Here is a 95,475-nt window from a genome sequence, read left to right on the forward strand (position 1 = left end):
CCGCCGCCAAGCAGATGATTCAAGCATGGTGGTTTTGGCTGCGTGGGACGAAAAAACCGGTTCCATCCACTCCTCCTGTTCCCCAACCTCCTTCTCCTGTCGCTCCATTGCCTGAGCCGTATCGTCCCTCTGTCACCCATCCTTGGAGGCGATCTCCGGCGTGCCGTCCAAAGTATCTCGCAAAAAAATGACGCGCACCCAATACATCTGGCATAAAAACGAAGTCTTTTTGACAAAGAGTAATAGGTACGCATCACATGTGTATATTTTTTTCCATTTTGAGAATGTGGCACGGTATTTAAAGAGTAGTGGGATGAGAGATTTTATTTCCAAGCTGATAAAGGAGTAGCGATGCTCAATCATAACAGCAGTGGTCTCAAGCACAACAATGGGCAATACTTTAACTTCGCCTTACCTGGACCTTATCGCCACAATTCCTTACTTGTTGATACGATTGAACTCTTCGGCCCGCGCTACACGCCACAAGCATCTATTCTGCATCTCCAGGATAACGCCAACATGGTCTCGATCCACGAAGCAGAGCAATTACAGCAATTTGGTATGCATTCATCAATCAAGCATGTGCTCCCCGATATCATTTTGTATCAAGAAAAGAAACAGGCGCTCTTCTTCATCGAAGTGATAACGAAACGGGGAATGGTTACACCAGCGAGAAAGTATGAGCTTGAGGAATGTTTCAGCGCTTGCTCAATACGTAAAATCTATATCACTGCTTGCTATGAACTACAGGATTATAAGCACATTATTGGACAGATTGCCTGGGGAAGTTATCTCTGGTTCGCTCACACGCCTGATCATATTATTTTTCAATGGTAAAAAAACGTTTCGTGCAGCCATAGATCAATCCGGGTGCAAATAGCATACATACTCAAGCAGCAATATGCTCAGAGCCAGTAATACCAGCGGTTACAACAATATCAGGATGTACCAGTATATTAAGCACAATATTGTTATCCAGCACATCAGCATGAATAACATCACCCGATCGAAATGTATGGCGTAAAAAGGCTTCTGCCAGTGCATCATCTAAAAGACGTTGCACGGTACGACGCAGAGGACGTGCTCCGTATTCGGCACTATAGCCACGTTCAACCAATAAGGTTCGCACTGCATCTGCAACATGTAATTCAATAGATTTTTCTTTTACTCTTTGTTGAGTTTTCTTAATCATTAAATCAACAATTTCACATAGATGTGCCATTTCAAGAGGATGAAAAACAATCGTATCATCAATACGATTGAGCAACTCAGGGCGAAAAACAGTCTTCAATCCTTGCAAAATCTGGTCACGCATCTGTTGGTACTGGATCTGAGGACGATCTTTTTCGCCCTGAGGAGTTGTAAAGGACATCATACCCGGCCTGGCATGTATCGTCCCTACGTTGGATGTCAGAATAATAATCGTATGCTTAAAATCAACCGTCTGTCCGTGGGCATCAGTTAAACAACCATCTTCAAGTACCTGGAGCAGCAAATCAAAAATCTTTGGATGTGCCTTCTCGATTTCATCAAACAGAATTACGCAATAAGGGCGTCGTCGCACTGCCTCGGTCAATTGTCCAGCCTGATCATAGCCAACATATCCAGGAGGGGCACTGATAAGGCGTGAGGCATGATGGCTCTCCATAAACTCGGACATGTCAAGCGTTAGCATTGCATCTTCATCTCCAAACAGGGCCACAGCCAGGGCGCGTGCTAATTCAGTCTTGCCCACGCCCGTTGGTCCAACAAATACGAAGGAACCAATAGGACGACGGCGATCTCGCACATCGGCCCGCGAGCGGCGTATAGCCCTGGCAACGGCCTGAATCGCTTCATGCTGCCCTACCACACGCTGATGCAACTCCTCTTCAAGATGAAGCAGACGTAAGCGCTCTTCTCCTGCTATTTGCACGACAGGAATGCCGGTACACATCGCCACAATAGATGCAATATCTTCAACCACGACACATGAACTCTGCTCACGCTGCCGAACAAACCACTGCTGTTCAGCCTGGCATAACGCCTGCCATGCTTGCCGTTCCTGGGATAACAGTTGAGCGGCACGAGGAAAATCTCTTCTCGCAATCGCATAATCCTTCTCATGCTGAATGGTGGCCAGGGTATCACGCATCCGCAGCACATCATCAGGAAAGAAAGAGCGTCGAACACAGACACGGGCGGAGGCTTCATCTAACACATCCAGGGCTTTGTCTGGCTGGAAACGGTTATGGATATAGCGTGAGGACATCGTCACAGCCGCCAGGAGCGCATCATCGCTGATTTTCAGTCCATGGAATGTCTCATAGCGGGGACGCAGACCCTGCAGAATCTTCAGCGTCTCCTCAGTAGAGGTTTCGGAAACCAGGACGGGTTGAAAACGACGCTCCAGGGCTGGATCAGCCTCAATGGTCTTACGATATTCGTCCAGCGTTGTCGCGCCAATGCATTGGAACTCTCCTCGTGCCAGCATCGGCTTAAACAAATTCGCCACATCCAGAGATCCTTCAGCTACGCCCGCCTGAGCCAGTGTATGCAACTCATCAATCACCACGATAATGTCGGGGGCACGAACAACCTCATGCAGAATATGCTTTAAGCGTTCCTCAAGATCCCCACGGAACTTGGTTCCAATCGAGAGCAAGCCAACATCCAGGGCGACAACTCGGTGATAGAGAAGGGTATCAGGCACGTGGCCCTGGATAATGCGCAGAGCCAGCCCTTCAGCGATAGCAGTTTTTCCCACGCCAGCAGGGCCAATCAAAACAGGATTATTCTTCGTGCGTCGTGAGAGAATCTGCATGGTCCGCTCCAATTCAACCTCACGTCCAATTAAAGGGTCCAACAGATCATCCAGAGCAGCCAGGGTTAAATCCCGACTGACCTGATTAAGTATAGGAGTCTCTTCATAGCGGGTATGATAACGCGTTGAGAGAAGAAGACGCTGATAACCACCATTCATCAAGGCGGTAAACTGTTCACGTGCTGCTTCTAGATGAATGCCAAAACTCTCTAATACTCCCAGCGCCACACTATTCTGTTCCTCAAGAATAGCAAGAAAAAGATGCTCAAGCCTTACCAGTTCAACAGTTGCTTCCACAGCAACCTCTTCCGCCCGCGCCAGAGTTGCACGCGCCGCGACATTCAATGACGGCTCACTGAGAATAGCTTTATTGCCACGTCCTACGACAAAATCTAGTGCCTGCGCGATACTCATCGTACTCACATGCATGGACGCAAATAATCCTTCAATTAACGTATCTTGCAATCTCAGGATACCCAGCAGGAGATGTTCAGAACCTATTAAGCGATGCCGCAAACGCTGCGCCTCTTCACGCGCATAGCTGATCACCTGCCGCACGTCCGAGCTATATTTGTCGTACTTCCCCATTATAGAGCTCCTTCATCCATCATTATTCTCCGCAGTACCTTATGAGATAGATATCGGGAGCGAATGTTCTTTATAACAGAGCGGTACCAGATCAGAAAAAAAATAGAGGAAAAAGTCCTCAAGCATACAACCAGATAGGATCATTGTGAGTCAGAAGAGCAGGAAGAGCAAAACAAGTAAAAAAAAGAACTGGTATTTGACCAGTTCTTTTTGGTGTACCCGATAGGATTTGAACCTACGGCCTACAGATCCGCAATCTGTCGCTCTATCCACTGAGCTACGGGTACATAATTGGCAGGGCCGACATATGGCAGTAATTTTAACAAAACACCGACAACATGTCAAGCTTATACGTAACCACAAGGACACATAAAAGCCTTTGCACTATGCATTACCATTTATGATAGACACAGAGCAAAGTACTATGTGTGGTGTACCCGATAGGATTTGAACCTACGGCCTACAGATCCGCAATCTGTCGCTCTATCCACTGAGCTACGGGTACTCATACATTTTTGGGATTGACACGCTTTAGAAACGCTTGCGAGGACCGCTCGCGCTGTTGTTCATGTCTCTCACTGACGGAGATAATAATATCAGAACAAAGAAGCTTTGTCAAGACTTTTCTCAGCAGATATTAGCAGCAAGCCAGGGTGTGGAAAGCGTATCCGTTCCTGCTTGAATTGAGCATTGCTACCTCTCATGGAGAGAAAGTAGAGGAGAGAAACGAAGATCCATAATCAGGGTCCCACTCACGTGGAACCCCGCTAAACATACCAGAGTAAGCAGGGCTGTACGACCACAACATCAATTGGTAAAATATACCAGTCACGGCTCTCGCAGGGCGTTGAGTGCGTATACGAAGTAGAGAATAACTCTCGATAAGAACGAATATATGCCCCCAGGCCCCAGCCCCATTCATCAGGCAAGGCCATCAATTACATCACGGGCACGATTCAAGGCATCACGACGTACATAGTAATAAGCCCAGAGGCCCTTTTTACGACAATCAACCAACCCGGCATCTCGTAAGATACGCAAATGATGTGAGATTGTAGGTTGCTCTAAGGTAAAACTCTCCACAATCTCAAACACGCATACTTCTCCTTCATGGCGGCTCAACAAGCTCAGGATACGTAGTCGTGTCGGATCAGCCAATGCCTTTAAAAGGCGCGCTTGCGCAACAGCATCTTCCTCTGTCAATGTTGGTACGAACTTTGGCGTAATCACACTCGGATTATTGAGTGGGGCTGTCTGCCTGTTGAGCATTCCAACGGTATTAGTGGCTCCCCCCGGAACTGAAGCTGCACGATTTGAATGGCTCTGATTCATCGATGTCATATTCTTCTCCTTCCATCCTCCCAACCGGATGTAAAACCTTATGTAAAGCCTATAATAGATCTGTGGCTTATGGTATGTGCATACCTACAATTATTATAGAACTCTATCCAAATTGCTAGCCGCAAATGTGTGATTTTAATCCTCATAAGAAGGCAGAATGGCTCGTTTCCACTTCTACCACCCTCAGAAAAAAGAATAAATATTCATTATTACTGATACAATAATGAAAAAAAAGCCAGGAATGGGAGTAGCAATGTGTGAACAGTTACCACTCCCATTCCTGGAGTACGCTTGATTAAAGCATGACTGCTGTGCGGGCGTTGAGGCGGGAGAGAAGCGTGGGGCCAAGCCTCACGCCCCGGGTTAAGGACTTGCAGCCCTTAATAATCCCTCTTTACGTTCGCACGCCTGGGGAGGCTCCCCAGGCGTGCGAACGTATTCAATGAGGTTACTTTTTCCTCGATGGTTACTTTTTTCCCTCGGGGCGCAAATCGAGATGCAATTCATGCAATTGTTTATCGTCTACCAGGGCAGGTGCGCCCATCAGGAGATCCAATGCACTCTGGGTTTTGGGGAACGCGATTACTTCGCGAATACTCTCCGTATCCGCTAATAACATGATCAAGCGGTCAATACCAAGAGCGATACCACCGTGGGGTGGAGCTCCATATTCAAATGCCTCAAGCATATGACCAAACTGCTCGGTAATTTGCTCATCAGTCATATTCATCAAAGAAAAGACTTTGTGTTGAAGCTCAGCTACGTTGATACGGACGCTACCACCACCGATCTCAAATCCATTGCAGATAATGTCATACTGCTTGGCTCGAATAGCGAGAGGATCACTATCTAGCTTGCTGACATCATGCTCATCCATATTTGAGAAAGGATTGTGTTCAGCATCATAGCGCTTCAAATCGTCATCGTAATGGAATAGTGGGAAATCGACGACCCAGCACAATGCCATTTCATCAGAATCAATCAATTGCAAGCGCTCAGCGAGCTTCACACGCAGGCGGAAGAGTACATCATTGGAGACTTTAGCGCTATCTGCAACAAACAGCAGCAGGTCGCCCGGTTTGCCCTCCAGACGTGTGACAATTGCCTGCACCTCTTCGGTGGTCATAAACTTTGTCAGAGGAGATTTTATCTCGCCATTGTCGTGTATAGCAAGCGAAACCAATCCTTTAGCGCCAAGCGTGCGAGCATATTCAGTCAGCGCTTCAACCTCTTTGCGACTGTAACCACCAGCACCAGGTACACGAATACCTTTGACTATGCCCTGGGCTGCCAGCGTGCTCTTAAACACGCTAAAGTTACCTGCAGATGCCAGGTCAGTAATCTCCACTAACGGCAAATCAAAGCGCAGATCAGGATGGTCAGTACCATAACGATCCATCGCCTCTGGATAGCTGATGCGTGGGAACGGACGCTGCTTAATGCGTTTTGAAGTCACCTTTTCAATCAAATGAATCAACATGTCTTCAATCAAAGACATTACATCATTTTCAGAAACAAATGACATCTCTAAATCCAATTGGGTAAACTCGGGTTGGCGATCAGCACGCTGGTCTTCATCGCGGAAACACCGGGCAATCTGGAAATAACGATCCAGACCACCGACCATCAGGAGCTGCTTTAATTGTTGCGGCGACTGGGGCAACGCGTAAAACTCACCTGCATACAGACGGCTAGGTACAAGATAGTCACGCGCACCTTCAGGCGTACTCTTCATCAAGATCGGAGTCTCCACCTCAACAAAAGCACGGTCATCCAAATAATCTCGCATCTCTTTCACAACACGGTGGCGTAACACCACGATATCGCGCATACGCGGACGGCGTAGATCCAGATAACGATATTTCAGGCGCAACGCTTCATCCACCTGCACGCTATCATTTATTGGAAAAGGTGTTGTACGCGATGGATTTAAAATCTGAATAGCTTCAGCAGAAATTTCAATCTCACCAGTGCTCAATTGAGGATTTTCGGTTCCAGCCAGGCGGCGTACCACCTTACCGGTCACCTGCACTACATATTCCGAACGTAGCTCAGTTGCTACGCGATGAGCCTCGGGAGAACGTTCAGGATCACAAACAACCTGGGTTACGCCATAGCGGTCACGAACATCCAGGAAAATCAGCCCACCATGGTCACGGCGACGATTTATCCAACCAGCCAGCTTGATTGTTTGATCAACCGCAGACGCGGTTAATTCACCACACGTATGCGTGCGGTACTGCACCTCAAATCCCACGTGCATGTCACTCCTTTTGTTATGTCACTGGAGAAAAGGGTAGTGCCAACCAGAACGGAAAAGGGACTCAAAAAAGCCACCACGGCCACCACATCTCTCTCTAGCGGTATGTTATCGCATCACTAAAAATCACTGCTGTACCCGAAAGTAAACAGCAGTGAAACAAATATCTTTCTCTTATTGTGGCACGAGCCGTCAATCCTCTAGGGAGCCGGAGTACAGGCTGTGGCAGAGGAAACATCAACCGTGATCTGACTCGGAGCGGGGGAACCCTTTGCCGAACCCAACAGATTGATCTGGTTCACTCCGGTATCAAAAGTCAAGCTCTTGACTGCAGAGATATCATCCACAGATGCGTACTGGCGTATCAATTGTACGCTGGGACCAGCCAATCCCCCAGATCCTACGACTTTTCCACCAACATTATTCGTTGTCGGTGTTGGCGTCGCCGTAGAAGCCGGCGTATTACCGGCAGACACAATGGCGAAATCCATTACCCGGTGGTTTGTATTATCCACCAGAAACACATGCGTTTGTTTACCAACCTGGCCCGCCGTCAGCAATGACTGAGGAATCTGAGCAGTTGGGGGGGGGATGGACAAAAATTTTGTAATTGAAGTAGTCGGTGTAGCCACTGGCGTTGCGACGTTAAAATTCGTGGCATTCAACGACCATGGCGTTGCAACCGCTCCCTGCACTAATACATTATCTTCTAATGGATTCACGGTTGTAAAATGCAAGCTTTTCACCTGACCATCACTATGCAACAAGAAAAGTAAATCATCAGGTAACGCCACTGCACTCACCAGACTGGTTGAGATTGAGATAGTTGATGAAATGGGAGTGTTATTCAACTTATCAACACTATACTTCAGTACAGTAGCCTGATTGGGAGTCGTCTGGCTTGACGTGGAAAACACGTAGATTGCCCCATTCCAGGCGGTCATAAGTTGGGGTGTTGATCCTTTGAGGAAATCCGCTTTAATGACCGTACCATTCGCGACACTCTCAGCTAACTTTCCATCTTTCATCTTATACGCATGTAAGCGATAATTGATACTGGTTCCTGCTTTCACTGCGCTAGCAGTCGTCAGGGTATACAAATATTGTGCATCATTGGCGATCAACGCTATCTTATCAGGACCCGGCGTCACCTTGACAAGGGTATTTTGGGCATTCACCTGATAGAGATCACCACCCCCCAATATGTACGTAGACGAATGATTGTTATCAACTTTAATATTTGCAACAGACATCGTTTGCGTATTTTGATTGCCCATATTCAAAGCGATAGGAACATGCGTAGTACACGGCAAGAGAGTTACTGAGGATTGTTGATTGTAATTACTTAAAGCAACTTTGAAGTCTGAGGTAAATGTATCCTGAAGTGTTTTAAGTTGACTACTCTGCTGCGGGTTCAGCGATGCATTCTTTGCACTATGTAAATGAACTTGAGCCTTTGTCAACAATGTCAGGGCATCGCCTGGTCTGGCGGGCAGATCGCCTTTCGCCTGACCAATCAATGTATCAGCCTGTGCTAAATCCGCCTGTGCATCTGATGGTAATAAGAAATAATAGGCACCAGCGGCACCAACAGCAACAATAAGCAGCAAAGTAACAAGGACTGGCACGAGCACGCGCCTGCGCTTTTTGGCCTTCGGTAGAGCTGCAGCCGCCACAGGAGCGGTATTGCCACTGGCGGTCGGCATAAAAAACTGATCACTGGTAGGATTTAAAGGGCGACTATTTACGCGTAAATTATCGATACGGAAAGAACCAGAAGGCATACTCAGCGAGGATGAGGGGACACGTCCTAAAACGACCGTACTCTCATCAGCGGGATGCTCGGAACTTCCAGCATGGACAGGATGCTGTAACAATGTGGCTGGAATATCATCGCCAGCTTCCTGGACACGTACGACAATCGCTGTAATATTATCGGCGCCACCATTTTCATTGGCACGCTCAACCAGATGATAGACGCTCTCTTGTGGTAAATATTTATTGACAATGGCGCGCAGGTCATCCTCACCGACCGGCCCGGAAAGGCCATCGGAACAGAGGACAAAGGTATCACTTTCCTCTAACAGTTCAGTAAAGACATCGACCTCTACCTCAGCTTGCGTTCCCAGGGCACGCGTAATGACATTGCGTTGCGCATGCGAACGGGCCTGATCTTTCGTCAATAAACCCGCTCGTACCTGTTCCTCTACCCAGGAATGGTCCTGTGATATCTGCTTCGACTGACCATGCCGCACCATATAGGCGCGACTATCTCCTACATTCGCGATATAGGCTACGCCACCACGAAAGACCGCAGCGACACAGGTAGTACCCATACCACTACGCATCATGTTTTCTGCCGCTCGCTGATGAATTAAAGCATTCGCTCTTTTAATGGCATTCATCAATGAGAGAGGAATATCATCATTTTCATCTTGATAGTAGACATTGCTCACTGTGTCTACAGCAATCTCGCTTGCCACTTCCCCTGCTGCATGTCCACCCATGCCATCAGCAACAATAAACAGTGCGCCTTTTTTGGCCATAACCTGACTGTCTCTTGGGATGACATAGGCCATATTATCTTCATTATGGGGACGTTTACGGCCAACATCTGTTAGCTGTGCGACATCGAGCCGGAGTTGTTTGGACAACGCGCTTCTCTCCCGTACTTTAGTAGCTCTCGATTTGTGCGCACTGCCCACTAGGCAGTTGCTGGAACTTTAGGCTATAATACACCGATACAGAGAAAAATGCAACGTAATACACATTTCTGTGGTTGCGATCTTCTCACTCGCCTACTACTTATACCGCTCACTGCACCTGAGTATACTCTTTCGATTCTCAGCATGCAAGGTATATAGCCCGCGGTACTAGCAGCACCCATTCTAGAAGGCAGATGTACAATGGAATCATCCTCGATTCAGAAAATGCTTTTACAAGCTATCCATGCCCAACTTCCATCCTATCTGAGCGACTGGCGTTGTATCTCTACCTACTTTTATACTTTACCAGAGCCAGAGATACAAGAGGTTTTGCTCACACTTTTACCCTGCCACGGCTTTACCGCGCAAAAGTTGGATCAAAACCTTCCCATTATATATGCTGAATACGCTACAAACGCGCCACATACGGTCTTATTTGTGCTGACCTATCAGGCAGAATCGTTACTCCCAAGGGCCCAACACCTTATCTCGCCTCTCGTGTCACAAATGGCTGCCATCCAAATCTATCAAACACACATTGGTCATCTGCCGCTTAATCTCAAGTGGCTCTTTATCGACAAAAACATGCCAGATCATGCTGCGTTTATTCGTCTGATGACCGACCATCATTCCTTACTGCAAGCAGATACCTGTATTTTCTATACAACAAAACAAGAAATTAGCCAGCAAGTGGCGTTGCCAGAACTAAGTCTGGGAATGAAAGGCCATTTGCAGGTAGAGTTAACCATCCAGACGGCTCAAAGAGCGATTCCAGCTGGCTATGGGGCTATTGCACCCAATGCCGCATGGCAATTGGTGTGGGGATTGCAAAGCATTAAAGATAGTCATGAAGAGATTCTGATCGAAGGATTTTATGATATGCTTTTGCCACCGGAAGATGAAACGATTGAATCAATCACACAATTTCCGAATACCACATCCCAACATACCGAGCAATGGGGTACCAAGCAACTGCTGCTTGGATTAAATGGGATACAACAACACTATGCCCACTTTCTCACCCCAACCTGCACGATCACAGAATTTCATAGTCCTGTACCAACAAATAACGCAGAGACAGCTACAACCATTCCCTCAACAGCCAATGCACGGCTTGATTTTCAGCTGGTACCTGACCAGAATCCTTCTATTATTTTCTCCAGACTGCAACAGCAACTCGCGCCATATAACGTGCAAGCCCATCTCCTGGCCGCAACGTTACCCCACTATACATCTATAAAAAAACCATTCGCCCAACACCTGCACAACAGCCTGTATACGGCCTATCAACAAACTCCCATCCTGATTCCTCTCAGCACACAAACAGATGTGTATGAACAAATCATCCACAATCAATTGGCGATACCCACCCTGCGCCTTGCCCTCCCCTCCCTGGGAGAGGAGCCAGAGCAACAGACTCAACATCTCGTTCACACTATCTACCAGCAGGCACTTTTCTTCGCCAGCAGTGACAGCACGAAGCGTCCATAGCCAGGCTATCAGACAAGCCAATAGTGCCATTTATTAGGCCAATGCTTAAGAGGGAGAGTATACTGGGAAATAAGCATACGCCCAGGAAGCAACATACACCCAGAAAATGGTGGAAACAAAAAACAAAGACGTTACGTATAGAGATGTTACAGGGTATGTATGAACTTGGACATCAAACCTAAATGAGGCAACAGGTCAGCAGAACAGTCTTGGTTCATCCTCTCAACATCTCCCCTGGAAGTCTGATGAGGAGAACTCAATAAAGATGCACATAGGTATTAATGCGCAGTTGCTATCTTACAGTCAGAACTATCGCAATGGCGGTGTGAGTCGTTACATCCGTTATCTTCTTACCCAGCTTGCCAGACAACCGCAAGAACATGCCTATACAGTATTTGTGAATGGGCAAGAAGTAATTGATCATCTCGAACCACATCCCCAGATTACCTATGTCTCTGCTCCGTGGTCAGAAGACCGGCCTACCAGCAGGATAGCATGGGAACAATTGACGCTTCCCACGCTGATTCGTCAGAAACAGATTGACGTCTTTCATTCGCCGGTCAATGTGCGTCCTGAGTTGCTTCCACGCCACTGTGCCAGCGTCGTGACACTCCATGATCTCGCGTTTTTGCGTTTCTCGCATGTGCTTACACGCGCGAAACGCCTCTACCATAGTACTTTTACCGTGCGCAGTTTAAAGCATGCCACACTGATCATCACGGTCTCAGATAGCACAAAACGCGATCTCCATGAGCTGGTAAATATCCCGTACGAGCGTATCCAGACGATATATCCGTGTATCGACGAGCGGTTTTCAAACGTTCTTAAAGAAGAAAAGATACATTCTTTCCGGGAAAAAAACGGTGTCAAAGACGGTTTTATATTATATCTTGGTACATTAGAGCCACGCAAAAATATCGCAACCTTGCTGGATGCCTACGCGCAATTAAAACAGAAATATCAGATACAAGAAAAACTTGTGCTGGCTGGCGGCAAAGGATGGCTCTATGACGAGATTTTTACCAGAGTCCATCAATTAGGACTAGAGGAAGCAGTTTTATTTCCAGGATTTGTCGCAGATAGTGAACAGGCTCTGTGGTATCAGAGCGCCGCTGTCTTTGCTTATCCTTCACTCTATGAGGGTTTCGGCATCCCTGTCGCGGAGGCATTAGCCAGTGGCACGCCTGTCGTCACCTCAAATGTCTCTAGTTTGCCAGAAGCTGGTGCCGGGCTGGCACTCTGTATTGATCCGCAAGATAGCAATGCATTAAGCGCTGCGCTCTATCAGGCACTGATAGATCAGCAGTTGCGTGATCGCTGCAAACAACTGGCACCAGGTATTGCCCAACAATTTTCAGCCCATGCCATGGTAGAACAAACCATTGCAGCTTACGAACAAGCCGCAAAAATTCATCACCAACAACGTATAACGTATGTTCAATAGTTTTGAGATAGATATAAGCATATGGCTCGAATTGTAAATAGCAACGTGGCTCCTAACGACTCCAGAAATACCACTATAGCCACAAAACAAGAAATGATGGGCGGAGCGACCGGACCGATTACAAAAATCATCTCCGCACGCCGCTCACATCGTCGTCACTGGCGCATAGCAGAAATAGCCTTTATGGTTATTCTCGATGCGATCCTTATTGTTGCAGCTATTTATCTGGCATACAGTCTCAGATACCACATTATAACCCCCAACAATCCATTTATTGAGGGGTTAAAAAATCAGCTCTTTGGCTATACCTATCTGGCCGATGATAGGGCAGCCCCACACTTTAGCGATTATTGGTTCTTAATCACCGGTGTTCCCATTGGACTAATTATTATCTTTGCCTCACGCCGTCTTTATAATATTCGCCTGACTGGTAACTGGTTCCAACAAGTCTGGACGATCATTAGTTCGGTAACAATTGGTATCGCATTTTTGATTACAATCTACTTCTTTTTTGTAAATCCGAATGTGGTAACTAACGAAGGATTTATTCTCCCGAACTCGCGTCTGTTGGTACCATTTATCTGGGCCTCTGCCATTATCGTACTCTGTCTGGGTCGTCTGGTCGTCTCGGGCATCATGGGTGTCCTCTATCGTATGGGATTGGGAGAAACACGTGTGCTCGTGGTGGGTTCTGGCCGCCTCGGGAAAATGGTCATGCAATGCCTGGCTGCCAGTCCTAATCTAGGCTACTCGGTTGTTGGCTTTCTTCATGATCTCAATGGTACACCGGGAGATTTTGGGCGTTTCAAAATGCTGGGTACGATTGATGATATTGGCCTGGTCATTCGCTCGATGCAGGTTGATGAAGTCATCATTGCGCTCCCTTCTGATATGAATAAATACGCGCTGCACAGCGTCAAACTTTGCGAACACCTGGGAGCTTCTTTCAAGCTAATTCCTGATATCTATGAGCTCAATCTTTCACGGATTGATATCGAAAATATTGAGGGTATCCCACTGCTGGGTATCAAGCAGATCTCTCTTAATACGCCACAGCGCATCGTCACGCGCAGCATTGATATTAGTATCTCGTTGATCTTTCTCCTGATTGGTTCTCTGGTTTTCCTCAGTATTGCCCTGGCAGTAAAATTGAGTTCACCGGGACCCATCATTTATAAACAAGAACGCGTCGGACTGGATGGGCGGCATTTCAAGATGTTGAAGTTCCGTTCGATGTATAAGGATGCCGATCAGCGCCTGGCGCAGTTGGAAAAGTTTAATGAGGCGCAGGGACCCATTTTTAAAATGAAAGAAGATCCACGTGTAACACCCGTCGGACGCTTCATTCGTCGCACCAGCCTGGATGAAATTCCTCAGTTCTTTAATGTTCTGAAGGGCGAGATGAGCCTGGTTGGCCCGCGACCGCCCTTACCACGGGAAGTAGCTCAGTACAAAGAGTGGCAAAAAGCCCGTCTGTCGATTAAACCTGGCCTGACCGGACTCTGGCAGGTACGCGGTCGCAGTAATATTAGCTTTGATGAAGGCGTTTTGATGGATATCTATTATATAGAAAATTGGTCGTTACGCCTCTATATTCAGACGCTGCTACGTACGATTCCAGCTGTCTTATTCAGTCGAGGAGCATATTAATCTGATGAAAGTTGCATTAGTGCACGATTATCTAAATCAAATGGGTGGAGCTGAACGGGTAGTGATGGCGTTTCATGAGATCTTTCCTGATGCACCCATCTATACATCCATTTATGATCCAAAACGCGTTGATCCGGCCTTCCAAAAAATGGATATTCGGACGTCATTTATGCAGAAATTACCCCTGGTCACGAAACATCACCAGCCCTATCTGCCCCTCTATCCTTTTGCGATGGAGAAACTGGATCTGCGCGGCTATGATCTGGTTCTCAGTAGCTCAAGTGCCTTTGGCAAAGGCGTGATTACACGGCCTGAGACAATGCATATCTGCTATTGCCATACACCAATGCGTTGGTGCTGGAATTACGAAGAGTATGTGGAACGCGAACATCTAGGGAAAGTCGCACGCAGTATTCTGCCTTTTATGATCACCGGAATGCGCGTCTGGGATCAGACAAGCGCGATGCGGGTTGATCATTTTATTGCCAACTCACCGGTTATCGCCGAGCGCATTCGCAAATATTATCGCCGTGAAGCGGCTTATATTCCCCCTCCTGTCGAAACCGCACGCTTTCAATTCGAACCAGATATTATCCCTGGAGACTATTACTTGAGCGTTGGCCGCCTGGTTCCTTATAAGCGCATCGATCTGGCGATTGAGGCTTGCAATCGCTTACAATTGCCGCTCGTGATTATCGGTGGCGGCCGCGATGAAGAACGGCTCAAACGAATGGCCGGTCCAACGATTCGCTTTCTGGGACGCTTGCCTGATGAAGAAGTCACTTATTACTTTAAGCACTGCCGCGCCTTGCTCTTTCCAGGTGAAGAAGATTTTGGCATCACGCCACTTGAGGCACAAGCCTGTGGTCGTCCCATTATTGCCTATGGAGCTGGCGGAGCACTGGCATCCGTAATTGATGGCATGACAGGGGTATTCTTCAATGAACAAACGGTAGACAGCCTGACAGCCACGCTAGCGACATTTGACGAACGGACATTTGATCCACATGTCATCCATAATCATGCTCTGGAGTTTGATACGTCTCGCTTTAGCCGTCGTATTCAACAATTCATAGAAGCAAAACTCAGCGAAAGAACGCCAACCAAAGCACTACCAACCAATGATATCATGCATTCATAAGGAGTTGATAATTCTGGCTTCTCATGGCAGCTATCATTTGCACGCTTTACGGTGTGCAAATGATAGCTGTTTGGAATCAGATCATACCATTTTGCCAGGCATTTCTTACTCTCTACTCCTAGCAACTAAGTATAACTTATTGACAGTAGAAATAAGAGCCTTTATAGTAAAACAAGCTTGTTGCAAGGTGGAGTAGGCTAAAAAGAGATACCTTCACTCCACCCATTTTCATAGGTGAAGCTTGCAAGGACCATTTAAGATAAAGAGAAGAAAACCAAATACATCTTCCTATCTCATCTGACGATGTTCCAGGCCAGCAAAGAATAAGAACAAACACATAATATATTTAGCCAGAGACGGTCTACGGTCCTGTTTCACATATACATTATCTATCCAGGAAACGAGTGTTCTGACTGGCTTCATTTGAAAAGTTGCCCGCTACGCGGGCGGGTGGTGGGAGAGGCCAGGGGATTACATCCCCATAGGTGCGAACGTAAGGCTTTTCAAGCGGGATTGCAAAGGGCAGCGAGCCCTTTGCCGGGGTGTGGGGTTTCCCCAAATACCCCTTTTTCTTCTTTTCTTCGCCGCCGCGTGCGGCGACGAGAGGGAGGTGAGAGACCGGGGCACTGTCAGGGGACAGGTTCATTATCAGCCTTCAGGGCATGACATATTAGAGAAAACAACGAGGAGGACCAGCATGCAAGGACGAGAAGACCAGGGAAGTGAGTCATTTGAAAAGCCCTCGACTCAAGATATTCCCTCTCTCAATGGGACCAGCAAACATCGTGTACTCATACGCAATCCCAATGAGGGTACCAGTAAACATCAGGCAATTCAGGAAGTTATTTCACAAAAAACCAGTGAACAACGCGCACTTCCAAAACGTCCTCCTGGGATGGCTCGCATAGATACTCCACCCGAAATGCAACGCGTGCCGCGCCCAACACGTGAGGAAACACAACCTCAAAAATTGCATAAACGCCTGCTCATTCTGGGAGGTATCTTTATCGTACTTGCGATTGTTGCAAGCACTATTGGAGTCTTACTGGCAAATGGCCTGAATGCGAGCGCCGGCCCCAGCACGACAGCGGTTGATTTTCTGACAGCTCTGGATACACGAGACTACACACAGGCGTACAAAAATCTCGGACCTGCCATTACAATCCGTCTTTCACAAGATCAATTTACGAAACAGGCCCAGGCAGTTGACGCTTGCTATGGAGCAGTCAATAATTATAGTGAAGTAGCCAACAGTGCCCAGAGCCAGGATAACAGTCAGAGTTATACTTATAACATCACCCGTGAAAAGAGCAACAAAAAGATTCCATACAAGTTACAAATCACCCTCCAAAAGGATCAAGATGATGGAACCTGGAAGGTGTCAGATTATGGTAATAATCTAAATCCTACTCAGGTGGGCCTGGCCTGTACAAAATAAGGCATAGCAGACCCCCTGTCGCATTGGGATCTTGCTACTTACCTGTAAGCAGGCGCTTCAGCGCCTGTGACCTTTTTTAGTATGTGATGTAGAAAAAGCTCTTCGAGCTTTTTCTACATCACATACTAAAAAATTTGTTTGGAGTGTGTCAGACTCCCGTAGTCTCCACCATCTCTGTGCATGCGTTTTCTTGATGCCCTGACCTCGGCTTTTGAGCAGGCTCAAAAGCCGAGGTCAGGGCATCAAGAAAACGCACTTTCTCCTGTAATCGCCTGTCCAACAATCAAGGTATGAATATCGTCGGTACCTTCATAGGTAAAAACTGACTCTAGATTATTCATATGGCGGCTGATTGGATACTCAAGGGTAATACCATTAGCACCTAAGATCGAACGAGCCTCGCGGGCTGTATGCAATGCCTCACGAACATTATTACGCTTGGCAAGTGAGATTTGAACAGGATGAATGTGTCCACTATCTTTCAAGCGTCCCAGTTGTAGAGACAGCAGTTGGGCTTTAACCAGTTCGGTCGCCATTCCTACCAGCTTTTGTTGTACCAGTTGAAAACCAGCAATCGGGCGTTCAAACTGGATGCGCGACTTTGCATATTCGAGAGCAACCTCATAACAGGCTCGCGCAGCGCCGGTAGATCCCCAGGCAATACCATAGCGAGCTTCATCCAGGCAGGATAGCGGTCCACGCATGCCACGCACACCCGGCAACATCTGTGTTGCGGGAATACGACAATCATCAAAATGAAGTTCGGAAGTAATCGATGCTCGTAAAGAAAGCTTGCGATGAATATCTGAAGTTGAAAAACCAGGAGTGCCACGTTCAACAATAAATCCACGGATGCCATCCTCTGCCTGCGCCCATACCACTGCCAGGTCAGCGATACCTCCATTGGTGATCCACATCTTAGAGCCATTTAAAATATAACTAGAGCCATCACGGCGCGCGCTGGTGCGCATATGCGCGGCATCGCTGCCAGTATCCGGTTCCGTCAAACCAAAGCAGCCAATAGCCTCTCCACGGGCCATACGAGGCAACCACAACTGCTTTTGTTCCTCAGAACCAAAGGCGAAAATAGGAAACATTGCCAGAGAACCCTGTACCGAAATGAAGGAACGTATACCACTATCGCCCGCCTCTAGCTCCTGACATGCCAATCCATAACAGACAGCGCTCAAGCCAGCGCAACCATAGCCATCCAGATGCATACCGAGCAAACCTAGCGCGGCAAGCTCTGGGATCAACTGACGGGGAAAGGTGCCGGCTTCAAAATGTTCGCCAATAATCGGTGAGATACGCTCACGAACAAATTTACGCACTGTATCCCGTACCATCCGCTCCTCGTCCGAGAGCATCATATCGATATTATATAAATCAGTAACGACAGGCATCTGCGCCTGGTGAGCTGCATGAGGACTTTCAACCATGGCAATTGATCCTCTCCACAAACGAGTGTTCTGACTGGCTTCATTTGAAAAGTTGCCCGCTACGCGGGCGGGTGGAAGGCTTTTCAAACGGGATTGCATCCCCTGCACCCCTGCTTTTCACATGAAGAGTAACAGAGTACTAGCACACTGTAATAAAAAGAGCGTATACTACTCAGCACTAAGACCTCTTTTATCCCTTTATTATACCGTATACAATGCCTCAAATTTTCGCAAAATGTTTGATTCCCTCACTCATGAGGATTGCGCTGCTCGTTCGTAGACAGGTGAAAAAAATCATGCATGAAGACTGCGGGAGCCATAGAAGATAACACCAATGAGTCCCATATGTTAGACAAATCGTGGAATGATACGTATGCATTAATAGGGATATAACATCATAAATTCAGAATTAGCCTCATAAAATATCTATGCAGGAAAGAGTCGTATGCCAAAAGTCAGAAAAAGAACCTACCGCTCAAAATCTACCCGCAGAAAGAAAAAGATTATTTTACCATCTCTGTTTCATCTCCTCGTCGGCATAGGCACAGGCATTATTATTTGTATCAGTATTGGCAGTGTGCTTCTCTCAACGGCGAAGATCCAGCTCTCATTTGTGTCCCCTGTACCAACCTCCTCCACCTATGTTCTTCAGGGCCCACCAACTATCGACGCAGACTTTATGAATTCTGTCCTCGAACATTATCACTCGCCAGCCCATGGAAAGGGACAGGCTCTCTATAGCCTTGGTGTGAAATATAAGATAGATCCAGCTTATGCACTGGCATTTTTTATGGAAGAGAGTAATCTGGGAACACAGGGAGTTGCGGCAGTGACTCATTCTCTTGGCAATATTCGCGCCACCAGCGGTTATGCGCAATATAATGGATACCGTAAATATGCAAGTTGGGAAGATGGCTTTGAGGATTGGTATAAGCTGATCTCACAACAATATATCAACGCCTGGGGATTATATACCGTGGATCAAATTATCCCGGTCTATGCTCCCAATCAAGATAATAATAATGAAAAGCAATATATTGCTGCGGTAAAAACCTTTGTCGATCATTGGCGAGCCGGGCAGATAGAAATTCCGTATGAAGAAAAGGGATCAAACCGGCTGTAAGTCCGGCTTGATCCCTTTCGGAAACAGAGCTAGCGCAAAGAGGTAATATCCCCACATGCAAACGGATCATTAGCAGCCTGTGACTTTGTATCAGCTGCGCCCAGGTGGATATTCACATACCAACCATTGCGTGGTATTGCATTCACACCAGGAATAATCGTCGTAGAAGTTCCATCACCTGAAGCATTGGCAGTGATGGTCTTCAAATCATACTTGATTGGTCCCTGGCTGGCACAACTTCCACTGTGCACATGAGCCATGTGCTTTGAATTGGGAACTAATCCCTTCAGGGTAAGAGCAACCGTTAATTGATTGTTGCTGGCAGTCAATTGAGCGGTACCCGTGACGGACTGATTGGGCGCAAACGAGTTTATTAGCGTCGCTTGAACGCTCTGAGCAGTTTTGGTAGACGTTGTCGGATTGAAGATATTGGCACAAGTAATTGCCATGGATTGATCAACGGTGTTCATAGCTGGCCCATTACTTACATCAACGTACCAACCAGTCTCTGGAATGCCATCGGTGACACCTTTGACTTTACTAACCACATCAGCAAAACCAATTTCGGTAGCCTTCACTGGTGACAAATTATAAACGACTTTGCCGTTATTCTTACAACTCCCCGAGCTAATATGTGCCGGATGATCACTCTTTGGCGTTAAGCCAGTTAAGGCCATGTGTACCGTCAAGGCATGAGAAGTATGATCCCACATGAGTTCCACAGTACCTGATGGGCTATGTCGAATGATAGCACTAGCCGAGTTCACAGTAGAGCTGGTAGGCGTCGCCGCCAATCCCGAGTTTGCAGAATTTCCCGAATCACATGCAGAGAGAAGCAATAACGCTGCTCCTAACAGCAGGGTAAAATGAATAAATTTGTGCTTGACAAAGTATCTTGTAAGCATATCGACTCCTTTCTCATATTTATATCCCCACACTTCTATTATAATGCTATGCCTTTATACTGGCAAATTTAACAGTGTAAATATGAATACACATTTATCTAAAATAGATATAAAAGGACTAGCTGTATCTGTTAAATAGCTTGCTTCTCACACTGGAATTTTGCTGTGGTTCTACATTCACAATTATGACAATTTATTCATCTACAAAAAACAAATTCATACAGGCAACAGAAGTACTAGCGATCCCATTTCTATTCAAGTTTTTTTGGAGAGGAATGGCTAAAATCGTAAGTGCCAGAGCCAGAGTCAGAGTATGTAAACAGGATTGCTGGGAGGGAAAACTGATTGACCAGACGCGATGAAACATGTATCATAGAAGCACATAACAGATAAAGAATTTTGTAGTGAAGATCCCCGGTATGTCTCAATCTTCTATCCACGCGCCGAAAGAGTAAACAAAGAACATGAAGCAAACTTTCTGGAATACACTCAAACGACCAATTATAGGACTGGCCCCAATGGATGGCGTTACAGATGCCCCATGCCGCACAATGCATGGCATCCATGGGCGGCCAGACATTGTCATGACCGAGTTCACTAATGTTGAGGGATTGTGGCGCGGGAGCAATCGCATTTTTCGTGATTTTCTCTACACACCTGCCGAGCGTCCTGTCGTGGCCCAAATTTTTGGTTGCCAGCCTGAATACTTTTATAAGGCAGCACACATTGTCTGTGAGTTAGGCTTTGATGGGCTTGATATCAATATGGGCTGTCCCGCCAGTAGCGTTGCCAGTAAAGGCGGTGGAGCTGCCCTAATTCGTCTTCCTGAAACGGCAAAGGCAATCATCCGTGCGACCCAGCAGGGAGTACGTGATTGGGCCAATGGACAAACATTGGAAGATTTAGAACTCGATCCTATCCGGATTCAGCAGATTCGCCAGATGAATGAGGATCGCGCACAAATCTGGGGTGATCCCCTTAAGTACGAGCGTCGTTTAATCCCCGTTTCAGTAAAAACCAGACTCGGCTATGACTCGATTGTTGTCACCGATTGGATGAAGGAATTGCTGGAACTTGAACCCGCGGTCATCTCCTTACATGGGAGAACACTGATGCAGCACTATAAAGGTGAGGCCAACTGGGATGCGATAGCGGCCGCGGCAGAGATTGTCCATCAAACCGACACGCTCATTTTGGGGAATGGAGATATCCAATCACTCTACCAGGCAGCCGAACGCATTCGTACAACGGGTGTCGATGGGGTACTGATCGGTCGGGCAACCTTTGGAAATCCCTGGATTTTCAACAATAAAGAACGCCTCCATCAATTATTTGCCGCCGGGACAAACATTACACCCAAAGATTTACCCGATGTCATGCCATCCCGTGAAGAACGTCTGGTAATGGCGCGTGAACATGCCCGTATCCATGCAAAGATGAAGGGGCAGGAGCATTATGTCGAGATGCGTAAGCATATGGGTTGGTATCTAGGACACTTCGCGGGCGCCAAACAAGTACGCAATGAATTGGTCCGCATCAATAGCCTGGCAGAAGTCGAAGAGATTATTCAGAGTGCCCTGGATCATCCAGAGCTAACAGCTGATGATAGGCATGCCAAAGAACTTATGCCACTTGAGATGCCACGCAATCCCGAACTTGATCGCAGTTGTGCTGTCTAGCTCCCAACCAATTGTAATCACATATAGAGTGTCAGCCCCCCAATACCAGCGGGATCTTGCTGCTCCCTGGCTGGCAGGCGTGTGCGCGCCTGCGCCCTTTTTATTGTGTGATGTAAATGGGAACCCAACGCTTAGCTGGATATCATCCCCAAAAAAGAAGAGGGAGAGCATTCATACTAGAGATGAACACTCCCCCTCTTCTGCAGGCTACTACTTTTCACTATCTGGACATAGCACACAAAATTTTTGTGAACAGAGTGGGAAATACGTAGAGCTAGATTCAAGAAAAGTACTGGACATATCCCAAAGGATTCGCCGTCTTTGGAGAAGGGATATGTATTTGCTGCTTGTATGCCAGATAAGTGTATGCCTGAACGTAGTTAGACCAGAACGCCGTCGATCTCGCCAACTAATTTCTGAATGGCGCGTAAACGCTGTTCAGCGATCTCAACATTCTCCAAAGCCTGCGCTAAAATACGTGCTTCGAGCGATGGATACGTTTCAACTATCTCGGGATCAATAGAACTGCCGAGCAGTTCTAGAGCACGACTCAAGTTGTTTTCCAAGGTTCCAATTGCCATTGCTTGTTACCTCTCCAAAGCATAGAATTCAGATGTTACCAATGGGACAATTTATGTAGCCATGTCTCACCAGGAACAAACTCGCTCTCCGTATTACCTTCTACTACGTAAGCACATGCTCATTGGTTACACCCATGAGCACCTGCTTCAATTTGTCCTCTGTATCTACGTTTATATTACACCAGACGCAAACAGAGGTGCAATCGGGGGCTATCCCCTCAGATGAGACAAACTAAGTCTATTACAGAATTACTACACATTCCATCAATCTACATATGCCTGGACATTTTCTTATCTACTTACTGTCACGATTTTCTTTGCTTGTTTGTATTCTGCGAATCTTGTTCTCCGTCAGCATAATACCAGGGTTTTCTCAACAATACAACAAAGAGGTACCTCTGTGCATACGTTTCTGCTCAAATTGTTATCACCGTCCTCCTCATCTTCCATTCCTATGATACTGTTGAGTAGAACCACACTCTCTCTATACCTTCTATCATACCAAAACTATTGCATTTATGGATACCTATGCAAAAAAGAGAGGATACTGGCACTGCCAGGTTTGAAGCGGGCAAGAACAGATACACGTATACAAAGAGACAGCACCTGGATGGTTTAGACTGCCATTTAAGCCCACAAACAGGCACCTTTCAGGCACGATGGGAGTATAAAATATACTCTTGCTTGCTTGTAAAAGTTTTACATGTCCGACAGTTCTACCAATAACCTTGCTGACCACATTCTGATACGCTGCTGAACGGAAAGCTCTTGTTTTTGATAAGAGCGGGTTAAGAGATACGTAAAGGAAGGAAAGATATGCAAGATAAATATACAAACCACCATGCAGAGACCATTGTCAACGCCCCTGTTCATCAGGTCTATACATTGTTTACTCACTTCAACGACTTCCCCAAATTCATGAGTTTTGTCAAAGAAGTGACCTACCACGATGACAAATCCAGCCACTGGGTGGCCGATGTTGTAGGACGTCATGAGTGGGATGCCGTCAACGAAAAATTTATCCCTGATCGGCAGATTGGCTGGCGTTCAACCAGTGGGTTAAAAAACTTTGGGACAGTTACTTTTACATCTACTTCCCCTGAACAAACCAAAGTGGATGTATCTGTCAGCTATGATCCTCCTGCAGGAATCCTGGGTGTTGCTGGCGAAAAATTGGGCGCAGGAAATCGTTTCCTACAGGCCTTACAACACGATCTCTCACATTTTGCCCAGATGGTAGCTCAGGCTCCAGTGGGCTCACTTGATCCCACTTCATCCCACTATCTGTTCCATACTGACAGTGCCGCTGCCAAAGGACAAACCACTACCAGACAAAATGCAAGTATGCAGAGCGATCCACACTTCAACCGTACCACTACCGGAATGCCACTGATGGATAAAGATATTACAGGCACCACAAACGAGCGCCTGGCAGAAGACATTGACTCTGGATCAGTACCAGCAGAGACATCATCCATTACACCAGAAAGAGACACACCTTACGAACGATAAAGCTTCAATTAACCCAGAAAAGAAGAGCAGATGCTTCGTATTCTAGCATCTGCTCTTTCACTATGCATGGTTCCATAAAGGATAAACGTCGCTATGATGAGAAAAAGAAAAAAGCAGAAGGTACAAGAGAAGGATTTAGAAGGTCATGCCTCAGGTCACCAAGCGGCACGATCCCCAGGCGGAAATGATGAAGGAAAATGCCGACCCTCTACAGGTACTCACCTACTTTCAAGAGAACTACGACAAGACCGTTCAAAACGATAGCGACACGACAAATTGAATGCACAAAAAAACGCTGTAAATATATATATACGTGCATTTAACAACATATCTCACAGCATTTTTGCTACAGCCCCCTTGACATATCAAAAATGAGATGGTATCTTCTAATTATTCCAAAGTAGTAACGGAATATTCCAGGGAACAAAAGACCCTGGCACAAGGCAGCGGCCTTGCATAAGTAACCCGAAAGGAGATCTTATGATAAACATAGGTTTGATAAGAACTATGAAGAAACCAATCCGCTTGCTAGGGGTTGTATTCCAGATTGACTAAGAGTGCCCGTAAATGCGGGTTTACCGAGCCTCTGAGCTTCTAACACTACCATAATAAGCCAGACTTTCTTTTTATCGGTCTGTACCAGTCATGACGCACTATAGACGTCAGGATGTGTCAGAGGTACACAGAGGATATACGCAAAACTATTGCGATGTACTGTAAAAGTTAGTGCTCGGTTGACTTAAACACGCGGGAGTTGTGAAGAATAAAAGAGACACAGACGGGCTGGATAGCCGTGATTATCCAGCCCTCTTCTTTTGCCTTTTTTATGAATTTCGCACCCGAGGTGCTCAAAAGGGCACTGACACGCCTGACTACAAGAAGGAATGAATTGCACTATTCTTTGCCCAGGGATAGAACTGCCATGAAGGCTTCCTGAGGGATCTCTACACTACCAACCATCTTCATACGCTTCTTACCTTCTTTTTGTTTTTCCAGCAATTTGCGCTTACGACTGATGTCACCACCATAACACTTAGCGAGTACATCTTTACGCATGGCTTTTACCGACTCACGCGCAATGACGCGGGAACCAATAGCAGCCTGAATAGGCACTTCAAATAATTGACGTGGAATCAGGGTGCGTAGCTTTTCCACAAAAGCGCGGCCCTGATAATAAGCTCGCTCGCGATGTAAAATAAGAGAAAGAGCATCCACTGGTACAGTATTGACCAGAATGTCCATTTTCACCAGATCTGAGGATCGGTAAGAGCCAAAATTATAATCCAGCGAGGCATACCCCTGTGTACGGGACTTCAACTGATCATAAAAATCAATAATCAATTCAGCCAGTGGGATCTCATAGCTCATCAGGACGCGCTCGGCCTCAATGTACTTCAGGTCCTTATATAAGCCACGTTTAGAGGTGACCAGATCCATGATTGTGCCAATATAGCGGGAGGGAGTAAAGATTGAGATGTCCATGTAAGGCTCTTCAATCAATTCGATCTCACCAAAATTCGGCATATCCGAGGGATTATTCACCTCGATCACTTCGCCACCTGTTTTGGTGACATGATATTCTACACTGGGTGCAGTGGCGAGAATATCCAGATTATATTCGCGTTCCAGGCGCTCCTGGATAATCTCCATATGCAGCATGCCTAAGAAACCGCAGCGGAAACCAAATCCCAAAGCGTTTGACGTTTCAGGCTCATAGAAGAGGGCAGCATCGTTCAATTTCAAACGGTCCAGAGCCTCACGCAATTCAGGATAGTCATTGCTGTCCACAGGATAGAGTCCCGCAAAGACCATCGACTTGGCAGGTTGATAACCAGCCAGAGGCTCAATCGTTTCCAATGCGGAGGGCACCGTGACGGTATCACCGACCTGGCAATCTTTGACATTCTTAAAGCCAGTCGCGATATAGCCAACTTCGCCGGTCGTCAATTTCTTGATCGAGACCAGACGAGGATGGAAATAGCCCACCTCAAGAATATCAGCCGAACTACCAGCCGCAATCATAGAGAGACGCTCACCCTCATTGAGTTCCCCATCTACCACACGCACATAGGCAATCACGCCTTTGTAAGCGTCATAGTGGGAGTCAAAAACCAGGGCACGCAGAGGGCTATCGGTCTTACCCGAAGGGGGCGGCACTTGCTTCACAATAGCTTCCAGAATGTCCTGGGTGCCAATGCCTTCTTTAGCCGAGGCCAGAATGCACTCATCCTTCGACAGGCCAATAATATCCTCTACCTCTTGCTTGACCCGTTCAGGCTCAGCACTGGGCAGATCAATTTTATTGATGACCGGAATAATCGAGAGGTCAGCTTCAACTGCCAGATAGAGATTTGCCAGCGTTTGCGCCTCTACCCCCTGGGTAGAGTCGACCACAAGCAAAGCGCCTTCACAGGCGGCCAGACTACGTGAAACCTCATAGGTAAAGTCTACGTGTCCAGGAGTATCAATAAGATTGAGCTCATAGACTTCACCATCCAGCGCGGTATAAACCATACGCACAGCCTGGGACTTAATGGTGATACCTTTTTCACGCTCAAGTTCCATCTGGTCCAATGACTGCGCCTGCATATCGCGCTTTGAAATGGTGCCCGTATATTCTAGCAGGCGATCAGCGAGAGTAGACTTGCCATGGTCAATATGAGCAATGATACAAAAGTTCCTGATATGTGCCAGATCCGTCATTCTGTAATAATCCCTCCACACAATACCTCAGCACCATTCTCTCCGCCATAGAACACGGCAGCCTGTCCAGGTGTGATAGCCCGCTGTGGATGTAACAAGGTAACACGAACACGGTTATCCTCAAGAGGTGTAACCAGTGCAGGCTGCTCGGGAGCCTTATAGCGAACGCGCACCATAGCCTCAAAGGGTTGAGTTGGTGTTTCGCCACTCAGATAATGCATCTCTTTAACCAGAAACTCAGCCTTTTCCAGAGCCTGAGCCGGCCCCACCACCAGAGAATTATGGTCAGAGTCAATCTTCAGGACGTGGAGTGGATCGCGGGAGGTAATCCCTAATCCTTTGCGCTGGCCAATCGTATAGTAAGCCAGACCACGATGGCGTCCCAGGGTATTGCCTTGCTGATCATAAATGGGGCCAGGCTTAGGAATAGAGATCAAAGGGGTGCCTGCAGGGGCTGCGGCACCAACGCCAGCACCGACCAGCGCAGGCTCTTCCTGTCTGGCGGCGGCGTAGCGATCAATAAAGCCGCGATAATCATTCTGTGCCACAAAACAAATTTCCTGGCTCTCAGCCTTGGTTGCCACGGTCATCCCGCGCTCTGCGGCCATCGCCCGAACCTCCGTCTTGGTATAACCACCTAACGGGAAGCAGGCATGGGACAGCTGCTGCTGATTAAGCACATGCAACACATAAGACTGATCTTTATCCGGGTCCACGGCACGACGTAAGCGGCGCATTCCAGTCACCGGATGATCATCGACACGCACATAGTGGCCCGTTGCCAGATAATCCGCATTCAAGGCCAGAGCACGCTTCAGCAAAACAGTAAAGCGAATATGGCGATTGCAATTCAGACATGGATTGGGTGTGCGCCCTCCTACATAATCTTCATAGAAGGTATCAACAATCTTTTCTTTAAATTCTTGTTCGACGTTCACCAGATAAAATGGAATATCGAGCATACGTGCAACTCGTCTGGCATCATCAACGGATTCCAGTGAGCAACATTTGTTTTGCACAACACGCTCTACACCATCATCTTCGGCTTCAATAACGCCAGGTTCTGACCAGAGGCGGAGCATAATACCGATCACCTCGTGACCTTGTTCTTTGAGGAGTGCGGCGGCGACCGAGCTATCTACGCCGCCGCTCATTGCGACGACAATTCGTGCCATGATAAAAGTACCTGCTTATTTGTTACTAGCGTGTCTGGTAGTAATATGTCTATGTAGAAAAAAGGACTAGCCTCACGGGGGCTAGCCTCCTGAATCGTTGCAATACAAATTGGGTAATGAAGAATGTTTTGAGATTTCTTACCAAGAGTAAGAGTAACACAGCCAGGGGGCCTTGTCAAATGAGCAATGTTACCCATTGATATCAACCACTCGACTGTATACAAGCTTTCGTGTATAATTGATAACAATGTGCTAGTAAACGCGAGGTGTTGCAGGTGCTAGAAGGCCGTAAAAAGGCATGAGAGCGCGTCTGAACTATGAGACATAGCGTTACTTATAGCTATCAAGAACCACAACAGCTCGAAAAGCCAATCTTCTTAAAATAGGTGATCGGGCAAGGGAGTAATAAGCCACTATGCCAAAGAAAACAGCAGCTGCGCGCAGCGGAGCGCAGTATCAAAGAGCACGCGGACAAAAAAGCTTTGAACTGGTCCGACCAGAGGGTGCAGAGAACGAGAGCGCCTTAGTAGAAGCGCAAGCTGAACCCGAGCAGGTCAGGCCAGTTCCAGCAGCAGTAGTGCCCACTAAAAAAGGAAAATCCTCTGCCGAAAAGAAGCTTGAGGTGTCCGCTACAACAGCAGCAGTCGTGAAGGAAGAGCCAGTTGTTGCCAGCAGCGCCACGGCAACCGTAGGCCCCCAAAGCGCCTCTGCGCGCATTGCCGCCCGTCGGCAGGCCTCCCAAAAAACGTCCCAGCGTCAGGGAGCAGCACTGATTACGGCTGAGCATTTTTCCTATGTGCGTCGCGACTTAATTACCATTGCAATCCTGGCAACTATCATGGTTGCCGCCATTGTTATCCTCTATTTTGTGCTGATCTAAGCAAGCTTATTCTCGACAAAAAGATGAGGCACCGTTGTTCAAAGTGAACAGTGCCTCTCATCTTTTTTTGAAAACACCCAGGCGTGATACAGGAGCAACAATTCCTGATACAGCCATTCTACTAGTGTGCGAGGGGGCCAGTCCCTAAGCCTGATGGTACTCCATGGCGGTAGACTTCAGGGATGGTAACGCCAAGTATGCGTTGCATGGCCATCGTGTGGCAACAATCGCCCCAATCGTGGAAGAAACGGCAGGTGCACTGCCATTCGCCATTATCATAACGGGTGGAATGAACATCATTTTCGCCCTGGAATTTCGCTTCGAAACTGGTGAATTGAATGCGCTCGGGTTCCTCAGCATAACGTTTCGCTTTGGCAATTTTGTTGATCATACTTGAGTTCATAATCGCACTCTCCTTCAAGGCTAGCAACCACTCCGTAGCCACATATATTTTATATTTTAGCTCCGGGGGGAGCGTAACTTACTTTTGACTTCACCGACTGATCAAAGAAGCGTAAATGTCCTCCTTCCCTCGTTGAAAAATAAGGACATACTCCGTAGTGTATGCGATTGCAAAACAAAACCGTTAACTCATGGAATGCTCACTCAGAATAAAATCCGGCATGTCCGAAGTAGGGCTCTAAAAACGAAAAAGCACCAGGGATACCGGTGTCCCTAGTGCGCATCTATGGGTTTATGTCAGCCATATGCTCAGCGCGAGCCTCAACCATAGTCATCATCATACATTTACGATGACCCTGTAATCGTGTTGAGACTGTATACATAAGCACTCCACCCTCGCCAGAAAAGTATCTCCGGCACAACAACCTGTAAACCCTTGCCGACGATGTTCAACGTAGAGCATACAGGCTAAACGTCCAAACCGTGAATGTCTTTGTCTCTTAACTTATGGAGATGATTATACCATAGGGATAGGTGAAAGTCTACCCTTGCACAAGCTAATCTGGATCTGCCAGGCGTTGAACTTAAAATGTGGTATGCACCAATACAATCCAATTTGTTTCATTTTGACTCAAATGCAGCGTGCTTCTTCTACTAAAAAGCTAATTTCAAAACCATTGCTCTATAAACTCTACAAATCATAGATCTGACTTATCTACATAAGAGAAGAAATACAGTAAGGGTGGAGGCTAGCACAACTTGCCAGCCTCCAACCTTAACAAGAAAAAGAATGTTTCATAACAGGGTATCCAGAGGAGTCAACTGAGAAGATTAGCTTTGAAGGGCCACCAGACAATGATCTGCACTAATCAAATTATGATAGATGGACAATACTTGTCGAGCGACATGCTCCCAGGCGAATTGCTGTACCGATGGGCGCGCTGCTGCGCTCATTCTGGCATGTAAGGATGCATCCTTCAGAAGGATGTCTAAACGCTCTGCAAAGAAGCCCGGACAGCGAGGGACCAGAAAGCCAGTCTCATCGTGATGTATCACGGTCATCAGTCCACCGGCGCGTGTCGCGACAACTGGCGTACCGCACCCGAGTGACTCTACAGCCGCCAGGCCAAACGTTTCATGATAGGAAGGTATGACGGTAACATCGGCGGCGCTATAAAACCAGGGCATCTCTGTACGCGGACGAGCACCAACAAAATGTACACGTTGCTCAATCTGTAATGTACGAGCCAATTGCTGCAAATTCTCCAGATCAGCGTCTCCTGTGAGCATTCCACCTGCGATCACAATCTGCGCATCTTCTTGCATCAATGCAGCAGCGCGTAACAATTGATCCGGTCCTTTGAAGGGATCCAGCCGGCCAGCAAATAATAATGTAGGCCGGTCTTCAGCTAGACCCAGATAGCGGCGGGCTTCCTGCCTGTCATGGGGCACAAACAACTTTAAATCCACACCACAAGGAATGACGTCAACCTGATGAGGGGTTGCGCCACAATAGCGCAACATATGCTGATATTCATCCTCTGTGGCAGCGATAATTCGATCCGCCTGATGGATAAGTTGCTGCTCCATCTCCAGACGCAACGCAGGTTCGGTCTCATTGGGATTCGCCAGTTGCTTGAGCCGAGCCAGGGTATGAAACATCGTGACATGAGGAACATTCCAATAATCTGCCAGCCGTAGCGCTGCTATCCCAGAAATCCAATAGTGGCTATGGATAAGGTCATACGTTATAGACTCTCTTCTTCGAAATTCTTCAATGTGGCGCGCAAAAGTGGGAGTATACTGGTACAAATCATTTTTATGCAGAGAAACCATGGGTCCAGCCTTAATGTGAATAACCCTCACATTGGGAAATATATGGACCACCTGAGGAAGGTTTTCATGTGTGCGGCGGGTAAAAATATCAACTTTAACGTCTTGAGACGCTAATTCTTTCGCTAACTCACGGATATAGACATTCATGCCTCCAGCATCCTTTGTCTGGCCTGGATTATCCAGGGGAGATGTGTGGATGCTGAGCATGGCAACAGCATACGACATGTCTTACAAACTCCTCTTTTCTTCAAGTGAACAAGGCAATTAAAGGTTGCAGATACGTGGCCAACGCCCTTCACTGCTCACGTGCCAATATGCTGACATGAGCGATGCTCCTTTCTGCTTCTTCATAAATAAAAACATGGCAAAACCCGGATTCTATTCCAGAAACAAACAAAGTCAGATTTATGCTTCTTTTGCATTCAATTCACTGATAGCTTCAAACATCGTTTGCATATCAACTCCACCACCGCGAGCCAGATCATCCAGGCAGGCAATACGACGTGCCAGGGCAGCATGGAACTCATCTTCTGGCATCCCAATCCAGCCAGCCAGATCGGAAAGAATGGGCGCATCGGCATGCTCAAAGCTATCATCCGCTGAATTCCACAGGGAAAGTGGCACCGGTAAGACAGCATCCGGGCGATCTGGATCGATATGAGGCTGAATATAGTGAGCTGAAAACCAACGGCGACGGGCGGGATAAGTATGTCCAATCAAACCAATATTGATAATCAATCCCAGACGTCGCATATCAGCAGGAGATAAGCGTAGATCGTGTTGATACATATACAATACGTCGTCAATAGTATCGGCATGAACACTGGTGGCAATATGATATCCCTGCCCTGGTAACATCAAATAACGGCGTGCTATGCGTCCCCACATATAAATAGGCAAATGATCACTTACTTCATTACAAAGTGCATAGGTGCTGGCAGGATCGATATCTGGCAGGCGGGTAAAGGAAAAATTCTCGTACATGCCAGACATATAGGCCAGGGCGGTATTCTCGGGGAGAAATTGCAGCAGCGCATTGAGTGTGGTTGTCTTTCCCACGCCCGGTTGAGGATCAGTTGGGCCAGCAACGGTCAAAGAGGTCCCATGTTCAAGTAATAACCAGATGAGGCCAGCGGTTTCCACATCGACGCTTTGTAAAGCAATAATTTGAGCCACAGACAGTGGTCGGCGCGACTCATAATGCCAGTAATGACGCTCATAGGGGTCACGGGGATCAAACATGCTGAGCTTCCCTTCTTAAAACAAGCAAAACACTATGACAATCACACTACAGCAACGTTCTTTTATCGATCACGATGCTTACTATTCAACCGCTTCTGCCATCGGAGGCTCGGGCATCGCTTTTTCTGCGGGTCGCGTCAAGGCATCGAGCCAACTAGGTTTTGGACTCCAGCCAATCGCGACAACATGGGGAGCATGCTCTTTTTCGATTTCAACCAGACTCACCGAAGCATTATCAATGGAAAAATTTCCGGCTTTGCCAGCATCTAAACCAGCATAATGAGCCAGCAGGAGTTTAATCACATCTGCATGGGCCACGAAGACGGGATAGGACCCGATATCGTCCCTGGTCAGCCAGCGCTCTACAGCAGCGACAACCCGCTGTTGTACCTGAATAAATGTCTCAATACCTTCTGGAGCCACAGTTGGATTTTTGACATAGGCGTTCCAATCGGGATCTGTCTTCGCCAGCTCTCCAATAACCTGACCGGACCAGCGACCGACATTGGTATCCATCAAATCGGGTTCAAGCGTGATCTCAAGGGTGCGCCCCTGCGCCAGATATTCAGCCGTGTGATATGCACGTTCAAGAGGACTACTGATCAATGCACTAATCGGCACTTCACGTAAGCTTTCAGCCAGATGGGCCGCCTGCTCACGCCCTTTCTCATTCAGTGCCACACCCTCAAGCTGCCCGGGTAAACGATGTTCTACATTCCATGTTGTCTGCCCATGCCGTACAATAAGCAATGTTTGTTTCATACGCTTTTGAATACTTTCTCTATAGGTCGGATCTATCCAGATATGTATACATCTGCCGATAAAACGCCATTTCACACATAGAGCAAACCACAGGACGGCAAACCGACCGGACCATCCTTGCTGCCACCCCCGAATATTTTCCCATATCTGTCGCATATGAAGATCTCTTCTTCTGACGTACACGCTATCCACAAGGAGAGGCGACGCCATCAAACGTTTTCATCAAGCCGACTATTGTATCTCATTGTATCAGCGAAGATATTCAAGGTGCAACTCACGTTCTTTCAGATACTGGACAATGCCGTAGCTGCTTGCAGGCTATGCGCGAATGCAAACACTCAGCAAGACGATAAAAAAAGATGAGCGATTCTACCATCGCTCATCTTTTTTTATCGTCTCAGCATATTCGTATCTACACATCAGCGCTGGAGTATCCAGGAGATGCGAGTACTACGCGATACGTTTGCGTGTCTCGATAGCCTGGGGCAGCACACTATTCGTTACCACTGTATTCCCGGTCGAAAGCGAAGCTTGTGGCAATTTCCCTTGAAGGGATGGGATCGGGTCTGCATTACAGACACTGCCCGGCTGATTGTTGGTAATCTTACAGATTTGCGCGGTAAGATAATTGGCAGATCCCAGTACAGCACGAGAAATGTCGGTAGTTGGATCTTGTAGCTGGCTGACAATATAGTCATGCGTATTGCCAATCAGGATATCGTGAGGAAAGTACGCTCCAGCAGAGACATATTGATTCCCGACACTGATAAATGGGAAACTACCAGCGCTCGCCGCACTTGTATAAGGGGGAGCATCATAGGTGTTTACCAATTGCTGCTGCTCAGGTGTTAATTTCTGGAGCGGTTTTGGATTGGGCTGACTATTGTCAGAGACCTCAACCGGCACAAAGTCGATATAATCACTCTTGTACGCCGAATTAAAAAACGAGAACGTCGGCACACTGAGCTCGCCCGAGACAAGGGGAGATGGTGCTGTGGTGAAAGTTCCAAAACGGCTCAGCGCGACGATCATTGCCCAGCGTTGCGCCCCACAATAAGGACAAAACTCTCCACCCATATAAAACACTTGTGGTTTACCATTGGGGCCCTTAAGGACAGGCGTATTTTTGACTGGTTTAAGTACTGAACTGAGTCCAGACGACACACTACCAGCCCCCACCTGTGACAATAAAGCGGGCTTTACATTTGTCAGAGATTGATACACCGTTGATTTAACCGTGACGGCTTTCTGTGATGGCTTATTATTACCAAGCAGGACGAATCCCACAATGAGAAGAACTAATAACACCACAGTAACGCCGACAATCAACCAGGCATTCCTGGAGCTTTTCTTCGAGCGTCTGCTCCGGGCTTGATTACGGGCGACCTGGTTGCGTTGCCCACGTTGCACGCGTTCCTGTTCCCGGCGTTGAGCAGCAGACGTCGTATGATGCTTTACTTTTGCCATTTGAGCTACCTTTTCGATGGGTTGGTTCAATTTTCAGATTATTGTAGCATAGGAAAAAACCTGTACACGCTACTCTATGCAGGTCTATATCAATAAATACGAGCAGCCCTGTTGCATTGTTACCTTCGAGAGGGGGAATCACCGCACACTCTCGGCTCAGGGCCTTTCTATTCATCATAAAACATCAAACCTAATCCCATGTATGATACACTAAAACTAGCCTATCCCAAAATGATACATATCAATAAGTAAACGATGCAGCACATATAGTACAGGAGGAAACAGATGCAGTCCCGCTATGCTCAAAAAGGATTTATTCATCCTCGGCTCCAACATATTTCCCTGTCCATCGCACCAGGTTCTCAAGCACAGATTCGTGCCTTCTACGGCAAGCTCCTTGGATTACAAGAGAAACCAGTCCCTGCCTCCCTGGCGGATAAAGGATTAGTCTGGTTTGCCGCTGGTATTGGCGAGATGGAACTACATTTTGTTCCCGATACCCTTTTGCAGAGACCAGAAGAAAGCCGCCATTTCTGCCTTGAGGTAAATGATCTGGCATCCTATAAAAAGGCGGTTGAAGAGGCTGGCTATACGACATTTGAAGGATCGCCGATTCCTAACCGTCCCCGCTTCTTCTGTCTGGACCCGGCTGGCAATCGCCTTGAGTTCACCACCATTCTGAATGACTACAACAATGCCTGAAACTTCCATCCTCCTCCTCTCAATCCCCCGGAAGAATAGAGAGCCAATTGCATGCAATTAGTGCTTGACAAAGTCTGGACTATACGCTATAATCCATTTCGTTGGAGCGAAAGTGACAACAAGGCCTGCCTCGTTCGTCTAGCGGCCTAGGACGTTGCCCTTTCAAGGCAAAGATCACGGGTTCGAATCCCGTACGAGGTACTATTTTAGAAAAGCCTGGCATCACATAATTTATTTAAGTGAGCCAGGCTTTTCTGTATTATCCTGTCTGGGAGGTTCAGCCATGATGAGCGTTGAAGAAGCACTCTTGAATATGCTGTCAAATATCACGCCATTGTCCGTGACACATGTTCCTTTATCGGATGCACTGGGCTTGATTCTGGCTGAAGAAGTTATCGCGCGAGAGAACATACCACCTTTCGCTAATTCTGCCATGGATGGCTTTGCCTTACGTAGCCAGGATAGTAAGCCACAACAAAACCAACCTCCCCACTTACGGGTAACAGGTGGCGTCGCTGCGGGTTATATCGCGCATCATGCAATTGAGCCAGGCACAGCGATGCGAATTATGACTGGTGCTCCCGTTCCTCCTGGCGCGGATACCGTCATCCAGGTTGAGCTCACTCGCCATGGAGGTCCCAACGGTGATTGGGTTGAAATTCTGCAAGAAGTGAAACCCGGCAATAATATTCGCCCCGTGGGAGAAGATATGCGCAGCGGGCAAACCATTTTAACCACCGGGACAGAACTGGGTCCGTGGGAGATTGGCGTGCTGGCGACGCTGGGCTGGGCAACAGTTCCCGTTGTGCGCAGAGCACGAGTAGCCATTCTGGGCACAGGCGATGAGATCGTAGATATTGACCAACCACTGCAACCAGGCAAGATCCGTAACAGCAATAGTTACTTGCTTGAAGCTGCCGTCCGCCAGGCAGGAGCAGAGGCATATCGGCTGGGGGTAGCCAGAGATACTGTCGCCAGTCTCCGCGAAAAATTTGCTGAAGCGTCTCAGTATGATCTTATTCTTACCTCTGGCGGCGTCTCGGTAGGAGATTTCGATCTGGTCAAAGATATCATGGCAGAACAGGGAAATATCAGCTTCTGGCGTATCAATATGCGTCCTGGCAAACCGGTCGCCTTCGGTGATATCAGTGAGACACCATTGATAGGGCTGCCGGGTAATCCCGTTTCCAGTGCGGTTACCTTCGAGCTCTTTGCCCGTCCCGTCATTCGAAAACTCCAGGGACAACACAACCTGCTCAAACCTCAGATAGAGGTTACGCTGGCAAACGATATCCCAGATCGAGCCATGCGTCGTCACTATGTGCGTGCTGCGGTGGAATGGCACGCGGGACACTTTGTAGCTCGCACCACAGGAAATCAGGGCTCCAATATTATGACCTCACTTCTGCATACCAATGCCTTTGTGATCGTACCCGAAGGTGGCATCGTCACGCACGCAGGAGACACGCTCACCGCACTCATGCTGGATTGGCCCGAAGTAAACAGTTGGGATACCCTTGACCTCCAACAGAAGACGCAGCAGGAAGAATAAGTCGTATCCCACAGGATAGGATAGCTATTGCCAGGTTAAGGATAGGCTTCCTCAGAAGCATAACTGGATCTGCTCGCCAGCCGATAGCGCAATTTATCACGTGATATCCCCAACAAAGCGGCGGCTCGTACCTGATTGCCACCACAGCGTTTCAAGGCATCCTGGATAAACGAATATTCGATACCAGCCAGAAGCGCCGACAAATTTATGCCTTCGGCGGGAAGGTGTAAATTTTGTAATAAGTCAGATAATTGATAACTATCACTCGCAGATGCAGTAGATACGACATTAAGCAAATTTTGGGGTCGAATTACATTATCATCGCATAGGATACATCCTTGTTCAATAGCGTGTTGCAGTTCGCGAATATTTCCAGGCCATGTATAATGTAAAAGCAAACTCATAGCCTCATCACTTATTGACAGAGCTATCCCTCGACGCGCACTTTCCCTTCGCAAAAAATGCTCAATTAACAGAGGAAGATCCTCCTGACGTTCTCGTAAAGGTGGCATGAAAAGGGTAACTACATTCAAGCGATAAAATAAATCGTCGCGAAACATCTTTCGAGCCACAGCGGCCTGCAGATCTGTATTTGTCGCAGAAATAACGCGTAGTTGCACGTGAAACTCTTTTGTGCCACCGACACGCCGGAAACTGCATGTCTCAAGAAAGCGGAGTAATTTAGCCTGTAGAACCAAAGGCATCGCCCCAATTTCATCCAGGAAGAGGGTTCCTCGATGGGCACGCGCCAGCAGGCCATCGCGCGAAAACTTCGCATCTGTATATGCGCCCGCCTCAACACCAAATAACTCTGTTTCTAATAAATCCTCTGGAATAGCGGCACAATTAATAGGAACAAATAGACCCGGGGTTGAAGAACGGTGACTTAACTCATGAATGACGCGCGCAATAACATCTTTCCCGGTCCCACTCTCACCTTGAAGTAGAACCCTTGCAAGTGGATATGTCGCCACCTGATGCGCCGTCAACATGATATTCAGCAAAGCGGGACATCTACCAATTACCATGCCAGCGATGGGGTCTTCAGTCTCTATCGTGGTAACCACCTCAGCCGAAGCCTGTTTTTCCGACTGAAACACAACAACCTCCTCCACCTATCCAACACACTTAGATCAGGTTATCATTTACATATAGACTAGTAATCATGACTCATTGGCGCATACATGCCATTGATATCATCCAGAGGTCCACTTGGTGCCAATGGTTGCAACGGCTGTGGTGTTGTAATCCAACCTCGTCCAGGAATAAAGGTTGCCCCATTTCCACCATTCCCCCACTGTGACTCTGTCGTTACTCCATGCGTATCAGTCGGGCCGACAAAGGCTGGTGGCGTCATCAGATCAGCAGAAGGAGGAACAGCGGGAAGCGAAGCAGACCAGGGGGAGGCAGCCGCAGAGGCATAACCAGGAGCGACATAGCCATTACTCAATCCTGAAGCAACCAGATCGCCAGAAACTGGAGCAGGCGAAGGATCATCAGTTGGGAAAGACGGCGTAATCAGATCTTCAGCAATCAGCTCACCCACAATCGGACACACAATATCTGGTGTTGCGCCCAGATCCTGGCAAATTGCCATTAACGAGGTACGCCCATCCACATGCGTTAAAACACACCACTGATCCTGCGTAATCTGTACCTGCGGATTTTGCTCACGATACAGCGAGAGATCCTTGGGCAAGAGCACCATATCCGGCGTCATAAACGATGTATCAATACGCTTAGGCGGAACGGGATTGAGTACCGGCGTAGGCGACAAAGGAGAGGATGCAGCAACGGAATCCATATTGCCAAGAAACGATACAAAACCAGAATCGGTTTGCCGCGGAGCCTCATCCGAGAACGCTGGGGCAACATCAGCAAAGGAAGGGGTCAGGTCAGCAAAAGATGGCATCGCATCAGCAAAAGGTGGCGTAATATCAGCAAAGGATGGAGCTAGATCAGCAAAAGACGGCGTCGCATCACCTGAAGACGGCACTTTAGCCTCTTCCGCAGGAAGCGTTGAAAGCGATCCAGTCGATGGAAACGATGTCGCAAAAGAAGGGGTCGCAAACGGTGTATCATCAAAAAATTGTGAAGCGCTCATTAGCGTAGGAACGCGTGCCACGTCAGGAGACGGCTTGGGTTGAGTGCGTGGCGTAACTGGTGTTTGAGGCAAAGCGGGCGTTGAAGGTGGCTGCTGGGCAGGCAATGGAGGTTGCATAGCAACCATAGGTATTGGCGGCTCAATAGGACTATAGACCGCTGGGGGAGGCGGAACAGCCACAGGTGCAGGCGTCGTGGTGGCAGCGGCCGACCCGAGTAAATCCGAAAAAGACATAGACACCAGCAGGCGTTCAGCCGGTGGTGGCGTTCCTTCTTCGAAATAAATATCGCCAGCACTCCACAGCAGAAGTACTTTTAAAACCTCAACAGTATTATGAATAACCCAGGCACGCAGTCCGTCGCGACTGGCATTGCCAGTTTCCATCAATGTACGCGCAATCAGTGACTCACCCAGATTGGCATTCCCAAGGGTCTGGCGCACCTGATTCCATACATACAGTGAAATAACACCGTCCTGTACGAGGCGGTCACCAAGCGAGGCATATGTACGTAGAGGGCCAACGCATAATAGATGACCATCACGTATATAAAATTCAATCCATTGCGGGCTCTGCCGAATGATCAGTAAGCCGGTCTTTTCATGCCTCTCAAGTCGTAGCAACACATTTGCTAAACCGAACTGCTCTAATGTACCTATCAGTGACACAATACTTCACCGTCCGTCCCAAAACGGCCCTCATTTTGCCCCTGCCTTTCTCTTAGAGAACAGAGACACTACTTCCACGAGAGCCAACGACTACTTTTTCTATTTCAACCATATGCGCACAGTGTAGATTCTCGCAAAGCACCTTGAAATTCATTGTCAGTATCATCTGCTGCTAGCTAAAATTAGGGCATGATGTCCTGGCACGTTTGAGGCAATAGTAGATAAAATAAATCTAGAGCAGACGTTCATGTATATCATCTGCTCTAGAACGGAAGGAGAGGGATTCGAACCCCCGGGACTCTCATCCAGCTGTTTTCAAGACAGCCGCATTAGACCACTCTGCCATCCTTCCGCAGATAATATACCACAACTATGCCGACTTGTGAAGGGGTTTTATACAGGAATTTTCCAGGTTCAAGATATTCGTTTCACAGGTTTTCTATCCCTTCACACAAGACGTACCCTCTCTTATTACGTTGCAGACGAAAGTATAGATTTACCTACATATGGACATAGTACCTTTGGAACAACTATGGTATCGTCTGCCTGCTAATAAAACACTAACAGAGCAGCCATAGCATGACCAACCACCAATCTCGACCCATTCCACGCATAGAGAGAACTCAACCATGCCTTGCCAAGAATCAGCCGACACAATATATTGAAAAAGTTCAACTTTATTACACTGAGGCAGACGTGGAACCTCAACGGGATATGTTTTGCCACGTTTTTACAGGGCCTCAAGAATCACCTCAAAATGCTGGAAGATACGATCCAGACTTAGCATGTATGGCATGTATATAGTATAGCATAGAGCAGGATATTTAACCGATTTTGGAGACGCAGTAGTACATTAGCACTGGATTTCATTGCACAAGTTTGCAATTGTCGATCTTTAGGGGTTACAATAGAAAAAAGAAAATTGTACCCTTTAAAAATGTACTATTAGAATTTGGCAGGGCGGTTTTTGGAATGAGTCAATCAGTACAATTACTTTGTTCAACCGGTGTTTTTAGTCGTTATCCAGATCTCACAGGCTATCAAGCCATTCTTAAATATGGTCCTTACCTTGAGGTTGATGGCTTCGAGGTGATGTTTTATCCCTCCTGGTATTCCCATATCGAGCGCATCGCAGAAGAGTTTCAACGCTCTCAGCTCTGTTTTCCAGCAATGCATACCGAGAAAAATATTGGGACAACACTCGGTCAAACAGATCCAGCTGAACGCGCCCGAGGCGTTCATATGTTAGCTAAAAATTGTCAACTGGCTGGCTGGTTGGGCTGTAAAATAGTAGTGTTGCATCTCTGGAACTGGCCCGAGTTGGATGATAACCTGGATAATAATCTCTCTGTACTACACGAATGCTATGATATAGCCCTTCAACATGGCGTAGAACTAGCATTGGAAAGTATTCCAGGACGGCATTTTGATCCGCTAACGAATCTACAGCGTGCTTTCACCTATGAGCCGCGTAGCCACTTTGCGCTGGATACTGAATTTCTCGCTAATTACAAGCAGCTAGAAACAGTTTTCCAAACACCATGGCTATGGAAAGAGCAACGGACACATCATGTCCATATCAAAGATTCTATAGGACAGCCATTTGTAGACGGGAAACGCCGCTATCTCCATCCCGGTGAGGGACATATTGATTTCCAACGCTTCTTTTCACAATTGCAGGAGACAGGTTTTACAGGCAACCTGAGCCTCGAATCGCCAGCGATTACTATCGATAAGGAAGTGGATCTGGCACAACTCCATGCCAGCCTGAATTTTATACGCCGCTTTCTCTGGTAGCTATCAAACAGCGATACATCTACACATTGTGTGCATCTCAAACTCAACAGCAAAAAGTCAAGCATTTTTCATCAAATGCTTGACTTTTTGCTGTTGAGTTTGTATGATTGATTGTATGCAGAATGAAGTTATCTGCCGTGCTGTGCAAGATAAAATTGCACAGTTTCTGGCCTATCACTACCACTATAAAGCAATCACACATGTGCTTGCCGCATAAGCCTGATACATTTGCTTATGCGGTGGAAAGCAGTGCTGATGTCGTAAAGAAACGCTACGTGTCCACATCATGTGAGACGTAGGTTTGCTTCTCTCTGTACTTCTTCTTCTACCTTCTTCAAAAACCAGGGCGTCATCTCATCTTCTTCCCAAAGCAGCTTATGTTCAGGCATTCCTCTCCCTTACCTGCTCTGTGCTGTATGCATGTATGCATGTATGTATGCTCTACACGTGTGCCGACCTGCTCCCATTGTGCCGTGCACACCCTCAAAGGAAGATGCGATGTTATTAGTTCAATTTTCAAAAGTCAGTAAAGACTACGCAGGCAATGCAATTTTTGACGAGCTCGATTTAGAAATTTTGACTGGCGAACGGATTGGCCTGGTTGGAGAAAACGGATGTGGAAAATCAACCCTGCTCAAGCTGATAGCTGATCTGGAGACGCCAACCGAAGGCACTATCGCCCGGAAACGACGCCTGACTATCGGCCATCTGGCCCAGGAGATCGATCCTCGCCAGTATCATAAAACGATTCTGGAAGTAGTGCAGGAAGTATCTGAAGAATTTGCCGCACATCTTGCTTATCTGCGTCAACTTGAAAAACAGATGGCTGATCCCATTTTAACCAGCAATCCGACACGCTTGACGGCAATCCTAGAGGCCTATGACAAAGCCCAGCTCCGTTTTGAAGCCCTGGATGGATATAACGTTGAACACCGGGCCAGGACCGTACTGATGGGTCTGGGCTTTTCAGAAGCCTGGTATGATCAGACCCTGGGCTCCCTGAGTGGTGGAGAGAAAAAACTGGTAAATCTGGCACGTATTCTGGTACAAACACCAGATTTGCTCTTGTTGGATGAACCCGATAATCATCTCGATATCGAAGCCAAGCTCTGGCTGGAACAGTTTATTCGCGAATATCCAGGTACGGTGATGGTCATCTCCCATGATCGCCATCTCCTGGATCAAATCGTCAAAAAGATTTATCAACTCGAGGATGGGGCGCTGGATGTTTATACAGGAAACTATAGTGCCTATGTCAAAGAGCGACAGGAGCGTTTACAACAGCGCTATGAGTATTATCTGACTCAGCAGGATGAAATTAAACGCCTTGAAGCTAGCCTCATTCAATTGCGTGAATGGGCGAAACAAAACGATAAATTTGCTGGACGTATGCACAATATGGAGAAGCGCATCGCTCGTATTAAAGAACAACTCACACAGAAACCTGTCATGAGCCGGAATACCATCCAGGTCAATTTGAATGGAGAGCGTGGCGGCAAGAAAGTACTCGAAGTCAAAAATTTGAGTATTGCTATCAATGAGCGCGTGCTTTGCAAAACATTTGATCTGACTATCCTGCATGGGGAACGCGTAGGGATTGTAGGTGAGAATGGCAGTGGAAAAACCACGCTGCTGAAAAGCTTATTGGGCCTACGTCCCATCTCGCAGGGAGAGATTAAGATTGGCCCCAGTATCATCACAGGCTACTATGCGCAGGAACAGGAGACATTACCTTTTGAGCAAACGCCGCTCCATTTTGTCACGCGCTTAAAAAAGATGAGCGAGTCACAAGCGATTGCGCTACTCCGTCGTCTGTTATTCTCCTATCAGGATATGCACACACCTATTCGTGCTCTGAGTGGAGGAGAAAAGAGCCGACTACAAATCGCCCGTCTGATGCTGACAGAGGCGAATTTTCTGGTGCTTGATGAACCAACCAACAACCTGGATATTCCATCAGTAGAAGTGCTGGAAACAACGCTACAACAATTCGAAGGCACCATCCTCATGGTCTCTCATGACCGCTACTTTTTAGATCAAGTCGCGACAAAAATCATTGCCATCGAATCTGATCATACGGTACAATCTTATCCCGGCAATTTCTCCTACTACAGTGAGAAGCAACTCACTTTTTAGTAGCAGTACTATGCCAACAAAAAAAGCACCTCGTGGGGTGCTTTTTTTGTTGGCATGAGTTTTTCTTGAGAAGAATTTGAGATATTCCTGTGTTCTCCAGAACTCACATTGAGTTATCCCAGACTACACTTATTAAGCCGTGAGGAAAAGTATCGATTGAAAAATATTGACCGCTTCACGCTTGCGAGAGGGATATGTACAACACGACTGAAGGAAAAGCAATGACGACTGGAGCACGCATACTACTCGTTGAAGATGACGAGGTTCTATGTGATCTGGTAAGCCGCAATCTGAAAGCGCGCCACCATGAAGTAGCTATCGCCATGGATGCATTGAGTGCCATCCATTTCCTGCGAACCAGCGCCTTCGATCTGATCTTGCTGGACATCAATCTTCCCGATCAGACCGGATGGGATGTCTTACGAACAGCGCAGCAGGAGGGATGCATACACGATATCGGTGATGAGGCCCATAAGCTTCCAGTTGTGGTACTTTCCGCTGTACGTGTTAGCCCCCATCGCCTGGCCGAGTTTCATCCTCTTGCTTACTTGCCAAAACCGTTTCCGATGGAAACGGTGCTGCGCTTTGCAGCCGAGGCATCCCAGAGGAATCAGACAGACACGGTGTAGCACAGCATAACCTATTTTGCTGATACTTTTCCGGTCATACGAGGAGAAAGATATGCTTCTAGATCTCATTTGCATTGCCGTTTCAATTATCTCATTTGTTGTGTTTATCGGCTTCGCGGTAGGCTGCGATCAACTGTAGAGAGAGGGATGTAATGAACACTCCGCTGGAATATATCCTGGTTGGTATTGTCACATTACTTGTGATTGTATATCTGGTATTCGCGCTGCTAGCGCCTGAGAAATTCTAATGTACTGTTTTCAACTAAGTGAGGTGAAACTGTGACGCTCAATAGTGTCGCGCAGGTCCTTGCCTTTGTGATCCTACTGCTGGTAGTTACGAAACCAATGGGCCTCTATCTAAGCAGGGTCTTTAATGGTGAGCGCACCTGGCTATCGCCGTTTTTTGTGCCAGTAGAGCGTGTGCTCTATCGAATATCTGGTGTGAACCATGAAGAAGAGTCTTCATGGAAACGCTACGTCATTGATATGCTGCTCTTCAGCCTGGTAGGAATGCTGTTGTTGTACATCATAATGCGCACACAGCAATGGCAGGGAGCATTCTTCAATCCACAGGGAATGGGAGCGGTCGAACAGCGGTTGGCCTTTAATACGACAGCCTCCTTCACCACCAATACAAACTGGCAGAACTACGCTGGTGAACAGACGATGACCTATCTGACACAGATGGTTGGTCTGGCTTTTCACAACTTTGCCTCTGCAGCCACCGGCATAGCCCTGGCAGTTGCGCTGGTACGTGGCTTATCCCGTCGTAGCGCGCAACATCTGGGCAACTTCTGGGTTGATATGACTCGTTGTATGCTCTATATCCTGTTACCAATCTCAATTGTGGGAGCACTGGTGCTAGTTTCACAGGGTGTTATCCAAAATTTCAGTCCTTATATTACCGCACATACCCTGAATGGTGCGACACAAATTATTGCCCAGGGACCAGTCGCATCGCAAGAATTTATCAAAAACTTTGGCACAAATGGTGGAGGCTTCTTTAATGTAAACTCCGCCCATCCCTACGAAAATCCGAACATTATCACAGAGTATATTACGATCGTTTCAATCTTTGCCATTCCTGCTGGCCTGTTCTATATGTTTGGGAAAATGGTTGGCAATACCAGACAGGGCTGGGTACTCTGGATCGTTTCGATCATCCTCTGCCTGATCGGCGTCGTCGTCACGTTGACAGCAGAGCAGGGTGGAAATCCCATGCTAGCAAATCTCGGTTTGAACCAGCAAGTATCAGCCACGCAGGCTGGTGGCAATATGGAAGGGAAAGAGGTACGCTTCGGTATCACGCAGTCTTCTCTCTTCACCGTTGTCACAACTGATGCCTCCTGTGGAGCCGTCAATAGTTTCCTGGATAGCTATACACCAATTGGTGGTCTGGTACCCTTGATCAATATCGGTCTGGGTGAGATCGTCTTTGGTGGTGTTGGTTCAGGACTTTACGGCATACTGGTCTTTGCAATACTCTCGGTCTTTATCGCAGGCTTGATGGTAGGACGGACGCCTGAATATCTGGGCAAGAAGATTGAGCGCAAAGAGATCATGATGGCAGCAGTAGCAATTTTGATCCTGCCAGCTTCGATCCTGCTCTTTTCAGCTCTGAGCATAGTCTTACCCCAGGGTAGCAGTTCAATTGCCAATGCAGGACCGCATGGGCTAACAGAAATCTTGTATGCCTTTACCTCGGCCAACGGTAATAACGGTTCGGCTTTTGCTGGACTGTCAGGCAATACCCCGTACTATAACTGGACGCTCGGTCTTGCTATGATCATTGGTCGTTTTGCCTTCCTGATCCCGGTACTTGCGATGGCAGGATCATTAGTGAAGAAGAAAGTCGTTCCCGCGAATCTCGGTACCTTCCCTACGACAGGTCCATTGTTCGTCACCCTGTTAATTGGCGTCATTTTGATTGTAGGTGCGCTTACCTACTTCCCTGCCTATGCATTGGGTCCAATTGTCGAACATTTACTGATGATTTCAGGAAAGGCATTCTAATATAAAATGAGTACGCATATGACAAATAACGCTCCTGAAACACAAGCAGTACTAGAGCAGCCAGCAGAGGCGGAACTACAGCAGAAGAACAAGAAAAAAGGTAGCCTCTCAATCTTTGATGCAAAGATTCTGCGCCGTGCTGTGCTCGACTCATTTATCAAACTCGATCCACGAGTGCAGGTGAAAAATCCTGTTATGTTTGTGGTTGAGATTGGTAGTGTCGTCACAACGATTGAATTCTTCCGTTTATTGCTCTTTACTGCGCCAACAGGTGCATTCACCAGTGCTCAGTTGCAGAGTGAAACCTGGTTTGTGTTGGCAGTAGCGATCTGGTTGTGGTTTACCGTCCTTTTTGCCAACTTCGCTGAAGCCATGGCTGAGGGCCGAGGGAAAGCTCAGGCAGACACGCTGCGCAAAGCACGGACAACTACCAGCGCGAAGCGCCTGTTAACAAGCGACCGTAAGGGTAAATTTGAAGAGGTGGCCGCTCCAGATCTCCGTAAAGGTGATCTAATACTGGTCGAGGCTGGTGATGTAATCCCTGGCGATGGTGAGGTGGTCGATGGAGTGGCATCCGTCGATGAGTCGGCGATCACTGGTGAGTCTGCTCCTGTGATCCGTGAGAGTGGCGGTGATCGTAGCGCAGTCACAGGCGGTACACGTGTCCTCTCAGACTGGGTTGTGGTCAAGATCACAGCTAATCCCGGAGAGACCTTCCTGGATCGTATGATCGCTCTGGTTGAAGGCGCCTCTCGCCAGAAGACGCCAAACGAAATTGCCCTGAACATCCTGATTACCAGCCTGACGATCATCTTCGTGCTGGTCTGTGTCTCGCTCGAACCCTTCGCGATCTACTCCGGTACCGCCGTCTCGGTAACGACCCTGATCGCGCTGCTGGTCTGTTTGATCCCGACCACGATTGGTGGTTTGCTCTCAGCCATTGGTATCGCGGGTATGGACCGTATGGTACAACGCAATGTCCTGGCGATGAGTGGACGTGCAGTCGAGGCTGCTGGAGATGTCGATGTGCTGCTACTGGATAAAACTGGCACCATCACGATTGGGAATCGTATGGCAAGCCGTTTCGCTTCGCTGCCTGGTGTGGATGAGCGGGATTTAGCACATGCGGCCATGCTGTCAAGCCTGGCTGATGAGACGCCTGAGGGACGCTCGGTCGTTGTGCTAGCGAAACAAAAATATGGCCTGAGTGAAGAGGGTCAGGCGGATGCAACGTTTATCCCCTTCTCAGCCCAGACCCGCATGAGTGGCGTCGATATTGCTGGTCCCGGCGCAAGCTTACATTCAATCCGTAAGGGTGCTGGAGACTCGGTCGCCGAGTATGTGGCGGAAAACGGCGGAACATCCAGCGCTGAGTTGGATGCACTGGTCAATGATATCGCACGTCAGGGCAGTACCCCCCTGGTCGTCGCGGAAATTCAAAGTGCCAATGGTAAAACAACCGCTGCTCGCGTATTGGGAGTGATTGAACTGAAGGATATCGTGAAGAGTGGCATGCGTGAACGCTTTGATCAAATGCGCCGCATGGGTATTCGCACGATCATGATTACAGGTGACAATCCATTGACCGCCGCGGCTATTGCCAAAGAGGCTGGCGTCGATGACTTCCTGGCTCAGGCAACACCTGAAACCAAGATGAAACTGATTAAAGAACAACAACAAGGCGGGCGTCTGGTCGCGATGACTGGTGACGGTACCAACGATGCACCAGCGCTGGCTCAAGCAGATGTCGGCGTCGCCATGAATACCGGAACACAGGCCGCGAAAGAGGCCGCCAACATGGTGGATCTCGACTCCAATCCGACCAAACTCATCGAGGTCGTTGAAGTAGGTAAGCAGCTCTTGATCACCCGTGGTGCCCTGACCACCTTTAGTATCTCAAATGACGTCGCGAAATACTTCGCCATTATTCCGGCAGCCTTCGCCGTCACCTATCCGCAGTTAAATGCATTAAATGTTATGCATCTGGCAACACCCCATAGCGCGGTGCTCTCTGCTGTTATCTTCAATGCCTTGATTATCATTGCCCTGATACCGCTGGCACTGCGCGGTGTAAAATATCGGCCTATCGGAGCAGGTCCACTGTTACGCCGTAACCTGCTGATCTATGGTCTGGGTGGAATCAGCATTCCATTCATCGGTATTAAGATTATTGACCTTATTCTAGTCGCATTGCATCTGGCATAGGATGCCTGGTCAGTCCGAGGGGCCGCTCGTCAGCGGTCCCTGCCGATATGGCAGAACAAGTCAAAGGAAACAGCATTATGAATATGAGTATCGTGAATAAATCTCTCCGGCCAGCCATTATGATGGTGATCCTTTTTTCGATCATCATTGGATTAATTTATCCTGGAATTGTAACTGCCATTTCGCAGGTCATCTTCCCATATCAGGCGAACGGTAGCTTACATACCGTTAATGGTCAGGTCATTGGCTCGGATCTAATTGGACAAGAATGGACCTCTCCACGTTACTTCCATGGTCGTCCGTCCGCGACCCTCGCAAACGATGGCAGCAAGTCACAGCCCTATAACGCACAGAACTCAGCGGCATCAAACCTGGGGCCAACAAACAAGACATTGATCAAAACTGTGAAACAGCGCACAGAGGAACTACAAAAAGAGAATCCTGGTGTCGCAGTGCCAGTTGACCTGGTTACCTCATCTGGCTCAGGATTGGATCCGGATATTACACCAGCAGCAGCCTACTTTCAGATTCCACGTATCGCTAATGAACGGGGGCTCACACCGGATCAGGTCAAAAAACTGGTTGCAGACAATACCACCGGACGCTTCTTATGGATCTTCGGTGAAGCACATGTTAACGTTCTCAATTTGAACATTGCCCTGGATGCGCTCAAAAAATAAGAGTACTCATCTCTTTTACTGTTGAGGATAGAGGCAGGTTGCGCCTGCCTCTATCCTCAATTTCTATCTCCCTGCTTCATAAAAATGATCAGGATAGGATAGTTAACCGACGCTAAAAACAGGTAGGATAGCAAACAAATTACACGCAAATATCCCATTGCAGATTTCGGCACTTTAACATACACTATAGACTGTTGTTTAAAATATCGTTATGCCATTTCGCGTTATGAGGGTTCATGATTACCATTATCAAACTCGATCCTTTGGGGAGAGAAAAGGTGCGCTATACAGGCGACATTATCCATCGCTCACCCCACGGGGTTGTCGTTCAGGCCAATTGGACGATGACAGAACGGGACCTTGGCTATACGCGCTTTGAACCAGGAGATCGCTTTATCGAATATTATTATACCAATCGCTGGTTTAATATTTTCGATATCGCCTGCCCGGATGGTGTACGCAAAGGCTGGTACTGCAATATTGCTGAACCGGCACGCATTCTCGCAACCCATATTGAACAGGTTGACCTCTTTCTGGATGTCTGGGTTGATCCTAGGGGAAATCCTCTCATTCTGGATGAGGACGAGTTTGAAGCTGCCACAATGCTTCATCATCAACAGCGCCAAATGGCACGCCAGGGTTTACAAACGTTGCTCCATCTACTGGAAAACCGTACAGAGGTTTTTTCCAGTCTGGCAGCATTCTCGTGACGCTCTACGCTTAGCTAGAGCATGGTGGGCTAGCATAGCCCGGAAAGGTTATTCTTGATGGAAAAAAGGGACGCCAGGCTGCTCCAATCACCACCAGCTTCTCAAGAAGGCAAGTGGAATGTTTTAGAGCTTGAGTCTCAATCTTATAAAAAAATTCACAGCAAAATCTGCGAATTCATTGCATTAACCAATCACAGCACGCTTTCTACACGAGAGATACAACAACGTCTCCAGCAATGCCAGAAACGCTATGGCAAACACTTTGCGATACACCTTGTCGCTTCCCTCCAACAGAGTGATGTCGCTGAACGAGAAGCAATTGTCTGGCTTTTAACTCAGCTTCATGATCAGGAAACGATTCCGCTCTTACAACAACTGGCGCATCACCACCAACAACCACGAGCGATTCGCCTCTCAGCGTCGCTAGCCCTGGCCGGTCTGGGACAAACACCAGAAATGCTTACAAACAAACGACCCAGGCTCTATGCGATCAGCTAAACAATTTCATATCTCACATTTCTCAACAGGCGCAGTGGATTGCGCTGTTACGCGCAATCCAGGCAAGCGAGCGCCATCCATTCATTCCCATAATGATGTGGATGAAGCGGAAAAGCTAAACAATACGTATTAAAAAGGACTGAACTCATACATATAAATAGACATGGAGGTTAGAGTATGCATTTCACTATAGGAAATTTCATTGTCTGGCTGATCATCGCATTAATTGGTGCGTTTATTGGCGAAATGATTGCGCGCCGCAGAACACGAGATGGATTGATTGGAGCAACCATCATCGGCTTCCTTGGGATGATCATCGTCGTTGGGATATTGGGTCTCCATTTCGCTGGCGATTATATCATCGGTGGTGCACCTCTCTTCACATCTTTACTGGTAGCGGCAATCCTGGTTGCACTCTGGAGCGGTCTGGGGTATCATCGTGTCTATCGCCCTGGCTACGAGCGCTATTACCGCCGTCGCGGAAGCTATGTACGCCGCCCCCGTCGTACCCGCCGCCGTCGCTGGTTTTAGGAAAATATCTATAGCTCTCTATCTCAAGAGATATAACATTATGCAGAGCACCTGTATCCAGATAGCAGTACAGTGAGGGGCATCAGAAGAAATTTCTTCTGGTGCTTCTTTGCATGTAGCATCTGATCGAATGCGTGCTACGGATTCCAGGGATAACCAACCTCTTCCCAAAAAGTAAGATCCTTGCACAAGGCAGACTGGTGAGTTATGCTTAAACAAGAATTATAATTGAGGGAGAATAAAACCATTGGCTATAAAGATTGACATTCCCCAAAGAGGTGTTATCGAACTGCAACATGCAGTCTTTGATGTAAACGGCACCCTCGCCGTGGATGGTGTCGCAATCGCAGGGGTTGTAGAACAGCTCAAGACGTTATCTGCACACCTTACAATTCATTTACTAAGCGCCAATAGTCATGGAAATATCACAGAACTAGAAAAGACATTCGGCTTTCGTATCCACGAAACACATCGTGGAGACGAAAAAATGCGCTATGTGCAAAATCTTGGACCTGCCAATGTAATTGCCTTTGGAAACGGCGTCAATGACTCCACTATGTTAAGATTAGCCACGATTGGCGTAGCAGTGATTACACCAGAAGGAGTTGCCACCAGGACGATGCAAGGCGCAGACATCATCATCTCTGGTCCACTCGATGCTATCGATCTACTCTTAAAACCCGACCGCTTACTAGCCACCTTACGTAGCTAGACAAGTACTATCTATGGAAAGCGAGATCGGCTACGAAAACCAGCGAGCGGAGCAAGAACCATACAACGACAATAACATCTTCTACACCGGCAGATATAACACAACGGAGTGGTCTGTTTTATGTTGGCATCGCTGTCCTATTTTTCGGCACCAGTCCTGTCTTCATACGCTGGTCGCATCCTTTTAACGCTGTCGAAATCGCTTTCTGGCGTCTCGCCATTGCTACCTGCATGGTCATACTCCTGGGACTTCTGACGCGACAACCAATGCGCATCAGAAGTCAAGAGTTCCCACGCTTTCTCCTCTACGGATTAGTGACCGCGCTCCATTTTGTCTTTTATGTAGCATCCCTGAACTATACCACCACAGCGCATAGCCTGGCGCTCGTCTACACCTCACCTCTTCTCGTAACCATCCTCTCAGCGCTCTTTTTACGAGAGTCCATGGCAACGAGAAAACTACTGGGCATACTGGTCGCCGTCATCGGCATTGCCATCATGGTCGGATTTGAGCCACACTACACCGCCTGCTCGTTAACCGGACAATGTATGTTTCTAGGGGATGGTTTTGCCCTGCTCTCGGCGCTCTGTTATGCCATCTACTCGGTTATTGGGCGGAGTGAGCGCGATAGGCATCCATTATTCCGCTATACCACGCATGTCTACAGGCTAGCGGCGCTCTGGCTCCTCCCCCTGGCCTGCCTCAACGCCTTCCGGCATCCCTATACATTATCAGCCATGGGAGCAGTTGCCGCCCTGGGCATATTTCCACTAGGATTGGGACATACACTGTATAATGCAGCCTTGAGAAAGGTTCACGCCACCTATGCCAATCTCATCGCCACGCAGGAGGTCACCATCGGCATTGTGCTCGGCATCGTCTTTCTGCACGATATCCCTTCCTGGACGACCGTCATCGGTGTCCTGGTTACACTAGGAGGAATTACCAGCGTGCTACTTTAGGAAGGACGTCACTTTCGATAAACATCCAGAGGAGCGAAAGCGAAAAAGCGGGAGAAGAGGGAACAAATCGGTACCATTAAATGAGGAAAAGTAAATCGCAGCAGGCACAGGTAACAGAACAGGCTTACACGGAGAAGGGGCGCTGATAAAACCGGGACCAAAAATAGAGACAGAGTAAACGTGAGACATCATATCCACTCGCTGCTGCTGCGCCCCCTTTCCCAACCATCTACATCACCACTTAAAACAATCAGTTTGAAATAAAAGAAAGAAAGTTACAATTGCGCCATTACATTTTTGCTGATTGTACGTAGCGTCGCGAAAACGCCACGGCCATCAGAAGCGACAGCTTCAAAACTTGGCACTCGTCGACGATTGAGATAGCGCTCCAGGACAGGAACAGGCAAGACATTGGGCATATCACGTTTATTCCACTGCATAACGAGAGGAAAGGTCATCAGATCTTTGCCAATGCGCCGCATATTCATATCAAGTTCAGCAATACTTTGTACATTTTCTTCAAACTTTTCAGCTTGCGAATCCGCAACAAAGACAATACCATCCGCACCATTCAAGACAGCCAGGCGAGTACGCTCATACAAGATTTGTCCTGGCACTGTATAAAGGTGAAAGCGGGTGCGAAAACCATGTACAGTCCCAAGATCTAACGGTAAAAAGTCAAAGAACAGAGTACGCTCTGTTTCCGTGGCAATAGAGAGCATATCACCCCGAGCGTTGGGGTGAATACTCCTATGCACATGCTGCAAATTCGTTGTCTTCCCACAGTATCCAATGCCATAATACACAATCTTACAGTGGATCTCATGGGTTGCAATATTGATGAGAGCCATAAAAGACAGGTTCCTCTAATCGCGGAAAAGCAGATCGATGGTATCCTCAACGGACGAACGGAACTGAAGATTGAGCACCGAAGATTTTGTACGCGTGGTATCGGAGCGTACGCGTTCCAGAGTGCGCCCAAGTTCATCAGAAGATTTTTTCGAAAGCACTTTAACCAGGCCAATATGCGTTAATTTATCGAAAATAATCACCAGGAGCCATTGTTCTTCCACCATGGTGGTGTAGATATTTTCTTGCACCCCTTGTTGAAAGATATTGCGAAAATCCTTTTCATCGAGAAGCTTCGCTACTTCTCGCGATGACGAAAAGACACCAGCCAATAAAGCGCCCAGCGTTGTTGCATTGCGACGTGTACCTGTTCCTTGCACGGCAACAACCTGACCACTTTTATCGAGAAGCATCGCAGAAGTGGCATTAGTATCATTCATCAATTTCAGCAAGACTGCTGAAATTGAGGCAAGTTCGCGATCAGAAATGATAAGATTTGTTAATTGTTCCATGGACGCGCCGCCCTCCGTGTACACGTCTGGCATAAGGTAGAATACACCATTTTATATTGCGCTAACCTAAGCTATATCTAGAGCCTCAAGAATTTCGTTCCGACTCGCTTTAACCAAATGGCGTACGCGACCAATATTCGAGGCATTATCTGAGAGGGTCACCATCAAGGCAAAGTCTCCCAGTGGATCGACACTCACTAAGCCATGTTCGTACTCCAAGAGCAGCCCCACCGCACTTCCTTTGCCGATCTCTCGCCCCAATGCCTCAGCGGTACTAAAGCTTGTCGTGGTAATCGCACCCACCGCTTCCATATCGTCTTTTCCGTCGCGCGTCATGCCCTCAATCATCAGGCCATCGCGACCCACCAGGACCGCCTGTCGAACACCGGGAATTGCGATAAAGCGGCTTAGCATTTGTTTTAGATCAATCATTGTTCCCTCCGCATGGTAGGTTGCCAGCTTGTTCTTGGTGCGTGAGTCTGAGACCCTTGTTATTCTAACCGATGCAGCAGAGAGTCGCAAATCATATGAGACATCTTGGCTAATGTATATCAATCATGCTGACCACGCTAAGTACGTTTTCTCGCTTTTTACACGTATCTGCGCACTATTCGTTCCGCTAGAGCAGCTTGCAACCTTGCTTTACAACTATTCATACAGCGTATAGTATTTTAAGATACAAACAGATGCAGTCGAATACAATCAGATACACTGCGTACATACAAGCAGTGTGACGCATCGAACTGAAAGGAACTTTCGCGTATGGATGAACCACATGCACTATGGATGCCCTCAAACAATTATTTTCCTGATCGTGCCGGGCACACCCCTCGTTGGATTATTATACACGGTACAGCTGGATTTGGCAGTGCAGAAGAGGTAGGCGCATATTTTCAACGGGTCGATGTCTGCACCCATTACACCATTGGACGTGATGGAGTGCTTGTCCAATCGGCCCGCGAACATGATGGAGCCTGGGGCAATGGTGGCATCACCGCCGGACATGATCCCTGGTGGTCGCATGAAGTAAATCCAAATAATGTGACCATTTCTATTGAGCATGTAAAACCACATCACGACAATTCTGATGAGCTCACGGAGATCCAGAAAGAAGTAAGTTTTCGACTCATTCAACATATTTGTGAGCGTCATCACATTCCCATGCGTGCCGCCGACACCGAAGGTGGCATCACAGGACACTGCTCGATGGATCCCATGCAACGCAGTTTCTGCCCCGGCCCCTATCCCTGGGAGGAACTCTTTGCCTTCCTCGCCTGCTCTGAGAACACTGCTTTACCTTCCGAAATATAACAAACCACCCTGCTGAAGTATCCTATAGAGGAGGCTTCAGCAGGGTGGTTCTCAATTAGCTGAGCTTATCTACTTCACTTAGCGGTTTTTAGTACCATAATTGGGGGCTTCTTTTGTGATCATCACATCATGAGGATGACTCTCGCGCAAGCCTGCGTTTGTGATACGGGTAAACTGTGCATTCTGCATATCAGCAATAGTCGCAGCGCCAGCATAACCCATGGCCTGATGCAGGCCACCAACCAATTGATACACCAATGGACCAAGCATTCCTTTATAAGGAACGCGCGCTTCAATGCCTTCAGCAATTAACTGGGACTCGTCCACCTCGCCCTGGAAGTAGCGATGCTTGCTATAACTTCTCTGCTTCATAGCGCCAATGGAACCCATGCCACGATAATCTTTGAAACGCTCACCACGTGAGATAATCAATTCACCTGGGCTCTCATCCACACCGGCCAGCAAGCTTCCTAACATTACCGTGTCGGAACCGGCAACGATAGCCTTGGCGATATCACCAGAATACTGGATACCACCATCGCCGATCACCGGCACATCATATTTACGCGCTACCAGAGCACAATCATAGATCGCAGTAATTTGAGCCATACCTACGCCGGAGATAATACGCGTTGTACAAATAGAACCAGCGCCAATACCAACTTTTACCGCATCCACACCAGCCTGAATGAGAGCCTCAGTCGCTTCAGGAGTTACAACGTTACCAGCAACGAGCTGTACTTTTTTACCAAACTTATCATGGATCTGAGCAACACGCTCAATCACCATACGCGAATGACCATGGGAAGTATCAACTACCAATGCGTCCACCCCCTCTTCCACCAGAGCCCCACAGCGCTCCAATGAATCAGGACCAACGCCCACTGCTGCGGCAACCCGCAAACGACCAAATTCGTCCTTGGCAGCGTTAGGATAGAGAATCTTCTTCTCAATGTCCTTGGTGGTGATCAAGCCTTTGAGCATATTATTCTCATCTACCACAGGCAGTTTTTCAACTTTGTGGCGATGAAGAATTTCACGCGCCTGCTCCAGCGTGGTTCCGACGGGAACGGTTACCAGGTTTTCATGGGTCATGAGCTCTGAAATGGGGCGTTCCACATTGGTCTCAAAACGCATATCGCGGTTTGTCAGGATACCAACAAGCCGACCATTTTCAGTTATTGGAATACCTGAGATATGAAAACGCTTCATCACCTGAAGCGCATCGCTCAATGCAGCATCTGGATCAAGAGTAATTGGATCGGTAATCATTCCTGACTCGGAGCGTTTGACCTTGTCAACCTCTTCAGCCTGGAAAGCAATCGATGCATTACTGTGCACCACACCAATACCGCCCTCACGCGCCAGGGCAATTGCCAGGCGAGCTTCCGTCACGGTGTCCATTGCAGCACTCACAACAGGAATGTTGAGATTGATGGTGCGAGTGAAACGTGTTTTCGTGGAGACATCACGGGGGAGAACCGAAGAAGCAGCGGGTATGATCAGCACATCATCAAATGTGAGACCTTCTTTGGCGAACTTGTAGTTAAAGTCAAAGGAGTCCGGTTTCTGTGCCAGAGACATGGTTAAAGACATCCTCCTTAAAAAAATACCAGCACACTTACAAATGTGTACTGGTCCCTCGCGGGTTAAACAGGTTAACACCTGACAGCTTATCTTGAAGAATCTAAGATTCACGTCGTAATTTTTTGATAGTGTAACATCTAGCGTAAGTAAACGTCAAATAGCGGGCCGCACAACGCGAATAGAGGATGAGAATTTGTGAGAAGAATGAGAGATACAGGCAATAGAACAGTGCAGAGAGTAACCTCTGCTATAAAGCTGAGGGCATGCCTGGCAAAACTCTCGTATGATAACAAGTATCACTGAGAGTTTTGCCAGGCATGCCCTGAAAAAGTGTCTCCGCCAACTCTTTAGAGAGTGCGGCGACCACGAGCCCCCATCACCAGATTGTAGATGATAACCACAACAGCGATGATCAGTAAGAGGTGAATCAGGCCACTGGCGACGTGGAATACAGCGAAACCAAGAAGCCACAGCACAAACAGTACGACGGCGACTGCCCAGAGTAAACCAAGCATGATACATCTCCTTCTCAAGAAAACTTTAAAGATTTATAATTCCGCTTTTTCTCCATGATATATGGGAAAAAGCTTTTTCAATATCTGCTATTTACACGAATGAGTAACCAAAATAGATGCGACTATCAAAAACCAGGGTTGTGATCTAGACAAAAGAGGAGTTACGCTGTACTTTATACAAAGGATTACCTGGTTTCTTGATATCACCTCATCCTCCCAGGTTGAGTGCAAGAAATAATTGCATATAAGGAGTAACTCTTATGTCTGCTCATACGCAGACAACGACACAGATGGCTCAGGCCCTGCAAAAGGGCAGTCCAACCATTGTCGTTGGTAATTTCAGCAAAAACTATGGCGCACATCGCGTCGTTGATCATTTGAGCTTTTCGGTCCAACCCGGTGAGGTCTTTGCGCTACTTGGTCCCAATGGTGCCGGCAAGACCACCACAGTTGAAACGCTGGAAGGCTATCGGGCCCCGGATGAGGGTAGTATTCGGGTGCTTGGATTGGATCCCATTCGTCAGGCCCAACAACTCAAGCCGCGCATCGGCGTAATGCTCCAACAGGATGGCCTGTATCCAGCCCTGACTGCTCGTGAGGTTCTGCGCCTCTTCGCAGGATACTATGCACATCCACAATCTGTGGATGCCCTCCTGGAACGTGTCGGGCTTACAGCGGCAAGTAAAACACGCTGCCGCCGCCTCTCAGGTGGTCAAAAACGCCGTCTGGCTCTGGCTGTTGCCTTGATTGGCAATCCAGAACTAGTCTTTTTGGATGAGCCAACAGCCGGGATGGATCCTCAGGCACGTCAAACAACCTGGGAAATTATTCGCGAGCTAAAGCGCAGCGGCGTAACCATCCTGCTTACAACCCATCTGATGGATGAGGCAGAACGCCTGTCAGATCAGGTAGCAATCATCGATCATGGTCAACTCATCGCATTGGATACGCCAGAAAATCTGACTGGTGCCAAAAATGCGAATATTGTCCGCTTCGTCGCGCCAGAAGGGCTCGACTGTCAACAACTGGCAGCCTTACCGGGCGTCAAAAAGGCCGAGGAAGTGCGTGCTGGCAGCTATGTGCTGGAGAGCGATACTATTCCCACCCTGCTGGTTGATTTGACCACCTGGTTGCGGGATCGCAATGTGACGCTCTCTGAATTGCGCGTAGGTCATGGCTCCCTTGAGGATCTCTTCTTACGTTTAACTGGATCAGAGGTACGAGATTAACATGGCGACAAACACATCATTAACAACAGCTGAGATGTCATCCAAAAATACGCCCGCCTCAGCGGGACGCCAGATTCTCAAGCAAACTCAATTTGAGTTGCTCTTAACCAGTCGACGCGGTGAAAATATACTGGTGACATTGATTATCCCTATCATGCTGCTGATCTTTTTTGCCTCGTTAAAGGTTATTCCCGCCCCTAAAGGTGGAAGCGCCGCAACCGAATTATTACCTGGTATTTTAGCTATCGCCATTATCGCAGCGGGCATGGTAAATCTGGGCATCGCCACGGCCTATGAGCGTCACTATGGAGTTCTCAAACGTCTGGGCAGTTCCCCTCTGTCACGCAGTGGACTGATCAGCGCTAAAATCATTTCAATTCTCGCCCTTGAGATCGTACAGGTCGTGTTGCTGATCATTGTCGCAATAGCATTCTATGGCTGGCGACCAGTCGGCTCACTGCCTATTGCTTTGCTGGCCCTGCTCCTGGGGACGGTTACATTTTCAGCATTGGGATTGGCTATGGCCGGAGGATTACGGGCGGAAATGACGTTAGCGGGAGCCAATGCTCTCTTCCTGGTCTTTATCTTGCTCGGGGGCGGCATTTTACCATTAGATCATTTGCCAGCGCCAATCGCAGCACTGGCACAACTCTTGCCAGCAGCAGCGTTGACACAGGCGCTCCAACAAACGATGATCGCGGATCAACCATTCCCAACTTATCCGCTGCTCTTGCTGGCACTCTGGGCAATCATTATTCTCTTTGTAGCAATACGCACCTTTAAGTGGGAGTAGTTTGGTGAGGCCATCTTAGAGATTACATTCGAGGAGGCTTTGTTCGGGCAGGCGGTAGCATCAGATGTAGCTGATCCAGCTACATCTGATGCTGCTGCGCGGTAATCTGAGACACAGCCTCTTCCTCTTCGTCGTCCTCAAACTCACCCTCATCCTCATCTGAAGAGGCTTGTATTAGCTGAAATACAGCTACAAGCAGCATGACAAGCATAATAATGTGCAACGAGGTACACCAGGCGCAGATCTTTTTTAATTGGACAATCTCTACATAGACCAGGTAGAGGGCAGTTAACATACCAAGGGCAAACCAGATGGTCTGTCCTACTCTCAAGGCCCGCCATACAGGCCACACCTTCCAGGCTAATACCGCAAGCACCGCACTCATCAGAAACCAGAGTAAACCCGGGACAGATATCGGAATGCTCGTGCCAGGAACAAACGAATAGACGCTCGACAACACGCGCTCACAATCGATCAATCCATTCGTTGAACAGGCAACTGGAGCATTAGCATAATGCGCAACTGTTAAATAAATAGAGATTGCCACACCAATGACAGATAGCACAAGAAAGGTGATTTGAGCACCAAAACGCCGGAAATAAGTCATTTAACCCCTCTCCATTGCCATAATGAACCAGTCAGGATAGCATAATAACACTTCACAATAGGGATAGCATATGCTTTGAACATGGCCTTGTCAATACGTTTTTCGCCTGGAGAGATTATATAGATACAATGGAATTACGCTTGAGGAGCCGCTCCACTTACCTGTTCGGAAAAATGGCAGGCGGCAAAATGCTCATGGCCCATCTTGGCTTCAAAGGCTGGCTCTATCTCCCGGCAAATCGACTGTGCCATGGGACAGCGCGTATGAAAACGACAGCCACGTGGCATATGAAATGGACTGGGCAGGTCACCCGATAGGATAATACGCTGCCGCTTCTTCTCAATTTGTGGATCAGGAATTGGTACCGCCGAGAGCAAGGCTTTCGTATAAGGATGTTGAGGAGCCAGATAGAGTTCATCGCGGTCCGCCAGTTCAACAATTTTCCCCAGGTACATTACGGCAACACGATCCGCCACGTGGCGCACTACACTTAAATCATGGGAGACAAAAAGATAGGTGAGATGAAATTGCCGCTGAAGTTGTTGTAATAGATTAAGTACCTGCGCCCGCACCGATACATCCAGAGCGGAAACTGGCTCATCGGCAATGATTAACTGAGGATTGAGCGAGAGCGCCCTGGCAATGGCAATACGCTGCCGTTGGCCGCCGCTAAATTCATGTGGATAGCGATCCATATACTCGGAACGCAATCCTACCACGCGCAATAACTCTTCTGTGCGGGAGCGAATCTCCTGTGCCATGCCAGTCTTATAGATATGCATCGGTTCCGCAATCAATGTGCCAATTGTAAAACGCGGATTCAAGGAAGCAAAAGGATCTTGAAAAATCATCTGCATCTGCTGGCGTATACGCCATAGGGCAGCACCCTGCACCTGAGCGAGATCCTGTCCATCAAAAAACACCTGACCGGCGGTCGGCTTATATAAGCGTATAATGGTACGTCCAAGCGTTGTTTTACCGGAGCCGCTTTCACCGACCAGACCCAATGTCTTGCCGCGTTCAATGCCAAAGCTCACCCCATCCACCGCCTGAACATGTCCCACTGTACGTTGCAGTACAATCCCCTTTGTCACAGGAAAATACATTTGAAGATCGCGTACATCCAACAACAGTTTACTCGCAACCAGTGTATCCACCATAATATGGCTCCTCTCTTTTCTTTGGTGCAAGAGTATTTAATCAGTAGCTGTCTGCAAAGCCGCACGCCGCGCCTGCTGACGTCGTTGTGCGCTAGCTTGCTCCTCGGGATTGGTAATATCAGCCCAGCAAGCTTTACGATGGGTTGATTGCTCAGGCAGAGGAATCAGAGGAGGCATCGTGCGACAGGCCGCACGTGCGAAGGTACAACGTGGCATAAAAGGGCATCCGGAAGGAGGATGCAACAAATCAGGTGGGGAGCCATCGATGGTATCCAACTCGTTGCGACGTGCTTCATCTAAACGCGGCACAGAGGAAAGTAATCCCAGTGTGTAGGGATGGCGAGGATGGGCAAATAATTCATCAGTTGGAGCCTCCTCCACGACCTTCCCGGCATACATCACCACTACCCGATCAGCGATACCAGCTACAACACCCAGATCATGGGTAATCAAGATCAACGATGTCCCAAATTCCTCGCACACTGAACTGATGAGTTCGAGAATTTGAGCCTGTACCGTCACATCCAGCGCAGTGGTAGGCTCATCCGCAATTAACAGGCGTGGACGACAGGCCAGGGCCATTGCAATCATCACGCGCTGGCGCATGCCACCGCTAAACTGATGAGGGAAAGCAGCAAAACGCTGCTCAGGTGCAGGAATGCCTACCTGCTCTAGCAGTGTTATCGCCCGCCGACGTGCCTCGGTTGCATTCAATTTCAGATGAAGCTGTAAGCCTTCAGCAATCTGCTTACCAACTGTCATGGTTGGATTTAAACATGCAAGCGGATCTTGAAAGATGATCCCTATCTGTCCACCACGGATGCTACGCATTGTTCGTTCAGAAGCAGCGAGCAGATCCTCACCGGCAAACAAAATGTGTCCGCCAGCATACTCGCCGGGAGGTTGCGCTACCAGGCGCATAATAGAGAGAGCGGTAACACTTTTACCACAACCACTCTCTCCTACCAGGGCTACCTTCTCACCAGATCGTACCGCAAAGCTCACCCCATCAACAGCGTGTACATAGCCGGCCCTGGTCTTGAAATAGGTCTGTAAATCCTGTACATCCAACAGATACTCATTCAATTTCAGATCTCCTCTGGCTACCAATACTCGTCGCTACAAACAATGCAACAAAGCCATTCCGCAACCGATCAGGTCGTTTAGAATCATACATAGAAAAAGACGCTGAACGAACAGGAAACATAAAAGCACGTCCGTATCAGGAAGCCCGAGTAACCAGTCCGCGTTCGAGCACCAGATCAATAAAGAGTGTTTTATAGCCCACCTCATCAAAAAGAATCACCATTTTATCCCCCTCATAGCGTAACACCAGGCCATCACCCCAACTTTTGTGCACGACTTTGGTATTGATCGGAAATGGCTGATTGGCAACATCCTCCAGCACAGTAATGCCAGCATCACAATTATCACAATGGGAACACGTCTGAGCATCAATGCTCTCCCCAAAATAATTAAGCAGATATTTGCGGCGACAATCCCCAACTTCAGCATAGCAGCGCATCATTTCGATCCGCGAGCGATCAAACTCACGGCGCGAGAGATGAGAGTCCATAGCTTCCTGGGTGACCTCATCCAGATTCTCAATGATACCATTAGATAAAATTTCACCCGTTGGCAATGTTTTTATGGCGTTACACTCTTGTAGACGAGTCAGAGCTTCGGTCAACTTTGAACGAGAGAGATGGGTTACCGCACTTAACGCCTGCAATGTTACAGGTTCTGCTAGCTCCTGAATCACGCGCGCAACCAGTTCCACTTGATCAATATCGATGCGTCCCGCTCCAGCAAAGAAACGATGGATACGCAAGTCCTCGGCGCGATAGAAAAGGATAGCGCGGGCAGGCAAACCATCGCGCCCCGCCCGACCGATCTCCTGATAATATGAATCCAGCGAGTCACTGATATCATAATGAAAGACAAAGCGCACATTCGGCTTATCAATTCCCATACCAAAGGCCACCGTCGCCACAATCACCTCAATCTCATCCTCCATAAACTGTTGCTGTACCTGCACCCGCTCGGTTGCCCGCATCCCGGCATGATAATATGCCACTTTGACATCATGTTGCGTTAGCTCTCTCGCAATCTCTTCAGCGTGTTTACGAGTCGCCGTATAGATGATACCAGGCTTTTCCGACTCCAAAACGCGCTCAATCAACGCCTGCTTCTTATCCGACTCCTTGTGAAAGTGCTCTACACCAAGCCAGATAGTAGGACGATCAAAACCCTGTACGATAATCTGGGGATCACGCATCTGGAGTCGTTCAATAATTTCTTCACGCACCAGGGGAGCCGCCGTAGCCGTCAGGGCCACGACAGTAGGATGATCAAGGACATCAATCACAGAACTCAGACGGAGATATTCGGGGCGAAAATCATGTCCCCATTCGCTAATACAGTGAGCTTCATCAATCACAAACAGAGCAGGATGGGCATCCTTGAGTTGCTGAAGTGTATCCTCATTGGTAAATTGTTCTGGAGCAAGGAAAAGATAATTTAACGTGCCATCTTTTAAACGCTCTAACACAGCTTGCCGCTCTGCATCTCGCATCGTTGAATTAATAAAGGCAGCATGACCAACCTGTAGATCTTCAATCGACTCTACCTGATCACGCTGTAAAGCAATGAGAGGAGAAACAATAATCGCTGGCCCCTTCAACATCAAAGTGGTCACCTGATAGATCAAAGATTTCCCTAATCCCGTGGGCAAAATCGCCATTGTATCATGCCCATCGAGAATTGAACGGATGGCGGCATCCTGCCCGGGACGCAATTCTTCATAACCAAATTTCTCACGCGTAATACGCTGTAATTGACGCGCATTTTTATGTCGCTTCATACGTGTTTTTAATTCATCCGCTACTTTGTTATGCCACATTACTACTATTTACTCCTCGCATTTTTTCTCCTCATTGTATGTGGGCTGACACATTCCCGCTTGAGAGAGCGATAAACCACTCCCTATCGATAAACCTCTCCCTATAAGGGACGGATGGTAGCAAAAAACAGATGAAGTCGGGTACTTTAGTTGCGTCATCACAGCAAGAAAACATTAAACATTGCTTGCAAGCATATTTTCTGCATCACGGAAAATAGTCCAGACGGCGTGTGTACGCGGTATCGGAGAAACCACGTCACTCTCCTCATTCGAGGCGTTACAGAACAGAGGTAACGTAATGAATAATGCACGGCGACCTTCAGGAAAATGTTGGACCTCTAAATGCCCTCGATGGCACTCAATAATCTTACGCGAGACATAAAACTCGGCTCCCATTACCTGAGTGCCATGATCCCGTATGGTGATAATAGCTTCATATGCCGCCTGCTGAAGCGTAATTGTGGTAGGAATACACTCTAAAGATGAAGTACAGGTATTATCGAAGAGCATACATAACACCTGGCGAATCTGCTCCTCATCCACATCAACCGCAACAGAGACATTCATTCCTTCGCAATCAAGGTGTAAGCCAGCGCACTCGGCTTTTTCCTCTAAAATTTCACGGCAGAGCTGCAGCAGATCATAGCGTTGACGGTGTAAAATAAAGCGTTGCGTCTCCATATCAGAGGCATTGAGTAATTCTTGGAGTAGAAGCTCTGTGCGTGCTATTGAAACCTCAATATCCCCAAAGCTGCGTGTGACAATTTCTGAAGGCTCGTTGCTGCCAAGTTTCTGTCGCAGCATTTGCGTCATGTCCTTCAAATGCTGAATGGGTTCTTTCAGTTCGCGGGAAACCAGACTGACAACTTTATCTTTGGTGGTATGAGCTTCGGCCAACTCGGTGGTGCGTTGCTGAACAAGCCGTTCCAGCGAGCGTGCGTAAAGTTCCAACTCCTCTTGTTGCTCTTGTACCTGACGACGGAGCTGGCAGACTTGAATAGCACGTAAGAGAGCAGCCACAAAATTATCACGCTCAATCGGCTTTTGAATATAATCATACGCCCCACCGCGCAGAGCTTGGATCGCAATATTGTGCTCACCATGACCGGTAATTAAAATGGTGGGGGTATCTGACTGAAATTCCTGGATTTTTTGGAGCAGCTCCAGACCATTCATGCCAGGCATCCGAATGTCGCTAATGATAGTATCATAACGTGTCACAGCTATCTGTTCCAGAGCAGCCTGAGAAGAACACACTGTTTCGACCGTGATATGAGGAAGACGGAGCGAGATCATACGTGGTAAAGCATTGAGCAATGCGGGATCATCATCCACCAGCAAGATATGCGGAGAATGTTTATCCTGATCGGGTGATGGAGCAAAAGGTTCCGAGAAACGGAAATCACTTGAACGTGCCGATAATCCAGTATGCAGACGGATACCAACTTGATCTAATGTCAAAAGGAACCAACCAGCAGAATCCATCGACACCTGACCAGGAATCCAGGAACCAAAGACACGAATTTCAATTTTTTCGCCACGTGATAACTCGTGACCATCCAGTAGAAGACAATCACGTTCATCATCGTAGAATAATGATGCTGTTACTCCCTGCATATTTTTATTATCCATCGTTCTTGTCACCTATAAACCTATAAGTTATTCTGTAGCATGAACAAGGAAGGCAATCTGATCACACGACTATCATCAACCACGTTGACCCCAGACAGCCCATCCTTTCAATTCGCATCCCGGCTGGGAACCAGTGTAGAGCAAAAATGAAAGGCGTGTTTCAAAGTACGATATCATTGCACCAACAAGGATTGCAATTGGACTGGCAAAATTAGCCCATAAGAGCAAACAAGCATAGTACTATACAACTTACGATTTGCAAGCTTATTAACAACGATGCTACTCAATTTACAAATTAATATACTTCAATTTAACGCAAGAGCGCGTGAATTATCCAGGAGAGGAAATAGAGATGGATACCGCCAATTTTATGCAGTGATGCCAGTACTTTTATAAAAAGAAAAAGCTATCCAGGCTTATTTTATGATATATTCTAATGCTACAACCTTAAGTAAAGTAGCTGCTCAATACCTGACGGTAGCACCATCCCTGGAGGACAAACTACATGAGTACACTGAATGTACAAGGGATTGTCAAATATTTTGGAGAAGCAGTGGCGCTTGATCATGTGAGCTTTACTCTGACACAAGACGATTTCTTTGTACTTACAGGTCCATCAAATAGCGGGAAAAGCACCATGTTGCATACCCTGAATGGAAGAGAGTTACCAGATGAAGGGAGTATTGTGCTCAACAATACAGATATTACCTTCAATAGTCCCTCTGAACGCAACGTAGCCCTGGTTTCTCAGACATATGGTCTGGCATCGCAACTATCTGTCTATGACAATATTGCGCAGGCACTCCATGCACGGCGTCTCTCTAAGAAAGCGATCAAGCAGCATGTGCAAAGTGCGCTAGAAATGCTTGAGCTTACCCATGTACAAAAAACGCCTTTGCACAACCTATCAGGAGGAGAATTACAACGCGTAGCCATCGCGCGTGCGATGGTCAGAAACGTAGATCTCTATCTCTTTGATAGTCCCCTTTCTCAAATCGATCCCCATACGCGTGCTCGGATTCAGGACGCACTCCACGCACTGCACCGTCTCAAACTGGCGATCTGTATCAGTGTCACACCAGATCCCTTTGAAGCCTTTAGCCTGGGCAACTGGGTAGCCATCATCAAACAAGGAAAAATCCAACAAATAGGCAAACCCCACGAGATCATAGAACATCCCGCCAATCTCTTCGTGGCCCAATTTATCAGTCAGCCACCCTTAAATCAGCTTGAAGCACTCATTGCTACAACAGATACTGGTTATCAACTCCAGACGGATGGGCTAACCATTGCCTTATCCTCTCACTGGAGACCAATCATAGAACAACTTGAGCCACATACTCACCTTATCATAGGCATTCGTCCCAAGATTATCATCCTCGAATGGGCGCTGATCACCTCAAACACCAGTACATGGATCAAGCTCACAGCTTATATCCTCAGCATCGATCTTTTGATGGGGAAAAGAACCATTCAACTCAGAATTGGCAGCCAGACCATCCTGACCGCAGATGTGAAAGATATCCATCAGAGCGCGCTCCAACCGGGAAAAACCATTACCATTGGCATCGATCCAGCCCAGATCTATCTTTTTCATCCACAGACGCAAGAACTCCTGAAGGCTAAAAAAGCCTGATACGCTTGACAAGGCTCATCAAAAACCATTATGATGGGCGAGAAAATAGCTACTGATTTTCATAAATAATCAGTAGCTATGAAAATCTGAGATGGAGAGATGGCGCATGACGCGTAAAATCACGGTTGCCACACCCACATCGCTGATCAACGTGGGACAGATTGCGAATACCTATGTCAGCACAGGTGTCTTTGCTGACTATCAACAACGGCTCGCTGCCAATACCTTACGTCGCCAGGCTGATGATCTGGCGCTCTTTGCGAGCTATCTAGCGGAGGCAGGCGTTGAGACACAAGCCCATGATTTTCTCAACGATCCCCATGCCTGGCAGGGCATCACCTATGGTCTGGTAGATGGATTTGTACGCTGGATGCTGACACAAGGCTATGCGATTGGTTCCATTAATGTGCGCCTCTCCACTGTCAAGGCCTATTGTAAACTGGTCACCAAAGCCGGCACATTGCCAACCTCCGAATATGCCCTGATTAAATTGATTAATGGCTATCGACATGCTGAAGGCCGCCATATCGATCAGCGGCGCGCGATTACCCGTAGAGGTCCGAAAAAGGCTCAGGCGGTCGCTATTAGTCCCGATCAGGCCAGCCAGCTAAAAAAACAGCCCGATAGCGCGCAAGGACGAAGAGATGCCCTGTTGCTCTGCCTGCTATTGGATCATGGGTTGCGTTGTGGAGAGATCGCCGGTCTGACGAAAGATGCAATCAATCTTTCGGAAGGCACGCTGATCTTTTATCGTGAAAAAGTAGACAAGGTACAGATTCATCAACTCACGCGGGATACCTTGCTGGCGGCCATGAAATATTTTCAAGTCTGCACACCCACCAGTAAGCTTTTGATGGGCAGTCGTAAAGATGGAACATTATATGGAGTGATGAGCCAGCGAGCGATTACAGAGCGTGTCCATGCACGAGGAGAGGCGATTGGACTCTATGGCTTGTCAGCTCATGATTGTCGGCACTACTGGGCTACCGCAGCAGTGAAAGGCGGTACGGATATCAAAAGCCTGCAAGATGCTGGTGGCTGGAGTAGTCCAGCCATGCCTTTACGCTATACCGCATCCAGCAAAATAGCCAATGAAGGGGTGCGCCTGGGATAAACAGCGACCAGTGTACAGCTTGAGCACATCTGGCCGCTAGCAAAGAGATGTGAGATGTATGGCCTCAACCTGCCCAATTGCAGGGATGAGTTCCTCACCATACATAAAATACTAAATCTACTCCTGGCAGCTCATATTTTGAGTAGCTCTTTAGCAATTTTTGCTCACTGATACAACTATAGCATCCAATATGTCTAAATTCGCGCAAAGAATCCTTCAGAATCCTCAAAAAGAAAGCGATAGCAAACTATTTGGCGTACTCGGGCTTCAAATCGTTGCGGTATTCCTTCAACAATTTCTGAATTTTAGGACTGATAGTCAGCATACAGTATCCTTGTCTGGTGTTCTGATTATAGTAATCTTTATGATAGTCCTCAGCCTCATAAAAATTGGTGAAAGGAACAATTTCCGTCACAACTGGATTCTTATACGTCCCCGACTTTTCCAGTTCAGCCTTTGATGCAAGCGCAATATTTCGCTCTTCATCATCCTGATAGTAGATACCCGAACGATACTGCGTCCCCACATCGTTACCCTGACGATTGAGCGTCGTGGGATCGTGCAGATGCCAGAAAATCTCTAACAATGTGGCATACGAGATAATCGATGGATCAAAAGTTATTTGGATGGCCTCGGTTGCACCGGTTGTACCGGTACAGACCTGCTGATACGAAGGATTTTTCACCCGGGATGCGGCATAGCCTGGGATGACAGAAGTCACGCCTTTTAAACGCTGAAAGACTGCTTCTGTACACCAAAAACATCCCCCCGCAAGGGTCACAGTTTTGAGCTGAGCCATATAAATGCTCCTTTATGATAAGGCTAATATAGTAGCTGGTCTTCACTCTATTTTATATACCCACTATCTATAGTAGAAAACCATTTCGCACGCCAATTTATGCCACACATCAACAAACGAGCTCATCTTTGCGTTAATTGGTTGATGATGATCCAACTCTCAGCATATCGCTGGCGCTCCGATGGTCAGCAAGATGATAATAGCTTTAACTGGACATTTCAAAACCATTCCTCATATTCAGACTCTATATGATCTTAGCATTCCTAATACTGTTACTATGATGCTCAATCTAGTATTAAATACGATGATATAAAACTGTTAAATTAATGTAAAGGTCCATAAACTGGTAATATATACAGGTATATATAGCATTTAATGATGTATAATATTCTTTGATATGCGAATAAAGCAAAGGCACAATGAGAGAAAGAGGATTACTTATAAGCAACTATTGCTAGCAAACAAAAGGTTTTGTCAATACAGTATCAACGAGCAATAGTTACGCAGGTGTGTTCGATGAAGAACTGAAAAATCATTGAAGGTTTAAACAGAGCGATAAAAAAGTTTTGCTTCATCAAATACGAAGATCTCAGCGAGGCACTCTTTCTATAACAGTGCCTGAGATTAGGCAGAGAGGAATTCAACTATGCCTGAGACAACCAATAGCCATGTATTTAGCTATTCACATGTCAAGACAGTAGCGACACGAGAGGATTTGATCTCCCTCCTTACGTACGCCTCCAAATTTGAACACGGACTTGCCTGCGCCTGCCTGTTTACAATGCATTCGCTAAAAAATGATGGAAGCGAAGGTGGCCTGACTGATACCCAGGCGAGCCTGGTTCGCTCCTGGCGCAGACGGTTCTTAGCGGCTGCCACAGAGCGCTTAGGACATCTTGCCCAGATCTCCAATTTGTTGATTGCAATTGGAGGCACACCACATATTACGCGCCCCACCTTTCCTATCGCAATAGCAAACAATCTAGCCAGAGGTTGGCTTACGATTGAACCATTCTCACAGACAGTTATTGAACGTCTGCTTGCCTACGAGCCATCAGCGACAACATCGGTGACGCCGACCAGTGAAAATACAGATCCGCTTCAGAATAATTCTCATCATGACGGCCAGGAAATTTTTCCAGGCGACTATAACGCGCTCAAAGAACTGTATGGCAAGATAGGAGTTGGCTTTAACAACATACCTGCTGAAGAGTTATTTATTATCCCAGCAGATTTACAGGCCGATCCACACATCCTTCATCTGGGACAACCACTCATCGCAGTAATTGATCAGGCTTCAGCCAATGCTGCCATCAATAATATTCTTGGAGCTGATAGGCAGGCATCCTCAAACGATACTGCCAGCACTGGTTTACACCATACGCTTCTGGCTGAGTATCAACAGGCGGTGGCTGATGCACAACAAACCAACGTGCCGTTCGAACCTGTTCGTAAGGTTGTGACAAATCCCACGACACAGCAACGTATAGAGCCTGGCAACAGCACACAGATCAATGATCCTCTCACGGGCGAGGTAGCAGGACTCTTCAACAATGCCTATGATCTCCTGTTACTGATGCTACGACGCTTCTTTGCCCATACAGAAGAATCGGCAAGCGACCTTGAGCAACTGGCTCAGGCTATTCAGCAATTGTTCGCGTCAGTCATCCGTCCACTCGGAGATGCGCTCACACAAATGCCTGTGGATACCGTTGCACTTCCAGGCGTATACGCTGGTCCGACCTTTGGAGACAGTAGCATTCTCCCAGAAGTACAACATCAAGCCGTCGCATTAGCACTTTTTGACGAACGGCTCTGGCACCTTGCCACGACAGCAACCACCCTGCGCGTGACACAACGGCTGCCAACCGAAATCCTGGAAGCGACGGCAGCACTGCAAGATCTCTCCTGTCAATTTGCACCCGCCGAAGATTCCCGCAGTGCAACCAACAAAATTGCAGCCCTGAAAGAGCTACAAGCGGCTTTAGAGTGTACGATACTATCTTCCGTCAATGGCCCTTATCTTTTTAGCAACGTTGATGTCCTCAAGACATGGCTGGGAGAACGTATCCAGACCCGACCGCAGATGGCGCTCTGCCGCTGTGGCAACTCGGCGAACAAACCGTTCTGTGATGGGACACACACACAAATCGACTTCACCAGCCAGAAAGACCCTCAGCGTGTTCCTGACCACCGCGACACATACGTTGGCACAGCGGTAACTGTTCTGGATAATCGGGGTATCTGCGCCCATTCAGGCTTCTGTACAGACCGTCTCTCCTCGGTATTCCGTGTCGGCCAGGAGCAATTTGTAGCTCCCAATGGCGCACGAATGGATGATATCATCCGTGCGGTACGTTCCTGTCCCTCTGGGGCGCTCAGCTATGCGCTAAACGGTGTCGAAATACGGGATGGTGTTGATCAGGTACGCAAGCGTGCTGTTGAGATTTCCAAAGACGGACCATACCGGATCACTGGTGGTATCCCTTTGAAGGATGGTGAGGATCATGATGAGCCACGCAATCAAGGTGTCTCACTGGAACATTACAGCCTTTGCCGCTGTGGTCATTCCCAGAACAAACCATTCTGTAGTGGCATGCACTGGTATGTCAATTTCCACGATCCTGTCATCCCTGAGGATCATGAGCCAACCCTGTTCGAGTGGGTGGGAGGATTTCCAGCACTGACACGCATGACACATCTCTTTTACGACAAATATGTGCCACAAGATCCATTGCTAGAGCCACTCTTCGCCAACATGTCGCCCGATCATCCTGAACGTGTAGCGACCTGGCTGGGTGAAGTTTTTAAGGGGCCAGCAGAATATACGCGCAAATATGGCGGCTATACACGTATGCTCTCTCAACACATTGGAAAAGGGCTTACGGAAGAAAAGAGAGCGCGCTGGGCCAGCTTGCTCTATCAAGCGGCTAACGATGCGGGACTGCCCAATGATCCTGAGTTCCGCTCAGCGTTTGCAGCCTATATCGAATGGGGTTCACGTCTGGCGGTAGAAAACTCCGCACCAGACTGCCATCCGCCGCTGAATATGCCAGTGCCCCATTGGGACTGGGGAACCGCAGGCCCTCCTGGATCACGCATCTCAGCCCTTGCACCCATACCACAAGAAGAAGAGCAAGTCATATTACCCGGAGCTGATGAGACAGTACACTTCACTCAGCATATCAAGCCGCTGTTCCGGCGTATGGACCGCCAGTCGATGAAATGGGCCTTCGATCTGTGGGAGTACAAAGACACAGCGCAACACGCCGAAGCCATCTTCCAACGCTTACAGAACGGAACCATGCCCTGTGATGGAGCCTGGCCCCCTGAAAAGCTGGAAACATTCAAACGTTGGATCGACACTGGCAAGCAGAATTAAGGGATCTCTGTGATGCAGACAATACACTGTGCATATTGTCCGCATCACAGAAGAATCTCTTTAAGCACCACAGGTGCCAAAAATTATGCTTGAAGATCAGGGTATAAGTGTATGCGCCTGTTTATATTCGTAAACGATAGCATGCACTTTTTCAAGATGCTCTTTTTGACCACTTTTAGCAAGATCCTCTTCCAATAACTGATCATATTCAGCTGGCGTGACACGCCAGCCATGCGTGAAAACTGTTTCTCCACCGAACCAGCCTGCAATCACCATGGCAAAGAGAGCTACCAGGGATGAGATCTGGGCGCCAGAGGAGGATTTGTACGTTCCAACCTCCTTATCTTTCAGAGGCCGTTGCCGCAGGATAAGGCTGGTAAGCAGGAGAACGAGTGCAGAGGCATTAAGATAGCCATGGAGCGCACCAGAGCGGCGAGCAGGATGATCACCGGGAACCGCCTGATAGTCCCACAAACCAGTTAATGCTGTCACGATGCCGCTTACAAAAGCCAGACTCAATGTCGCTTTTGCGGCAAAACGCAGTTGCGATAGAGGGGTAAGCCGGCCCAGCAAATCAAAACAGACTCCTGCTACGGTCATACCAATTGGCAAATCGGATAACATGGCGTGAAGAGGATGGCCTTTTACCACGGGATCTTTCAATGAAATGCTCCTCTAACAGCTTTGGAGGTTAAGGAGAACAAACCAGAAGAGCAGTATTTTTCTGATTTGTTCTCATATAATCCATCGCTACTTCTTCTTATTGCCCTGAATAGACGTCACTTCATAGTGGCGCATCTCTTGAATATTGTTAAAGAAAGGACGAACATTTTCAAAGAACCCTTGAAATTCGGGGCTCTTGCGAAATCCCTGGAGGTGGCCCTCAGATGAGTCCCATTCAATGCGCAAGATATAGGAGGTGGGTTCCTCGGCGCAACGGGATAGCTCGTAGCTAAGACAATGGGGAGACTCCTTCAATGCACTTTGTGCATGCTGATATGCATTTTCCAGAGCCTCACCCTGCCCCTCGGCAACGCTATAACGTGTATATTCAACAATCATGTTTCACCTTTCTCCTTTTCCATTTACACTCTTTTGCTTTGGTTCCCTATGGATAATCCATTCACTGCATCTTGTATCTCCATTTACTAATTTATCATCTTAACTGACATATTGCAAGCCAGTAAATATCTACTACAATAAAACTACTTGGAACAATAACCAATTTTGTCAATCACTCCTAAATAAAATATGTGACAGCACTTTACAAATTATTTATAAAACTTCTATATTTCATTTATAAATAAGATATCGCAGTGTAATATATTTTATACTTCACTCGTGTGCAATTTTTTGAAATTAAAAACAAGAAAGGGTTTGACTATGCTAAGAATACACGAAGGATTGCTGGATGACGAACGAGGCACCAATCGTCTCGAAGCCTTTAGTGATGGAGTAATGTCGGTGGCAATCACATTGTTGGTCCTGGATATCCATGTACCAGACGCAAATACACATACAAGTCTCCTGATTGGTTTATTAGCACAAGGACCAAACTACCTGGGCTACATAACTAGTTTTCTGGTGATTGGTATCTTTTGGGCTAATCATCACAATATGTTCAGGCATATCAAGTACACGGACCACAACTTGCTCATCATCAACACCATTTTCTTGATGTTCCTGGCTTTTATCCCTTTTGTCACCTCACTGGTCACAAAATACATGGAATCGGTAAATGGGAGTTATCTGGCAACTATCATGGTGAATGATAGCCATCTGGCAGCTATCATGTACAGCCTGACCCTGTTTATCAACGGCGTTATGTTTAACATTATCTGGTGGTATGCTGCGGGGAAGAGCCATCTTGTAGAGAAAAATTTGGATTTTCAGGTAAAACAAAGAACTACCAGAACTTACCTGGTTGGTTTACCAATTTACCTGTTTGCACTCATCACTTCATTGATAAGTGTTGAGATGAGCCTGATTTTGTGTATTATCGCAGCTCTTGTCTATGCAATGCCAATTGCTGCCTTCCTCAAACGTCTGGTAAGAACAGCAAATGTAGATCAAGAGGAAAGTTCGGAGATAGTCAACAAAACAATGTTATGAGTTCTTTTTGTTGTTTTTACAAGTCAATAAGCAGGAAACAATAAAACAATGCTGTTTTTGCTTCTATTGAAGGGGCAATCTCATCTTTACATCCTCATCAGTATCTGAAGAGGATACTCCGAAATTGCCCCTGACTTCCTCATGATGATTTTTCCTGTCTACCTGGTGTTGGTGTTCAGCCCGACCAATTCTAGCTCTTCATGTTGGAACCACATAGGCCCTTGATTATTTACTCCATCTAATTGAATACAGTAAAAATATAAAGATACTTCAATATCAGCACTCTTATCAATTTCCTGTACAATGCCAGTCAAACATCTAAAGGGACTATAATTTATCACACGAACTTTGCTTCCTCGTTGAAAAGCTCCTTGTTTCATGATGAACTTTCTCTCCCTTCATAAGCGCTAAAATCGGTGCTCATTCAAAAAGGTAAAAATTGTACTTGTATGTACTCGTTTTCTAGCTGTAGCACCCGTATATAGAATGCAATAGATACATTTATAAAAAATCTATAATCAGCCTATATTTAATCCGTGGATTGTGAAAAGGGATACGTCAGCGTGCCATTAAAGAGGAATATATCAGCGAAAGAGAGAATGTCGAGAAGACACAGGCATAGTAAATGACACGCCATTGTGCATCTAAAATTTTGTAGTGATAACGAAAGCTTAAAAGTGCATCTCGCCGCGCATAATAGCCTGACATAAAGTAGTTGTTTCGGGCATCGGCCGCAAATTCAAATCTTCTAAGAGTACTTGCTTACACAACTGATATTGCCGAAGAGCGTCATTACGTCTCCCTTGCAGCGCATAAATGCGCATCAGTAAGCGATAAGCAGCCTCATCGCAACGATTCTCTTCAATGATTTCGTTGGCACAGCGTACAGCATTTTCATAAGAGCACTGTCTCAGGTAGTGCTCAGCCAGGGTATGGCACATTTCTAAATGAATCTGCCGCAATTGTTCACGAAAAGCAAAAGACCAATCCGCATAGAGATCTTCCATCAGGAAGGGACGAATATACAAAGAGTTGGCAATCTCATAATAGGATACAGCGTTCTCACCTTTTAATTTGCGTCCGGTATTATACAAAAGCATAAACTCATCAACATCAGAATGCACATGAAGTGCAGGATTGAGTTGATAAATACTATTTTTGTATAAAATATACTTGTCCTGTAACCCTGACCCATCCTGGAGACAGCGACGCAGAATACTCATGGTGACATTGAGCTTGCGTAGCGCAACTTTTTCGGGATCCTCCGGCCAGAAAAGAGCCATCAGTGTATCTGCGGTGGTACTGTGATCTGTTTGTGCCACGAGATAGCGTAAAATTGCTTGTGCGTTACGATTAGGACAAAGAGGTATAGGTGTTCCACAATAGCGTATTTCAAAGGGTGCCAGACAGATCGCATATAATGAGTGGCCTTTATCCTCCTCTACTAACGAAAGTTTCTGCGCTCCATGGATCCCTCCCTGGGATATGCTGGTGTGCTCCGTCTCATTTAAGAGGCTGATACAGAGCGCATTGAAGGTGGTATTTTTTGACTTTATCTCCTCCTGGATCTCTATAAAATGATCACTGACTTCTTGCATCTTATGTTGGAGCTGACTATAGCGTGTATATTCTTTCATTAACAAATCCAACAAATGAGCGATATGCTCTTGCGCTGGTGTTAAATGCTCACTCGCTATCTTTAGGAGCGGCATACCCTCATTATAGCGCCCTTGTTGAATGTACTCTATTCCTCGCTCAAAAAGATGCTTGACAGAGAGATTGCGCGATGTATTGGTGGAATCCTGCATGTTATCCTTGTCGAATGAGTTCATGTATTGCTCCCCAAATCTTTTTTTTATCCCAGAAATCACTCTGACTTTTTACCAACCAGCAATGCTTATGTACCATAGGTGCTTGATGGCAACAATAATCTGATGCAAAGTCGATTTTTTTGCAAACTTCTTACCATTCGATTCAACAAATCATCCCACTTCGAGAGAATGTTCCTTATGGAATAGATACGTCTAAAATAGAGTTTTCCCACCATGCTCTATTTTATTTCTAGAGTAACTTACTCCCCTGGCGGGCAGTACAAGATGGAGCGTTGTGCTCCACGTATAGAAAGCTGGAGTTGTTTTTATTTATCTACTCATATTGCTCTTCCTCCTAGAATTTCTTTGCTTTTTTATGAGAGTACTAAAACTCCCTACTTGTGCAACAAAAACATCGTCATTATAGAATAAATACCAAATCAGACAATGCTGAGATATCCATTCAATGCAACGACAGGTAAATAACAACAATACATTTATTGGCTACTTGCTAACTGGCTCTCTATCTTTTCGGGTGAAAGCGGGGTGCAGGGGCGGCAGCCCCTGACGGAGCGCGATGGCAGGCATGACAGTCCTCGCCATGATTCCCTTCCCTCATCACCCGGAAGGATAAAGAGCCCGCTAACTTACATAGAATTACTCGATAAACCTGTAAGCAAGCAAGTACATCTTGCACTGGCTGTTATTTTTTTGGCAATAATAAAATTATATGTTATACCCATTTATGTATAATACATTCTATTTATTCTGTCAATCAACTACCAAATTTACGTTTTGTGACTTTTTAAAATTGCTATTGTAATAAAAGTAATTTTAAGGTTATTTAACCTTCTTATAATAAGAATTCTTCTTTGAATAAATGATTTTCAAGAAAATTAGCCCTTTACTTTTTAAGTCATAAACAAAATAGAGATTAAATGTAAAGTAATTATAAATGTGCTCATGTTACTCTTCACAAGAAAGCAAAACAAGACACTATCGATGTGGCGATGCTGCTACATTCCTCTTTTTTCATTACATCGTCGTAAGAACTCCGCATTGGTGATATTCTAGCATTTTGCGTCAGAGATGAAGCTGATTAAAAAGATGCCTGCAATTGATACGGAACAATTAGAAAAACCAACCAGGCATGTGGTAGTGCTGCTTCATACTGTCATGCAAACGCTAAACATCTAGCATTCAAGCTTTTTTCGCTGCTGGCAACGTAAAGGATGGATGTCACTTTTAGTTCGTTCATGCACAAGCAATGATACAGGAAACCCAAAAACATAAGCGTCAAGTCAGTACTGGCACGTATGTTTCAGCGCTTAACAAGAGGTATTCATAATGGCAAAAAAGGTTTTAGTCATTCTCTCTGAATGGGGTTATTGGGGTGAGGAACTGGTTGGTCCTCTGGAAAAATTAGATGCCGCAGGATATGAGCTTATCTTTGCAACCCCAACAGGTAAGCGACCAACGCCTCTGCCTCCCAGCATGGATGCTGATTTCATTGATCCGCCACTCGGAAAATCGGTGACCAGTAAGGAAATGGCCAATAAAGTTCGCGAACTGGATCAATCAAAACGGTTGGACAATCCTCTCAATATCTCAGCGTGGTTGCCGGATCGACCTTACTATAGCTCGGCAAATTTATTGCGCGAAATGGAAGCCTACAACAATGGAGTAGACCAGGTGCAAAAGGAGATCGCTCCCTATGCGGCTATTTTGATCGTAGGTGGAAGTGGTCCAATTGTCGATCTGGCGAATAATCACCGCGTCCATGATCTACTGCTCAGCTTCTATCGAGCAGGCAAACCAGTCGCAGCGGAATGCTATGGAGTGGCCTGTCTGGCCTTTGCTCGCGATTGGAGTGAGCGTAAAAGCATTATCCAGGGCAAACATGTCACCGGTCATTGCAAAGAATATGACTACAAAGATGGGACTGGTTTTGTGGGAAGCGATATCAACATGGGCCCACCACCATATCCCCTGGAATATATTCTCAGGGATGCAACCGCACCAGGCGGAGAATATCACAGCAACTTTGGACGAGAAATCTCAGTTATCGTAGATTATCCATTTGTGACTGGCCGTTCCACCCACGATTCCTACACGACCGGTGAGAAGCTCGTCGAAGTCCTGGAAAATGGTCTCACACGTTACGGCTGGTAAGACGAACGCAGTAGAGCCATTGAGGAGAATAGGCATGGCAGGTAAAACTGGGCGATTTGCCATCATTGAACAATTCCTGGCAGACGGTATTGATCACATGTTCGGGAATCCCGGCACCGTTGAGCAAGGATTCCTGGATGTACTCAGCGAATATCCAAATTTTAAGTACATTCTGACCTTGCAAGAGACTGTCGCATTAGCGATAGCCGATGGCTACACGCGAGCAACAAAAAAACCAACGGTGGTACAATTGCATAGCGGCGTGGGACTGGGAAACGGGATTGGGATGCTCTATCAGGCTAAACGTGGTCACGCCCCCCTGGTGGTGATCAATGGAGAAGCTGGCATCCGCTACGATGCGATGGATGCCCAAATGGCGGCTCAACTGGTAGAGATGGCAAGACCTGTGACCAAATGGGCAACACGAGTAGTTGATCCAACCTCCCTGCTACGTGTATTACGTCGGGCAATCAAGATAGCAGCTACCCCTCCAATGGGTCCCGTTTTTGTCTGCCTACCAATGGATGTTCTTGACGCGTTACAGCTAGAAGATGTAATTCCAACGTCATTGCCGAGCACACGGGCCCTACCTGAGTCTCAGCATCTCTTACAGGCGGCACAGCTCCTCAAAGATGCTCAACGACCAATGATTATCATGGGCGATGGCGTTGCGACATCTGCCGCTCAGGAGGAGCTCACGCGGGTAGCAGAAATTCTGGGGGCGGAAGTATGGGGGGCAGATTCGTCAGAAGTGAATATGAGCGCTGCGCATCCGCTTTTCAAGGGACAACTCGGACATATGTTTGGCGAGCATAGCCGCGCCATTACCACACAAGCGGATGCCGTACTCATCTGTGGAACCTATGTCTTCCCTGAAGTCTTCCCGGCTCTCTCTGAGGTGTTTGCTCGTGATGCGAAAGTCGTACACATCGATCTGGATGCGTATGAAATAGCGAAAAACTTTCCCGTCGATCTGGGACTGGTGAGCGATCCCAAAGCAACGCTGGCCCGCTTAGCAACCGCGTTGCAAACCAGCATGAACGCTGACCAGAAAGCCGCTGCTCAAACGCGTATCACCAGACATGCAGCCGAGAAAGAGCAAGAAAAAGCCCATCAGGATGAGGCGAACCAGGCCAGACGCGACACGATGCCCCTTCATGCCTCGCAATTTATGGAAGAGCTAGCTGCGCAACTACCGTCAGATGCCGTTATCTTCGATGAGGCTTTGACCACCTCTCCAGATCTGGTGCATTACCTGCCTCCAACACAAACAGGGAGCTATTTCCTGACACGCGGTGGCTCGTTGGGAGTTGGCCTGCCTGGAGCATTGGGACTCAAATTAGCGCATCCTGATAAAACAGTCATCGGCTTCAGTGGCGATGGTGGCAGTATGTACACCATTCAGGCGCTCTGGACGGCGGCACATCATAAGATTGGAGCCAAGTTCGTCATTTGTAACAATCACAGCTACGAATTGCTGAAATTAAATATTCAACAATACTGGCGTGAGCGCGATCTACCCGAACGTGAATTCCCCACATCCTTTGAACTGACCGATCCAGCGATTCGCTTTGATGAGCTGGCACAGGCACTGGGGGTCCAGTCCGCGCGAGTAGAAACCCCGGAACAGATTGCCCCGGCTATTCGCCAGGCATTAGCTACCGATGATCCTTTCTTGATCGAGCTGATCATCACCAACGAAGTCCCCGATCACATTGTTCATAAAGCGGTCAACAAGTATGGCATAGCATAAACGAATGCTATGACGCATCGGCATCATATGTTAGCACATGAAGGAGCAAGATAATGGCAACGACATTTGCAAGAAAATTTTATGATGAACAACTAGACTATCTTTCTGCACATGATGTTGATGGCCTGATCGATGATCATTATAACGAGGATGCTATCCTGGTGGGCTTTGATTTCACCGTCAAAGGGAATGCTGCCCTCAAGGAACATTTTCGCAACTATCTTAAAACTCTCGGACGCATCGATGTCAAATCCACCGATAAATTCAATGAAACAGCTGACACTATTTTCTTTGAAGCCAGTGTAGTAACCGATCTGGGACCAGCCACTGTCTTTGATGCCATTGTCCTCAAAAATGGAAAAATTTCATACCATTTTACCGGTGTGAAATAAGCCATCCCATTGCAGCGGTAACATCGCCAGACAATGCTGTCCGTGTGATTACCTGTGTTCCGCAGCAGGAGAAGAAACATTCTCTTGCTTGCGGAGCCGCAACACTAACATGCAACTGCTGATATTTATGCGAGAGGGGACATCGTTTATGAAAATTTCACTGACAGTTAATGGTACTCAGAATACAGCGAACGTTGAACCAAGGATACTTCTAGTGGACTTTATTCGCGATACCTTGAATTTAACGGGGACAAAGTTAGGCTGTGACACAGGCCAGTGCGGCACCTGCGTCATCCAGGTCAATGGTAAACCTGTAAAAAGCTGCTCTATGCTGGCGGTACAGGTGGACGGCTGCGATGTGAAGACCATTGAGGGCGTCAGCCAGCATGGACAGTTGAACACACTCCAACAAAGTTTGTGGGAAAAGCACGGCCTGCAATGCGGTTTTTGTACGCCGGGCATGATTATGACGCTGCTCGATTTTCTGCAACATAATGAAGATCCCAGCGAGGATGAGATCCGCAGTTGCCTGGAAGGGCATCTCTGCCGCTGTACTGGCTATCATAGCGTGGTGCGGGCGGTACGCGATGCGGTGGTAAAGGCGCGGCAGACACAGTCAGCAGATCTTCTGGTAGGAAGCGCAGACTAAAGTTTCTCGATATCATCCCATCCTTTTGACACGAAGAATATTTACTATAAAAAAGAGGGAAGAGATTGTGGTTCAAAAGACCTTTGGCGCTCCGCTAAAAAGCCGCGAAGATCCGCAGATGCTCCAGGGAGAGTCGCCGTATACAGCCGATATCAAACTACCAGGCATGTTGCATATGGCAATCTTACGCAGTGAATATGCTCATGCGAAGATCAAGCATATTGATACAAGCGAAGCTTTGAAGATGCCTGGCGTAGTGCGCGTGATCACAGGAGATGATCTGACAGGCAAGATTATGCCTCTGCCCTGTATCTGGATACCGGGAGGCGTTGAAAGTCATTTCCCGCCCCATCCCTTTGGCTTACCGGGAGCAGGTGATGTACTGGCAAAAGATAGAGTGCGTTTCATCGGCGACTCGGTTGCCGCAGTTGTGGCTGAAACGCGCTACCAGGCGTATGATGCACTGGCGGGCATTCATATTGACTACGAGCCATTACCAGTTGTGGTAGATCCCGAAGATGCGTTAAAAGAAGGAGCCCCCCTCCTCCATGACGCAGTTCCTCATAATTTAAATGCCGATTGGACCTGCGGTGATAAAGCCGCAGCGGATAAAGCGATTGCTGAAGCCGAAGTAGTTGTCAATCTGTCTATGTATAATCAGCGTACGATCAATAATCCTCTTGAGCCACGTAGCGCCATCGGTAACTATGATCCGGTGACAGAAGATTACACGCTCTGGGCTACCACACAATCACCCCATAATCATCGTTTCCTGCTATCGGTACTGGTGCTCGGCATACCATTTAACAAGTTACGTGTCATTGCCCCGACGATTGGTGGGAGCTTCGGTACCAAAGGCTATATTTATCCAGACATGGCCCTGGTCCTTTTCCTGTCTAAGGAGCTGGAACGTCCTGTAAAGTGGGTTGACACGCGCAATGGCTTGATGCGTTCCACAGTGCAGGGTCGCGATCATAAACAGCATGCAACCATCGCAGGCACAAAAGATGGTAAGATTACTGGCTTGCGCTGTACCAGTTACGCTAATCTAGGGGCCTATCCTTCCACCATCGGCCCTGGCGTGGCGACCGCATTGATGGGACGCAGCCTCAGTGGTCCCTATACCATCGAAAACGCCTTCTGTGAAGTCTTCGCGGTCTTTACCAATATTGTGCCACTGGGAGCACAGCGCGGCTCAGGACGTGCTGAGGCGACATTCTTGATGGAACGCCTGGTCGACCTCTACGCGGCAGAGATTGGGATGGACCCGGCAGAAGTGCGTCGTAAAAATATGGTGCCTCCAGACCAGTTTCCTTACGACAATCATCTTGGTTGGACCTACGATTCGGGCAACTACGGCGCGGCCCTTGAACGTGCGCTTGAAATGGTGGATTACGCGCATATCAACGAACGCAAAGCAGAGGCCAGTCGGCGTGGGAAACGCCTCGGCGTCGGTATCGCATCTTTTGTGGCGATTTGTGGCGTTGGACCATCCACGCGTATGTCGAAAGAAGGGATGCTCGGGGGGACATGGGAGAGCGCGAATATCCGAGTTCATCCAAGCGGTGAAGTGGGAATCACGCTCGGTTCCAAATCAACCGGACAAAGCCATGTGACAACCTTCGCGCAAATTGCCGCCGAAGAACTTGGCGTCGATATGGATAACATTCGCGTCTATCACTCCGATACCCAGAAGGCTCCCTATGGACAGGGTACATATGGCAGCCGCTCATACAGCGTTGGTGGCCCGGCCATGTATATGGCAGCTCAGAAGATCAAAGAGAAGATCCGCAAGGCCGCAGCTCATATGTTTGAAGCAGCAGAAGAAGATGTGGTTTATGAAGGCGGAAAGGTCTTTGTGAAGGATACACCTCAAAAGGTCAAGACATTCCAGGAAATGGCGATGGCACTCTGGTACGGCTGGAATCTCCCCGCAGGGATGGAGCCAACCCTGGATGAGACCAGTTTCTTTGATCCTGCCGACTTTAATTATCCCTTTGGGACACATATCGCGGTTATTGAGATAGATAACCAAACAGGTCAGGTTGATCTGGTACGCTATGTGGCAGTTAATGACGCTGGCCCCCTGGGAAATCCTCTGGTGGTCAATGGGCAGGTTGAGGGAAGCATTACCCATGGCGCAGGGCAGGCCTTGATCGAGCGAGCGGTCTACGATGAGCAGGGAATTCTTTTGACGGATAGCTTCACGAGTTATGCGATCCCCAGATCCACCGATCTGCCTGAGTATGAACTTGATTATACTGTCACTCCCTCACCCCATAATGCGCTGGGTGTCAAAGGGGCTGGGGAAATCGCCACTGTTCCTCCGGCGGCTGCGATTGGGAATGCCGTGTGTGATGCCCTCGCTGACCTGGGTATAAAACATATTGACATGCCTTTTACCGCTGAAAAAATCTGGCGCGTGATGCGCGACGCCGAACAAAAGAAGAACGCGGCCAGCAATGGACACCACGTTTAAGTTGGATTACATCGACACAGAGGAGAATAATCGATGATCCCAGCACCATTTGATTATGCGGCACCAACAAGCCTCGAAGAGGCAGTAGGGTTGCTCAATGAGCATAAAGGGGCGCGCATTCTGGCCGGTGGTCACACACTCTTAAACGAGATGAAAATTCATTATATTGACACGCCATCAATGCTGGTGGATCTCCGCCGCATTCCTGTCCTGCGCGGCATCAAGCACGCAGAGGATGGAACCCTACGTATCGGAGCAATGACCACCTTTGCAGAGATTGCCAGTGATCAAGGCATTCTCAAACGCTATATGGCACTGGCAGAAGCCGCCAATAGCACTCCAGATACCCCTGTGCGTAACTGGAGCACGATCGGTGGAAACCTGGCGGCCAGCAGCGTAGGGGCAGATCTCCACGCCGCCATCCTGACATTTGAAGCAACGCTCAACGTCTTCGGACGACAAGGACTACGTACGATCACAGCGCATGATTTTATCTCTGGAGGTTTTGTACTTGCAGCTGATGAAATCATTACATCTCTCGATTTCCCTGCCACTGCTCAGAAGAGCGGGAGTGCCTATGAAAAATTCAAAAATCGTGCCAGCGGCTATGCAGTCTGTGGAGTTGCACTCTACGCTGTACCAGCCTCCGATGGCACCTTACGCGAATGCAGGGTGGCAGTTACGGGAGTCACCAACCATGCCATCCGTCTCCCACACATAGAAACTATTCTTCAGGGCAAGCGTCCAGATGAAGAATTGGTGATAACACCCAATATGATCAGCGAAGAGCAAGATTTCATTGTCGACCTTGCCGCATCCGCCGAATATCGTGCCTATCTGACACAGGTGCTCATTGGGCGAGCACTCAAGCAAGCAATAGCAGAGACAACAAGTCTATAGGAAATTCTTTTTCAGAATCACCGGGCATGCTGTCCAGGCAGATAGCAAAGCCAGTTCAAGTGATGAGTCAAACGAGATTAAAACGAGATTAAGGAGAAAATTCATGTCTACGACAAATGCTCTTACAGAGAACGAAGTGCGACAGTTTGTAACTACCTGGTTTCATAAACTCGATATCCATACCCCACTCGAAGATTTTCTCTCGATGGTCGCGGATGAGAGCATTGAATTCCGCTTTCCTGAGGTAACGGTCACCGATCAGGCTGGATTAATCGATTGGTATAACCGGGTCACACACTCATTCTTTGATGAGGTACACGAGACAAAGGAATTGACCATTACGCCAGAGAGCAATCGGGCGAAGGTTGATCTTTTAACACACTGGCAGGCCAGTACCTGGGATGCACCTGCCGCCAGGAGCCAGCGCATTGAATTTCTAGCACAGCAAACGTGGTATGTGGTGCGTTCAAACAAGACGGGGCAACCAGTTGTGAGCAGCTATCTGGTCAACTCATTCGATCCTGTCGGTGACTCTGCCGCATTGCCAGTGAAATAAGCCAGAGATGCAATCTCACAATTGAGTATATTGACCAGCTGATCGAATGACAGTGTGGTTGTCTGATCAGTCTGGTTGGACGATAGAGATCTTTTATCGCATAAACAGCAAGATAGTGAAAGGATAGATCAGACCATGAGCACATCAGTTGAGACGACCAGTGCAGTGGTGGCGGCCTACTATGAGACGGTAAATACGGGCGATTGGGATCGTTGGCTGGAGCTCTTTGACGACAATGTCGTTGTGGATGAGCAACTGGCGGGACATGTTGAAGGAATCGGCATTTTGCGCGGAGCCGTCAGCGGCTTGAAAAAAGGGTATTCTAAATTCCAGAATAAACCGGTACACACAGTCATTGATGGTGATCAGGCATGCGTCGTTTCGCATATTTCGGCCGCCAATGCCATCGGTGTCCCGATTGAAGCCAACGTTGCAAATTACTTTCGGCTTGCCAATGGCAAAATCGTGTACATGGCAAATTTCCATGATACTGTCCCTTTTGCTCCGTTCGTCAATCAGAAGTTAGATTAATACGGGAGCTGCTATGAGTGCTTATGATTTCATTATTGTCGGAACTGGCTCAGCTGGATCTGTCCTGGCCAACCGCTTGAGTGAAAACCCTTCCGTGCAGGTATTGGCATTAGAAGCAGGGGGATCAGAAGTACCGGCCAATGTCAACAATCCGTCTTTATGGTTTACCTTGCTTGGATCATCGATAGACTGGGATTATACGACCGTGCCACAGCCTGGCCTTGATGGACGTATTACCCATGAGCCGCGTGGTAAATTGCCTGGTGGAAGCAGCAATCTGTATATTATGATGCATATTCGCGGTCATCAATCTGATTATGACTCCTGGGCCTATAATGGCTGTCCGGGCTGGAGTTATCAGGATGTGCTCCCCTATTTCCAGAAATTAGAGCGCCAGGAGGATAATACCAGTCCCTGGGCTGGCAAAAATGGACCACTAGAGGTCGCAAATGCTCAATTGCATGAGCCCAATCCTACCTCTAAAGCTTTTATCGAAGGTTGTCACGAATTAGGCTATCCCATCACTGAAGACTTCAATGGACCTGACATGGAGGGGGCTGGTTGGCATCATGTCAATATTAAAGATGGGAAACGCCATAGCACAGCCGTTGCGTATCTCAATCCCGCGCTGGAACGACCTAATTTGACATTACAAACGAATGCCCAGACAACCCGTCTTCTCTTTGAGGGAAAACGCTGCATGGGTGTGGAATACAGCCAGAACGGTAAGATCCAGCGGGTGACCGCCAGGCGCGAAGTTATTGTCTGTGCGGGAGCCATTGAATCGCCCAAACTGTTACTCCTCTCCGGCATTGGCAATCCCAGTCAGTTGAAGGAGTATGACATTCCCCTGCTGGCCGAAGTTCCGGGCGTAGGCGAAAACTTCCATAACCACGTGTTGACAGGCGTGATCAATGAAGCTTCGCAACCAGTGCCAGCTGGTCATCAAAATCTTTCAGAGAGCGCTCTATTCTGTAAATCAGAGCCGGGTTGGGTAGGACCTGACCTGCAAATCGGCTTTGTCCATGTGCCTTTTAATATCATCGTTGGGCAGGGATATCCCAACTCCATGAGCATTTTACCGGGCCTGGTTCGTCCACTCTCACGCGGTTGGATCAAATTGGCAAGCAAGAATCCACTTGCGAAACCTCTGGTAAATCCTAACTATCTGGGGGTGCCTTCCGACCTTGAGCGTCTGGTGAAAGCCGTTAAAATCGCACGCCAGATCTTTGGAACACAGGCATTCTCTGGTTGGGTAAAGCAAGAACTGATGCCTGGTCCTACAGTTCAGAGCGACGCGGAGGTACGAGCATTCGTAAAGCAAACCGCTGATTCCTATCATCATCAGGTTGGTTCCTGCAAAATGGGACTGGACAATATGGCAGTAGTCGATCCAGAGTTACGCGTCTATGGTGTGGAGGGACTGAGAGTCGCTGATGCCAGCGTGATGCCCTTTGTTCCCTCTGGCAATTGCCACACGGGCATTCTGATGATTGGAGAGAAGTGTTCAGATCTGATCAAAGCAACCCATAGCTTATAAGTCATGCCATTAAACACATCTTTACCCGCCAGGAATTGATTATCTGTTGTGTTACAGCACGCTTACGAAGGAGATCACAATGGGGCTGCAAGGAAAAAAGGTCGGTATTCTGATTGAAAGCGACTACTATGAAAAAGAAATCTTTTATTATGAGCATCGCTTTCCAGAAGAGGGTGTAGAACTCCATTTCATGAGCCGGATGTGGGGTCAACCTTCCATAATGTTTACCGGACACGAGTATAAAGCTCCGTTCGAATGCCATGAAAGCTTTGAGAACATGGATGATGCAACCCTCAAAAGCTTTTCAGCCATTATCGTTCCATCCGCCATGGTTTCTGATCGCCTCAGATATACCGAGGATGTAACCAAGATACCGCCAGCCACCGAATTCCTGAAACGGGCCTTCGCCGAAAAGAGCATCCTTAAAGGGATTATCTGTCATGGAATGTGGCTGGTCGCGCCGGCGCCGGAACTCGTGCGAGGACGCCGAGTGGTCGCACATAACAATTTGATCGGTGACGTTCGCAATATGGGCGCAATCTATACCAATGAAGATGTGGTCGTGGATGGGGATCTGGTTACGGGGCGATCAGGTCCGCTGTGTCACTTTTTCGCACATACGATCCTGGACATTCTGGCCCATCAATAAGCAGTGAGGAGAAAGCAAGCATGGCTACACTGGCATTTTCACATGTCGCGCTCACTTGTCAAGATCCTCTGAGTATCGAACGCTTTTATACGCAATACTTTGGATTCACACGCGCCAGAGTGATAGCAATCGGCGAGGGTCAGGTCGTCTTTCTCAAGCGAGAGGATACCTATCTTGAGTTGTTTCCAGCAACACAGGTGGCACCTCTGGCATCCGCTAAGGGCTCCGGGCCTGAATATCCAGGTTGGCGTCATCTCGCCTTCGCGGTTGAAAATGTCGATGCCGCCCTGGCGGAGATTGGCAATGCCGCCAGGATCACCTTAGGTCCAATCGATTTTGATAGCGTCATTCCAGGCTGGCGTACGGCGTGGCTCGCCGATCCCGAAGGCAATATCGTTGAAATCAGTCAAGGCTATACCGATCAAGAGAACCCACCGCAGCTAGAAGACACACCATTGAGTTAGCTTGCACAAAGGGAGACACAATGACAACGCGCATAAAGAAAACCCACAAAGAAAAGCATACACATGTAGAGGATACAGTAGTAGCAACTACTATTGAAACTGAATATGGTTATCCTCATCCTCTAGGTGCTACGATCAACGAAACCGGTATCAATTTCTCCGTCTTCGCGGATCGTGCGACATCCGTTGAGTTGCTGCTGTTTGATGAACATGACGATCCAGATCCCATCTTTACTATCAAGCTTGATCCGCAAAAAAACAAAACCTTCCACTTCTGGCACGTCCTTGTCAAAGGGGTTCAACCCGGCATTCACTATGCCTATCGGGTCGATGGCTATCAGGACGTACACGGCAAGGGAGATAGCTATAATCCCAACAAAGTTTTGATTGATCCTTACGCCCGGGGAAATACTGATGCCCTATGGGATCGTGGCAAGGCATGTAATGGGGAAGACAATGTGACAACCTCGATGCGCAGCGTGGTTATTGATACATCTCATTATGATTGGGAAGGGGATCGGCCATTAAACCGGCTCATGAAAGATACCATCATTTATGAAATGCATGTCAAAGGATTCACTCGTTCTTCTTCCTCAAACAGTCAATATGCAGGCACCTTCTCAGGAGTCATAGAAAAGATCCCCTATCTCCAGGAACTCGGGGTTACAGCGGTCGAACTCCTGCCTGTATTCGACTTTGATCAGAAGGAGGTAAAACAAATCAGCCCCGATGGGACACCTCTAACGAACTACTGGGGTTATGATCCGATCAGTTTCTTCGCACCAGAGAATACCTATTGTGTCTCGGCTGAAGCCGGTGGACATACAAGAGAGTTTCGAGACATGGTCAAGGCGTTCCATAAAGCTGGCATCGAGGTCATCCTGGATGTCGTCTTTAACCACACCAGCGAAGGCAATGAAAATGGTCCGACGATCAATTTCAAAGGTTTTGCGAACAGTTGCTACTATATGCTTTCAGCTCAGGATCGCCGTTATCATATGAACTTTTCCGGCTGTGGCAACACTCTGAATGGGAATCATCCAATCACGGAAAAAATGATTATCGACTCCTTGCGCTTTTGGGTCAATGAAATGCATGTCGATGGCTTCCGTTTTGACGAAGCTGCCATTTTGAGCCGCGATGAAAATGGCATCCCTATGACCTATCCTCCGGTCATATGGAATATCGAATTATCAGAGGTGCTGGCGGATACCAAAGTTATTGCGGAAGCCTGGGATGCAGCCGGGCTCTATCAGATCGGTTACTTTCCAGGATATCGGTGGGGTGAATGGAACGGAATCTTTCGCGATGCGGTACGACACTTTATCAAAGGAGATCAAGGCTACGTCGATGGAAAAACAATTGTGGGGCGCATCGCAGATGTCATTGCTGGCAGTGCCTCGATCTTTGAATTTAGTGGTGAGCTCCCCATTAATAGCATCAATTTCATCACCGCACATGATGGTTTTACCCTCAACGACCTTGTTTCCTACAATGGAAAACACAACGAGGTCAATGGTGAAAACAATAATGATGGCATTAACGACAATTTAAGCTGGAACTGTGGGGCTGAAGGAGAAACCGGTGATCCTGAAATCCTGGCATTGCGCAAACGTCAGATCAAGAATTTTATCACCCTACTCATGATCTCACAAGGTGTTCCCATGTTTGTGTACGGCGACGAGGTACAACGTACGCAACACGGCAATAACAATGCCTACTGCCAGGATAATGAGCTAAGCTGGTTCGATTGGAACCTGGTCGATAAAAACCAGGATATGTTTCGCTTCTTCAAATGGATTATCGCATTTCGCAAACAGCATTCTCTCTTGAGACGCAACAACTTCTTCGAGGGAAAGGTTAATCAGCGCGGATTGGCCGATATCTCCTGGCACGGTTGCAGTCTGAATCATCCGGGATGGCAAGATCCCGAGTCACGCGTCCTGGCAGTAACAATGGGAAGCATTGCCGAAGAAAGCAGCGAGGATGATGCGGACATCCATGTCATGTTCAACATGGACTGGGAAGATCTCGAGTTTGATGTCCCACTCCTGACAGATCGAAGCTGGTACAGAGTTGTAGATACAGCACAACCATCTCCCAACGATATTCTGGAACCAGGACAAGAAGTAGCCTTTACCGGCAACAGCTATCGCGTCGGTAATCGTAGTGTCGTTGTATTAATTTCTCGCTAAAAATTCACAGTTGTCCATTTGCTCTAGATACGAAAGGTAAGGTCATTCATGACTGCTGAAACAAATAAGCAAACCAACAACTCAATATCTTTTCCATTTTCCGACACCATCGCAGGATATATCACCTCGGTAGATAATGGTAAAAAAACCTTTGGTCTACGTACAAGCGATGGTCGTGAATTTGAAGTAAAAACAACAGACACAAGCTACGGTGAGTTACTACGGAACCTGGGAGAAGCCTATCAAGACCCTGGCACATCGCTGGAACATATCCTGGAAGCCGGAAAATACGTATTCGCCTACGGCATCTTCTATCCCGAAGGCGGAGGCTTCACATTCGAGGCCAAACATATCATCTTTACCGGTCCTGAGTTAGGCGATTATCGCTTTGAAAAGCAAGACTGGTGGATCAACCAGATCCGCTCGCTCGCCGAGTTCTACTTCAATGCGCAATTCGCAGATGGCAATGTCGACTATAGCACCTATCGCACCCATCTTACCCTGGAAGGTCAACGCATCGAGAGCAACCGCCAGGAAACAGATACCATCTCGCGTATGATCTACGGTTTTGCCTCAGCATTCCTGCTTACCGGCGAAGATCGCTATCTGGAAGCCGCCGAAAAAGGGACGGAATACCTGCGTGAGCATATGCGCGCCGTCGACGAGGACGAAAATATCGTCTACTGGTATCATGCCATGGATGTGCAGGGCTCGCATAAACGCAAAATTCTGGCCTCACAGTTTGGCGATGACTACGATGCTATCCCAGCTTATGAGCAGATCTATGCGCTGGCCGGTCCTATTCAGACCTACCGTATCACAGGAGATTCACGTATCCTGCGGGATGCCGAGATGACCATCAATCTCTTTGACAAGTTCTTTCTCGATCCAGAAAAGGGGGGATACTTCTCGCACGTTGATCCGATCACCTTTGATCCGCGTGCAGAATCCCTGGGACAGGACCGGGCCCGCAAGAACTGGAACTCGGTTGGTGATCATGCACCGGCGTATCTCATCAATCTCTGGTTAGCAACGGGTGAAGATAAATATGCGGATTTTCTGGTCAACACGGCTGATACAATCGCACAGCATTTCCCGGATCCAGAACACAGTCCATTTGTCCAGGAGAAATTCCATGAAGATTGGAGCCACGACACAACCTGGGGCTGGCAACAGAACAGGGCGGTAGTAGGCCATAATCTCAAAATTGCCTGGAACCTGATGCGTATCAATCACCTGCGTCCACATGAGCAATATACGACGCTGGCAAAAAAAATCGCTGCGATCATGCCCACCGTTGGCATGGATACCCAGCGTGCCGGCTGGTATGATGTCGTAGAACGTGTGCGTAAGGAAGGTGAAGAGTGGCACCGTTTTGTCTGGCATGACCGCAAAGCATGGTGGCAACAGGAACAGGCCATTCTGGCTTACCTGATTCTGCATGGTTCCCTCAAAGAGCCAGAGCACCTGCGCCTGGCCCGTGAATCAAGTGCCTTCTATAACGCCTTCTTCCCGGATCATGACAATGGCGGCGTCTACTTTAACGTCCTGGGAAATGGTCTCCCCTATCTCCTGGGAACCGAGCGCTTAAAGGGCAGCCACTCGATGTCTGGCTACCATTCATTTGAGCTCTGTTATCTGGCCTCTGTTTACACCAATCTGTTGATCACCAAAAAGCCGATGGACTTTTACTTCAAACCGATCTCGGGCGCGCTCAAAGACGATATCCTGCGCGTGCAGCCAGATATCCTCCCACCGGGAAGCGTGCAACTCGAAGAGGTCTGGATCAATGGCGAGCCATATCATGATTTCGATCCTGTTGCCATGACCATTAAACTTCCCCGCCTACAAGAACACCATACGCTTGAAGAGCGTCCGACATGGAGCGGCAATCCTACCCTTTCTCCAACTGCAACGCGTGAGTTGAAGGTACGGGCCCGTATTGCTCCTGTTGGCATAACATTTGACTCGGAACTTGATATCGTTGACGGTATTGCACAGTTACGTCTGTTTGGCAACGTCAATAACGGAGCTGAGAATACCTTAAAGGTGCTGCTGGATACTATCATTTCCACACATCCCAAACAATTTGTATTGAACCTGGAAAACTTACAGTCGATCTCTAAAGAAGCAGCTCGTGTCATGAGCTTTGTAAACGAAAAGTCCGATCTGGATAAAAGCATCCAGATTATCGGTGCCAACGATAGCATCAAAGATGTATTGCGGAGTGTGGACGCGTTAGAACAATTCGATGTTTCAGATGTGGAAGAAACACCTAAAGAAGGTGCTGTACGCTAATTAGTATGCGGTAGAATACATGCTGCTCGGTTATTGAAAAGGAGTGGGGGAAAAATGAAACTACTCATACTTTTGACAAATCAGTCAAAACTCCATTTGATCGATGGGGAACTCCATCCATCTGGCTTTTGGGCGGAAGAATTAGTAGTGCCTTATAAGCGCTTCAAGCAGGAGGGATACGAAATCAATATTGCAACCATCGGGGGCATTCGTCCAACCCCCGATGAAACCAGTATTGATCCTAACTTTTTGAAATATGTCAGGCCGGAGCATTCAGAGAACCACGATCTGGAAGCATCTAAAGAATACATCCAGGTCATTGAGAACCTGACTGATTTACACCATCCTATGAACATCAATACGCTCACTGAAAAACAGATGGCATCCTACGATGGCGTTTACATCAGTGGAGGCCACGGTGCGATTGGGGATTTCACCAAGTCCGACGCTCTTACACAGGTCATCCGCTGGACATTGGAACTGGAAAAACCGCTTGCCGTTGTCTGCCATGGACATTGCGCGCTGCTCGCCTTGCGTGACGGTGAAAGCGTCTGGCCATTCGCTGGCTATCGGATGACCTGTTTCTCACATAGCGAAGAACTTGTCACCAATATGGCGGGTAAACTGCCATTAGTATTAGAGGTTGAAATCAAACGACTCGGTGCACACTATGAGAAAGCCGATACCATCTGGGATTCGCATGTGGTTGAGGATCGCAATCTCTTAACGGGCCAGAATCCCCATTCATCTAAAGCTCTGGCCGAGGCCTTTGTAAAGAAATTGAATAGTGCCAATCAGTAGACGATAGAGTCAGGAGCATGAGAGAGCAGCACGGATTGCCTTTTCTTTCAATCACCTTCAATGGTATTGTTCAAGAAAACAATCCTTGTGCTGTTCTGTTTTCACTGCTGTAAATACTCTTTTCTAACAATCGAATTGTGTAATTCTCTTTGCTTGACACACTATATGTCATAGCGTAGTATATAAATAGATGCTTTTAGTAACAGTAAAATAACAAAGAAACGAGCCGGATAAGCTAGATCCTGTTGCGAAGCGATAAAAAGGAAGATGTAGATGACAAAGGAGTGCACACACATTGATCACATTCATGAAGTTACTCCCAGTGCGGACGGATGTGAGGATTGTTTAAAAATCGGAGATACCTGGATACATTTGCGCCTCTGCCTGGAATGTGGGCACGTTGGCTGCTGTGACTCATCAAAAAACAAACATGCAACCAGGCATTTCCATAAGACAAAGCATCCAATTATTCAGTCATTTGAACCTGGCGAGGACTGGGGATGGTGCTATGTCGATCAGGTGGAACTTGAATTCAGCGAATAAAAGATGCGCATACTATGCCACGCATTATGCGGCATATGACACAGCACATACGTATTCAGCTCAGTAAAAGGAAAGAGAAAGATGAAGATTGGTATCATTGGTACTGGCCGTATTGGTTCTACCCTGGCTCAACTTTTCGCCAAAGCAGGCCATGCTGTTGCGATTAGCAATTCGAGAGATCCAGAGACGCTCGCCTCCCTGGCCGAAACGCTTGGTGCAAACGTCCAGGCTATGCATCCAGATGAAGCGGTCCAGTTTGCTGACTGTGTCTTACTCACCATTCCCTGGATCAAACGAGATACACTTCCGCCAGCACGACTATTTGAGAATAAAATCACCATTGATGCGACGAATCATTATGGACCACGCGGAGTGGTTGATCTGGGGGAATCAAGCTCGAGTGAAGAGATGTCGAAACAATTGCCTGGAGCGCGCTTAGTAAAAGCCTTTAATACAATGTACTATGAAACCCTACGCACGGGTGGACGGAGCGCGCCCGAAGAACGGCTGGCCCTTTTCATTGCCGGAGATGACTCTGAAGCCAAAGCAGTCGTTGCCCGACTGATTGAGGATATTGGTTACGCCGCAATTGATAGTGGCTTCCTGCGTGAAGGAGGCTTGATCCAGCAACCTGGCTCGCCCATCTATAACGTTCCTATGAACTTTTCAGAAGCCCAACGCCTCCTGGCGGATCTCAAATAGTACGTTTTTAGAGAGCATCTAATTCAATGGTCTCTATAATCTCCAACTATGAATTTTCGTGCTCCTGGTGTTCAAAAAGGTTTAAGCATGTGGAGCAGAAAACGTATGCTCAGCACACATTTTCTGCTCCACATGCTTAAAGCGAAAAGAGCACAAAAAAACCGCCAGCTTGGCGGCTAAGGAAAATGTTCCCGACTGGAATTGAACCAGCGCCACCGGTTTCGGAGACCGGTGCTCTATCCACTGAGCTACGGGAACTTCATCAAGGAGTATACCATATTCGTCAAGCTTTCTCAAGACGCATCTCAAGCCAGGGTGCGCGTCATTTTTTTGCGGGAGGCTTGGCAGGAGAAAAGAAAGATGATACACTGGAAGCAGTAAAGAGTGGAGGATGAGATGGAAGAAGCAATGGACAAAGAATGGCGCGATTTAAGCG

Annotated in this window: 80 protein-coding genes, 5 tRNA genes and 1 pseudogene; 50 read left to right on the forward strand and 36 right to left on the reverse strand. The window is 47.6% G+C overall.

Going from position 1 to position 95,475, the window contains the following annotated elements; all coding sequences use genetic code 11:
• Together F1593_RS28890 and F1593_RS07280 are read left to right on the forward strand one after the other, a co-directional pair.
• Positions 1-191 (forward strand): annotated as a pseudogene (locus F1593_RS28890) (ISKra4-like element ISKra2 family transposase); the annotation flags it as partial.
• 160 nt (positions 192-351) lie between these two features.
• Complete coding sequence (locus tag F1593_RS07280; RefSeq protein ID WP_149400901.1) at positions 352-837, forward strand: BsuBI/PstI family type II restriction endonuclease; 486 nt, start codon at positions 352-354, stop codon at positions 835-837.
• Positions 838-889: 52 nt separating this feature from the next.
• On the opposite strand, the gene F1593_RS07285 is transcribed toward F1593_RS07280, so the two are convergent.
• From F1593_RS07285 to F1593_RS07310, 6 genes are all read right to left on the reverse strand, one after another.
• Positions 890-3,391: an ATP-dependent Clp protease ATP-binding subunit gene (locus tag F1593_RS07285; protein ID WP_149400902.1), complete on the reverse strand. Its 2,502-nt coding sequence runs from the start codon at positions 3,389-3,391 to the stop codon at positions 890-892.
• Positions 3,392-3,602: 211 nt separating this feature from the next.
• Positions 3,603-3,678, reverse strand: a tRNA-Arg gene (locus F1593_RS07290).
• A gap of 142 nt (positions 3,679-3,820) precedes the next feature.
• Positions 3,821-3,896: transfer RNA gene (locus F1593_RS07295), tRNA-Arg, on the reverse strand.
• A gap of 416 nt (positions 3,897-4,312) precedes the next feature.
• Complete coding sequence (locus tag F1593_RS07300; protein WP_216368805.1) at positions 4,313-4,732, reverse strand: ArsR/SmtB family transcription factor; 420 nt, start codon at positions 4,730-4,732, stop codon at positions 4,313-4,315.
• 466 nt (positions 4,733-5,198) lie between these two features.
• The gene (aspS, locus tag F1593_RS07305) at positions 5,199-6,995 is read right to left on the reverse strand and encodes an aspartate--tRNA ligase (RefSeq protein ID WP_172631936.1); all 1,797 of its coding nucleotides are present in this window, start codon (positions 6,993-6,995) and stop codon (positions 5,199-5,201) included.
• 197 nt (positions 6,996-7,192) lie between these two features.
• The gene (locus tag F1593_RS07310) at positions 7,193-9,646 is read right to left on the reverse strand and encodes a Stp1/IreP family PP2C-type Ser/Thr phosphatase (protein ID WP_149400903.1); all 2,454 of its coding nucleotides are present in this window, start codon (positions 9,644-9,646) and stop codon (positions 7,193-7,195) included.
• Positions 9,647-9,898: 252 nt separating this feature from the next.
• On the opposite strand from F1593_RS07310, the gene F1593_RS07315 reads away from it, so the two are divergent.
• From F1593_RS07315 to F1593_RS07330, 4 genes are all read left to right on the forward strand, one after another.
• Positions 9,899-11,188, forward strand: a complete 1,290-nt coding sequence (locus F1593_RS07315; RefSeq protein ID WP_149400904.1) for a peptidase dimerization domain-containing protein — start codon at positions 9,899-9,901, stop codon at positions 11,186-11,188.
• Positions 11,189-11,453: 265 nt separating this feature from the next.
• On the forward strand, positions 11,454-12,632 hold the full coding sequence (locus F1593_RS07320) for a glycosyltransferase family 4 protein (RefSeq protein WP_149400905.1): 1,179 nt from the start codon (positions 11,454-11,456) through the stop codon (positions 12,630-12,632).
• A 21-nt stretch (positions 12,633-12,653) separates the two neighbouring features.
• Positions 12,654-14,282: a sugar transferase gene (locus F1593_RS07325; RefSeq protein ID WP_149400906.1), complete on the forward strand. Its 1,629-nt coding sequence runs from the start codon at positions 12,654-12,656 to the stop codon at positions 14,280-14,282.
• Positions 14,283-14,286: 4 nt separating this feature from the next.
• Positions 14,287-15,423, forward strand: a complete 1,137-nt coding sequence (locus F1593_RS07330) for a glycosyltransferase (RefSeq protein WP_149400907.1) — start codon at positions 14,287-14,289, stop codon at positions 15,421-15,423.
• Between the two features lie 385 nt (positions 15,424-15,808).
• Here F1593_RS07330 and F1593_RS07335 read toward each other — a convergent pair whose 3' ends face one another.
• Positions 15,809-16,069: a hypothetical protein gene (locus F1593_RS07335; RefSeq protein WP_149400908.1), complete on the reverse strand. Its 261-nt coding sequence runs from the start codon at positions 16,067-16,069 to the stop codon at positions 15,809-15,811.
• 51 nt (positions 16,070-16,120) lie between these two features.
• Here F1593_RS07335 and F1593_RS07340 point away from each other — a divergent pair, with 51 nt between their 5' ends.
• The gene (locus tag F1593_RS07340; protein WP_149400909.1) at positions 16,121-16,861 is read left to right on the forward strand and encodes an NTF2-like N-terminal transpeptidase domain-containing protein; all 741 of its coding nucleotides are present in this window, start codon (positions 16,121-16,123) and stop codon (positions 16,859-16,861) included.
• A 242-nt stretch (positions 16,862-17,103) separates the two neighbouring features.
• On the opposite strand, the gene F1593_RS07345 is transcribed toward F1593_RS07340, so the two are convergent.
• Positions 17,104-18,264, reverse strand: coding sequence for an acyl-CoA dehydrogenase family protein (locus F1593_RS07345; RefSeq protein WP_149400976.1), 1,161 nt, complete (start codon positions 18,262-18,264; stop codon positions 17,104-17,106).
• A gap of 481 nt (positions 18,265-18,745) precedes the next feature.
• Here F1593_RS07345 and F1593_RS07350 point away from each other — a divergent pair, with 481 nt between their 5' ends.
• Positions 18,746-19,423, forward strand: coding sequence for a glucosaminidase domain-containing protein (locus F1593_RS07350; protein WP_149400910.1), 678 nt, complete (start codon positions 18,746-18,748; stop codon positions 19,421-19,423).
• 29 nt (positions 19,424-19,452) lie between these two features.
• Here F1593_RS07350 and F1593_RS07355 read toward each other — a convergent pair whose 3' ends face one another.
• The gene (locus F1593_RS07355; RefSeq protein WP_149400911.1) at positions 19,453-20,328 is read right to left on the reverse strand and encodes a CHRD domain-containing protein; all 876 of its coding nucleotides are present in this window, start codon (positions 20,326-20,328) and stop codon (positions 19,453-19,455) included.
• Positions 20,329-20,792: 464 nt separating this feature from the next.
• Here F1593_RS07355 and F1593_RS07360 point away from each other — a divergent pair, with 464 nt between their 5' ends.
• A complete protein-coding gene (locus F1593_RS07360) occupies positions 20,793-22,007 on the forward strand; it encodes a tRNA dihydrouridine synthase (RefSeq protein ID WP_149400912.1) in 1,215 nt (404 codons plus the stop codon).
• A gap of 380 nt (positions 22,008-22,387) precedes the next feature.
• On the opposite strand, the gene F1593_RS07365 is transcribed toward F1593_RS07360, so the two are convergent.
• Complete coding sequence (locus tag F1593_RS07365) at positions 22,388-22,588, reverse strand: hypothetical protein (RefSeq protein ID WP_149400913.1); 201 nt, start codon at positions 22,586-22,588, stop codon at positions 22,388-22,390.
• A gap of 816 nt (positions 22,589-23,404) precedes the next feature.
• On the opposite strand from F1593_RS07365, the gene F1593_RS07370 reads away from it, so the two are divergent.
• Positions 23,405-24,100 carry an SRPBCC family protein gene (locus tag F1593_RS07370; RefSeq protein ID WP_149400914.1) on the forward strand — a complete coding sequence of 232 codons (696 nt, stop codon included), beginning with the start codon at positions 23,405-23,407 and terminating at the stop codon, positions 24,098-24,100.
• 145 nt (positions 24,101-24,245) lie between these two features.
• Positions 24,246-24,380: a hypothetical protein gene (locus tag F1593_RS29585; protein ID WP_268907020.1), complete on the forward strand. Its 135-nt coding sequence runs from the start codon at positions 24,246-24,248 to the stop codon at positions 24,378-24,380.
• A gap of 614 nt (positions 24,381-24,994) precedes the next feature.
• Here F1593_RS29585 and lepA read toward each other — a convergent pair.
• Together lepA and mnmA are read right to left on the reverse strand one after the other, a co-directional pair.
• Complete coding sequence (lepA, locus tag F1593_RS07375) at positions 24,995-26,803, reverse strand: translation elongation factor 4 (RefSeq protein ID WP_149400915.1); 1,809 nt, start codon at positions 26,801-26,803, stop codon at positions 24,995-24,997.
• Positions 26,800-27,978, reverse strand: coding sequence for a tRNA 2-thiouridine(34) synthase MnmA (gene mnmA / locus F1593_RS07380; RefSeq protein ID WP_149400916.1), 1,179 nt, complete (start codon positions 27,976-27,978; stop codon positions 26,800-26,802). The genes lepA and mnmA overlap by 4 nt, the downstream gene beginning before the upstream one ends.
• A gap of 415 nt (positions 27,979-28,393) precedes the next feature.
• On the opposite strand from mnmA, the gene F1593_RS07385 reads away from it, so the two are divergent.
• Positions 28,394-28,858 carry a hypothetical protein gene (locus F1593_RS07385; protein ID WP_149400917.1) on the forward strand — a complete coding sequence of 155 codons (465 nt, stop codon included), beginning with the start codon at positions 28,394-28,396 and terminating at the stop codon, positions 28,856-28,858.
• Between the two features lie 121 nt (positions 28,859-28,979).
• Here F1593_RS07385 and F1593_RS07390 read toward each other — a convergent pair whose 3' ends face one another.
• From F1593_RS07390 to F1593_RS07410, 5 genes are all read right to left on the reverse strand, one after another.
• Positions 28,980-29,261 carry a hypothetical protein gene (locus tag F1593_RS07390; protein WP_149400918.1) on the reverse strand — a complete coding sequence of 94 codons (282 nt, stop codon included), beginning with the start codon at positions 29,259-29,261 and terminating at the stop codon, positions 28,980-28,982.
• Between the two features lie 830 nt (positions 29,262-30,091).
• Complete coding sequence (locus F1593_RS07395; protein WP_149400919.1) at positions 30,092-31,321, reverse strand: glycosyltransferase; 1,230 nt, start codon at positions 31,319-31,321, stop codon at positions 30,092-30,094.
• Positions 31,322-31,501: 180 nt separating this feature from the next.
• Positions 31,502-32,338, reverse strand: a complete 837-nt coding sequence (locus F1593_RS07400) for a hypothetical protein (protein ID WP_149400920.1) — start codon at positions 32,336-32,338, stop codon at positions 31,502-31,504.
• 81 nt (positions 32,339-32,419) lie between these two features.
• Positions 32,420-33,100, reverse strand: a complete 681-nt coding sequence (locus F1593_RS07405; RefSeq protein ID WP_172631937.1) for a histidine phosphatase family protein — start codon at positions 33,098-33,100, stop codon at positions 32,420-32,422.
• Positions 33,101-33,550: 450 nt separating this feature from the next.
• A complete protein-coding gene (locus F1593_RS07410) occupies positions 33,551-34,567 on the reverse strand; it encodes a DUF929 family protein (protein WP_149400922.1) in 1,017 nt (338 codons plus the stop codon).
• A 285-nt stretch (positions 34,568-34,852) separates the two neighbouring features.
• Between F1593_RS07410 and F1593_RS07415 the strand changes: the two genes are divergently transcribed.
• The 3 genes from F1593_RS07415 (at position 34,853) to F1593_RS07425 (ending at position 36,821) form a co-directional block, all read left to right on the forward strand.
• Positions 34,853-35,269, forward strand: a complete 417-nt coding sequence (locus F1593_RS07415; RefSeq protein WP_149400923.1) for a VOC family protein — start codon at positions 34,853-34,855, stop codon at positions 35,267-35,269.
• 127 nt (positions 35,270-35,396) lie between these two features.
• Positions 35,397-35,470, forward strand: a tRNA-Glu gene (locus F1593_RS07420).
• Between the two features lie 82 nt (positions 35,471-35,552).
• Positions 35,553-36,821 carry a molybdopterin molybdotransferase MoeA gene (locus tag F1593_RS07425; protein ID WP_149400924.1) on the forward strand — a complete coding sequence of 423 codons (1,269 nt, stop codon included), beginning with the start codon at positions 35,553-35,555 and terminating at the stop codon, positions 36,819-36,821.
• Between the two features lie 35 nt (positions 36,822-36,856).
• Here the strand turns inward: F1593_RS07425 and F1593_RS07430 are convergent, their stop codons facing one another.
• The 3 genes from F1593_RS07430 to F1593_RS07440 all read right to left on the reverse strand — a co-directional run bounded on the left by F1593_RS07430 (position 36,857) and on the right by F1593_RS07440 (position 39,943).
• On the reverse strand, positions 36,857-37,921 hold the full coding sequence (locus F1593_RS07430) for a sigma-54 interaction domain-containing protein (protein WP_149400925.1): 1,065 nt from the start codon (positions 37,919-37,921) through the stop codon (positions 36,857-36,859).
• A 56-nt stretch (positions 37,922-37,977) separates the two neighbouring features.
• The gene (locus tag F1593_RS07435; RefSeq protein ID WP_172631938.1) at positions 37,978-39,591 is read right to left on the reverse strand and encodes a DUF4388 domain-containing protein; all 1,614 of its coding nucleotides are present in this window, start codon (positions 39,589-39,591) and stop codon (positions 37,978-37,980) included.
• 269 nt (positions 39,592-39,860) lie between these two features.
• Positions 39,861-39,943: transfer RNA gene (locus F1593_RS07440), tRNA-Ser, on the reverse strand.
• Between the two features lie 620 nt (positions 39,944-40,563).
• Between F1593_RS07440 and F1593_RS07445 the strand changes: the two genes are divergently transcribed.
• The 12 genes from F1593_RS07445 (at position 40,564) to F1593_RS07500 (ending at position 52,464) form a co-directional block, all read left to right on the forward strand.
• Positions 40,564-41,388 carry a sugar phosphate isomerase/epimerase family protein gene (locus tag F1593_RS07445; protein ID WP_149400927.1) on the forward strand — a complete coding sequence of 275 codons (825 nt, stop codon included), beginning with the start codon at positions 40,564-40,566 and terminating at the stop codon, positions 41,386-41,388.
• Between the two features lie 498 nt (positions 41,389-41,886).
• Positions 41,887-43,524 (forward strand): ribosomal protection-like ABC-F family protein, encoded by a 1,638-nt coding sequence (gene abc-f / locus F1593_RS07450; RefSeq protein ID WP_172631939.1) that lies wholly within the window; start codon positions 41,887-41,889, stop codon positions 43,522-43,524.
• Between the two features lie 221 nt (positions 43,525-43,745).
• Positions 43,746-44,153, forward strand: a complete 408-nt coding sequence (locus F1593_RS07455) for a response regulator (RefSeq protein ID WP_172631940.1) — start codon at positions 43,746-43,748, stop codon at positions 44,151-44,153.
• 152 nt (positions 44,154-44,305) lie between these two features.
• The gene (locus F1593_RS07460; protein WP_149400930.1) at positions 44,306-44,401 is read left to right on the forward strand and encodes a potassium-transporting ATPase subunit F; all 96 of its coding nucleotides are present in this window, start codon (positions 44,306-44,308) and stop codon (positions 44,399-44,401) included.
• Positions 44,402-44,432: 31 nt separating this feature from the next.
• Positions 44,433-46,166, forward strand: coding sequence for a potassium-transporting ATPase subunit KdpA (gene kdpA, locus F1593_RS07465; protein WP_149400931.1), 1,734 nt, complete (start codon positions 44,433-44,435; stop codon positions 46,164-46,166).
• A 111-nt stretch (positions 46,167-46,277) separates the two neighbouring features.
• The gene (gene kdpB / locus F1593_RS07470; RefSeq protein ID WP_371873804.1) at positions 46,278-48,371 is read left to right on the forward strand and encodes a potassium-transporting ATPase subunit KdpB; all 2,094 of its coding nucleotides are present in this window, start codon (positions 46,278-46,280) and stop codon (positions 48,369-48,371) included.
• An 83-nt stretch (positions 48,372-48,454) separates the two neighbouring features.
• Positions 48,455-49,051, forward strand: a complete 597-nt coding sequence (kdpC, locus tag F1593_RS07475; RefSeq protein WP_216368808.1) for a potassium-transporting ATPase subunit KdpC — start codon at positions 48,455-48,457, stop codon at positions 49,049-49,051.
• Positions 49,052-49,287: 236 nt separating this feature from the next.
• On the forward strand, positions 49,288-49,761 hold the full coding sequence (locus F1593_RS07480; protein WP_149400933.1) for a ribonuclease FAU-1 family protein: 474 nt from the start codon (positions 49,288-49,290) through the stop codon (positions 49,759-49,761).
• Positions 49,762-49,818: 57 nt separating this feature from the next.
• Positions 49,819-50,259 (forward strand): HEAT repeat domain-containing protein, encoded by a 441-nt coding sequence (locus F1593_RS07485; protein WP_149400934.1) that lies wholly within the window; start codon positions 49,819-49,821, stop codon positions 50,257-50,259.
• A gap of 177 nt (positions 50,260-50,436) precedes the next feature.
• Entirely contained in the window at positions 50,437-50,790 is a 354-nt protein-coding gene (locus F1593_RS07490; protein ID WP_149400935.1) for a GlsB/YeaQ/YmgE family stress response membrane protein, read from the forward strand.
• Positions 50,791-51,037: 247 nt separating this feature from the next.
• Entirely contained in the window at positions 51,038-51,502 is a 465-nt protein-coding gene (locus F1593_RS07495) for an HAD family hydrolase (protein ID WP_149400936.1), read from the forward strand.
• Positions 51,503-51,615: 113 nt separating this feature from the next.
• The gene (locus tag F1593_RS07500) at positions 51,616-52,464 is read left to right on the forward strand and encodes a DMT family transporter (RefSeq protein WP_268907021.1); all 849 of its coding nucleotides are present in this window, start codon (positions 51,616-51,618) and stop codon (positions 52,462-52,464) included.
• A 275-nt stretch (positions 52,465-52,739) separates the two neighbouring features.
• Here F1593_RS07500 and F1593_RS07505 read toward each other — a convergent pair whose 3' ends face one another.
• The 3 genes from F1593_RS07505 to F1593_RS07515 form a co-directional block, all read right to left on the reverse strand.
• Positions 52,740-53,315, reverse strand: a complete 576-nt coding sequence (locus F1593_RS07505) for a GTP-binding protein (RefSeq protein ID WP_149400938.1) — start codon at positions 53,313-53,315, stop codon at positions 52,740-52,742.
• Between the two features lie 15 nt (positions 53,316-53,330).
• Positions 53,331-53,825 carry a roadblock/LC7 domain-containing protein gene (locus tag F1593_RS07510; protein ID WP_149400939.1) on the reverse strand — a complete coding sequence of 165 codons (495 nt, stop codon included), beginning with the start codon at positions 53,823-53,825 and terminating at the stop codon, positions 53,331-53,333.
• Between the two features lie 66 nt (positions 53,826-53,891).
• Positions 53,892-54,257, reverse strand: a complete 366-nt coding sequence (locus F1593_RS07515; RefSeq protein WP_149400940.1) for a roadblock/LC7 domain-containing protein — start codon at positions 54,255-54,257, stop codon at positions 53,892-53,894.
• A gap of 330 nt (positions 54,258-54,587) precedes the next feature.
• Here F1593_RS07515 and F1593_RS07520 point away from each other — a divergent pair, with 330 nt between their 5' ends.
• Positions 54,588-55,136 (forward strand): N-acetylmuramoyl-L-alanine amidase, encoded by a 549-nt coding sequence (locus tag F1593_RS07520; protein ID WP_149400941.1) that lies wholly within the window; start codon positions 54,588-54,590, stop codon positions 55,134-55,136.
• A gap of 78 nt (positions 55,137-55,214) precedes the next feature.
• Here F1593_RS07520 and guaB read toward each other — a convergent pair whose 3' ends face one another.
• On the reverse strand, positions 55,215-56,720 hold the full coding sequence (gene guaB / locus F1593_RS07525; protein WP_149400942.1) for an IMP dehydrogenase: 1,506 nt from the start codon (positions 56,718-56,720) through the stop codon (positions 55,215-55,217).
• A 350-nt stretch (positions 56,721-57,070) separates the two neighbouring features.
• Complete coding sequence (locus F1593_RS07530; protein WP_149400943.1) at positions 57,071-57,238, reverse strand: lmo0937 family membrane protein; 168 nt, start codon at positions 57,236-57,238, stop codon at positions 57,071-57,073.
• 260 nt (positions 57,239-57,498) lie between these two features.
• Here F1593_RS07530 and F1593_RS07535 point away from each other — a divergent pair, with 260 nt between their 5' ends.
• The gene (locus F1593_RS07535) at positions 57,499-58,467 is read left to right on the forward strand and encodes an ABC transporter ATP-binding protein (RefSeq protein ID WP_149400944.1); all 969 of its coding nucleotides are present in this window, start codon (positions 57,499-57,501) and stop codon (positions 58,465-58,467) included.
• Between the two features lies 1 nt (position 58,468).
• On the forward strand, positions 58,469-59,260 hold the full coding sequence (locus F1593_RS07540; protein WP_149400945.1) for an ABC transporter permease: 792 nt from the start codon (positions 58,469-58,471) through the stop codon (positions 59,258-59,260).
• Positions 59,261-59,339: 79 nt separating this feature from the next.
• Here F1593_RS07540 and F1593_RS07545 read toward each other — a convergent pair whose 3' ends face one another.
• From F1593_RS07545 to F1593_RS07565, 5 genes are all read right to left on the reverse strand, one after another.
• A complete protein-coding gene (locus F1593_RS07545) occupies positions 59,340-59,867 on the reverse strand; it encodes a vitamin K epoxide reductase family protein (protein WP_149400946.1) in 528 nt (175 codons plus the stop codon).
• 134 nt (positions 59,868-60,001) lie between these two features.
• Entirely contained in the window at positions 60,002-61,027 is a 1,026-nt protein-coding gene (locus F1593_RS07550) for an ABC transporter ATP-binding protein (protein ID WP_149400947.1), read from the reverse strand.
• A 36-nt stretch (positions 61,028-61,063) separates the two neighbouring features.
• A complete protein-coding gene (locus tag F1593_RS07555; RefSeq protein ID WP_149400948.1) occupies positions 61,064-62,113 on the reverse strand; it encodes an ABC transporter ATP-binding protein in 1,050 nt (349 codons plus the stop codon).
• Positions 62,114-62,249: 136 nt separating this feature from the next.
• Positions 62,250-63,929, reverse strand: coding sequence for a RecQ family ATP-dependent DNA helicase (locus tag F1593_RS07560; protein ID WP_235932516.1), 1,680 nt, complete (start codon positions 63,927-63,929; stop codon positions 62,250-62,252).
• Between the two features lie 174 nt (positions 63,930-64,103).
• Positions 64,104-65,561, reverse strand: coding sequence for a response regulator (locus F1593_RS07565; RefSeq protein ID WP_149400949.1), 1,458 nt, complete (start codon positions 65,559-65,561; stop codon positions 64,104-64,106).
• 505 nt (positions 65,562-66,066) lie between these two features.
• On the opposite strand from F1593_RS07565, the gene F1593_RS07570 reads away from it, so the two are divergent.
• Together F1593_RS07570 and F1593_RS07575 are read left to right on the forward strand one after the other, a co-directional pair.
• Positions 66,067-67,197, forward strand: a complete 1,131-nt coding sequence (locus F1593_RS07570; protein WP_149400950.1) for an ABC transporter ATP-binding protein — start codon at positions 66,067-66,069, stop codon at positions 67,195-67,197.
• Between the two features lie 106 nt (positions 67,198-67,303).
• Positions 67,304-68,311, forward strand: coding sequence for a tyrosine-type recombinase/integrase (locus F1593_RS07575; protein WP_172631942.1), 1,008 nt, complete (start codon positions 67,304-67,306; stop codon positions 68,309-68,311).
• Between the two features lie 247 nt (positions 68,312-68,558).
• On the opposite strand, the gene msrA is transcribed toward F1593_RS07575, so the two are convergent.
• The gene (gene msrA / locus F1593_RS07580) at positions 68,559-69,110 is read right to left on the reverse strand and encodes a peptide-methionine (S)-S-oxide reductase MsrA (protein WP_149400952.1); all 552 of its coding nucleotides are present in this window, start codon (positions 69,108-69,110) and stop codon (positions 68,559-68,561) included.
• 646 nt (positions 69,111-69,756) lie between these two features.
• On the opposite strand from msrA, the gene F1593_RS29245 reads away from it, so the two are divergent.
• A complete protein-coding gene (locus F1593_RS29245) occupies positions 69,757-72,492 on the forward strand; it encodes a CDGSH iron-sulfur domain-containing protein (protein ID WP_149400953.1) in 2,736 nt (911 codons plus the stop codon).
• Positions 72,493-72,588: 96 nt separating this feature from the next.
• Here the strand turns inward: F1593_RS29245 and F1593_RS07590 are convergent, their stop codons facing one another.
• On the reverse strand, positions 72,589-73,155 hold the full coding sequence (locus F1593_RS07590; RefSeq protein WP_149400954.1) for a DUF2231 domain-containing protein: 567 nt from the start codon (positions 73,153-73,155) through the stop codon (positions 72,589-72,591).
• Between the two features lie 87 nt (positions 73,156-73,242).
• Entirely contained in the window at positions 73,243-73,554 is a 312-nt protein-coding gene (locus F1593_RS07595; protein WP_149400955.1) for an antibiotic biosynthesis monooxygenase family protein, read from the reverse strand.
• A gap of 321 nt (positions 73,555-73,875) precedes the next feature.
• Between F1593_RS07595 and F1593_RS07600 the strand changes: the two genes are divergently transcribed.
• Positions 73,876-74,604, forward strand: coding sequence for a TMEM175 family protein (locus tag F1593_RS07600; protein ID WP_149400956.1), 729 nt, complete (start codon positions 73,876-73,878; stop codon positions 74,602-74,604).
• 158 nt (positions 74,605-74,762) lie between these two features.
• Here the strand turns inward: F1593_RS07600 and F1593_RS07605 are convergent, their stop codons facing one another.
• Positions 74,763-74,984, reverse strand: coding sequence for a hypothetical protein (locus F1593_RS07605; protein ID WP_149400957.1), 222 nt, complete (start codon positions 74,982-74,984; stop codon positions 74,763-74,765).
• 291 nt (positions 74,985-75,275) lie between these two features.
• A complete protein-coding gene (locus F1593_RS07610) occupies positions 75,276-76,436 on the reverse strand; it encodes an AfsR/SARP family transcriptional regulator (RefSeq protein WP_149400958.1) in 1,161 nt (386 codons plus the stop codon).
• A 1,326-nt stretch (positions 76,437-77,762) separates the two neighbouring features.
• Here F1593_RS07610 and F1593_RS07615 point away from each other — a divergent pair.
• The 16 genes from F1593_RS07615 to F1593_RS07690 all read left to right on the forward strand — a co-directional run bounded on the left by F1593_RS07615 (position 77,763) and on the right by F1593_RS07690 (position 95,039).
• Positions 77,763-78,587 carry a type 1 glutamine amidotransferase domain-containing protein gene (locus F1593_RS07615; protein ID WP_149400959.1) on the forward strand — a complete coding sequence of 275 codons (825 nt, stop codon included), beginning with the start codon at positions 77,763-77,765 and terminating at the stop codon, positions 78,585-78,587.
• Positions 78,588-78,621: 34 nt separating this feature from the next.
• The gene (locus F1593_RS07620; RefSeq protein ID WP_149400960.1) at positions 78,622-80,340 is read left to right on the forward strand and encodes a thiamine pyrophosphate-binding protein; all 1,719 of its coding nucleotides are present in this window, start codon (positions 78,622-78,624) and stop codon (positions 80,338-80,340) included.
• A 53-nt stretch (positions 80,341-80,393) separates the two neighbouring features.
• A complete protein-coding gene (locus tag F1593_RS07625; protein ID WP_149400961.1) occupies positions 80,394-80,732 on the forward strand; it encodes a nuclear transport factor 2 family protein in 339 nt (112 codons plus the stop codon).
• A gap of 148 nt (positions 80,733-80,880) precedes the next feature.
• Positions 80,881-81,381 (forward strand): (2Fe-2S)-binding protein, encoded by a 501-nt coding sequence (locus tag F1593_RS07630; RefSeq protein ID WP_149400962.1) that lies wholly within the window; start codon positions 80,881-80,883, stop codon positions 81,379-81,381.
• Between the two features lie 67 nt (positions 81,382-81,448).
• Positions 81,449-83,860: a xanthine dehydrogenase family protein molybdopterin-binding subunit gene (locus F1593_RS07635; RefSeq protein ID WP_216368806.1), complete on the forward strand. Its 2,412-nt coding sequence runs from the start codon at positions 81,449-81,451 to the stop codon at positions 83,858-83,860.
• A 33-nt stretch (positions 83,861-83,893) separates the two neighbouring features.
• Positions 83,894-84,760: an FAD binding domain-containing protein gene (locus tag F1593_RS07640; RefSeq protein WP_149400963.1), complete on the forward strand. Its 867-nt coding sequence runs from the start codon at positions 83,894-83,896 to the stop codon at positions 84,758-84,760.
• 103 nt (positions 84,761-84,863) lie between these two features.
• A complete protein-coding gene (locus tag F1593_RS07645) occupies positions 84,864-85,316 on the forward strand; it encodes a hypothetical protein (RefSeq protein ID WP_149400964.1) in 453 nt (150 codons plus the stop codon).
• A gap of 135 nt (positions 85,317-85,451) precedes the next feature.
• Positions 85,452-85,847 (forward strand): nuclear transport factor 2 family protein, encoded by a 396-nt coding sequence (locus F1593_RS07650; RefSeq protein WP_149400965.1) that lies wholly within the window; start codon positions 85,452-85,454, stop codon positions 85,845-85,847.
• A gap of 13 nt (positions 85,848-85,860) precedes the next feature.
• Entirely contained in the window at positions 85,861-87,387 is a 1,527-nt protein-coding gene (locus F1593_RS07655) for a GMC family oxidoreductase (RefSeq protein ID WP_149400966.1), read from the forward strand.
• 79 nt (positions 87,388-87,466) lie between these two features.
• Entirely contained in the window at positions 87,467-88,036 is a 570-nt protein-coding gene (locus F1593_RS07660; protein ID WP_149400967.1) for a DJ-1/PfpI family protein, read from the forward strand.
• A gap of 20 nt (positions 88,037-88,056) precedes the next feature.
• Positions 88,057-88,500, forward strand: coding sequence for a VOC family protein (locus F1593_RS07665; RefSeq protein WP_149400968.1), 444 nt, complete (start codon positions 88,057-88,059; stop codon positions 88,498-88,500).
• 20 nt (positions 88,501-88,520) lie between these two features.
• Positions 88,521-90,695 (forward strand): glycogen debranching protein GlgX, encoded by a 2,175-nt coding sequence (gene glgX, locus F1593_RS07670; RefSeq protein ID WP_149400969.1) that lies wholly within the window; start codon positions 88,521-88,523, stop codon positions 90,693-90,695.
• Positions 90,696-90,743: 48 nt separating this feature from the next.
• Positions 90,744-92,993, forward strand: a complete 2,250-nt coding sequence (locus F1593_RS07675; protein ID WP_149400970.1) for an AGE family epimerase/isomerase — start codon at positions 90,744-90,746, stop codon at positions 92,991-92,993.
• 54 nt (positions 92,994-93,047) lie between these two features.
• On the forward strand, positions 93,048-93,794 hold the full coding sequence (locus tag F1593_RS07680; protein WP_149400971.1) for a type 1 glutamine amidotransferase domain-containing protein: 747 nt from the start codon (positions 93,048-93,050) through the stop codon (positions 93,792-93,794).
• A 273-nt stretch (positions 93,795-94,067) separates the two neighbouring features.
• Complete coding sequence (locus tag F1593_RS07685) at positions 94,068-94,337, forward strand: UBP-type zinc finger domain-containing protein (RefSeq protein ID WP_149400972.1); 270 nt, start codon at positions 94,068-94,070, stop codon at positions 94,335-94,337.
• Positions 94,338-94,418: 81 nt separating this feature from the next.
• Positions 94,419-95,039, forward strand: a complete 621-nt coding sequence (locus F1593_RS07690; protein WP_149400973.1) for an NADPH-dependent F420 reductase — start codon at positions 94,419-94,421, stop codon at positions 95,037-95,039.
• Between the two features lie 186 nt (positions 95,040-95,225).
• On the opposite strand, the gene F1593_RS07695 is transcribed toward F1593_RS07690, so the two are convergent.
• Positions 95,226-95,297: transfer RNA gene (locus F1593_RS07695), tRNA-Arg, on the reverse strand.
• Positions 95,298-95,475: the final 178 nt, after the last annotated feature.

This window comes from Dictyobacter arantiisoli (genome assembly GCF_008326305.1).
GTDB lineage: Bacteria > Chloroflexota > Ktedonobacteria > Ktedonobacterales > Ktedonobacteraceae > Dictyobacter > Dictyobacter arantiisoli.

Bases quoted from the DNA above. Each gene is read 5' to 3' on its own strand.
- F1593_RS07490 (WP_149400935.1), top strand. From the start codon at position 50,437: ATGCATTTCACTATAGGAAATTTCATTGTCTGGCTGATCATCGCATTA.
- F1593_RS07560 (WP_235932516.1), bottom strand. From the start codon at position 63,929: ATGTGGCATAACAAAGTAGCGGATGAATTAAAAACACGTATGAAGCGA.
- F1593_RS07640 (WP_149400963.1), top strand. From the start codon at position 83,894: ATGATCCCAGCACCATTTGATTATGCGGCACCAACAAGCCTCGAAGAG.
- F1593_RS07665 (WP_149400968.1), top strand. From the start codon at position 88,057: ATGGCTACACTGGCATTTTCACATGTCGCGCTCACTTGTCAAGATCCT.
- F1593_RS07370 (WP_149400914.1), top strand. From the start codon at position 23,405: ATGCAAGATAAATATACAAACCACCATGCAGAGACCATTGTCAACGCC.
- F1593_RS07575 (WP_172631942.1), top strand. From the start codon at position 67,304: ATGACGCGTAAAATCACGGTTGCCACACCCACATCGCTGATCAACGTG.
- F1593_RS07415 (WP_149400923.1), top strand. From the start codon at position 34,853: ATGCAGTCCCGCTATGCTCAAAAAGGATTTATTCATCCTCGGCTCCAA.
- F1593_RS07540 (WP_149400945.1), top strand. From the start codon at position 58,469: ATGGCGACAAACACATCATTAACAACAGCTGAGATGTCATCCAAAAAT.
- lepA (WP_149400915.1), bottom strand. From the start codon at position 26,803: ATGACGGATCTGGCACATATCAGGAACTTTTGTATCATTGCTCATATT.
- F1593_RS07365 (WP_149400913.1), bottom strand. From the start codon at position 22,588: ATGGCAATTGGAACCTTGGAAAACAACTTGAGTCGTGCTCTAGAACTG.
- F1593_RS07605 (WP_149400957.1), bottom strand. From the start codon at position 74,984: ATGAAACAAGGAGCTTTTCAACGAGGAAGCAAAGTTCGTGTGATAAAT.
- F1593_RS07655 (WP_149400966.1), top strand. From the start codon at position 85,861: ATGAGTGCTTATGATTTCATTATTGTCGGAACTGGCTCAGCTGGATCT.
- F1593_RS07400 (WP_149400920.1), bottom strand. From the start codon at position 32,338: ATGTTTGATCCCCGTGACCCCTATGAGCGTCATTACTGGCATTATGAG.
- F1593_RS07510 (WP_149400939.1), bottom strand. From the start codon at position 53,825: ATGGAACAATTAACAAATCTTATCATTTCTGATCGCGAACTTGCCTCA.
- F1593_RS07340 (WP_149400909.1), top strand. From the start codon at position 16,121: ATGCAAGGACGAGAAGACCAGGGAAGTGAGTCATTTGAAAAGCCCTCG.
- guaB (WP_149400942.1), bottom strand. From the start codon at position 56,720: ATGTCTCTGGCACAGAAACCGGACTCCTTTGACTTTAACTACAAGTTC.
- F1593_RS07455 (WP_172631940.1), top strand. From the start codon at position 43,746: ATGACGACTGGAGCACGCATACTACTCGTTGAAGATGACGAGGTTCTA.
- F1593_RS07350 (WP_149400910.1), top strand. From the start codon at position 18,746: ATGCCAAAAGTCAGAAAAAGAACCTACCGCTCAAAATCTACCCGCAGA.
- F1593_RS07505 (WP_149400938.1), bottom strand. From the start codon at position 53,315: ATGGCTCTCATCAATATTGCAACCCATGAGATCCACTGTAAGATTGTG.
- F1593_RS07285 (WP_149400902.1), bottom strand. From the start codon at position 3,391: ATGGGGAAGTACGACAAATATAGCTCGGACGTGCGGCAGGTGATCAGC.
- F1593_RS07330 (WP_149400907.1), top strand. From the start codon at position 14,287: ATGAAAGTTGCATTAGTGCACGATTATCTAAATCAAATGGGTGGAGCT.
- F1593_RS07530 (WP_149400943.1), bottom strand. From the start codon at position 57,238: ATGCTTGGTTTACTCTGGGCAGTCGCCGTCGTACTGTTTGTGCTGTGG.
- F1593_RS07570 (WP_149400950.1), top strand. From the start codon at position 66,067: ATGAGTACACTGAATGTACAAGGGATTGTCAAATATTTTGGAGAAGCA.
- F1593_RS07690 (WP_149400973.1), top strand. From the start codon at position 94,419: ATGAAGATTGGTATCATTGGTACTGGCCGTATTGGTTCTACCCTGGCT.
- F1593_RS07425 (WP_149400924.1), top strand. From the start codon at position 35,553: ATGATGAGCGTTGAAGAAGCACTCTTGAATATGCTGTCAAATATCACG.
- abc-f (WP_172631939.1), top strand. From the start codon at position 41,887: ATGTTATTAGTTCAATTTTCAAAAGTCAGTAAAGACTACGCAGGCAAT.
- F1593_RS07315 (WP_149400904.1), top strand. From the start codon at position 9,899: ATGGAATCATCCTCGATTCAGAAAATGCTTTTACAAGCTATCCATGCC.
- F1593_RS07520 (WP_149400941.1), top strand. From the start codon at position 54,588: ATGGATGAACCACATGCACTATGGATGCCCTCAAACAATTATTTTCCT.
- F1593_RS07320 (WP_149400905.1), top strand. From the start codon at position 11,454: ATGCACATAGGTATTAATGCGCAGTTGCTATCTTACAGTCAGAACTAT.
- F1593_RS07385 (WP_149400917.1), top strand. From the start codon at position 28,394: ATGCCAAAGAAAACAGCAGCTGCGCGCAGCGGAGCGCAGTATCAAAGA.
- F1593_RS07325 (WP_149400906.1), top strand. From the start codon at position 12,654: ATGGCTCGAATTGTAAATAGCAACGTGGCTCCTAACGACTCCAGAAAT.
- F1593_RS07660 (WP_149400967.1), top strand. From the start codon at position 87,467: ATGGGGCTGCAAGGAAAAAAGGTCGGTATTCTGATTGAAAGCGACTAC.
- F1593_RS07405 (WP_172631937.1), bottom strand. From the start codon at position 33,100: ATGAAACAAACATTGCTTATTGTACGGCATGGGCAGACAACATGGAAT.
- F1593_RS07360 (WP_149400912.1), top strand. From the start codon at position 20,793: ATGAAGCAAACTTTCTGGAATACACTCAAACGACCAATTATAGGACTG.
- F1593_RS07345 (WP_149400976.1), bottom strand. From the start codon at position 18,264: ATGCCTGTCGTTACTGATTTATATAATATCGATATGATGCTCTCGGAC.
- F1593_RS07620 (WP_149400960.1), top strand. From the start codon at position 78,622: ATGGCAGGTAAAACTGGGCGATTTGCCATCATTGAACAATTCCTGGCA.
- F1593_RS07685 (WP_149400972.1), top strand. From the start codon at position 94,068: ATGACAAAGGAGTGCACACACATTGATCACATTCATGAAGTTACTCCC.
- F1593_RS07625 (WP_149400961.1), top strand. From the start codon at position 80,394: ATGGCAACGACATTTGCAAGAAAATTTTATGATGAACAACTAGACTAT.
- F1593_RS07515 (WP_149400940.1), bottom strand. From the start codon at position 54,257: ATGATTGATCTAAAACAAATGCTAAGCCGCTTTATCGCAATTCCCGGT.
- msrA (WP_149400952.1), bottom strand. From the start codon at position 69,110: ATGGCTCAGCTCAAAACTGTGACCCTTGCGGGGGGATGTTTTTGGTGT.
- F1593_RS07545 (WP_149400946.1), bottom strand. From the start codon at position 59,867: ATGACTTATTTCCGGCGTTTTGGTGCTCAAATCACCTTTCTTGTGCTA.
- F1593_RS07645 (WP_149400964.1), top strand. From the start codon at position 84,864: ATGTCTACGACAAATGCTCTTACAGAGAACGAAGTGCGACAGTTTGTA.
- F1593_RS07535 (WP_149400944.1), top strand. From the start codon at position 57,499: ATGTCTGCTCATACGCAGACAACGACACAGATGGCTCAGGCCCTGCAA.
- F1593_RS07485 (WP_149400934.1), top strand. From the start codon at position 49,819: ATGGAAAAAAGGGACGCCAGGCTGCTCCAATCACCACCAGCTTCTCAA.
- F1593_RS07630 (WP_149400962.1), top strand. From the start codon at position 80,881: ATGAAAATTTCACTGACAGTTAATGGTACTCAGAATACAGCGAACGTT.
- F1593_RS07445 (WP_149400927.1), top strand. From the start codon at position 40,564: ATGAGTCAATCAGTACAATTACTTTGTTCAACCGGTGTTTTTAGTCGT.
- mnmA (WP_149400916.1), bottom strand. From the start codon at position 27,978: ATGGCACGAATTGTCGTCGCAATGAGCGGCGGCGTAGATAGCTCGGTC.
- F1593_RS07565 (WP_149400949.1), bottom strand. From the start codon at position 65,561: ATGGATAATAAAAATATGCAGGGAGTAACAGCATCATTATTCTACGAT.
- F1593_RS07595 (WP_149400955.1), bottom strand. From the start codon at position 73,554: ATGATTGTTGAATATACACGTTATAGCGTTGCCGAGGGGCAGGGTGAG.
- F1593_RS07600 (WP_149400956.1), top strand. From the start codon at position 73,876: ATGCTAAGAATACACGAAGGATTGCTGGATGACGAACGAGGCACCAAT.
- F1593_RS07395 (WP_149400919.1), bottom strand. From the start codon at position 31,321: ATGTCGTATGCTGTTGCCATGCTCAGCATCCACACATCTCCCCTGGAT.
- F1593_RS07675 (WP_149400970.1), top strand. From the start codon at position 90,744: ATGACTGCTGAAACAAATAAGCAAACCAACAACTCAATATCTTTTCCA.
- F1593_RS07390 (WP_149400918.1), bottom strand. From the start codon at position 29,261: ATGAACTCAAGTATGATCAACAAAATTGCCAAAGCGAAACGTTATGCT.
- glgX (WP_149400969.1), top strand. From the start codon at position 88,521: ATGACAACGCGCATAAAGAAAACCCACAAAGAAAAGCATACACATGTA.
- F1593_RS07410 (WP_149400922.1), bottom strand. From the start codon at position 34,567: ATGGCAAAAGTAAAGCATCATACGACGTCTGCTGCTCAACGCCGGGAA.
- F1593_RS07550 (WP_149400947.1), bottom strand. From the start codon at position 61,027: ATGGTGGATACACTGGTTGCGAGTAAACTGTTGTTGGATGTACGCGAT.
- F1593_RS07650 (WP_149400965.1), top strand. From the start codon at position 85,452: ATGAGCACATCAGTTGAGACGACCAGTGCAGTGGTGGCGGCCTACTAT.
- F1593_RS07615 (WP_149400959.1), top strand. From the start codon at position 77,763: ATGGCAAAAAAGGTTTTAGTCATTCTCTCTGAATGGGGTTATTGGGGT.
- F1593_RS07610 (WP_149400958.1), bottom strand. From the start codon at position 76,436: ATGAACTCATTCGACAAGGATAACATGCAGGATTCCACCAATACATCG.
- F1593_RS07680 (WP_149400971.1), top strand. From the start codon at position 93,048: ATGAAACTACTCATACTTTTGACAAATCAGTCAAAACTCCATTTGATC.
- F1593_RS07280 (WP_149400901.1), top strand. From the start codon at position 352: ATGCTCAATCATAACAGCAGTGGTCTCAAGCACAACAATGGGCAATAC.
- F1593_RS07300 (WP_216368805.1), bottom strand. From the start codon at position 4,732: ATGACATCGATGAATCAGAGCCATTCAAATCGTGCAGCTTCAGTTCCG.
- F1593_RS29245 (WP_149400953.1), top strand. From the start codon at position 69,757: ATGCCTGAGACAACCAATAGCCATGTATTTAGCTATTCACATGTCAAG.
- F1593_RS07480 (WP_149400933.1), top strand. From the start codon at position 49,288: ATGATTACCATTATCAAACTCGATCCTTTGGGGAGAGAAAAGGTGCGC.
- F1593_RS07335 (WP_149400908.1), bottom strand. From the start codon at position 16,069: ATGAACCTGTCCCCTGACAGTGCCCCGGTCTCTCACCTCCCTCTCGTC.
- F1593_RS29585 (WP_268907020.1), top strand. From the start codon at position 24,246: ATGCCTCAGGTCACCAAGCGGCACGATCCCCAGGCGGAAATGATGAAG.
- F1593_RS07355 (WP_149400911.1), bottom strand. From the start codon at position 20,328: ATGCTTACAAGATACTTTGTCAAGCACAAATTTATTCATTTTACCCTG.
- kdpC (WP_216368808.1), top strand. From the start codon at position 48,455: ATGAGTATCGTGAATAAATCTCTCCGGCCAGCCATTATGATGGTGATC.
- aspS (WP_172631936.1), bottom strand. From the start codon at position 6,995: ATGCACGTGGGATTTGAGGTGCAGTACCGCACGCATACGTGTGGTGAA.
- F1593_RS07460 (WP_149400930.1), top strand. From the start codon at position 44,306: ATGAACACTCCGCTGGAATATATCCTGGTTGGTATTGTCACATTACTT.